The following is a 110,964-nucleotide window of genomic DNA, read 5'->3' as shown; positions in this document are numbered from 1 at the left end:
CGCTTTCGGCCAGTGTAACTTAGTCCGTTAGGACCGGGTTACGCTGCGATTGCGAATGCCTCGTTGTCGTTGGCATTTCTGGGTTGTGAACCATTTAACGGCTTATTCAGGCCGGGCGAAGGTCTTCGTCTTTGAACACACGTCGATCCTGTTTCGGCCCCATGCCGCCCCCGACAACGGGGTTGGTATGGTGGAGCCGCCGGGTACCGCCCCCGGGTCCGCTGTGTCTATTGCACGACACCCTCTATCGCCATAGCCGCCCGTTTCCGGGATGCAGGAGTAATATAGAGCCTGTCGCTTAATTTGAAAAGAGAGCCGCTCTTCCCTCTCCCCTCGAGGGGAGAGGGTAGAAGCTAGGCCGCCCGCAACGCCGTCACCACCCGGTCGACCAATGGGGCGAACACCGACTGCGGCACCGCCGTCGGAATCCGGACGATCCGCATATAATGGTCGAGCATCGTCTGATTGATCTCGTCCCAGTCGTAACGGCGGCTGAGCACGAGCCCCGCCTCCCCCGCCATCGCGGCAGCGCGGGTATCGGTCAAATACGTCGTCAGCGCGGCGGCATAGCCGTCGATGTCGCCCGGCGTTACCAGCTGCCCCGAAATGCCGTGGTGGACGATGCTCGACGTTCCCGTCGCGCGCGCGCCGACGACGGGCAGGCCGCACGCCATCGCTTCGAGGGTGACGTTGCCGAAGGTTTCGGTCGTCGACGGATTGAACAGCATGTCCGACGAGGCATAGGCACGGGCGAGATCGACCCCGGCAAGCTGGCCGGTGAAGATCGCTTGTGGCATCCGCGACTCGGCCCATTCGCGGGCAAGGCCGTCGCCAACGATCAGGACACGATGTGCGACGCCATCGGCGACGAGGCGGTCGATCGTGTCGGCGAAGACATCGAGCCCCTTCTCCATCACCAGCCGCCCGACGAAGGCGATGACGCGCTCGTCGTCGCCAATGCCGAGGCTGCGCCGCCAGTCGAGCGAACGGCGCGCCGGGGTGAAGACCGCCGCATCGACGCCGCGGCTCCAGATCTTGATGTTGTCCGCCATGCCGTCGGCGCGGAGCTGGTCGGCGAACGACTCCGACGGCGCATAGACCTCGGGGAGGCCCGTATAGAGGTTGCGCATGACGTCGCCGAGGATGCTGTTGACCCAGGCGAGGCCGTAATAGCCGAGATAGGTGTCGAACCGGGTATGCGCCGACGCGACGACCGGGACACCATGCGCCTGGCCCCACTTCTTGGCATGGAAGGCAAGCCGGTCAGGGACCGACAGATGGATCAGGTTCGGCGCGAATGCCTCGAGATCGCGGCGCGTCGCCCCGTCCATCGCGTAGGCGAAGCGGTAATCGCCGCGCCCGGGAATCTTGACCGAGGGGACCGAGATCAGCGTGCCGGTCGGCTCGAACGCCGGGGTGTCGCTCGTTGGCGAATAGATCCGGACGGCCACGCCCTGCCGCTCGAGAAAGCCAACGAGGCGATTGAGCGCGTTGTTCACGCCGTCACGCTGATAGTTGTAGTTTCCGGAAAAGAGAGCGACGCGGAGTTCGTTCTGGCGCACTGGGCGGCATCCTCTATCGGGCGTTGGTCAAACAGATACGCGGGCATTATGACCGTGGTTGGGCAACGCACAAAAACGCTACCGGCTGCATCGTTACGCACACGAGACACGAAAAACCCCGCCGGATCGCTCCGGCGGGGTTTCGTCAGGGTCGTCGTGTCGAAGGCGGAGGCTTATCCCGCGACTTCGCCCAGCGGCGACGACAGGATGTCGGCTTCGGCGGGCAGCGGCACCGCCACCACCTGCTTCGCCGCCTGCGAGGCCCGCAGCGCGGCGTCGCGCGACGTTGCCGTCACCCGCATCCGCGCCATCGCCGCGCCGGTACCCGCCGGGATCAGGCGGCCGACGATGACGTTTTCCTTGAGGCCCGTCAGCGTGTCGATCTTGCCCTGGACCGCCGCCTCGGTCAGCACGCGCGTCGTCTCCTGGAACGACGCGGCGCTGATGAAGCTCTTGGTCTGGAGCGACGCCTTGGTGATCCCGAGCAGGACCGGCTTGCCCTCGGCGCCGACTTCGTTCTTGCCGAGCTTCGCGTTCTGCTCCTCCATCTCGAGCCGGTCGACCTGCTCGCCGACGAGCATCGTCGTGTCGCCCGACTTCGTGATCTCGACCTTCTGGAGCATCTGGCGAACGATCGTCTCGATGTGCTTGTCGTTGATCCGCACGCCCTGGAGACGATAGACCTCCTGGATTTCGGCGCACAGATATTCGGCGAGCGGCTCGATCCCGAGGACATCGAGGATGTCGTGCGGGTTCGGGTTGCCGTCGATCAGATAATCGCCGCGGCGGACGTAGTCGCCTTCCTGGACCGAGACATGCTTGCCCTTCGGGATCATGTATTCGGCGAGTTCGGCATCGTCACCGCGGATGTTGATGCGGCGCTTGGTCTTGTAGTCCTTGCCGAATTCGACCCGCCCATTGATACGGGCGATGATCGCATTGTCCTTCGGGATACGCGCCTCGAACAGCTCGGCAACGCGCGGCAGACCGCCGGTGATGTCGCGCGTCTTGGCGGCGTCCTTCGGGATGCGCGCGACGACGTCGCCCGCCTCGACGTCCTGACCATCGGCGACCGACAGAATCGCGCCGACCGCGAGCATGTAGCGCGCGCTCTCGCCCGATGTGTCGTCGAGCAGGGTGATGCGCGGACGAAGCTCTTCCTTCTGCTTCACCGAGCGCCAGTCCTGGACCACCTTCTGCGCGATGCCGGTCGCGTCGTCGACGTTCTCCGACATCGACAGGCCCTCGATCAGGTCCTGATACTTCACCTTACCCGACTTCTCGGTGATGACCGGAAGCGTATACGGATCCCAGTCGGCCAGACGGTCGCCCTTGCTGACGATCGCCCCGTCGAGGTGGATCAGCGCGGTCCCGTAGGCGATGCGGTGGATCGAGCGCTCACGACCATCCGAGTCGAGCAGGACGAGTTCGCCGTTGCGCGCCATCGAGATGTTGCGACCGCGGCTGTCCTTGATGGTCGACATGTTGCGCAACAGCACGGTGCCGTCGACGAGCGCGTCGAGCGTCGACTGCTCGCTGACCTGCGCCGCGCCGCCGATGTGGAAGGTCCGCATCGTCAACTGGGTGCCCGGCTCACCGATCGACTGCGCGGCGATGACGCCGACAGCTTCACCGATGTTGACCGGCGTACCGCGGGCGAGATCGCGCCCGTAGCAGGTGCCGCAGACGCCGCCCTTGGTCTCGCACAGCAGCGGCGAGCGGATCTTGACCTCGGCAACTGCCGCCTTCTCGATCCGCGCGACGTCGACTTCGCTGAGCAGCATGCCGGCGGGCGCCAGCACCTCGCCCGTCTTCGCGTCGACGATATCGTCGAGCACGGTCCGGCCGAGGATGCGCTCGCTGAGCGAGACGATCGTGTTACCGCCTTCGACGATCGCCTTCATCGTCATGCCGCGCTCGGTCTTGCAGTCGTCCTCGATGACGACGCAATCCTGCGACACGTCGACCAGACGCCGCGTCAGGTACCCCGAGTTCGCCGTCTTCAACGCGGTGTCCGCGAGGCCCTTACGCGCGCCGTGGGTCGAGTTGAAGTATTCGAGGACGGTCAGACCTTCCTTGAAGTTCGAGATGATCGGCGTCTCGATGATCTCGCCCGACGGCTTCGCCATGAGCCCGCGCATACCCGCAAGCTGCTTCATCTGCGCCTGCGAACCACGCGCACCCGAATGGGCCATCATGTAGATCGAGTTGATCGGCTTCTCGCGTCCGGCGTCGTCGATCGGACGTGCCGAAATCTCGCGCATCATCGCGTCGGCGACCTTGTCACCGCAACGTGCCCACGCATCGACGACCTTGTTGTACTTCTCGCCCTGCGTGATCAGACCGTCCTGATACTGCTGCTCGAAGTCCTTCACCATCGCGCGGGTGTCGTTGACCATCTTCTCCTTCTCGGGAGGGATGACCATGTCGTCCTTGCCGAAGCTGATGCCCGCCTTGAACGCATTCTGGAAGCCGAGCGTCATGATCGCGTCGGCGAACAGCACGGTCTCCTTCTGGCCGCAGTGGCGATAGACGGTGTCGATGACATCGGCGATCTCCTTCTTGGTCAGGAGGCGGTTGATCGTCTCGAACGGCACCTTGTGCGACTTCGGCAGCGTCTCGCCGAGCAGCATCCGGCCCGGGGTCGTGGTGACGCGGCGCAGGACCATGTTGCCCGCCTCGTCGGTCGTCTCGACGCGCGCGACGATCTTCGAGTGGAGCGTCACCGCCTTGGCGTGGAGCGCCTGGTGGACTTCGGCCATGTTGCCGAACGCCATGCCGGCACCCGGCTCACCCTCGCGGTCCATCGACAGGTAATACAGTCCGAGGACCATGTCCTGCGACGGCACGATGATCGGCTTGCCGTTGGCGGGGCTGAGGATGTTGTTCGTCGACATCATCAGTACGCGCGCTTCCAGCTGGGCCTCGAGGCTCAGCGGGACGTGGACGGCCATCTGGTCGCCGTCGAAGTCGGCGTTGAAGGCCGAGCAGACCAGCGGGTGCAGCTGGATCGCCTTACCCTCGATCAGAACCGGCTCGAACGCCTGGATGCCCAGACGGTGGAGCGTCGGCGCGCGGTTGAGCAGGACGGGATGCTCGCGGATCACCTCGTCGAGGATGTCCCAGACTTCCTTGCGCTCCTTCTCGACCCACTTCTTCGCCTGCTTCAAGGTCATCGACAGGCCCTTGGCGTCGAGGCGCGAGTAGATGAACGGCTTGAACAGTTCGAGCGCCATCTTCTTCGGCAGGCCGCACTGGTGCAGCTTGAGCTCCGGACCGGTGACGATGACCGAACGACCCGAATAGTCGACGCGCTTGCCGAGCAGGTTCTGGCGGAAGCGCCCCTGCTTGCCCTTGAGCATGTCGGACAGCGACTTGAGCGGACGCTTGTTGGCACCGGTGATCGTCCGGCCACGACGGCCGTTGTCGAACAAGGCGTCGACCGCTTCCTGCAGCATCCGCTTTTCGTTGCGGACAATGATGTCCGGCGCGCGCAGCTCGATCAGACGCTTCAAGCGGTTGTTGCGGTTGATCACGCGGCGATACAGGTCGTTCAAGTCCGACGTCGCAAAACGGCCGCCGTCGAGCGGAACGAGCGGACGCAGTTCGGGCGGGATGACCGGAACGACCTGGAGCACCATCCACTCGGGCTTGTTCCCCGATTCGATGAAGCTCTCCACGACCTTCATTCGCTTGATGATCTTCTTCGGCTTCAGCTCCGACTTGGTCGTGCGGAGGTCCTCGCGGAGGATCTCCATCTCGCCCTCGAGGTCCATCTCGGCGAGAAGTTCGCGGATCGCCTCGGCGCCGATGCCGGCGCGGAAGCCGTCTTCGCCATATTCATCCTGCGCGGTGACGAGCTCGTCCTCGGTGAGGAGGTCGAACTTCTTCATCGGCGTCATGCCGGCTTCGAGGACGACATACTGTTCGAAGTACAGGACGCGCTCGAGGTTCTTGAGCGGCATGTCCAGCAGCATGCCGATGCGCGACGGCAGCGACTTCAGGAACCAGATGTGCGCGACAGGAGCAGCGAGCTCGATGTGGCCCATCCGCTCCCGGCGGACCTTCGAGACGGTGACCTCGACGCCGCACTTCTCGCAGACGATCCCCTTGTACTTCATGCGCTTGTACTTGCCGCACAGGCACTCGTAGTCCTTGATCGGACCGAAGATGCGCGCGCAGAACAGGCCGTCGCGCTCGGGCTTGAAGGTCCGGTAGTTGATGGTCTCGGGCTTCTTGATCTCGCCGAACGACCACGAGCGGATTCGCTCGGGCGACGCCAGGCTGATCTGGATCTGGTCGAACGTCTCCGGCTTCGCTGCCGGGTTGAAGAAGTTCATCAGTTCCTGGTTCATAACCATTTCCTTCTAATCTGCCTTCCCTCTCCCCTTGAGGGAGAGGGACAGCCGCCCTTCAGCGGCAGGGTGAGGGTGAGGACTTACCCTCACCCTGGTCGCCAAGCGGCGACCGGTCCCTCTCCCTCAAGGGGAGAGGGACACTAGTTCCCCTATTCGACCTTCTCGTGGTTCTGCAGCTCGACGTTCAAGCCCAGCGAGCGCATTTCCTTGACGAGCACGTTGAAGCTCTCGGGGATGCCAGCCTCGAAGGTGTCGTCGCCCTTGACGATCGCTTCGTAGACCTTGGTCCGGCCGATGACGTCGTCGGACTTGACCGTGAGCATCTCCTGCAAGGTGTAGGCGGCGCCGTAAGCCTGCAAGGCCCACACCTCCATCTCACCGAACCGCTGCCCGCCGAACTGCGCCTTACCACCGAGCGGCTGCTGGGTGACGAGCGAGTACGGCCCGATCGAACGCGCGTGGATCTTGTCGTCGACCAGATGGTGCAGCTTGAGCATGTAGATGTAGCCGACCGTCACCTTACGGTCGAACATGTCACCCGAACGCCCGTCGAACAGCTCGACCTGACCCGAGGCATCGAGCCCGGCCAATTCGAGCATCCCCGATACGTCGGCTTCACGCGCGCCGTCGAACACCGGAGTCGCCATCGGCACGCCGAGCGACAGGTTCTGCGCGAGTTCGCCGAGCTGCTCGCCGTTGAGGTCGGCGATATCGCTGTCGTACTGCGGTCCGTAGATCGACTTAAGCTTGCCGCGAAGCTCGCTCGTGTCGGCCGTCGCCAGACCCTGACCCTTGGCATAGATGTCCTCGAGCATCGCACCGATCTGCTTGCCGAGACCGCGCGCGGCCCAGCCGAGATGCGTCTCGAAGATCTGCCCGACGTTCATCCGCGACGGCACGCCGAGCGGATTGAGCACGATATCGACCGGCGTCCCGTCGGCGAGGAACGGCATGTCCTCCTGCGGCAGGATGCGGCTGATGACGCCCTTGTTCCCGTGGCGTCCGGCCATCTTGTCGCCCGGCTGGAGCTTGCGCTTCACCGCGACGAACACCTTGACCATCTTGAGCACGCCCGGCGGCAGTTCGTCACCCGCCTGGAGCTTGGTGCGCTTGTCGTCGAGGCGCGCCTCGATCGACTTCGTCGCCTCCTCCCACTGCGCCTTCAACGCTTCGAGATCGGACTGGACGGCATCGTCGGTGACACCAAACTTCCACCACTCGCGGCGCGGCTGGCTGGTGAGAAGCTCCTCGTCGATCACCGCGCCCTTCTTCAGGCCCTTCGGCGTCGCCGCGCTCGTCTGGTTGAGCAGGGCATCCTTGAGCCGAGCGTAGGTCGAGCGGTCGAGGATGCCGCGCTCGTCGGCGGCGTCCTTGTCGAGGCGCTCGATCTCCTCGCGCTCGATCTGCATCGCGCGCTCGTCCTTGTCGATGCCGTGGCGGTTGAACACCCGGACCTCGACGACCGTCCCGGCAACGCCCGGCGGCAGCTTGAGCGAGGTATCGCGAACGTCGCTCGCCTTCTCACCGAAGATCGCGCGGAGGAGCTTTTCCTCCGGCGTCATCGGCGATTCGCCCTTCGGCGTAATCTTGCCGCACAGGATGTCGCCCGGCTCGACCTCGGCACCGATGTAGACGATGCCCGCCTCATCGAGGTTGCGCAGGGCTTCCTCGCCGACGTTCGGAATGTCGCGGGTGATGTCCTCCGGCCCGAGCTTCGTGTCGCGCGCCATGACCTCGAATTCCTCGATGTGGATCGAGGTGAAAACGTCTTCCTTGACGATCTTCTCGTTGATCAGGATCGAGTCTTCATAGTTGTACCCGTTCCACGGCATGAACGCGACGAGCGCGTTCCGGCCGAGCGCGAGCTCACCCAACTCGGTCGACGGACCATCGGCGATGATATCGCCCTTGGTGACGATGTCGCCGACCTTCACCAGCGGACGCTGGTTGATGCAGGTGTTCTGGTTCGAGCGCTGGAACTTCATCAGCGTGTAGATGTCGACGCCCGACTTGCCCGCCTGGACGTCTTCGGTCGCGCGGATGACGATCCGCATCGCATCGACCTGGTCGACGATGCCGGTCCGGCGCGCGCCGATCGCGGCCCCTGAGTCACGGGCGACGGTGCCCTCCATGCCGGTGCCGACGAACGGTGCCTCGGCCTTGACGAGGGGAACCGCCTGCCGCTGCATGTTCGAGCCCATCAACGCGCGGTTGGCGTCGTCGTTCTCGAGGAACGGGATCAGCGACGCGGCGACCGAAACCAGCTGCTTCGGCGACACGTCCATGAGCGTGATCTGGTTGCGCGGCGCCATCAGGAACTCGCCCGCTTCACGCGACGAGATCAGTTCCTCGGTGAAGCTACCGTCCTTATCGGTCGCGGCGTTGGCCTGCGCGATCGTGTGCTTGGCCTCCTCCATCGCTGACAGATAGACGACGTCGTCGGTCAGCTTGTGGTCGACAACCTTGCGGTACGGCGTCTCGATGAAGCCGTACTTGTTGACCCGGCTGAACGTCGCGAGGCTGTTGATCAGTCCGATGTTCGGCCCTTCCGGGGTCTCAATCGGGCAGATCCGGCCATAATGCGTCGGGTGGACGTCGCGGACTTCGAAGCCCGCGCGCTCCCGCGTCAGACCACCCGGCCCGAGCGCCGACACGCGACGCTTGTGGGTCACTTCGGACAGCGGGTTGGTCTGGTCCATGAACTGCGACAGCTGCGACGAGCCGAAGAATTCGCGCACCGCAGCGACCGCCGGCTTGGCGTTGATCAGGTCGTTTGGCATGACGGTGTCGATATCGACCGACGACATGCGCTCCTTGACCGCGCGCTCCATGCGCAGCAGCCCGACGCGGTACTGGTTCTCGAGCAATTCGCCGACCGAACGCACGCGGCGGTTGCCGAGGTTGTCGATGTCGTCGATCTCGCCCTTGCCGTCCTTGAGGCCGACAAGCGTGCGGACGACCTCGAGGATATCCTCGCGGCGGAGAACGGTCATGTCGTCGGGAACGTCGAGCGCCATCCGCATGTTCATCTTGACGCGGCCGACCGCCGACAAGTCGTAGCGGTCGGGATCGAAGAACAGGCCGTAGAACATCGACTCGGCGGTTTCGCGCGTCGGCGGCTCGCCGGGGCGCATGACGCGATAGATCTCGCTGAGCGCATGATCGCGCTCCTCGACCTTGTCGGCCATCAGCGTGTTGCGGATCCACGGTCCGACATTGACGTGGTCGATGTCGAGCAGTTCGATCGACGCCTGCCCCGACTGATCGATCTTGGCGAGATTCTCGGCGGTGAGTTCGTCACCCGCCTCGATGTAGATCTCGCCAGTTTTGTCGTTGATCAGGTCGAACGCCGAATAGCGCCCGAAGATTTCCTCGGTCGGGATCAGCAGCGACTTCAGGCCGTCGGTCTGCGCCTTGCGCGCGAGTCGCGGCGTGATCTTGGTCCCGAGCGGGAAAGCGACTTCACCGGTCTCGGCATTAACGACGTCGAAGCTCGGCTTCGTCCCGCGCCATTGCTCGCTCTCGAACGGCACGATCCAGCCGCCGTCACCGCGAACCCAGGTCGCACGACCGTAGAATTCGTTGAGGATTTCCTCGCTGTTGTAATTGAGCGCGTACAGCAGCGTCGTGACCGGCAGCTTGCGCTTGCGGTCGATGCGGACGTTGACGATGTCCTTGGCGTCGAACTCGAAGTCGAGCCACGAGCCGCGATACGGGATGACGCGCGCGGCGAACAGGAACTTGCCCGACGCGTGCGTTTTGCCGCGGTCATGGTCGAAGAACACACCCGGCGAACGGTGCATCTGGCTGACGATGACGCGCTCGGTGCCGTTGATGATGAAGGTGCCGTTACCCGTCATCAGGGGCATGTCGCCCATGTAGACGTCCTGCTCCTTGATATCGAGGACCGACCGCGCTTCGGTGTCGGCGTCGACTTCGAACACGATCAGGCGGAGCGTGACGCGCATCGGCGCGGCATAGGTCATGCCACGCTGGCGGCACTCGTCGGTGTCGTACTTGGGATCCTCGAGTTCGTAGTGGACGAAGTCGAGTTCGGCGGTGCCGGCGAAGTCGCGGATCGGGAACACCGACCGCAGCGTCTTCTCGAGGCCCGAGACATAATTATCGGCAGGACGCGACCGGAGGAAATGCTCGTACGATTCGCGCTGGACCTCGATCAGGTTCGGCATCTGGACGACTTCGCGAATCGTGCCGAAGGTCTTGCGGACGCGCTTGCGCGTCGTGAAGCTCGTGCCGGTGGGGGTAACTGCCTGGGTAGCCATAAAGCCGTGCCGTCCCTTTTTGTCGCACGCCGGGTATGACCCCAACGCGAAAAAGTGCGTATTCCCGGATGGGAACCGCACCGTCAGCATCGTTCGTCCTGTCCGCTGCCCCCATTTCTCGATCAATCCGTGAGCAAAGCGGACGATCACCCGGGGACGGGGAAGGCGGCGCGCCCATGTAATGGATGTGCCTGAATGTCGTGAAGAGAGCGATATAGGGAAGCGGACGGCGTTTGGGAAGGGGGCATCTCGCCCGCAGCCCATCTCTACCGCCGACATGGCAAAGGCGGCCCCGTTGCCGGAGCCGCCTTTCCCAGTCGTCGATGGACCTAAGCTTACTTAAGCTCGACGGTGCCGCCGGCGGCTTCGATCTGCGCCTTGATCTTCTCGGCTTCAGCCTTGTTGACGCCTTCCTTGATCGCCTTCGGGGCGCTTTCGACCAGCGTCTTCGCTTCGGTCAGGCCGAGACCGGTGAGGGCACGGACTTCCTTGATGACGTTGATCTTCTTGCCGCCGTCGCCGGTCAGGATGACGTCGAACTCGGTCTTCTCCTCGACGGGAGCAGCAGCCGGGCCGGCGGCGGCGGGGCCGGCGGCGACAGCAGCGGCGGCCGAGACGCCCCACTTCTCTTCGAGCATCTTGGCGAGGTCGGCGGCTTCGAGCACGGTCAGGGTGCTGAGTTCGTCGACGATCTTCTGCAGGTCAGCCATTGTAGTTCTCCATGTACGGGGCCGCGGCCCCTAGTCTGATTGTTGAACGAAGGTCGGTCAGGCGGCTTCCGCGAGGTCGCCGTCCTTGGCCGCATAGGCACCGAACACCCGGGCGAGCTTGCCCGCCGGCGCGTTGACCAGCTGCGCGAGCTTGGTCGCAGGCGCCTGGACGAGGCCCACGATGCGTGCCCGCAGCTCGTCGAGCGACGGCAGCGACGCGAGCGCCTTGACGCCATCGACGCTGAGCACGGTGGTTCCCATCGCGCCGCCCACCAGTTCGAACTTGTCGTTCGTCTTGGCGAAGTCGACCGCGACCTTCGCCGCGGCGACCGGATCGGTCGACGTCGCGAAGCCCACCGGGCCGGTCAGCATCTCCCCGATCGGCTGGTAGGGCGTGCCCTCCAGCGCGATCCGGGCGAGCCGGTTCTTGGTTACCTTGAAGGTGGCACCCGCCGCCCGCATCTTCGTCCGCAAGTCGGTGACCTGGGCCACCGTCAAACCATGGTTGCGCGCGATGACGACAACCGAAGTCTCGGACAAAGTCTTGGCGAGGTTGGATACCTGCTCGGATTTCTGAGCGCGATCCATGCTCTCTCCTTAGCCAATAGTGCGCCGGACCATTCCGACGCACAGTTGAGCCTAAGGATGGCCTTTCGGGGGCCATCCGTTGGCCCGCCCGAGGGGTCGTCATCCGCCACTGCTGGCAGACCCGAGGCACACCACCGCACGGCGGACCTTCGGAAAACTATCCCCGTCTCATGCAGGCCTTTTGGGGCTTAAGTCGTTGCTTTTAAGGGCGCGGACACCTGCAATCTCGGACGGTAATCGGAGGCAACGCGCCTCCAAAACTCTTTGCTGTCATCCCCGCGAACGCGGGGACCCAAAGTCACGAACCTACGGACCTTGGGTCCCCGCTTTCGCAGGGATGACAGTCTAAACGTTAAGCGATGCCGTGCCCGGGAACGGTCGTCGTGTCGACCTTGACCCCGGGACCCATCGACGAGCTGAGCGCAACCTTCTGCAGGTACTTGCCCTTCGCGCCCGACGGCTTGGCGCGGGTGACCGCATCCATCAGCGCGTCGAAGTTGGCGCGCAGATCCTCCGCCGGGAAGCTCGCCTTGCCGAGCATGCCGTGGATGATCCCGGCCTTCTCGACGCGATATTCGACCTGGCCACCCTTGGCGGCTTCGACCGCGGCGGCGACGTTCATCGTCACCGTGCCGAGCTTCGGGTTGGGCATCAGCCCCTTCGGACCGAGCACCTTGCCGAGGCGTCCGACCAGACCCATCATGTCGGGCGTCGCGATGCAACGATCGAAGTCGATCTTGCCCGACGTCACGATCTCGAGCAGGTCCTCGGCACCGACGACGTCGGCCCCGGCCTTGGTGGCTTCCTCGGCCTTGGCGCCGCGGGCGAACACCGCGACGCGGACGGTCTTGCCGGTGCCCTTGGGCAACGTCACGACGCCGCGGACCATCTGGTCGGCGTGGCGCGGATCGACATTGAGCCCGATGGCGACCTCGATCGTCTCGTCGAACTTGGCGGTGGCGTTCGCCTTGACGATGCCGAGCGCGGTGTCGAGCGCGTACAGCTTCTCGCGGTCGATGGTCGAGGCCTGCGCCTTCTGCTTCTTCGATGCGGCCATGATCTTAACCCCCCACCACTTCGAGACCCATCGAGCGCGCGCTGCCCTCGATCGTCTTCATCGCCATCTCGATCGAGTTGGCATTGAGGTCGGCCATCTTCGTCTCGGCGATGGTACGGATCTGCGCCGACGTGATCGAACCGGCCGATGCACCCTTGCCGGGCGTCGTCGCGCCAGCCTTGAGGCCCGCTGCCTGCTTGATCAGGAACGATGCCGGCGGCGTTTTGGTCGCGAAGGTGAAGCTGCGATCGGCGAACACGGTGATGACGGTCGGGATCGGCGTGCCCTTCTCCATCTCGGAAGTGCGGGCGTTGAACGCCTTGCAGAACTCCATGATATTGACGCCGCGCTGGCCGAGCGCCGGCCCGATCGGCGGGCTCGGGGTCGCGCTGCCGGCCTTGACCTGCAGCTTGATGTAACCGGTAATCTTCTTTGCCACGGTGGCACTCTCCTAAATGTGGTGCATGCGGCGGGTCGCCCCGCCTCCCACAGTCTGCGTTGACCTTGAATTACTTGGGCTTTTCGACCTGCTCGAAGGCGAGTTCGACCGGGGTCGCGCGACCGAAGATCGACACCGACACCTTGACCCGGCCGTGGTCGAAATCGAGTTCCTCAACGAGGCCGTTAAACGACGCGAACGGACCGTCGAGTACCTTGACCTGGTCGCCGATCTCGTAATTGACCTTGAGCTTTGGCTTCGCGGTCGAGACGAGTTCCTCGGCCTTGGTATTGAGGATGCGGGCGGCCTCGGCCTCGGTGATCGGCTGCGGCTTGTTCTGCTGGCCGAGAAAGCCGGTGACCTTCGGGGTATTCTTGACGAGGTGATAGATGTCGTCGTTCATCGCCATCTTCGCCAGCACATAGCCGGGGAAGAATTTGCGATCCGACGTCACCTTCTTGCCGCGGCGGACCTCGGTGACCTTTTCGACGGGAACCTCGACCGATTCGATGAACGCATCGAGGCCCTTACGGGCTGCCTCGGTGACGATCGCGTCGCGGACCTTGTTCTCGAAACCCGAGTACGCGTGAATGATGTACCAGCGCGATGACATCAGACGGCGAAGCTCAGGAGGAGCTTGACGACGCGCCCGAGGACCTGATCGACGCCGAGAAAGAACAGCGACAGCACCGTCGTCATGATCAGGACCATGATCGTCGTCGTGATCGTCTCGCGCCGCGTCGGCCAGGCGATCTTCGCCGTCTCGACCTGCACCTGTCGCACGAACTCGGCTGGGGAAGTCTTGGCCATCGGAACCGTTCAGCGCCTTTTCGACAAACAAAAACGACCAGCCCAAACCCGCCGTTTGCGGACCTGCGACTGGTAGAAACTACCGCCCCGGCTGGCAGGAGTGGAGGGGCTCGAACCCCCGGCCCTCGGTTTTGGAGACCGATGCTCTACCAACTGAGCTACACTCCTGCGAGTGCCGAGAGGCGGGCATATACGGAAGCTGCGACGCGGCGGCAAGGGGATATTGGCGTGGCCGAGTCGGACATGCCCGTCCCGGCAAATTGTGTCAGGCCAGCTTGACGAAGTTGATGAACCTGACGCCACGTAAGAATGAAACGCACCTTCCCCGCTTCGAACCAGTCGAATGGCGCGGCGGAAAGGGGCAGTCGTCAAGCTCATCCGCCGAGCCTAGGCAGAGTGTCGGCGTGTAGGACAGGCTTATTTCATGGCGTGCGTCAGATCACTTGCCGTGAACCGCGCCGTTGACAGCATCGACCGCTTTCGCCACTACCCCGCGCTCCGCGGTTTCGACCGCGGGCACGTCGCTGCGGCGTGTGGAGAGGTGGCCGAGCGGTCAATGGCAGCAGACTGTAAATCTGCCGGGGCAACCCTACGTTGGTTCAAATCCAACCCTCTCCACCAGCCGTCGCGATCGTGTTAAGGTGGCGCTACGCGGGTATAGCTCAGTGGTAGAGCACTAGCCTTCCAAGCTTGTGATGCGGGTTCGATTCCCGCTACCCGCTCCATCGCTTTTGGCCGGCAGGCTGTGCCGCCGGCGCGTCAGGTGACCGCATGATGCAACAATCGGTTCATCGTAAGGTTATGGAGTCCCCGAAACGACCAACAGGGACCCCATGCTGCCGCCAACGACCAACGACGAACACCCGCTGGCCGAACGATTCCGTGAATTTGTCCGTGCGGCGGATTTTCCATGTGTCGGCGCCAAGTCGGCGCTCGCCCGCGGCCAGATGCGAATCGTCGTCGCGCGCGACATTCGCTCGGCGTGGGACGACCTCCGGATTTATCCCGGCATCCTCGACCTTGCCAAAAGCTATGCCGAAGATCCGGTCCTGTTTCAGACCTTCATCGTCATCTTCGAGCAGGACGACGGCCTGTCGGAGACCAGCTTCGAGGCGGCCTTGTGGGCGCGGCTGCAGTCGCTGACCGACAAGGACGCGATGTTCGCACAGGCTCCAGACCTCAGCGTCAGCGGCGACCCCGACGACCCGCATTTCTCGCTGAGCTTCGGCGGGCAGGCGTTCTTCGTCGTCGGCCTCCACCCTGGCGCGAGCCGCCCGGCGCGACGCTTCGAGCGCCCGGCGATGGTGTTCAACCTCCACGACCAGTTCGTCCGGCTGCGCGAGGAAGGACGTTACGAGAAGCTGCGGACCGCGATCCTCGACCGCGACGTCGCCGTCGCCGGCTCGCTCAACCCGATGCTCGCCCGCCACGGCGAGATGTCCGAGGCACGCCAGTATAGCGGACGTGAGGTCGGCAACGACTGGCAGTGCCCGTTCGATAGCCGCCCAATCGGCGAAAGGGACGCGGCATGAGCGATGTCCACGAGATTGCGCCGCGGTCGGGCGTCGCCTTCACCCTCGACCGCGGCCAGCGGCTGACGGTGATCGACCCGCGCGGCGAACAGGTCGCCGACCTCCTCGCGTACAACCGTGACGATGTCGCCGAGGTCATCTCGTCGGGGCGTACGCTCGATTATGCGAGCAAGATTTATCTGACGACCGGCGACCCGCTGTATTCGAACCGCTCGCGGATCATGCTGCGGATCGTGGAGGACATGGTCGGACGCCACGATTTTCTGCTGACGCCATGCTCGGCCGACACCTTCCGCATCATCTACGGCGACACCCACCCGCATCGCGGCTGCTTCGGCAACCTCGCCGCCGCGCTCGCGCCTTACGGCATCGGTCCCGACGAAATCCCGACCGCGTTCAACGTCTTCATGAACGTACCGATCGACGCCACCACCGGCGCGCTGACGGTCGAGCCGCCGTTGAGCAAGGCGGGTGATCGCACCGTCTTCGAAGCCGAGATGGACCTGATCATCGGGTTGACCGCGTGCTCGGCGCTCCAGTCGAACAACCATTCGTTCAAGCCGATCCACTATCGCATCGACTAGGACGCGGCTAAGTCCATCGCGATGGGACGAAGACCGCACCCCCGAAACGCTGCCGGGCAAAAAAGCAGCTATCCCCGTTTGTACGGACGCCACGCGGTGTTCGCCGCGCTCGACAACCCCGAGCGGGTGTTCCGCAAGCTCTACGTCACCCACGACGTGGCGAAGGAGATCGTCATCCCCAAGGGGCTCGCGGTCCAGTACGGCGATGCCTCCGATCTCGGGCGGCTGGTCCCCGCCGACGCGCCGCACCAGGGGTTCGTTCTCGAGGTCGAGCCGCTCGAGAACCCGTGGCTCGGCGACATCTTCGCCGCCGGCGAGGGCAACCGGCGGCCGCTGGTGATCCTCGACCAGGTCACCGACCCGCACAACGTCGGCGCTATCCTGCGGTCAGCGGCGGCGTTCGGCGCACTGGCGATCGTCACGCAGGACCGCCACGCCCCGCCCGAGTCGGGGGCGCTGGCCAAGGCGGCGTCGGGGGCGCTCGAGACCGTGCCGTGGACGCGCGTGGTCAATCTGGCGCGCGCGATGGACGAGATCGGCGAGGCCGGGTTCTGGCGGATCGGGCTCGACGGCAAGGCGGAGGTGACGATCGAAGCGGCGCTCGGCGAGACGCGTCCGGCGCTCGTCTTCGGGGCCGAGGGCGAAGGCATGCGCGCCAATACCGCTCTGCACTGCGATCAAATCGCGCGTCTGCCGATGACGGCGGCGATGGAAAGTCTGAACGTGTCGAATGCGGCGGCGATCGCGTTGTACGCGGCGGCGCGGCGGGGTTAGTCGCCGGGGAAGAAGTCGGGATCGAGCGCCTCAGCCAGCGTGAACGGCGGATTGGTCGGCACAAAGCTTTCCTCGGCTTCGCGCAGACCAAGCCGAGCTTGTCGTCGTGCGTCGGGCCATACGTCGGCGAACATCGCAGGGAGCTTACGGCGCAAGCTTGGATTTTTCCGCAACCGTCGCTCAATCTGCCCTCGGGCGTTGGCCACCGAGGTCTGCCACAGCCGCCGCGGATTTCGATCGGCGGAGACCGCGAGTTTGATCAGGTGTTCAAGCGCGACGACCAAATGGCTCTCGATCGCGTGCTCGATTTCGTTCCCCAAGCTCTCGATTTCCTCGATGATGTTCTCAACGTCGACAAGATCGAAGCGGCTGGCACGAAGGAGTTCGACCTGCGCCTGTGTCCAGGCATGGACGTCGACGGTGTAGGAATCCGCCATTGGCCTCAAGGCGACATGCTCGTTCATGCCGCCAGCATAGCCTAATAGCTCTCCTCGGCATACACCGCCGCCACGTCGCCGCCCCAGCGGCCGTGGTAGGCGGCGAGCATCAGGTCGGCATTGGTCAGCCCGCTCGCGGCGATTTCGTGCAAGGGATTGAGGAAGCCCTGCTCGCTATCCCCTGCCCCGTTCAAGCGGGCGCGCGCCGCTAGCCCGGCATCGGCGATCTTGAGGACCTGCTTCGCCAGATCCTGTAGCGTGCCGCCATTCGGGCTCACCGCCTTCAAGGCAAGCCGCGGCACCTCTTCGCGCAAACGGGCGTGATCGGCATGGCTCCAGCCCTTGCACAGGTCCCACGCGGCATCGAGCGCGGTCGTGTCGTACAGCAGCCCGACCCACAGCGCTGACAGCGCACAGATCCGGTCCCACCGCCCGCCGTCGGCGCCGCGCATCTCGAGATACCCCTTGAGCCGGACCTCGGGAAAGGCGGTCGAGAGATGGTCCTTCCAGTCGGCGACGGTCGGCTTCTCGCCGTACAACGGGGTCAGGCGGCCATCGAGAAAGTCGCGAAAGCTGAGTCCCGCCGCATCGATGTACCCGCCGTCGCGGTAGACGAAGTACATCGGCACATCGAGCGCATAGTCGGCATAGCGTTCGAAGCCGAAGCCGTCGTCGAACACGAACGGCAGCGTGCCGGTGCGGTGCGGATCGGTGTCGGTCCAGATGTGCGAGCGGAAGCTCAGGAAACCGTTCGGCTTGCCCTCGGTGAACGGCGAATTGGCGAACAGCGCGGTCGCCAGCGGCTGGAGCGCCATCGACACGCGAAACTTCTTCACCATGTCGGCCTCGGACGAATAGTCGAGGTTGGTCTGGATCGTGCAGGTCCGCTTCATCATGTCGAGGCCGAGGCCGCCGACCTTGGGCATCTGGCGGAGCATGATCGCGTAACGCCCCTTCGGCATCACCGGCAGCTCGTCACGCGTCTTGTCGGGCCAAAAGCCGAGGCCGAGGAAGCCGAGGCCGAGCTTGTCGCCGATCGCCCGGCACTGTTCGAGATGGCGGTTCGACTCGGCGCAGGTCGCGTGAATGTCGTCGACCGGCGCACCCGACAGTTCGAACTGCCCAGCGGGTTCGAGGCTGATCGCGCCGTCGGGGCCCTTGAGCGCGATGACGTTGGGACCGTCGATATGGTCCTCGACCACCGGCTCCCAGCCATACGCTTCCATGCCCTTGAGCAGGTCGCGGATGCCGTTCGGCTCGTCGTATGACGGCGCGGCGTGATCGCTGGTCCGGTAGACGAACTTCTCGTGCTCGGTGCCGATGCGCCAGTCGGCGGCGGGTTTGCTGCCGCTTTCGAAGACCCCGATCAATTGGTCGCGGGTTTCGATCGGCGCGTCGTCGGCGAGGGAGGCGGTGTGATTGCTCATGGATCGGCGCTTAGCGGGGTGCGAGGGCGCGCGCAATTGATCGTGACTCAACCCGCGTTCGGGCGGATACTGCCGGGAAAATAAGCCTTGGGAGAGCGACGATGCACGACATGGTCATTCGCGGCGGCACGATCGTCGACGGCACCGGTGATCCGGCCTTTATAGGCGACATCGCCATTGACCGCGGGCAAATCAGCGCAGTCGGAAAAGTCACCGGCCCGGGTCGCGAGGAGATCGACGCAACCGACCTGCTGGTGACCCCCGGCTTCGTCGACATCCACACGCATTACGACGGCCAGGCGACGTGGGACCCCGAACTCGGGCCGTCGTCGTGGCACGGCGTCACCTCGATCGTCATGGGCAATTGCGGGGTCGGCTTCGCCCCCGCCGCACCCGACAAGCACGACTGGCTGATCGGGCTGATGGAGGGCGTCGAGGACATTCCCGGGACCGCGCTCGCCGAGGGCATGACGTGGGGCTGGGAGAGCTTCCCCGAATATCTCGACGCGCTCGAGTCGATGCCGCGAACGATCGACATCGCCACGCAGGTGCCGCACGGCGCCGTCCGCGCCTATGTCATGGGCGACCGCGGCGCGGCGAACGAGGCGGCGACGCCTGCCGACATCGTCGCCATGGCAAAGATCGTCGAGGAGGGGCTGACGGCTGGCGCGCTCGGCTTCACCACCAGCCGCACCGTCCTCCACCGCGCGGTCGATGGCACCGTCGTCCCGGGCACCTACGCCGACCGCGCCGAACTGCTGGGGATCGGCGAAGGTATCGCGCGCGCCGGCCACGGCGTCTTCGAAATGGCGTCCGACCTTAATCCGTGCGGCGAGGAATTCGCGTGGATGAAGGACGTGTCGATCGCGACGGGCATGCCGGTCAGCTTCGCGCTGCTCCAGTCGCCGCTCGACGACGAGGGCTGGCGCGACCAGCTGGCACGCACCGACGCGGCGAACGCCGAGGGCGCGCGCGTCACGGCGCAGGTCGCGCTACGCGGCACCGGCGTCCTGCTCAACTGGCGCGGCACGGCGCACCCGTTCGTCACCCGCGCGAGCTGGCGGGCGATCGCCGACCTGCCGTGGGATGAACAACTCGCGAAGCTGCGCGACCCGAAGTTTCGGGCGCAGCTCCTCGCCGACCCGGCCGAGCGTCCGGAGATCGACAGCGCTCTCGTCGACCTGCTCCTCCACGGCTGGACGATCCAGTTCCCGCTCGGCGAGGAGCCCGACTACGAACCCGCCGCCGACGACAGCGTCGCCGCGATCGCCGCCCGCGAAGGCCGCACGCCCGAGGACGTCGCGTACGACACGATGATGGCCGACGACGGGCGCGGGTTCATCTATCTGCCGATCCTCAATTACGCCGACGGGCATCTCGACCACGTTCTCGAACTCCTCAATCACCCGTCGACGGTCGTCAGCCTGTCCGACGGCGGCGCGCATTGCGGGGTCATCTGCGACGCTGCGTCGCCGACCTTCATGCTGACCCACTGGGTCCGCGACCGGCATCGCGGTGCGCGGCTGGGGATCGAGGCGGCGGTCAAGCTCCAGACCGCCGATACCGCGGCGATGTACGGGCTGGGGGATCGCGGAATGCTCAAGCCGGGGATGATGGCCGACCTCAACCTCATCGATTTCAAGCGATTGAAGCTCGCCAAGCCGTATATCGCGTTCGACCTGCCCGCCGGCGGCAAGCGGCTGCTCCAGCGCGCCGCAGGGTATGTCGCGACGATTAAGTCGGGGGTGGTGACGTTCCGCGAGGGCGTCCCGACCGGCGCGCGGCCGGGGCGGCTGGTGCGTGGTCCGCGCGGTGCGGCGGCGGCCGAACGACTCGCGGCGGAATGAAGCCCAAGTTGACTCATCGCGATTATCCTAGCCTCGACTCTGCACGATGAGTTCTCGCAAGAATTCGGTTACGTCGCGGACGATCGCTGCGTCGGTAAGCGCGCTTACCGGGAAAGCGGGGAATCCATGCAGCGGACGCTGCGTCAACGGCCCCACGATGGCTGTTAAACGGTCGAGTAGCGTCTGGCGCGACTCCTCCGACTTGAATGGCTCGCGATTCTTGAGGTAGCCCAACGCCAGCTGGACCTGGCCGCCGCCAGTGCCGACAAGGAACATCGGGTAGATCGTTTTGCCGCGCGCCTCGAAGCTCGCGATAATCGAGGCTTGCGCCACCGACGGCTCGGCCCGCCCGCCAAGCACTCGAACTAGGTCAACGAACTGATTGGCGCCTGCGACGGCTGGTTGCCCGAACGGCGCAAGCCGCATGGCGATCCACTCATCGCACTCGATCGCGGGGGGAGCATTTCGCGCTGCCTTCGCCGCAATGCCCCGCTCGGTGTCACCGATAATACGAGGGCTGAGCGCAGTTACACCCGTCGCTGCGCTTTCGAACCAGCGAAGTTCGACTGCGCGTACGTCAGCCCTCATCTGATCATTTAGAAATTCCACGATGCGCGCGAGTTCGTTCGGAATGACGTCGGCGACAAATACGATTTTGATCCGTCCGCTGCGAAAATTGTCGTCGACTTGCGACCAGAATTTACCAGGATCGATTCCCTCGCCGAGAAAGTCAGCAAGCATTAGATCAGGCTCGCGACCATCCGCCGTGGCGGTTTTGGCGAATGCGTCGGCAATACGCCCGGCTTGCCAGTGGGCCGTCGCATTCGCAGCATAGTCGAGCATTTGCCCAACGACTTCGCGCCGAAGACGCGGATCGGCGGCACGCTTTAGTTCGACGAGAACTGGGACAGACGTTTGTGTTACGAAAAGGTGGTCGACCGACCACCGACCCGCGCCGTCGATGCTGTCAGCGATAGGTTGCTCACGGCGGACTAAGAGCAAGTCTCCGTCTTCGTCACTAATCAGTTCAGGATGCCGAGCTACCAGCGCTTGCATCGAGTCCTCGTTACGTGGTGCGGATGGCGCCATCGCGGTTAAAGCGCCGCCCGCGTCCACCATATAAATTAGACCTTTGGCCACAACCCACCCTCCGATTAATATGCCCGCTTAACGGCTTCAGGCGTCCCCTGCCACCGCCTGCCACACCCCGACCGCGACCGCGGCGGCGGTGTCGGCGCGCAGGATGCGCGGGCCGAGGCTGACCGGGACGGTTGCCGCAAGGGCGCGAATCGCGGCGCGCTCGTCGGGGGTGAAGCCGCCCTCGGGGCCGATCAGGATCGCGGCAGGCGCGCGGGTCTGCGCCAGTGTCGCGGCGAGCGGGGCACCGCCGGTCTCGTCGGCGAAGATCAGCGCGCGGTCGGACTCCCACCCGCTCAGCAGCGCGGATAGCGTCATCGGCTCGACGACAAGCGGGAGCGCGGTCCGGCCACATTGCTCCGCCGCCTCGACCATGTGGGCGCGGAGCCGGTCGAGGTTCAACTTGTCGACGATCGTCCGCGCGGTCAGCACCGGCACGAAGCGCGCGACGCCGAGCTCGCACGCCTTCTCCGCCACCCAGTCGATCCGCCCGCGCTTCAACGGCGCCGCGCACAGCCACAGGTCGGGCACCGTCTCGCGCGGCGACAGGCGTTCAACGAGGCGGACCGTCATCGCCTTGCGGTGCGGCTCGACGACGACGCCGTGCCACTCGCCCGAGCGATCGTCGAACAGCCGGATGCTGTCGCCCGCGGCGCGGCGCATCACCCCGCTCAGATAGTGACTGGCCGGCGGCGGCAGGACGATCGTGCAGCCCCCGGCGAGATCGAGGTCGACGAACAGGCGCGGGGTCGTCGACAGGCCAGTCGTCGAAAGGCCAGTCGTCGACGGGCCAGTCGTCGACGGGGACGCGGTTGACAGATCGGCGGGGTCGCTCATGGGTGGCGCGTAGCATGGGCACCCCCGACGTGAAACTCGCCGATACCGCCTCCCCCGACGCCGAACGCGCGCCATCGACGTGGGTCGACGCGCTGCCCGCCGCCGCGCGCCCGTATGCGCGACTCGCGCGCTTCGACCGGCCGATCGGGTCGTGGCTGTTGTTCTGGCCGTGCGGCTGGGGACTGGCGGCGGGCGGCGGGCTCGTCAGCCACTGGTGGCTGCTGGCGCTGGTCCTGTTCGGCGCGGTGGCGATGCGCGGGGCGGGGTGCGTCTATAATGACATCGTCGACCGCGATCTCGACCGCTCGGTCGCGCGGACGCGGTCGCGGCCGATTGCGAGCGGCGCGATCTCGGTCAAGCGCGGGTGGGTGTGGCTCGTCGTGCTTGCGCTGTGCGCATTGCCGGTGCTGCTGGCGTTGCGCCCGCTTGCGGCGGGAGTCGCGATCGGCTCGCTCGGCCTCGTCGCGGCCTATCCGTTCATGAAGCGAATCACGTGGTGGCCGCAGGCGTGGCTCGGCCTGACCTTCAACTGGGGCGTCCTCGTCGGCTGGACCGCGGTCGAGGACCCGTCATGGGCGATGGTCGCGCTTTATGCGGCGGGGCTGTGCTGGACGCTCGGCTACGACACGATCTACGCGCTGCAAGACATCGAGGACGACGCGCTGGCCGGAATCAAGTCGAGCGCGCGTGCGCTGGGCGAGCGCGCGCGTTCGGGAATCGCGGGCTTCTACGCCGCGACGATCGCGCTGGCTGGAGCGGCGCTGTGGCTCACCCGGCCCGAACCGCTGGGATTGCTTGCGCTGCTCCCGGCCGGTGCGCACTTCGGCTGGCAGGTCGCAACGCTGAGCGATCACGACTCGGCGCGCGCGCTTCGCCTGTTCCGGAGCAACCGCGAGGCAGGCTTCCTGATTTTCGCCGCCTGCGCGTTCGTCGCGACTCGATAGAGCAGTCTCGTCGGCCCCGCGATTCGGACGCAGCCCGATGTGATCCGCACACACAGAAACGGGGCCGCGTTTCCGCAGCCCCGCCTGACGAAATGGTTAGTGTTTAGATCGCGGTGAGGTTGATCGCCGCCTGCTTGCCGCGACGATCGAGTTCGAGTTCGAACGACACGCGCTGGCCCTCGTCGAGGCCCGACATGCCGGCACGCTCGACCGCCGAGATGTGGACGAACGCATCCGGGCCGCCATCTTCGCGCTGGATGAAGCCGAAGCCCTTGGTGCCGTTGAAGAACTTCACCGTGCCGTCGACCCGACCGCCGGGAGCGGGGGCTGCGCCGCCCGATCCGCCGCCGAACTCGCGGCTCGCGCCGCCATAGCCGCCGCCGCGCGGGCCGTCGTCGCGACCGCCGAAGCCGCCCGCAGCGCGGGGTTCGCGCGGGGGGGCACGGTCGGTCACCGGCATCGGCTCGCCGTCGATGACGAGATCGGTCGCCGAGACGCGGCCGTTACGCTCGGTCAGGGTGAATTCGAGCGGCTGGCCGTCGGCGAGGCCGGTCAGGCCGGCCTGCTCGACTGCCGAGATGTGAACGAACACGTCCTCGCCGCCGTCATCACGGACAACGAAGCCGAAGCCCTTCTGGCCATTGAAGAATTTTACGACACCCTTGGCCGTGCCGAGGTTGATCCCGGGGCCCATGTCGCGCGCCGGACGCGGGCCGCCGAAGCCGCCGCCTGCCGGGCGTCCACCGAAGCCGCCGCCGCCGGCACCACCGCCGAAGCGCGGGGCACCGCCGCCGCCGCCGCCGAAGCGATCACCGCCGCCGCCGCCACCGCCGAAACGGTCGCCACCACCGGCACCGCCACCGAAGCGGTCGCCGCCACCTTCAAACTGGTCGAAACCGCGTTCACGCTTGTCGAAGCCACCACGGCCGGGGCCACGCCCGCGTTTATCAAAGCTCATCGTCGAATAGTCTTTCGTAATTGTTCGCGTTGTCGTCTATCGTTTCGGGGCTTCCCACCGGTCACGCCCGGAGCCGCACGAACGCCCGGATGCAGGACAAGCCAAGCTGCTCCAAGCGAATCCTTATACGAAATTCGCGCGCGCCGCGAGCGGTTTATAGACAACCGCCTTTAACGACCGCAAGTGCGAAGTTTTGCGGCGGCAACCGCTGAAAGATAAGAAAATATATACCATTCGTCGCGTATGGATGTTATGCTGCGATGCACAATGAGGGTCGCGACATGCTCGGTCCGGTCGAAGATTTTGCCATAGAACACCTCATCGTCCTCGTGGCGGGAGGCGCTTCGTTGCTCGCGGGAATCGTCCTTCGCAGCTACGGCCGGCGGCTCGAGCGCCAGACGCGCGATCGTGGCCAGCGCATCATCAATTGACGCTGCGCTGCGGTAATGCTTGCCCGCGTAAGCAGCATCCCCGCGGGTGACTTGAGCGCCGCGCGCTGCTAGGCGGCTGCGGATGACCATCTATCTGCACGAGGGCGACCTGCCCGAAGACGTCTTCGCTCCCGGCCCAATCGCGGTCGACACCGAGACGATGGGGCTGCATCCGGCGCGCGACCGGCTGTGCCTGATCCAGCTTGCCGACGGCCACGGCGACGAACATCTCGTCCGATTCGCGGCGGGCCATTACGATGCGCCGGTGTTGAAGCGCATCCTTGCCGATCCGGCGCGGCTCAAGCTGTATCACTTCGCCCGATTCGATCTCGCGGTGATCCAGGCGTATCTCGGCGTCCGCGCCGGACCGGTGTTCTGCACCAAGATCGCGTCGAAGCTGGTCCGGACCTACACCGACCGTCACGGGCTCAAGGACCTGTTGCGCGATACGATCGGCGTCGACGTGTCGAAGGCGCAGCAATCGTCGGATTGGGGCGCACCCGTCCTGAACGACGCCCAGAAAGACTATGCCGCATCGGACGTCCGTTACCTTCACCGCGCGGTCGAGGTGCTTCGCGAACGGCTGGCGCGCGAGGGGCGCACCGGGCTCGCCGAGGCGTGCTTCGACTTCCTGCCCTGGCGCGCCGACCTCGATCTCGCCGGCTGGGCCGAATCGGACATTTTCGCGCATCTATGACGGGCACCCGCCGATGACCGCGACCGCAGCGACCGCGACCGCAGCGACCGCGACCGCAGTTCGCGCGCGGGCGGCGCTGCCGGGCGGCGGCTGGGACCGCTTCGTCGCGGTCGCCAAGGTCGCGCTGCCCGCGGCGGCGTTCGTCCTGATGGCGACGATCATCATCTGGCCGCTGACCTCGGCGCGCGAATTCTCGTTCCTGCTGGCCAAGGACAAGGTCGCGATGTCGAAGGAGCGGCTGCGGACCGACAATGCGATGTATCGCGGCCTGACGGCGAACAACCAGCCGTTCGAGATCCGCGCTGGCAACGCGGTGCAGCGGTCGTCGGCGGTGCCGGTGATCGAGCTCAGCCGACTGTCGGCCGACGTCACCCTCGACGACGGTCCGGCCCGCGTCACCGCGCCATCGGGACGTTACGAGATCGACCACGACCTGCTCGTTATCGCCGGACCGGTGCGGATGGACAGCACAGCAGGCTATACGCTCAACGGCGCCGACGTTCGTGTCAGCCTGCTCGACCAGACCGTCGCGAGCGACCTGCCGGTCACCGGCACCCTCCCGCTCGGCAATTTTCGCGGCAACAACCTGCGCGCCGACATAGGCGGCAAGCGTGTCACGCTCGGCGGCGGCACCCACTTGCACATCGTCCCCGCTTCCCACAGGAAAGCCGCATGAAGCGTTTCGCGTTGATTCTGGCACTCGTCGCGGCCCCGCTCGCGGCGCAAAGCGCGCTCAAGGGCCATAATGCCGACGCGCCGATCGATGTCGACGCCAAGGCGATCGATGTTCTCGACGCCAACGGCAAGGCGATCTTCAACGGCGATGTCCGCATCACCCAGGGCGACATGAAGCTCAATGCCGACACGGTGACAGTGTTCTACAGCCGCTCGAAAAAGGGTGGCAGCCCCGAGATCGAGCGCCTCGATGCGCAGAACAACGTCAAGCTCGTCACCCCGAGCGAGACCGCAACCGGGCGCTACGGCATCTACGACGTCTCGCAAAAGACCATCACCCTCGTCGGCGGCGTGACGCTGACCCACGGCGAGTCGGTCCTCCACGGCCAGCGCTTAGCGATCGACCTCGAGACCGGGCGTTCGAAGCTCGATGGGGCCGGCACCGCCGCCGCCCCCGGCCAGCCCGCGACGACCGGCGGCCGCGTCTCCGGCCGCTTCGTCGTTCCGCAGCGTAACTCGAAATAGCGCGGGGACCATCCGTGCCGCCGATGCGGCAGGGCGACTAGCCGCGTCGTCGCCCCTCGCCTACACGCTGTCGGCATGACCCTCCCCTCCACAGGCAGCTTCGAGCGCGGGGTCCACCGCTTGCCCACACGCGTCTATTTTGAGGACACCGACCTGACCGGTATCGTCTACCACGCCAATTACCTGCGCTTCATGGAGCGCGCCCGAACCGAGATGCTCCGCGCGCTCGGGATCGAGCAGCAGGCTATGATGATCGCGGGCGACGGCTATTATTCGGTCTACGACCTGTCGCTGACGTACATGGCCCCTGCCCGGCTCGACGACGTGCTGACCGTCAGAAGCTGGGTTCTCCAGGTCCGCGCGGCGGCGACGGTGATCGGGCAGGACGTCTGGCGCGGAGCGACCCAATTGACCCGCGGGCGCGTTACTGCCGCGTGGCTCGGCATGAACGGCCGGCCGCAACGGCAGCCCCGCGACTGGGCGCGGCGTTTCTCAGACCTGCAAAATGAGGCGACCCAAGACTGATGCCCACCGTCACCGTTCCCGGCGTCCTCGCCAAGACCGCCATCGACATGTCGCCGCTGGCGCTGTTCCTGCAGGCCGATATCGTCGTCAAGCTCGTCATGCTCGGGCTGATCGCCGCGAGCATCTGGTCGTGGGCGATCATCGTCGAGCGCAGCCGCCGGCTGTCGGCGATCAATGCACAGGCGAAGGCGTTCGAGGACTGGTTCTGGAAGTCGGACAGCCTCGATGCGCTGTACGACCCCGCCGCGAAGGCGAAGCACCCGTCCGCCCGACTGTTCGTCGCGGGTATGAACGAGTGGCGGCGGAGCATCGCGCGCGGCAAGATCGACCGCGAAGGCGTCCGCTCGCGGCTGACCTCGATCCTCGGCGTCGCGATCGCGCGCGAGATCGACGAACTCGGCGACCGGCTCAGCGTCCTCGCGACGATCGGCTCGGTCGCGCCGTTCGTCGGGCTGTTCGGCACCGTCTGGGGGATCATGCGGTCGTTCGGCGCGATCGCGGCGTCGCAGAACACCTCGCTCGGCGTCGTCGCGCCGGGGATCGCTGAAGCTCTGTTCGCCACCGCGCTCGGCCTGTTCGCGGCGATCCCGGCGGTGATCGGCTATAACCGGCTGCTCCACGGCCTCGGGCGGCTCGAGGCCCGGCTATCGGCGTTCGCCGAGGAATTCCACGGCCTGCTGTCGCGGCAGCTCGACGGGATGGAAGAACGCTGATGGCGATGGGGATGCAATCCCGTCGCGGCCGCCGCGCGCCGATGGCCGAGATCAACGTCACGCCGATGGTCGACGTCATGCTCGTCCTGCTGATCATCTTCATGGTCACCGCGCCGCTGCTCGTCACCGGCGTGCCGGTCGACCTGCCCGACAGCAAGGCGAGCGCGCTCAAGGCCGACGACAAGCCGATCCAGATCTCGCTCGACGGCACCGGCGCGGTGTTCATCGACGATGCCAGCATCCCGCCCGACACGCTGGCGGCGAAGCTTTCGGCGATCCACGACGCCCGCACTGACGACCCGCGCGTCTATGTCCGCGCTGCGCGGACGCTCGACTATGGCCGTGTGATGACGGTGGTCGGCGAGGTCTCGGCGGCGGGGTTCCGCAAGGTCGCGCTGGTCAGCGCGCCCGCCCCCGCACCGAAACGGAAATGACGGCACGCGAGTCGGCTCGATGACGGAACGCCAGTCGCTCGTCGTAGTCGGGCTCGCGCATCTTATCCTGCTCGCGGTCCTGTCGCTCGCGCTGACGTCGGTGACGCCGCCGCTGCCCGCCGAGGACCCGACCCCGGTCGACGTCGTCGCGCTCGCCGACGTGCCGAAGATTCCGACCCCGCCCAAGCCGTCGAAGGCCGCCGCGCCCGAAAAGACCGTCGAGGCGACCGCGCCGCCGGATCCGACTCCGCCGACACCCAAGCCCGAACCTGCGCCGACTCCCGAGCCAACGCCGGAGCCGGTCAAGGAAAAGCCGAAGCCCAAGGTCGAGCCGGTCGAAAAGCCCGAGCCCAAGCCCGAAAAACCGAAACCGGAGAAGCCGAAGCCCGAAAAGGCCAAGCCCGCGCCGAAATTGCTCGACGCCGAGGCGCTGTCGAACCTGCTCGACAAGAGCCTGCCCAAGGCGAAGGTCAAGCCGCTCGACACCTCGGCACTGGCGAAAACGATCGAGAAGGCGATGCCCAAGACCGCGCGGGTCGATCCGCGCGCAACGGCGACACTGATCGCGCTGATCCGCTCGCAGGTCGCGCCGTGCTGGAACCCGCCGATCGGCGGCGCCGACGTCAAGAAGATGACGGTGCTGCTCCACCTCGACATCAATCGCGACGGCACGATCGTCGGGCGCCCCGGCATCGTCAGCCAGACCGGAGTCACTTCCGGCAATGCCGACTACGCCCGCGCCTTCGCGGAGACCGCCCGCCGTGCGGTGCTCCGCTGCGCGCCGCTCAAGCTGCCGGCGGAATTGTACGACCAGTGGAAGGCGGTCGAGATTAATTTCGACCCGAGTGAGATGACGTGAGGCGCGCCCGAGCGCAGTGCACTGATCGCCTTCGATCCGTAAGCAGCGCGCGGAGACGCGCGAACGCGGGCGGCGGGTCGGCGGACTACCCGCCGAACCCGGCCGACGGCGCAGCTTTGCCGCGACCCCTTCTTCGCCTTCGCCCCGTCATCGAAAACGCGTAAGGAGTCCCGATGCGTACCCTCCCCCTCCTCCTCGCCCTGCTGGTCACCACCCCGGCGCTCGCGGTGATCCGCGTCGACATCAACTCCGGCACCGCCCAGCCGCTCCCCGTCGCGGTTCCCGCATTCGCCACCGCGTCGGCCGTCGCAACCGAGGCCGGGACGACCGCCGCGCTCGGGGCCCAGGTCGCGAGCGTCATCGCCGCCGACCTCGGCTCGTCGGGGCTGTTCCGCCCGCTCGACCCGGCCGCGTTCACCACCACCGTCGCCCCCGCCGACGTCACAGCGCCGCAGTTCGCGGCGTGGCGGACGATCGCGGCGCAGGCGCTGATTACCGGCAACGTCACCGCCAACCCCGACGGCGGCATCACCGTCGGCTGCTACGCCTATGACGTGTTTTCGTCGGAGGAGCTCGCGCGGCAGGGGTTCGTCACGACCGCGGCGAATTGGCGGCGCGCGGCGCATAAATGCGCCGACCTCGTCTATTCGCGGCTGACCGGCGAGAGCGGCTATTTCGACAGCCGCATCGTCTATGTCTCCGAAACCGGACCGAAGACCCACCGGATCAAGCGCCTCGCGGTGATGGACCAGGACGGCGCGGGGCACCGCTTCCTGACCAACGGCCAGTCGCTTGTGCTGACTCCGCGCTTCGCCCCGAACCAGCAGACGCTGACGTATATGTCATTCGCCAATAATCGCCCGCGCGTCTGGATCTACACGATCGGGTCGGGGCGTCAGGAGGCGATCAGCGACACCGGCAACATGAGCTCATCACCGCGTTTCTCGCCCGACGGATCGACGCTGGTTTATTCGATCAGCCAGAACGGCACGACCGACATCTACAAGATGAACCTCGCCAGCCGCGGCGTCACCCGCCTGACGAACGGACCCGGCATCAGCACGTCGCCGAGCTATTCGCCCGACGGGTCGAAGATCGTCTTCGAGAGCGACCGCAGCGGCGGCCAGCAGGTCTATACGATGAACGCCGACGGGTCGGGCCAGCAGCGGATCAGCTTCGGCGAGGGCCGCGCCGGGACCCCGGTGTGGTCGCCGCGCGGCGACCTGATCGCCTTCACCCGCCTGACCTCGGCCAAGCACCGCATCGCCGTCATGCGCCCCGACGGCGGCGGCGAGCGGTTGTTGACCGACGCCTATCAGGACGAGGGCCCGACGTGGTCGCCGAACGGGCGCGTCATCCTGTTCTTCCGCACCGCGGCAGGACGCAGCGGCAAGGTCGATCTTCATTCCGTCGACCTGTCGGGGGCGAACGAGCGGCAGATAAAAACGCCGCTCGATGGGTCCGACCCGGCGTGGTCGCCGTTGTTGCCGTAACAAGCTTCGGCTATCGGTTCATCTTCACCGTCGAAAGGCTGCTTCATGCTGCATCGCGCATCAACCTTGGCGATCGTCGCCGTCCTCGTCGGCACCGCCGCGTGCTCGACCAAGAAAAAGGTCCTCCCTCCGCCGCCCCCGCCCGCGACTGCACCGATGGCGCCGACCATGGCACCGCCGTCGACCTCGGGCAGCGGCGACACCGGCGTCGGGACGACGAACCTCCCCGGCAGCATCGCCGACTTCAAGGCAACCAGCGGATCGGACACCGTCCTGTTCGCGTATGACAGCTACGATGTCGACGACACAGCCAAGGCGATCCTCGGCAAGCAGGCCGAGTGGCTCGCGCGCTATCCGAGCGTCAAGGTCACTGTCGAGGGCCACACCGACGAGCGCGGCACCCGCGAATACAACCTCGCACTCGGCGACCGCCGGGCGAGCGCCGCCAAGAACTTCCTCGCGGCGCAGGGCGTCAATTCCAGCCGCATCGCGACGATCAGCTACGGCAAGGAGCGCCCGGTCGCCGATGGCACCGATGAGGCTGCCTATGCGCAGAACCGCAGGGCGGTGACGGTCGTCGTCAGCGGCGCGAAGTAAGGCTTGATCCTCCCCGTCTTCGGGGAGGGGGACCATGCCCTTGAATGGTGGAGGGGCGGTCGAGCGAACTCGCAATTTGAGCGTAGTTCATCGCCCCTCCACCACGCCTGAAGTGGCGTGGTCCCCCTCCCCCGAAGACGGGGGAGGATCTTCTTATTTCCGCTCGATCTTGTAGACACTCGCTGGGGGCGCATTGACCAGCACCGTCGCCGTCCGACTCGCCTTAAGCCCGAGCGCGTCGAGGACACTGTCGGCGACCGGGCAGCGGAAGCCGTAGGTGAACTGGTACATCGCGCCGCCGGGCCGGAGCTCGCTGAATGCGGTGTCGAGGATGGCGAGGACGACGGGCTTCGGCATCGACAGGATCGGCAGGCCGCTGACGACCGCGCCGACCTTGCCCGCGCCGAACAACGGGACGTCGTGGAGCGCGCCCGCACTGCCTTCGACGATCCGAACTGCAGGGAAGCGCGTCCGCAGCAACGCCGCGAAGTCGGCCCCCGCCTCGATCATGATGAGCTGGTCGGCGGTCACCCCCGCATCGAGGATCGCCTGGGTGAAAACCCCCGTGCCGGGACCGAACTCGATCACTGGCATCGATGCGGCGCTGATCTCGGCGGTGATCGCCCGCGCGAGCGCCGGACCCGATGGCGCGATCGCCGCAACCCGCAGCGGCGCGGCGATCCACGCGCGCAGGAACGGCAGCAGATCGGCGCGTGCCGCCTGCCGCGCCAGCTTGCTCTGTGCCTTGCGCTCGACGGCTTGGTTCGGCATCGATCGGGTCTCCGGGGATGATGCGCGGGTCGTAGCCGAAAGCGCGCGCGCGTGATAGCGGCAAGCCCGGTCAGCGGCGAGATTAGCCCGCGGACGTTGCCATGCGCGTCAACTACGCTACGACGCAGCGCAACATCGTGATTTCAGGAGAGACGCCCGTGACCGCCGTTGGACAGGATAGCCTGAAGACCCGCCGGACGTTGACGGTCGAGGGAAAGGACTACTCTTACTATAGCCTCCCCGCCGCCGCCGAGGCCTTGGGTGACATCAGCCGCCTGCCCTTTTCGATGAAAGTGCTGTTCGAAAATCTGCTGCGTTTCGAGGACGGCGTCACCGTTACCCACGACGACCTCGCCGCGATGGTACAATGGGCGCACGACCGCCGGTCCGACCGCGAGATCGCCTATCGTCCGGCGCGCGTGCTGATGCAGGACTTCACCGGCGTGCCGTGCGTCGTCGACCTCGCGGCGATGCGCGACGCCATGACCAAGCTCGGCGGCGACCCGGCGAAGATCAACCCGCAGGTCCCGGTCGACCTCGTTATCGACCACTCGGTGATGGTCGACGAATTCGGCACCCCGGCGGCGTTCGAGGACAATATGGACCTCGAGTACAAGCGCAACATCGAACGCTACGAGTTCCTCCGCTGGGGGTCGTCGGCGCTCAAGGGCTTCCGCGTCGTCCCGCCGGGCACCGGCATCTGCCACCAGGTCAATCTCGAATATCTCGCGAAGACCGTCTGGACGAGCGAAGCCGCCGACGGCTCGATGGTTGCCTATCCTGACACGCTCGTCGGCACCGACAGCCACACGACAATGGTCAACGGCCTCGGTGTGCTCGGCTGGGGCGTCGGCGGAATCGAAGCCGAGGCGGCGATGCTCGGCCAGCCGGTCAGCATGCTGATCCCCGAGGTCGTCGGCTTTAAGATGGAAGGCACGATGAGCGAGGGCATCACCGCGACCGACCTCGTCCTGACCGTCACCCAGATGCTCCGCGCCAAGGGCGTCGTCGGGCGCTTCGTCGAATTCTACGGCCCCGGCCTCGACGCGCTGACGCTTGCCGACCGCGCGACGATCGCCAACATGGCCCCCGAATACGGCGCCACATGCGGCTTCTTCCCGGTCGACCAGGCGACGCTCAACTATCTCAAGCTGTCGGGCCGCGACCCGCACCAGATCGAGCTCGTCGAGGCGTACTGCCGGGCGCAGGGGATGTGGCGCGACCTGACCGCCCCCGACCCCGTGTTCACCGATACGCTCCACCTCGACCTCGGCAGCGTCCAGCCGTCGCTCGCCGGTCCGCGCCGCCCGCAGGACCGCGTGCTTCTCGGCCAGGCCGACGAGGCGTTCGAGACCGAACTCGCCAGCGGCTACAAGAAGTCGGGTGACGAGAGCCACAAGCGCGTCGACGTTTCGGGGGCAGAATACCAGCTCGGCCACGGCGACGTCGTCATCGCCGCGATCACCAGCTGCACCAACACGTCGAACCCCAACGTCCTCGTCGCCGCCGGGCTCGTTGCGCGCAAGGCGCGCGCGCTCGGCCTGATGTCGAAGCCGTGGGTCAAGACCAGCCTCGCGCCGGGGTCGAAGGTCGTCACCGACTATTTCGCCGCGTCGAAGCTCCAGGACGACCTCGACTATCTCGGCTTCAACCTCGTCGGCTACGGCTGCACGACGTGCATCGGCAACTCGGGCCCGCTCCCTGAGCCGATCAGCGACGCGATCAGCAGCGGCGACCTCGTCGCGTGCAGCGTCCTGTCGGGTAACCGCAACTTCGAGGGACGCGTCTCGCCCGACGTCCGCGCCAATTATCTCGCCTCGCCGCCGCTCGTCGTCGCCTATGCGCTGATGGGGACGATGCGCAACGACATGGTCACCGACCCGATCGGCCAGACCCCCGACGGCACCAACGTCTTCCTCAAGGACATCTGGCCGACCAACCAGGAAGTCAGCGACATGGTGATGTCGAACGTCACCGCCGACATGTTCCGCGCGCGATATTCGGACGTCTTCGCTGGCGACGAGCGCTGGCAGGCGATCAAGATCGAGGGCGGCGCCACCTACAAGTGGAACCCGGCGTCGACCTATGTCGCCAACCCGCCGTACTTCGAAGGCATGACGATGACGCCGAACGCGGTCGATGACATCGTCGCGGCGCGCCCGCTCGCGATTTTCGCCGACTCGGTCACCACCGACCACATCTCGCCCGCCGGCAACATCAAGGAAGCCTCGCCCGCCGGTCGCTATCTGAACGACCGTCAGGTCAGCCGCGCCGAGTTCAACAGCTACGGCGCGCGCCGCGGCAACCACGAAGTCATGATGCGCGGTACCTTCGCCAACATCCGCATCAAGAACGAGATGGTCCCTGGCGTCGAGGGCGGCATCACCCGGATGCTCGGCGAAGGCGGCGATAATAACGGTCACGGCGCACAGCTCGACATCTTCGACGCGGCCGAGAAATACCGCGCAGCCGGTACGCCGCTCGTCATCATCGCCGGCAAGGAATATGGCACCGGGTCGTCGCGCGACTGGGCGGCGAAGGGCACGACGTTGCTCGGCGTCCGCGCGGTGATCGCCGAAAGCTTCGAGCGCATCCACCGCTCGAACCTCGTCGGCATGGGCGTCGTTCCGCTCCAGTTCGCCGATGGCGTCGACCGCAAGACGCTCGGGCTGACCGGCGACGAAACCTTCGACATCACCGGCATGGCGTCGCTGCGCCCGCGCCAGGTCGTGACGGTCGCGTTCACCCGCGGCGACGGTACCACCGGCACCTTCGACACCAAGTGCCGGATCGATACCGAGCAGGAGCTCGAGTATTTCTACGCAGGCGGCATCCTGCCGTACGTCCTGCGCAAGCTCGCCGCCTAACCCGCGTATCTGTCACGGCTTCTTCGCTTGCTATCCCGTTGTTGCCCAATGTAGCGGATCGTTAACGATCTTCTTGGCAGCACGGGGTGGCACGATGCGGACTTTGGCATATCTTGGCACGGCGGCACTTCTCGCGGCGGCTCAGCCTGCTTTCGCGTTGAGCGCGCAAACTGCGACCGACCTCGCGAACTCGGTCGTCGCCAAGGGCCAGTATAGCGGGGTCGTCGGCGTCCAGGTCCAGACCAACGCCGGCAATGCCGGGGCGTGCACCGGGACCGTGATCGGCCGCAGCACGATCCTGACCGCCGCACACTGCCTCAACATCGACGGCTCGGGCGTGGCTCACCTGCGTGTCGTCCTGCCCGACCTGACGACGCCGCTCGGCGTGACGATCAACGCGACCGCTTTTTATGTTCCCTCGATCTACAGCGGCAGCGCCTCGGGCGGCGCCGATATCGCGGTGATCAAGCTCGGGGCGAATGTTCCGGACGGCACGACGATCTATGCGCTCGACCACGGCTCGGTCGAAAGCAACCTCGGGGTCGAGATGATGGTCGGACTCGGCAACACCGGCATCGGCGCGACGGGGACGAACGTGACGACCAACGATGGTCTCAAGCGGATTGGCTACAATCAGTACGAGGCGACGTTCGACCAGATCCTCGCCGCCGCCGGCTTCGGCAGCACCGGGCCGACCGATGCGCTCGGCGCACTCAAGGGCAGCGAGCTCGCGTACGACTTCGATTCCGGGCTGGCAGCGAACGATGTCTTCGGCGCGCTCGGCCTGCCCGGCCTCGGCTATGTCTCGGCTGACGGCCTCTATCACGACACGATGGCGACCGAGGGCGATTCGGGCGCGCCGCACTTCGAGGACGGCAAGATCGTCGGCGTGACGTCGTTCGGCCTCAGCTCGGCATTTCTTTATGGCAGCGCGAGCGCATGCGGGGCGGGCTTCCTCGACCCGTCGCACAGCGCGACGTCGTGCACCAATTCGAGCTTTGGCGAAATCGGTGTCGATACCCGCGTGTCGAGCTATTACGACTTCATCACGAGCCACATCACGACGCAGGTTCCCGAACCCGCGACATGGGCGATGATGATCGGCGGCTTCGGCCTGATCGGAGCGATGCAGCGTCGCCGGCGGAACACCACCGCCGCTGCATAAGCAAAGGGCGGGGCCTCGGCTCCGCCCTTTCGCATCAGCGCCAGTCGACGACGCGCCACCCCCGGACCGTCGCCAGCCGCCGTAGCGCGGGCGACGGGCTGACCGCGACCGGTTCGTCCGCCAGCGCGAACAGCGCCGCGTCGGAGACATGGTCCGAATAAGCGCGGACGAAGCGCTCGCCGGAAAACGCCGTCGCGACCATAACCGCCTTCGCCGAACCGTAGCAATTGTCCCCCGCGAGTCGCGCCCGGAGAAGGTCACCGTCCCAAACCGACCCGGTCGCAACGACGCGCTCGATCCCGAGCGCCGCCGCGATCGCCCGCGCGTAAAACGCGTAGCTCGCCGTGGCGATGACGATCTCGTGGCCATCGGCACGGTCGGCGGCGAGCTGCGCCACCGCGCCCGGCATGAGCCCGCCCGCAACGACAATCGCGGCGAATCCGGCGGCCCGCACGTCGACGCGGTCACGCGGTGCCGCGTCGCCCATCAACAGGAATTGCGCGATCTCCTTGAGCCGCCCGCGCGACATCAGCCGCAGCCGAAACCCGATCCCGGCAACCCCCGCGAGCGGCAACAACCCGAGTCGCCACGGCGCTTCACGCGACGCCCAATACACCAGCCACCGCGTGTAGGTCGGTGCCCGGGTGATCGTCTTGTCCATGTCATAGATCACGCGGGTCATCGTTGGCCCATGCCCAACCCCGGGTCATGACGCAACCGAACCGCTCCATCAGCGTTTGCCTCTTGCCGGGACCGTATCGATCCCCCAACACTCGGATGCGATGACCGACGCCACCATGACGCTCGACGACGCCGGAGAGGGAGCACGCACGCTCCACCTCAGCGGTGCCTTGACGGTCGCGTCGATCGGTAGCGTTGCGCCCGAAATGGCGGCGATCGAGCCCGACCGTGATTTGAAGATCGACCTTGGCGGCGTCGACCGAATCGACACCACCGGCGCGTGGATCGTCCACAAATTGCTTCGTGACTGGGAGAAAGCCGGGAAATCGGCGACGCTCGATCACGCCTCCGACGATGCCAAGCGGTTGATCGACCAGGTCGCCGCGAACGATAAGCCCGCGACGCGCCGCCCGCCCCACGGCAACCGCGCAATCGAGCGGCTTGAGATGATTGGCGGGTCGGTCGTCCATGCCGCGCACACGCTGGGCGAATTCCTCGCCTTTCTCGGCCAGACTCTCGTCGCACTGTTCCAGACGATCTTCGAGCGCCGCCCGCTGCGGTGGAACGCGGTGATCCACCAGATGGAGGTTGTCGGCGCCAACGCGCTCGGCATCGTCGGGCTGCTGTCGTTCCTTGTCGGCATCGTCCTCGCGCAGCAGGGCGCGGTCCAGCTCCAGCAGTTCGGTGCCGAGATCTTCGTCGTCAATCTGATCGGGCGCTCGGTCATTCGCGAACTCGGCATCCTGCTCACCGCGATCATGGTCGCCGGACGCTCGGGCTCGGCCTTCGCCGCGCAGATCGGCTCGATGAAGCTGAACGAGGAGGTCGACGCGATGAGCTCGATCGGCATGTCGCCGACCGAGGTGCTCGTCTTGCCGCGCGTCATCGCAATGGTCATCATGCTGACGTTGCTCTCATTCTTCGGTGCAATCATGGCGATCATCGGCGGCGGCCTGTTCTGCTGGGTTTCGCTCAACATCTCGCCGGCGAGCTTCGTTCAGCGCATCCAGGAAGTGACGCCGCTATCCGACCTCGTCATCGGGATGATCAAGGCGCCGATCTTCGGCTTCATCATCGCCGTCACCGGGTGCTTCCAAGGCATGCAGGTCACCGGCAACGCCGAGTCGGTCGGCGCACGGACGACGCAATCGGTGGTCCAGTCGATTTTCCTCGTCATCGTCCTCGACGCGTTCTTCGCCGTTTTCTTCACCGCGCTGGGGTACGTTTGATGGCCGCCGCAGCGCCCGCACCCGCCAAGCCAGCCCCCGGCAAGGACAAGGACGACGACGTCGTCATCCGCGTGTCGCACCTGCAGAACAGCTTCGGCGATCAGGTCGTCCACAAGGACGTCAACCTCGAGGTCCGCCGCGGCGAGATCCTCGGCGTCGTCGGCGGCTCCGGAACCGGCAAGTCGGTGCTGATGCGCTCGATCATCGGCCTCCAGCAGTCCGACGCGGGCGAGATTACCGTCCTTGGCGAGGAGGTCGCCACCCTCGATCCCGAAGCCGCCAAGGACTTGCGCCGCCGATGGGGCGTGCTGTTCCAGGGCGGCGCATTATTCTCGTCGCTCACCGTCGCCGAGAATATCGAGGCGCCGATGCGCGAGTTCTTCAAGCTCGACCAAGGCCTGATGGACGAAATCGCCAGCTATAAGATCGCGATGGTCGGCCTGCCCGAACTCGCCGGGCCGAAATTTCCGTCGGAACTGTCAGGCGGCATGCGCAAGCGTGCCGGCCTCGCTCGCGCCCTCGCGCTCGATCCCGATCTCCTGTTTCTCGATGAACCGACCGCCGGGCTCGACCCGATCGGAGCGGCAGCGTTCGACGAGTTGATCAAGGGCATGCGCGATACGCTCGGGCTGACGGTGTTTCTCATCACCCACGACCTCGATACGCTGTATGCGATCTGCGACCGCGTCGCGGTGCTCGGCGACGGTGTCATGCTCAAGGTCGGAACGATTCCGGAACTATTGGAGTTTGACCATCCGTGGGTCCGTGAATATTTCTCGGGTCCGCGCGGACGAGCGGCAGCAGCAACCGACGCTGGTCCGCACAAGGCGACCGAGGCCGACCGCGACGCGGCGCGCGCGCTCGAGGCCGGTGAGGGAAAGCTGGGGGCGGAAGCCGCCGACACGAGACGCACCGGGGCGACAGAGGACGAGGACTGACGTGGAAACCCGGAGCAACTATGCCCTTGTCGGCGGAGTCGTCATCGCGCTGACGGTCGCGCTATTCGTTTTCGTCCTGTACCTCGCGAAATTCTCGGGGACCGACAAACGCCAGTTCGACATCTTTTTCCGCCAGTCGATCAGCGGCATCGCGATCGGCTCGCCGGTTCAGTTCAAGGGCGTTCCGGTCGGCCAGATCAAGGAAATCGCCCTGCTGCCGAAGACCCCCGACGCGGTCCGCGTGCGGATCGAGGTAGGCACCGACGTGCCGATCCTTCAGGGGACGACCGCCGCGATCGAAGGCGTCGGCTTCACCGGCGTCAGCCAGATCCAGTTGACCGGCGCGATGGCTGGCGCACCCCCGATCACCGAGATCGGGCCGTTCGGCCGACCGGTGATCCCGCCACGCGCCGGAGCGCTGGGCCAGTTGCTCGCAAGCGCGCCAGAGCTGCTCAACAATGTCTCGGCACTGACCGCGTCGCTCAACGAATTGCTCAACCCGGCGAACCGCAAGTCGCTCGGCAATATCCTCGCGAACACCGACCGGTTGACCGGCAGCCTCGCCGATCGCGGGCCCGAGATCGCCGCGACGATCGTCGAGACACGCGCGACGCTCAAGCAGGCGACCGATGCGGCGGCGGCACTGACCAAGTTGACCGGTCATGCCGACACCATCCTGACGACCGACGCCGGGCCGCTGGTGCACGACCTGCGCGAGACCGCGGGCCATGCCAATGCCACGCTGCAGAAGCTCGATGGCCTCGTTGCCAGTGCCCAGCCTGGGGTCGACACGTTGACGAACCAGACTTTGCCCGAGACCGCGCAGCTGATTCGCGAGGCCCGCGACGCCACCGCGCAGCTTGGCGCGATCGCGGCCAAGCTCGACGAGGACCCCGCGGGTGCCTTGCTTGGCGGGCGGAAGCTCCCCGAATATGCCGCGCCGGGCTATGTGCCGCCGAAGAAGGGCAAGAAGTGATGATGCGCCAGATTTCATTCGCCGCCGCCGTCATCGCGCTGGGCAGCCTCGCCGCCTGTGGTCCGCTCGTTCAGATCGGCGGCAACGCCAAGGCGCCGGTCGCGCTGATGTCGCTCCGCGCGACCGCCACGCCAGTCGCCGGCGCGACGACGAGCGACCGCGCGACGACGCTGCTGGTGCAGACGCCGACGGTGCCGGGCACGCTGCAGACGCTCCGCGTGCCGGTGGCGACGTCCGACACCGAGGTTGCGTATCTGACTGGCGCGACATGGGCAGAGCAGCCCAATCGCGAGTTCCAGCACGTGCTCGCCGACACAATCGCATCGCGTGGCGTCGCGGTGATCGACCCGCATCAGGCGACACTCGCGCCGGGGCGGACGCTATCGGGGACATTGTTCGAGTTCGGCCTCGACGTCCGCAACCCCAGCACCCCCGTCGTCCGCGTCCGCTATGACGCGACACTGAGTGCGTCGGCCAAGACGCCGTTTGCGCTCAGGCGCTTCGATGCGGTCCAGCCGGTCGCGACGCAGAATCCTGCCGACGTCGCGATCGCGCTTAACACCGCCGCGAATGCGGTCGCCGCGCAGGTCGCCGACTGGGTCGCGCGTTAGCCGCTAGGCACGTCCAACCGGTCTTACCCGCGCGGCAAGTGCTCGCGCGGGTGCATCGCAAATGCTCAGACGTTCATCCGTGTGCGGGCCGTGTGCGCACGAGAAACACCGACCTAGGTGGGGTATAAATTTAACCCGCGAGGCTCTTGCTGACCATCTCGAAGACGTCCTTCGAAAGATCGGGCGTCGCCATGATCCGCTCGAGTTCAGCCCGCATCAGCGCCGAACGAACCGGATCGAAGCGCTTCCATCGGCCCAGCGGGACACTCAACCGCGCCGCCGCACCCGGATTGGTCTTGCCGACCGCGAGGATCTCGTCACCGAGGAAACGATAGCCAGCGCCATCGACCGCATGGAAGCGGACCTGATTGACCCCGAAGGCACCGATCAACGACCGTAAGCGGTTGGGATTGTTCGCATTGAAGTCGGGATGGGCGCGCAGCTCGATCACCCGGTCGAGCGTATCGGGACGGCTCGACATTGCCTGCACCGAAAACCACTTGTCGATCACCAGCGGATCGCTCCGGTAGCGCTCGTAGAAAGCCGCAAGTGCCTTGTCACGCTCGGGCGCCGACGAATTAGCCAAAAAGGCCAATGCCGCCATCCGGTCGGTCATGTTGTCGGCATCGTTGAACTGTGCCCAGCACGCCGCTACCGCCTCCGCCGCATCCCCGACCATCAAGTAACCAAGCGCGGCATTCTTCAGCGCGCGCCGCCCCTTCGCCTCAGGGGTCAATTCATAGCGATTGGCCCCGTTCGAGCGATAGATCGACCATAGTTTATCGTTGAGCGTCAATGAGATCGCCGACCGGGCAGCCTTGCGCCGCCGATGGATCGCATCGACGTCGACGATCGCCGCATGGTCGCCGATCACACTTTCGGTCGGCAACAATATCGCCTCGGCGGTGAACTCCGGATCAAGCCCGGCGTCGAGTGTCGCCGCAACCGTCGCCACCAGGTCGTCCGCCGGGCCATCCCCCGAAAGAACATCGAGCGCGAGCCGCTGCGTCGCCTCCCACCGCGCAAATGGATCGTCGTCATGTGCCGCGAGAAAGGCGAGATCACTCCGCGACTGCATCGTATCGACGATCACCGGGGCCGAGAAGCCACGGTTGAGCGACATCACCGGCGCTTCGCTAACGCCTTCGAATCGCACGCTTGCTTCGCCGTCGACGGTGACAACGCGCTCGTCGCCAAGCCGCTCGCCACTGTCCCGGCCGAAGAGCGCAACGCGGAACGGCATCGCCATCGGTACCTTGACCGGCTGCCCCGGGGTCGTCGGCACCGCCTGCGTCAAGCGCAGCGTCGCCGCCTTGGCATCCGCGTCATAAGCCAATTCGGCGCTGATACGCGGCGTACCCGCTTGGTTATACCATTCCTTGAACGACCCAAGGTCACGCCCCGACGCCTCAGCCATCGCCGACAGCCAGTCGTCGGTCGTCACCGCCTGCCCGTCGAAGCGGTCGAAGTAGAGGTCGGTCCCGGCGCGAAAGGCCTTTTCCCCCAACATGGTAGCGAGCATCCGAATCACTTCGGCACCCTTGTTGTAAACTGTCGACGTGTAGAAATTTCCGATTTCGATATACGCATTCGGCCGGATCGGGTGTGCCATCGGACCCGCATCCTCGGGAAATTGCGCCCCGCGGAGCATCCGCACATCGTCAATGCGGTTAACTGCGCGCGAGCCCTGGTCACCGGAGAACTGCTGATCGCGGAACACCGTCAGCCCCTCCTTCAGCGACAGTTGGAACCAGTCGCGGCAGGTGATGCGGTTTCCGGTCCAATTGTGGAAATACTCGTGCGCGACGACCGCCGCGACGGCGTCGAAATCGTCGTCGGTCGCAGTCTCCTGATCGGCGAGAATATACTTCGAATTGAAGATGTTAAGGCCCTTATTCTCCATCGCCCCAGCGTTGAAATCGGACACCGCGACGATGTTGAATTCGTCGAGATCATATTCGCGCCCATAGTTGACCTCGTCCCAACGGAACGAGGCCTTGAGAGCAGCCATCGCATGCGTACAGCGCGGCAGGTCGGCGGCGTCGGTCCAAATTGCCAGCGCGACATCACGGCCCGATGCGGTGACAAAGCGATCGCGCAGCGCACCTAAATCGCCTGCGACGATCGCGAAGAGATACGCCGGCTTGGGCCACGGATCGTTCCACTCGGCGAAATGCCGCCCGTCCGGCAATGCACCTGTCGGGCCGCGATCACCGTTCGACAACAGAATCGGATAGAGCGCGGCATCCGCCTCGAGCCGGACACTATATTTCGACAGCACGTCGGGACGGTCGGGGAAAAAGGTAATCCGGCGAAAGCCTTCGGCCTCGCACTGAGTGCAGAGCTTGCCGCCGCTGGCGTAAAGCCCCATCAACACAGTGTTTTTTGCCGGCTCGATCTCGACGACGGTCTCGACAACCGCGCTGTCGCCATCGATCGTCAGAACAAGGTTGCCGTCTGCGACGACTGCGTCCCGCGCAACCCCGTCGACCATGACCGATATGAGCGTCAGGTCCTCGCCATCGAGCACCAGCGGTCGCGCATGCGCCCCGTTCCGGCCGACCGTCAGCCGCGCATGCACGCGTGTCCTGACTGCATCCAACTCAAAGCGCAGTGCGATGCTCGGAACAAGCCAATCCGGTACTTTATAGTCGGCAAGCCTGATCGTCGGCGGAGCAATCGGGGCATCAAGCATATGAATTCCTCAGGGCGTCCTATCGAGGTAAGCCTCGACAGCCGATTTGTTAAGCGTGGCATCGCGCCATAAGCTTCAGCGATGCACATGCTCATCCTCGGACTTGGCTACACGACGACGCTATTGGCCCGGCGCCTCGTCGACATTGGCTGGCGAGTCACCGCAACACGCCGGCAGGGCGACGGCGACGCGATTGCCTTCGACAGCGACGACGTCGCCGCCGCTATCGACACCGCAACGCATATCCTCTCGTCCGTCCCACCGGTCGATGATCACGACCCCGTCCTGACCCGCTACGGCGCACGTCTTGCGGCTGCCCCCGCAAACTGGGTCGGGTACCTGTCGTCAACCGGTGTCTATGGGGATGCTGGCGGGGCGTGGGTCGACGAAGCCAGCCCGGTCGGTTTCGGCCGGAGGAGTGCGCGCATGGCCGCCGATCTCGCGTGGCAACAGCTCCGCGACGACGTTCGAGTCTTTCGCCTGCCCGGAATCTATGGGCCCGGACGGTCGGTGATCGATCGGGTGCGCGCTGGCGCAGCGCAGCGGATCGATGCGCCGTCGCACCGCTTCAGCCGCATCCACGTGGATGACATCGTACGAAGCGTTGAGGCGTCATTCGATCGCGGCGCTCCTGGTGTATTCAACATCGCCGACGAGGAGCCGGCCACGAGCGCTGCCGTCATCGAATATGCCTGCAATCTGCTCGGAATGACTTATCCCCCGCTCGAATCGCTGGGAGAGGCACGGATGTCACCGATGGCCCGCGGATTTTACGCCGAATCACGTCAGGTCGCGGCGGGCAAGATGACCCGCGAGCTTGGGATCAGGCTGACATTCCCAGATTTTCGCAGCGGACTGCGCGCTTGCCTTTAGCGGGTCGCGGCCGGGACCGGTAATTTCTTCCGCCGACTGGCCAACGCCACGACCAAGCCAATCAACGCCAACGCGGCGCCGGCGGCGCTTATGACGCTCCAGCGATAGCCCTCGAAGATGGTCGAAAGCGTCATTGCCACGATCGGCACGATGACGCTGCTGTACGCGGCGGGGCCGGGACCGATGCGGCGGATCAGGCGATAATAGACCGTGAAGGCAACCGCTGACGCCGCAAAAGCGAGATAAATCAGGCCGATGGCATATTCGGCTCGAAAATCGAGAACCGGCGGTCCAGATGTTGCCGCGGCAAAGGCGATGTCGCCCAGCGCACCGTAGAACATCATCCACGTCAGCGTCGGGAACGGCGCGAGCGATCTGGCGAAGCCGCCCGCCTGCATGACGTTCGCAGTCGAGGCGCAGAGCACCGCGCCGCCCGCCAGAAGCAGCCCGTCGAGCGTCGTGCTCCACTCAGCCGGGTCGTGCCGATCATCGGCGACAACAAGCCCAAGGCCGATGATGCCGATGGCGGACCCAATCAGAAACCTCAACGATATCGGCGTCTTGAGGACGATGCGCGACAGCAGCGCATTGGGCACAACGAGCAGCGCGAAGACTAAGGCGATCAACCCCGAAGTCACATGGCGTTCGGAGGCGTAGACGAGGTTGAAGTTCAGCGCGAACTGCGCGGTGCCGGCGATCGCGGCGAAGGCGTGGCCGCGGCGGGTCATCCGCACCCAGCGCCCGGTAGCAATGGTGAACACCGCCATCAGCGTACAGGCGAGGGTGAAGCGGTAGGCGACCGACCATGGTGCCGGGACGACGCCGAGCTGCCCCTTGATGACCAGCCAGGTCGAGCCCCAGATCAGCGAGACGAGGGCGAACTCGAACGCCGAAATTCTCGCCGAGATTGCGGAAAGGTACCGAGCGATCAACGGGTTAGGCGAGCCGGGCCACCGCCGCCGCGAGGGCCTCGACGTTGCCGTCGGGCGTGTCCCAGGCGACGACGAAGCGGGAGATGTGGTCGGCGGGATCGCCCCAGTCGTAGAAGGTGAAGCCGGCATTGCGCAGTCTGTCCGCGCCGCCGGGGCCGAGATTGGCGAAAACTTCGTTCGCCTCGACCGGATAGGCGATCCGGTCGCCAAAGGCAGCGGCGAGGCGGGCGGCGCCGGCGTTGGCGCGCGCGGCGTTTCGCAGCCACGCATTTGTCTCAACATAAGCAAGGAGTTGCGCGGCGTTGAAGCGGCCCTTGCTCGGCATCTGGCCGGCGCGTTTGCGGCGAAAGCGTATCGCCTCGACCAGCGTCGGATCGAAGATGATCATCGCCTCGGCGGTCATGCCGCCGTTCTTGATCACGCCGAGGCTGAGGATGTCGACGCCGGCATTGCTGGTGATGTCGGCGGGACGGCAGCCCAATGAAACCAGTGAGTTGGCAAAGCGCGCGCCGTCCATGTGGACTTTCCAGCCGCGCGATTTGGCGTAGTCCGAGAGCGCAGCGACTTCGTCGGGGGTGTAGATTGTGCCGCATTCGGTGGCTTGGGTGATGGATAGCGCACCGATCTGGACTTGATGGACTCCTCCGCGGTGCGCGGCGAGGCTCGTGGCGACCGATTCCGGGCTGAGTTTTCCGTCAAGTCCCTGACAAGTCAGCAGTTTTGCCCCTCCCGTGAAAAACTCGGGGGCGCCGCATTCGTCGACGTGGATATGTGCCTCCGCATGGCAGGCGACCGCGCCGTACGGCGGAACCATCGCAGCGAGCGCAAGGGCGTTCGCGGCGGTTCCCGTCGACACCGGCAATACGGTGCAAGCCGTTGCAAAGACGTCGGAATATACCGCGTCGAGGCGTTCTGTCCACGGGTCGGCGTCATACGCCCCTGTGGTCGAGACATTGGCCTCGACGACGGCGGCGAGGACTTCGGGGCACACCGAGGCGGCGTTGTCGGACTGGAAATTCATCGTTTGGGGCTAGGCGGCGACGCGGCACGGGTCAACCGCACACAGCCCGCACATCGACCGCACGCCGTCGCGACACCGTGCTCCCGCCGACGCGCATCGCGAACTGCACCGGCGTGTGCTGCCAGCGTTTGCAGCGACTATTTCACCGCGTCGGGCTGACGTTCGGGACGTGCCGCCGCAACGGCGGGCAGCCCGTTGAGCCGGACATCGATCGCCGACAGCTTTGGGAAGCGCGCAATATCGGCCTGAAGCCGCCGCGCGTTCCACATCTGCGGGACGAGGCAGATGTCGGCGAGCGTCACGGTATCGCCGAACAGATATTCGCCGGTCGCAACCTCGGCGATCTCCTCGAGCGCCTCGAAGCCGACCTCGATCCAGTGCCGGTACCACGTGTCGACCGCCTCCTGCGGCTGGGCGAGCGGTCCGCGCAAATAGTTGAGCACGCGGAGATTGTTGACCGGATGAATGTCGCAAGCGATCTGCTGCGCGACACCACGGACGCGGGCGCGGCCGATCGGGTCGCCCGGCAACAGCGGCGGCTCGGGATAGACCTCGTCGAGATATTCGATGATCGCGAGGCTCTGGTTGAGCCCGGTGTCGCCGTCGATCAGATACGGCACAAAGCCCTGCGGATTGAGCAGCTTGAACCCGATCCCCGACTGCGCCCCCTTCGCCAGGTTGATCGCGACCTGATCGTACGCGAGCCCCTTGATCGCGAGCGCGATCCGGACGCGGTACGACGCCGACGAACGCCAATAGCCGTAAAGGGTGCGGGTGGTCATGTTGGAGGGCTCGCTTCGGGTAGCTGGTGCTCACCGGCGACGGTGACGCAGCGGCGTATCGCGTTTGCGCGCCGAGGACAACGCGATGTCCGGTTGTCCCCAAGCTCGCACATTCACCCGGTGCCGATAGGCTCGCGAGTTCAACCAACCGTTCAGGCCAGCCGTTACCGGTCTCGTTCCGCATCAGCGGCCCTCCGCAAACGCGCGGACGGTCGCTGGCACCCCGGTCTCGAACGGTGTCGGCACGAACCCGAAGCGGCGGGCGAATTTGCCGCCGTCGACGACGTACGGGCGATCCCAGGTAAAGCCGACGTCGACCACCTCGCGCGCGAAGCGATAAAAGAGTCCGATCGGCCGCAGCAACGCGAACGGTATCGCCCACAGCTTCAGCGGCTTGCCGAGCGCGACCGCCCCCATCGCCAGCAGCGCCCGCGGGCTGCGCGTTGGCGCGCACGGCATGTTCCACGCCTGGCCGAAATCCGCGTCGTCGGCATCGAGGAGCATGACCATCGCGCGGGCGATGTCAGGCACATAGGCGAAATCATGCGGCGTATCGGCGGGGACCAGCAGTTGCGCCGGCCGCCCATTCGCCAGCTCGCCGAACGCGCTGACACCCAGATGCGACACCGCGACACCGGGACCGTAAAAGTCGGAGCAGCGCAGCGCCGCGACCTTCACGCGGCCTCGCGCGGCCTGCCAGATGCGCGTCACCTCGGCGAGGATCACGGGCTTTTCGCCCGTCGTGCCCAGCGGCATGTCCTCGGTACGCGGAGCGGTCTGCGGCCCGAGCTGATAAAGATTGTCGATCAACACCAGCCGTGCACCCGTCTCGGCGCAGCCTTCGATCATGTTGGTCATCGTCGTCGGCCACACCGTCCGCCACAGCCGCGAGTCGTAAGCAAAGCCGACCGCCAGCACCGCCTGCGCCGATCCCGCGAGCGCCCGAAGCACGTCCGCACGATCGAGGACGTCGCAAACCATGTGCTCGACCCCGGCCGGAAGGTTTGCCGGCCGGTTTCGCGTCGCGACCCGCACTGCGTCCCCGCGCGCAGCGAGCAGTTCGGCAATCGGACGCCCGGTCGCGCCGTATCCGAAAATCGTGATCTGCTGGGTCATTGCCGTAACCTTCGTTGCTGATGCGAGGATAATGAGCGGACGCCATGACAATGAAAATTGCCGAGGATCGTTGTTCGGCTATACGGAAATAGATGAGCACCGATCCTGACTGGGCTTTGTACCGTACGCTATTGTCGGTACTCGACGAGGGGTCGTTGTCGGCTGCGGCGCGCGTGCTCGGGCTGACCCAGCCGACCGTTGGACGGCACATCGATGCGCTGGAGGCTGCGCTCGGCGTCGACCTTTTCATTCGCTCGCAGCGCGGGCTCGAACCGACCGACCTCGCTTTCTCGCTCCACGCTCAGGCGCAGGTCATGGCGACGGCTGCGGCCGCGCTGCTCCGGACGGCGAGCGGCACGGCGGGGGAGGTTAGCGGCATCGTCCGGATCAGCACGAGCGACGTCGTGGGGGTCGAGCATCTGCCGCCGGTCCTGACCCGCCTGCGCCGGGCGCATCCGGCGCTGGTGATCGAGCTGGCGCTGACCGACCGGGTCAGCGACCTGCTCGCGCGCGAGGCGGACATTGCGATCCGCATGACCGAGCCGACGCAAGGTGCCTTGCTCGCGCGCCGCCTGCCGTCGATCGATCTCGGCTTCCACGCGCACAGCGACTATCTCGCGGCGGCGGGCACGCCTGCCTCGGTCGGCGAGTTGCCGGCGTATACGCTGATCGGCTACGACACCGACACGCGAGCCCTGCGCGCGATGGCCGCGACGCTGCCGACGCTCGACCGCGCCGGCTTTGCCTTCAGGGCCGACAGCAATCTGGCGCAACTCGGCATGATCCGGGCGGGTTTCGGCATCGGCTTCTGCCAGACCGCCATCGCTTGTCGTGATCCTGCGCTGGTAAGGGTGCTGCCGGAGATTACGCTGCCTTTGCCGCTCTGGATCGTGATGCACGAGGATCTGAAGACGACGACGCGGTATCGCGTCGTGTTCGATGCCTTGGCGGATGGATTCAGCCGCTCGGGGTGACCGGTCGACGGCACGGAGTCCGGCTTATCGAGCTGCTCTCGTCAGGAAATCGGTGATGCGGGAACGCGGCAGTGATCGCCGCCCCGCTCCCAAAGGTGCCGGGGGGGGCGGCCCGCTACCTTCCGCGTAGCCTCACGCAGCCCCGCCAGCCCAATCCCTCAACGCGTCTTCGCCCCCGCCACCGGCCGCGAGGCATCGAACGGGTTCTTGCCACCGCGGAAGTTCAGCCGGATCGGCACGCCGTCGAAGCCAAGTTCCTCGCGGAGTGAATTGACCAGATAGCGGTGATAGCTCGCGGGCAGGTCTTCGGTCCGATTGCCGAAGATGACGAAGGTCGGCGGACGCGACGCGACCTGGGTGGCGTAGCGCAGCTTGATCCGCTTGCCCCCGGCGGCGGGCGGCGGGTTGCGTTCGAGTGCGGACTCGAACCAGCGGTTGAGCGCGCTCGTCGAGACGCGGCGACTCCACCCCTCGCGTGCGTCGAATGCCGCCTTCATCAGCAGGTCGAGGTTGCGCCCGGTCAGCCCGGCGATCGCGACGAGCGGCACGTTCCTGATCTGCGACAACCCGTCGTCGAGCGCCTTACGGACACCCTGGAACAGCGACGACAGGTCGTGCGCCGCGTCCCATTTGTTGAGTGCGATGACGAGCGCGCGGCCTTCGCTTAGCACCATGTCGGCAATCCGCAGGTCCTGCGCCTCGAGCCCGAGCGTCGCATCGAGGAGCAGGACGACGACCTCGGCGAAGTCGACCGCGAATTTGGTGTCGACCGCCGACATCCGTTCGAGCTTGTCGGTGACCTTCGACCGGCGGCGCAGGCCCGCGGTGTCGACCAGCCGGACCGGGCACAGGACGCCGTTGCGCTCCCATTCCCAGTCGATCGCGATCGAGTCGCGGGTGATCCCCGCCTCGGGGCCGACGACGAGGCGGTCCTCGCCGAGCAGCCGGTTGATCAGCGTCGACTTGCCGGCGTTCGGACGCCCGACGATCGCCAGCTTGAGCGGCTCGCTCGCCAGCCGCGCCTCGGTCTCCTCCTCGGTTTCCTCGGCGATGATTTCCTCGCCCTTGGCGATCAGCGGGTCGAGGTGTGGGATCAGCGCCTCGTAGAGGTCGGCCATGCCTTCGCCGTGTTCGGCCGAAATCTGGACCGGCTCGCCGAAGCCGAGCTCGTAGCTCTCGGCAACCCCGACCTCGCCGGCGCGGCCCTCGGCCTTATTGGCGACGAGGATCAGCGGCACGTCGTGGGCGCGGAGCCATTGCGCGAAATGGCGGTCGAGCGGGGTGATCCCGGCGCGCGCGTCGAACACCATCAGCGCGACGTCGCCGTCGACCAGCGCGGCGTCAGTCTGCGCGCGCATCCGCCCGGCGAGGCTCAGCGCGTCGGCTTCCTCGAGGCCCGCGGTGTCGACGATGCGGAATTTGAGGTCGTACAGCATCGCGTCGCCCTCGCGCCGGTCGCGGGTCACGCCGGGCGTGTCGTCGACCAACGCGAGCTTGCGGCCGACGAGGCGGTTGAACAGGGTCGACTTGCCGACGTTGGGGCGGCCGATGATGACGACGGTGGGGTGGCGGGCAATCATCGGGGGGCTGTAGCACCGCCCCCCGTTCCCGGCCACCGCATAGGAACCGCGGTGAAAGTATCGGCTATTGCTTGATCAGCGTCACCGCCGAGGTCGTGCCGTGAAGCAGGTCCTGCTGGTCGGCGCGGATCGTCCTGCCGTCGACGGCCATCGCGTAGGTGAAGACCCCGGTCGCCTTGCCGTCGCGATAATCGGTCTCGACGAGCGTGTCGGGCGCGGTCCACTTGAGCGCGACCGTCGTCCAGCCGGCGTCACCGACGACCGGCGATTGCGGACCATCGATCGTCGTCGTGTAAGACACCCCGGTCGGGGTCTTGAACGTCATCGCCTCGCCGTCGAGGTGCAACGTTACCAATACGGCGGCGTCGTTAACCTCTGCCGCAGTCGTGTCGAGCCACGATCCCGACGCAGCGTGCGATCCGACGGGACCGGCGGCGGCGCGCTTGTCGGTCGACTTGCCCGTCACCGCGACGCCGTTCACCGCGGTCATGTCGGTGAAGGTCGTGGTTTGGGTCGCGTCGTCGGCGGCGACGACCCGGGTGAATTCCACCATGGGCTTGCCGCCCTTGCGCGACTTCCAACCGATCGTCCGCGGATCGACGACCACGACCGCGACCTCGTCGTAATAAGGGTTGCCCGCGATCGGGTGGAAGGCACCATCGGCGGCGACGGTGTACACCGGGACGCAGGTCGAGCAGGTGTAGCTACCACCGGTCAGGAGATAGACGCTCGCCTTGGTCGAGACCTGCTGGCTGGCGATGTCGAATTTCCACGTCCCGTCGAACTTGCTCGCGGCCGTGGCGGGCGCGACGGCGGCGAGCAGAACGGACGCAACGGCGATGCAGGCAAGACGGTTCATGGTGGTTCCCCCGATTAGCTCCGGGGGGCAATCCGCCAGCCGGATAGGTCCACGCTGACGCCACAATTACCGTACATTTGCGATCATGCCAGCGACTGCAGTGGGGCGCAAATTGTTTCGGCACCGCATCGGCGGAGACCCGGTCACGGCGTCGTCGCGGCGACCTCGCGGCGGTTGTGCCAGCCGCGCATGGCGTTCTTGAGCGCGGTCTGGAGCAAGCGTTCGGGGTAGGCCATGATCAGGCTGCTGACGAGCAACACGATCGCCAGCGCGGCGAAGAACACCAGCGGACGCGACCAGCCGAGCGCGGCGAGTGCCGGGACGACGACGAGGCCGAGCGTATAATGGTTAAGGTAGACCGGGTAGCTGAGTCGCCCGAGGCGACGGATCATGGGCACCTGGCGCGGGTAGCGCTTGATCCAGCCGCTGCGCGCGACGCTGACCAGCAGCACCCCGAGCGACGCCCACCACAAAGCGAGACTGACGAGGTTCGCGACGAAGCCGGGGCGGTCGATGCAGATTTCGAGCGAGCAGAAGACGAGCAGCACCGCGATCCAGCCGTTGCCGGCGCGGGTGAAGCCGCGGTCGAAGCCGCTCCAGATCAGCATGCCGACCGCGAACAGGACGCCGTGGCGGAGGAGGAAGACCTTGAACGGGAAGCGGCCGAGGAGGCTGGCGAGGTGCGCGGCGGCGGGGCCGGGCGCCGTTTCGGCAGCGACAAGAACAATGAGGTACAGCGCGCTGAGGACGCCGAGGACCTTGGCGACGCGGCCGAAGGTGGCGGTCCCCCCGCTCCACAACACCGCATAGATCAGCGCATAGAACACCGCCTCGACAATCAGCGTCCAGACGACGCCGTCGATGTACGGCCCGACCGGCGATAGCACGGCATAGCGGGCATAGTCGGCGGCGACCGACGACAGCGGGGCACCGGTCGACAGCATCGCGACGCCCGCGACGAGGCCGCTGATCCACAACGCGGGGAATACCCGGATCGCGCGGCGCAGCGCGAAGTCGTTGGGCGTGCTGCCGACCGCGCTCGCCGCGATGACGAAGCCCGAGATCAGGAAGAAGATCTCGACCCCGATCGAGCCAATTGCCGACATCGGCTCGAGAAAGCCGAACGCGGCGTCGCGCGCCGGTCCGGTCGCCGAGGGATAGGCCCAGGCGTAGAGTCCGAAATGATCGGCGACGACGAGTCCGGCGGCGGCGAAGCGGAGCAGGTCGAGCCCGGCGAAATACTCGCTTTTCGCCGCTCCGGCCGACATCAGCGGTACGCGGTCAGCTTGCCGTCGTCGGTCATCAGGAAGACCATGCTACCCGCGACGATCGGGGGCAGATACGCCGGGCGCTTTAGCTTGACCGACGAGATCAGCTTGCCGGTATACGGCGACACCGACACCAGGGTCCGGTTCGACCCGGCGACGAGCAACCGGTCGGACGCGAGGACCGGACCGCTCCACGCATAGGCGCCGGTCTTCTTCGCCGGGTTGGCGTAATGCGGCAGCTGGCGGACCCATTTGACCTTGCCCTCGCCGCGCGTCAGGCAGACGAGCTCGCCGTCGAGCGTGACGAGGTAGATGAAGTCACCCGCGACCCACGGCGTGTTGACGCCGGCGAAGTTGCGCTCCCAGACGCGCTGGCCGGTGGCGAGTTCGAGCGCCGCGATGCGCCCGCCGTGGCCGATGGCGAAGACGCGGCCCTTGTCGATCACCGGCGAGGCGTCGATGTCGGTCAGCGCGTTGAGCGCGGTCGTCCGGCCCGTCCGGGCAAGCGCGTCGGCCCACACCGTCCGGCCGTTCTCGACGCGCAGCGCGTTGAGCTCGCCGCTCGAATAGCCGACGACGACGGTGTCGAGCGCGACCGCGGGGGCACCGCCGCTGAGCGTACCCGAAACCTCGATCGTGCCCGAGACGGTCCACAGCGTGTTGCCGGTATCGCCTGCCAGCGCGAACAGTTGGTTGTCCTGCGTCAGCGCATAGACGCGCCCCCCGGCGACGGTCGGCGCGCCGCGGAACGGCGTCGTCAGTTCCTTGCGCCAGACGACGGTGCCCGAATTGGCGTCGAACGCGGCGGCGACGCCGAAGCCGGTCGTGGCATAGACCTTGCCGTCGGCGACGCTGACGCCGCCGCCGAACGCGGCATTATCCTTCTTCTTGTAGCTGAGCGTTGCCGACCACTGCTTGCGGCCGGTCGCGACATCGAACGCGCTGACGTCGCCGCTCGTGTCCATCGTGAAGATGCGGCCGCCGGCGACGACCGGCGCGGCATTGAGGCGGCGGGTGGCGGTGCTGCCCTTGCCGATCTGCGCGACCCACGCCTGCGACAGCGTATCGGGAAGCGCGAGCTGGCCCATCGACTTTGCCGGTGATCCGCCCGGCTGCGGCCAGTCGGCGTTGACCGCCGGCGGCGGCAGGACGACGGCGAGGTCCTTGAGCTCGGGATCGACGGTGGCCTTGGTCTCCGAATCGAGCACGGCGATGCGCGGACCGGTTGTCGGCGTTTTCGGCTTGCTCGGCTTGAAGATGCTGCACGACGACAGCGCCGGGACGAGCGCGGCGGTGACCAGCAACGTGATAATCGGGTTACGCGACATTATTTGGCAAGTCCGCTGGTCGAAGTTCGGGAAACGATGAGGCTCGCGGGATCGGTCCCGAGCGCGATCGCAAGCTGCGCCGCCCGGTTGCGGATCGACGGCGGCGACTGCTGGTCGCGAACGATCGCGACGAACAACGGCGCCGCGCGATCGGGGTGATTGAGCTTCAATTCGGCGATGCCGGTCATCTCGGCGGCGACGGCAAACCACGGGTCGCCGGGGACGCTGTACGGCTTCAGCCGCTCGATTACCGTCGCGGGTGCGAGCGTGTCGTATTCGAGCCGCGTCGCCTTGATCGTCGCGAGGTCGCGGAACGGCTTGGCGATCGCGGTGTCGGCCGAAATGGCGCGGTAGATCGTCAGGCCCTTGGGGATGTTGCCCGACTGGACTGCGGTCGCCGCCTGCATCAGCTGCGCCAATGCGCGATAGCCCGGCGTGCCCGACTTAGCGAGATCGGCGAAGACCGCCGATGCGCCGGTGAAGTTGCCCGCCTCGACCTGCGTCAAGGCGAGGTTGAACCGTTCACCGGTCTCGCCGGCGCGACGCGCCCGGTCCTGCCGCCAGAAGAGGAACGCCGCCAGCGCGACGAGGAAGACGACGATACCGATCGCGAGCATCCGGCCATAGCGCTGCCAGAAGCCGACGAGCTGCGAACGGCGGTATTCGTCGTCGACCTCGCGGAGGAACGCTTCGTCGCGCACGTCGGGTTTCGCCAAGTCAGTCTCCAGTGAAAGCGCGGCGGACCATAGCGACGCACCCGTGATAGCGCAAAGCGTTAGGCGGGGGCCCCGTACAGCTGGTCGGTGCCCGGGAAACTCCGCTCGCGAACGGCAACGGCGTAAGCAGCGGCGGCGCTGTCGATCCGCACCGCGAGGTCGTCAAAGCGGCGGACGAAACGCGGCGTGCGCTCGAACATCCCGAGCATGTCGTCGACCACGAGCACCTGCCCGTCGCACGCGGGCGACGCGCCGATGCCGATCGTCGGGCAGGCGACGGCTGCAGTGATTGCGCGGGCGAGCGGCTCGACGACGCCCTCGACGACGAGCGCGAAGGCTCCAGCGTCGGCGATCGCCTTGGCGTCGGCGGTGATCTTGGCGAATTCGGCGTCGCTCTTGCCGCGCGCGCCGTACCCGCCGAGCACGTTGACCGCCTGCGGGGTCAGCCCGACATGGCCGATCACCGGTACCCCGCGCTGGGCGAGGAAGGCGACGGTCGGCGCCATCGCGACGCCGCCCTCGAGCTTGACCCCCGCCGCGCCGGTCTCGGCCATCACCCGCGCCGCCGAACGGAACGCGGCTTCGGGGCTTTCCTCATAGCTGCCGAACGGCAGGTCGACGATGACGACGGCGTGATACGACCCGCGCACCACCGCCGCGCCGTGCGCACACATCATGTCGAGCGTCACGCGGACCGTCGTGTCGAGGCCGTAGATGACCTGCCCCAGACTGTCGCCCACCAGCAGCAAATCGCAATGCGGGTCGAGCAGCTGCGCCATCCGTGCGGTATAAGCGGTGAGCATGACGATCGGCGCGCCACCCTTGCGCTTGGCGATCTGCGGCACCGTCAGCCGTTTCATCGGCGCGGGCGTCGGCGTTGCCCGGCTGGTCGACGTATCGAGGGTGTAGGTGGCACTCAACTCGGGGGATCACCTTCGCCGTTGGTCGCGCCCTATACCGCCACGACGCGCCCGCGGTCGAGCCGGATCGTGCGCGCCGCCAGCCGCTCAGCTTCGGCGGCGTCGTGGGTGACATAGAACACCGGGATCGCGGCGGCGGCGAAGACGCCTTCGAGAAGGTCGAGCATCGTCGCACGCGCTGCGGTATCGAGCGCCGACAGCGGCTCGTCCATCAGTAGCATTTGCGGCTGGCCAAGCAGCGCCCGCGCGACCGACGCGCGCTGTGCCTCGCCGCCCGACAGCGACTTCGGGTGCCGATCGAGCAGGCTGGCGATGCCGGTCCGCGCGACGATATCGGCGCGGTCGCCCACCGCCCCGGCGCGACGCGACGCGTAGTCGAGGTTGCCGCCGACGGTGAGGTGCGGGAGCAACCCCTGCGTCTGCGGCACATAGCCGATGCGCCGCCGGTGCGCGGGGACGAACGCCGTCGCGCTTTGCCAGACCTCACCGTCGACGCTTAATGTGCCCTGCCGCCGGTCGAGCCCGGCGAGCGCGCGCAGGACGCTGGTCTTGCCCGACCCCGATGCGCCGAGCAGCGCGGTGACCCCGCTCGACGGCACCGTGAAGGCGACGTCGAGGGTGAAGTCGGGGCCGAGCCGGTCGGTGAACGCCGCCTCGATCACGGCCGGACCCCGCCGAGACGCCGTTCGACGAGCAGCAGGGCGAGCAATGTGACGAAGGCGAACAGCGTCAACGCCCCGGCGATGACGTGCGCCGCGCCGAACTGGAGGCTTTCGACGAGGCTGTAGATCCGCGTCGACAGCACCTCGGTCCGCCCCGGGATCGCGCCGCCGATCATCAGCACGACGCCGAACTCGCCGATCGTGTGCGCGAAGACGAGGATCCCCGCCGAGACGAAGCCGCGGCGGGCGAGCGGCAGCGCGGTCGTGACGAAGCGGTCGAGCGGCCCCGCCCCCATCGTCGCGGCGAGGTCGAGCGGCGCATCGCCAATGCCCTCGAACGCGGTCCGCAGCGGCTGGACGGCGAAGGGGAGCGAGTAGAAGATCGAGCCGATGACGAGGCCGGTAAAGGTGAAGGCAAGCGAGCGGATGCCGAACGGGTGGAGCAGCGTGATCAGCGGGCTGGCGGGGCCGAGCGCGACGAGGACATAGAATCCGATCACCGTCGGCGGCAGGACGAGCGGCAACGCCGACAGCGCGCCGGCAATCTCCTTCCACGCCGTTCGCGACCGCGCCAGCCACCACGCCAGCGGCGTCGCCAGCAGGAGGAGCAGGACAGTTGTGACGAGCGCGAGCTCGACGGTCGTCACGACGACGAGGTTCATGACGGCCTGAGCATGTCCGCCTGCTGTTTGGACGGCGCGCAGCGGACCAAAGCGTGCATCGATCTATTCCGGGCAGACATAGGGGCGTTCATTCCGCGACGTATGTCGCCGGATACAACGAGGACTGCAATCGGCAAATCGTTCACGCAGTCCGGCATCAACCCTTCGGCGATCGCGGCACGTCGAGCAGGTCGGCGAGCAATGCCGCGGCCGGACCCGACGCCGCATCCGACAGCGCCGCATCGAGGTCGCGATATCGCTGCAAAACCGTCTCCCCGAACACGGTCAGCGTGGCACCCCCACCACGATTGCCGCCGTGCGCGGTTGCGACCAGCGGCTCGCGCCAGCAGCGGTTCATCGTGTCGACCATCAGCCACGTCCGCCGATAGCTCAGCCCGAGCGCCCGGCCAGCCGCCGAGATCGACCCCGTTGACGCAATCGCGGCGAGCAGGGCGGCCTTGCCTGGGCCGATGGCAAATTCGCTGCCGCTGACGAACTGCGCCTTGAGCTTGAGACCAGTCACCGTGCCCGCCCGCTCATCATCTGGCTTCGATCAATGACTTCATCGCCGCGAGCGCCCCGCCGAAGCGAGCCTCGAGCCGGGCATGTTCGGAGGCGCGGAGCGCGTCGGTCGCCAGCGCGGCCTGATCGTAGACCAAAGTGTAGACGAGCCGCGTTCGCGACCCCATCGCCTCGGCCGCGAGCGTGCCATGATAGCGCGTCGCCGCCATCGTCCCGTCGGTCTGGAGGTAGGTATACGAATAGGGCGTCTGCGCGACCATAACCTCGATGATCGCCGCGTTGAGGCGACGAACGGTGCCGACGTCACCGCTCCCACGCGTGTACTCGCAGGTGACCTTCAGCCAGTCGGCGATCGCGCAATAGCCGCCGACGCGCGGCCACGCGACATCGACTGGGCGATCGACGTCGAGAGTTTGGCGGATGACGACGAAGTCGTCCGCAGGCAGGGGTGCCGCTGCGACTGTAAGCAATGCGCCCGCGATGGCGTGCAACCCGCGCATGTCTGTCTCCCGCCCTTAACGATCCCGCCTTGTGATGTATCGCGGCAACGCCTGCAATCGAATGTACGCTACGGATTGACAAGGTGAAAAGCGGAACTGCATACAGTATTCACGTTCTGACAATCGAGGCCGGATAACGGCCCGTCGTCTGATATTTGGGGGAGGAAAATCATGGCCATCGATGCCCGGCGTGTCGCGTTGCTGCTGGCGAGTTGCGCCCCAGGGATGGCGAGCGCGCAGACCGTTGCGATTCCGGCGGGTCCGGGACCATCGGGAGCAGCGATCGGCCAGCCCGCCCCGACCGCGACCCCGGGCGACGCGACGACCCCCGCCGCGACCGCCGCCGGCCAGCTCGAATCGAGCGGACGCGCCCCGGCTGCGACAGCGGACAGCGGGTCGAAGGACACGGCCGAGGGCGACATCGTCGTCACCGGCTCGCGGATCGTCGCGAACGGCTATTCGGCGCCGACCCCGGTCACCGTCATCAGCGCGACCGAGTTGCTCAAGAAAGCCCCCGAGAGCCTCGCTGCCGGCCTCGCCAAGCTGCCGCAGTTCACCGCGACCGCCGGCGCCAACGTGACGAGTTCGCAGGCGGGGACGCCGAGCGCGGGCAACTACCTCAACCTGCGGCGGCTCGGGGCGATCGAGACCTTGCTCCTGCTCGACGGCCAGCGCCTGCCGCCGACGAGCTTCGACGGCACCGTCGACGCCAACATCATCCCGCAGTCGCTCGTCCAGCGGGTCGACGTCGTCACCGGCGGCGCATCGGCGGCATATGGCTCCGACGCGGTCGCGGGGGTGGTCAACTTCATCCTCGACAAGAAGTTCGAGGGGCTGAAGGGCTCGGCGCAATACGGCATTTCGGGCCGCGGCGACGACCATCAGGTCAAGTTCGGGCTCGCGGCGGGGACGAGCTTCCTCGACAACCGCCTCCACGTCGAGGCGAGCTTCGACCTGTTCTACCAGCCAGGCATCACGACCAACGACCAGCGCCCGTTCGGCGGCAACTTCACCGGGGGCTGGGTCGAGACCGGCAACGGCTCGGCGACCAATCCGTATACACCCAACTTCAACGTCCGGATCGCCAACGGCACCTACGGCACCCTTGTCCAGTCGGCGCGCAACGCCGCCGGAGCGACGGTGCCGTTCACCCTCAACGGCACGACGTTCGACCCCAACGGCGGCTACCACAAGGCCGACCTCGGCACGCCCACCGGCACGACCAACTACAATATCGGCGGCGCCGACACCGCGGTCACCTTCGGGACGACGCTGACCAGCCTTGTCAACACCAAGCAGGGGTTCGGCCGCGCCGATTACGACTTCGGCTCGGACATCCACGGCTTCGTCCAGGGCAGCTACACCGACGCCTTCACCCGCTACGTCACGGTCGCATCGGGGACCCAGCTCGGATCGTTCCAGATCTTCGCCGACAACGCCTTCCTGCCGACGAGCTTCCGCGACGCGATGCTCGCGCAGGGGGTCAACAGCTTCGTCGGCGGCCGGGTCGAGGCCGACCAGACGCCCAAGGTCGCCTATACCAACAACAGCGCGCTGACGATCCTGACCGGGCTCAACGGCAAATTGTTCGGCGATTTCAAGTGGAACGTCAATTATTCGCACGGCGAGTCCGACCTTAAGACGCGTCACTCGGGTAACTTCTATCAATCGAACTGGTTCGCCGCGCTCGATGCCGTCCGCGGTCCGCAGGGCAACATCGTCTGCCGCATCACGATCACCAACCCGGGGCTGCAGGACGGGTGCGTGCCGTGGAACCTGTTCGGCAACGGCTCGCCGTCGAAGGCGTCGTACGCTTATTTCGAGCGCGACTCGACCTTCCGGGTCAAGACCAAGCAGGACGACGCCGCGGTCTCGGTCAGCGGCGGGCTGTTCGACCTGCCGGCGGGGACGGTCAACATCGCGATCGGCGGCGAATTCCGCCACCAGAGCCTCAACGAGTCGAGCAACAACGACCCGTCGGTGCCGATCGACCTGACCGGCCTGCGCGCCCAGACCAGCCCATACAACCTGACCTTCAACAGCACCAACGTCGGCAAGGCCAACGGCAGCGAGTCGGTCGAGGAAGGCTTTGCCGAGGTCGCGGTCCCGATTCTCCGCGACAAGCCGCTGTTCCGCAGCCTCGATCTCAACGCGGCCGCGCGCTACACCAACTACAGCGTCACCGGCGGGATCTGGGCGTGGAAGGGCGGCGCATCGTGGACGCCGGTCGAGCAGCTTCGCTTCCGCGGGACTTATTCGCAGGATATCCGCGCGCCGACGCTGTACGAGCTGTTCGCCGGGGTGTCGTCGACACGCGGACTGTTCAACGACATCCACACCAACCTGAACACCAACACGATCACGCTGACGCAGGGCAATCCGCAGCTCAAGCCCGAGGTCGCGCGGACGCTGACGGTCGGCGGGGTGTGGCAGCCGACGTTCCTGCCGGGCTTCAGCGTCTCGGTCGATTACTTCTACATCAAGATCAAGGACCAGATTACCCGGCTGAGCACGACCGACCTCAACCAGCGCTGCGAGGACAGCGGCGGCACCGATGCGGTCTGCGCCTTCATCAACCGCCCGTTCCCGTTCGCCAACCGCACGATCGCCAATTTCCCGACGAATATCAGCCAAGTGCCGTTCAACCAGGCGTCGCTGGTGACCAAGGGGATCGATTACGAGGTCAACTACCGGATCCACCTCGGCCGTATGCTGTACGACGATCCGGCGCAGCTCGATCTCCGGCTGATCGGCAACTACACGCCGCGGCTTACGTCGACCGCCGGGCCCAAGAGCCTGCCGGTCGAGAACGCCGGTGTCGCCGGGACCGGCGTGCCGAACCACAAGTTCACCGTGTCGGCGCAGTTCACCGAAGGCCCGCTGAGCTTCGGGGCGGACGTCCAGTATATCGGCGTGCTGCATTACTCGCTGGTGCCGACCCAGTTTTACGTCAACAACCGACTGCCCGCGATTGCGTACCTCAATGCCAATATCTCGTACGACATGAAGGTCGCCAACCATGCGATCACGCTGTACCTGACCGCGCAGAACCTGACCGACAAGTTCGCCTTCGCGCCACAGGTCAACGCCCAGCCGACCGAGTTCTACCCATCGTTCCAGTCGCAGTACGACGTCGTCGGGCGGTATGTTGCGGGCGGGGTGCGGTTCAAGTTCTGAGCTGCGACGCTCAGATTATCACGCCGTCATCCCCGCGAAGGCGGGGACCCATCACCCCGACAGTGTCGGTGATGGCTTCCCGTGTTCGCGGGGGTGACGTATTTGTGCTCACGTTCCAAGGTCCGTGACGATCACGATCCGAATGCCACCCTCCCTCGCCCGGTGGCGATTCGAATCGTCGATATTATTCCGTTGGGCAGGGTGTAGGACAGCGAAACTGCGGTGTTCGTCACTCAGCGCGCGGCGACGCCCCACGGGCCGGCGCCGACCTTGTAGCGCGCCGCGACCTTCCCCGTCGCCCGGTCGATCATGCTGATCTCCCCCGACGGACCGTTGGCGGTGACGAGGGTACCGCCGCTCCGCGCTATCCCCCACAGCCGCGCGCCGACGCCGTCGATCCGCCGGACGATCGTCTCCTTTGCCGGGTCGACCTCGAGCACCGCTCCGCCCCGCCCGGTCGTGACGAACACCGTCTTGCCATCGGGGGCCTCGGCCATGCCCATCGGACGGAGCTTGTTGTCGCCGCGCGCGAGGTCGACGACGCGGATCAGATGCCCGTCGGCTGCGTCGAGCACGCCGAGCTTGCCGCCGAATTCGACCGTGACGTAGATGAATTTCCCGTCCGCCGACGCGAGCAGCCCGCGGGTGCGCCCGGCGATCGTGACGGCGCCGCGCTGCTTCAATGTCGCCGCGTCGAGCATCAGCACCTGGTCGGCCCCCTCGCACGCGACGAAGACGCGGCGGCCGTCGCGGGTGACGGCGACACCCTCGGGCTGGTCGCCGACCTTGCCGCTGCGACTGCGGAGCTTGCCCGCGACATCGACCGCCGACACCGTCGACGCGTCCTCGTTCGACACGAACAAGGTTTTGCCGTCGGGGCTGACGTCGAAGGTCTCGGGGTCGGTTCCGGCGCGGAGGACGCGCAGCACCTTGAGGCTCGCGGTGTCGATTACGGCGATGCCGTCGGCGGCGTGGTCGGCGGGGGGTAGCTTGCTTTCGTCGACCCCCGGGCCACCGATCGCCGAACCCGAGACCGCGACGTAGAGCGACCTGCCGTCGGGCGACAGCCGGATGCCGCGCGGGCGACGGCCGACGTCGATGCTGGCGACGACCTTGCCCGCGACAGGGTCGAAGACGACGACGCGGTTACCCGTTTCGTCAGAGACGAAGACGCGCTGCGGCAGCTGGTCGAAACCGGTGACGAGCGCGAACGCCGCTAGAACTAAAACCCGCCGCATCATCTGCCTCCTGCTTCGGTCCATAACCCGGCGACCTGCGCCGCCGGCCACGCGCCGTGCCAGGCCCAGCCGAGATCGTCGACCCGGATTGCGGACATCAGCGTGGCCTTGGTCGACCCGCCACGCACCGCCGCCTGCGCCCGCCCCCGGAACGTCGCCAGCCGATCGCGGAAGGCGCGGATATCCGCTTTGGTCATCGGCGGCCCGCGGCCGGGGATCGCGGTGTCGAAATCGAGATTGAGGACGTCGTCTAGCGTCGCGATCCAGCCGCCGATATCCGCTCCGCCCTCATAATCGAAGGTCGGCGTGCCCGTGACCGCGAGCCCGCCGATCGCGACCGCCTTGACCGCGGGGAAATAGACGATCGCGTCGTCGCCGGTATGCCCGGGGCGATAGTGATGCGCGTCGGCACGACCGGTATCGAGGATGATCGAGAAATCGTGATCGAAGACGAGGTCGGGGGGCGCGGCACCGGGGGTCTTCGCCAGCGCGGCGGCGAGCGCGTCGGTGCCGATCACTGGAACGCCGGCGGCGAGGAAGGCGGCGTTGTTTCCGACATGGTCGAAGTGATGGTGGGTGTTGAACACCGCGCGCACCGGCAGCGGCGTCACCGAGCGGATCGCGGCGACGAGATTGTCGAAATTGGCGGCCCCGGCGATCTTGTCATCGACGAGGATGAAGCCGTGGTCGCTGACCCAAACCGTCGAATTTCCGCCCGCACCCTCGACGACGTACAGGGTCGGCTTGATCTGGCGGATCGTCTGCGGCTGGACCGGAGCGATCGGCACCGCCGGAGTCTGGGCGGTCGCCGCGCTCGCGAGCAGCAGCACGAGCGCGGCGAGGGTCTGGTTCACGGTGCCGCCGCAGCGCGGCCCGCGGGAAGCGCCAGCGCGTACAGCGTGTCGCCCGCCGCCATAACGACATATTGCTTTCCATCGAGCAGATAGCTGATCGGACCATTCGACTGGTTCGCGGTCGCCTTATAGTGCCACAGGATCGCGCCGTCGGTCGCGCGGTACGCGATCAGATTCTTCTGGTCGTCGCCGGTGAAGACGAGGTTGCCCGCGGTCGCCATCAGCCCAGGCCCGACCGTCGTCCCGGCGCTACCGACGCTCGGGTAGACATGCTCCCACGCGTGCTTGCCGGTCAGCGGGTCGATCGCGAGCAGGACGCGCTGCGTCTCGCCGACCCCGGCGACGGTGCCGCTGTAGCCCGCGGGCTTCGGGCTGGTGTCGAGCAGGTAATAGATGCCGAAGCCGCGGACGGTGTTGATGTAGAACAGCTTGCTGATCTCGCTGTACGCCGGATTATACCAGTTCGTCGGGTTGCTGTTGCCGATCGAGCCCGTGACCTTGGGGTCGTTGTCGCGGTCGGAAATCGGCTCGCGGGTCTTCGGATTGATCCCCTTCACCCAGCGCAGGCCGTCCATGTACGGCATCGACACGAGCGCCTTGCCGGTCACCCGGTCGAGCGTGACGTACCAGCCGTTGCGCGCCCCGAAGGCGAGCAATTTGCGGGGTTTGCCGTCGACGACGCGGTCGAACAGCACCGGGATCTCGGTGCCGTCATAGTCGTGGGTGTCGTGCGGCATCGGCTGGAAATGCCAGCGCAGTTTGCCGGTCTCGACGTCGAGCGCGACGATCGACGCGGTGTACAGGTTGTCGCCCGGCCGACCCTGCCCGGCATAGACCGGGTTGGCGTTGCCGGTTCCCCAATAGATCAGCCCGAGCGCCGGATCGTACGATCCCGGCATCCATGTGCCCCCGCCGCCGTGGAGCGAAGTCGCCGCGTCGGGCCACGTCTCGACCCCGGGCTCGCCTGCGCCGGGGGTGGTGTAAAAGGTCCATTGCTCCTCGCCGGTATCGGGATCGAGGCTTTTCAAAAAGCCGCGAATGTCCATCGCGTCGCCGCCGACGCCGACGAGGACGTGATGCCCGGCGACAATCGGCGCCGAGGTGCTGAAATATTGCTTGCGCGCGTCGGCGATCTCCTTGCGCCAGCGCTCCTTGCCGGTCGTCGCGTCGAGGCAGATCACCCAATTGTCGGGGCCCATGAAATACAGCCAGTTGCGGTACATCCCGACCCCGCGATTGGCCACGAGATGCCCGCCCTTGTCGGTCCAGCGGTACGTCCACAGCCGCTTGCCGGTGTACGCGTCGACCGCGAAGACGAAGTCGGGGAGCGTCATGTAGAGGACACCGCCGACCATCAGCGGGGTGCCCTTGACCACCGGCGACGGCGCGCCGCGCTGCGCGCCGATGTCGTTGAAGCGCGCCGACCACGCCACCGCCAGCCCGCCGACGGTCTGCTCGTCGACCTGCTTGAGCGGCGAATAGCGGCGCGCGCTATAGTCGCCGTGGTGCGTCGGCCATTGGTCGGTCGGCGGGCTGCCGAGCGTCGCCGGGTCGAGCCCGGCGGCATTGGCTCCGGCGGCGAGCAGCAGCAGGGCGGCGAGGCGCGCGATCACTTGAACGACGCCAGATAGGTGGTGAGGTCGGTCATCTCGCGGTCCTTGACGCGGGTCGCGAACGCCTTGTGCCACGCGAGTGGGTCGGTCAGCGCGACCGCGACCCCGGGGCCGCGCTCGATCGTGTGCGTCGCCCCGGCGGCATCGGCGATCACGACCTCGAAATCGTCGATCCGGACCACGCGACCCGTCACCGTAGTCCCGGCGCTCGTCACCGTCGCGGTGACCGCCCGCTTGGGATGGTCCTCGCGGGTCGGCACGATCAAGGTGCGCTGGAGGTCGAGCGGGCGCAGCCGGGCGCCGATGCCCTTGAGGTCGCCGCTCGCCGAATGGCACGCGCTGCACTTCGCCGCGAAATACGCCGCGCCGCGCCGGACGTCGCCGGTCAGGATGTTGTTCTTGTTCTCGTAGGTGCCGCGGTTGGCGTACGCCTCGACCTGCAAATGGAGGAATTCGGCGATGTCGGTGAGTTCCTGCGGGGTCGACTCGGCGAACGACGGCATGCCCTTCTCGGGGCGCCCGACCTTCAAGAAGCCGACCAGCTTTTCGCCGTGATCGTCGTCGAGGACCTGGTTCGAATAGATCAGGCTCGGCCCGATCCCGCCGCGCGCCTCGGCCCCATGGCAGCCCGCGCAGTTCGCCGCATACACCGGCGCGCCGCGCTTCGCCGCCGCCGCATCGGGGGCGACGCCGAGGCCGAGGAACTCGCGCGTCGCCTGCGCCGACTGGCCCCGCCGCGGCTTGACTGCGCCGCCGGCGTCATCGAGCGACGCAGCCGCAGGAGGCGGGGCCGGCACCGGCTGGCTCACCGCGACTGCGGCGGTCAGCGCGACACCGGTGACGAAGATCAGGCGGCGGATCATCGGCTCAACCGGCAGGACGTGGCGCGGGTTTATAGTCGACGAGCGTGTCGACCGGCTTGCCCGCCGCCCAGGCGATCCCGCGCAGCAGCATCGCCTGGATCTGCGGGTTGGCATAGTTCGCGTAGATATGCCCCTGCATCCAGACGAAGGCGCGCGCGGGCTTGCCCCCCGGGAGCGTGTGCTCGTACGTCCAGATCTGCGGCGCGACCTCCCCCGCATGCCCCGCCGCGCTCGGCGTATCGGCGACGATCGCGGTGGCGAGGATGTGCGGCGCGGGGCTGGTCGCCCACGTCATCTTGAAGAACGCCTCGTCGGTCAGCGTCAGGTCGGTCATGCCCGCCATAATCGGGTTGGCGCGGTCGACGATCGTGTAAGGGACCGACGCCTCGAGCGTGTAGTTCTTCTCGCCGTGCTTCTTCCCCGCCCCGACGAGGCTCGCCATGTCGGCGGGGTCGGGGCCGCATTCGGCGTCGTGGAGGACGACGATACCGCCGCCACGCTTGACGTAGGCCTGGAGCGCGGCGCGCTCGACCGGGGTCATGAAGCCGGTGTCGCCGCGGTCGAGGATCAGCACGTCGGTCGTCGCCAGCTCCTCCGACGACGGCGCATGGAGCGAGCCGTCGACGACGGCGCCCTTCGCGGTCAGCAGCTTGCTCCAGTCGGCGAGGAACTGCGGATAGTCGTGCTGGCCCGCGAGGTGCGTCTTCAACCCGGCGCGGATGTAGATGTGCATCCCGTTCGGGTTCTGTCCGGGTACGCGCGGCACCGCCATCGTCGCCTCGACCGGCGCCTGCGCAAACAGCGGGGTCGAGAGCAGCAGCGTCGCCGCGAGTACCAGCTTACGGATCATCGTGTGTCTCCCCAAAATCAGCGGACGGTCCAGCCGCCATCGATCATGATGTCGCTTCCGGTCGCGAACCCCGCGAGGTCGGAGCAGAGGTAGGTCGCGAGCGCGCCGATCTCCTCGACCTTGCCCCAGCGCCCAACCGGAAGGCTGGCGAGGAACTGCGCATTGGCAACGGGATCGTTCATCACTGGCGCGTTCATCTCGGTGCCGAACGGCCCCGGGCTGATGCCGTTGACGGTGATCCCCTCGCCCGCCAGTTCGAGCGCGAGCGCGCGGGTCAGGCCGAGCAGCGACGATTTCGCCGACGAATACGCCGTCCGCCCCGGCAGCGAGACGTGCGCCATGATCGAGGTCAGGTTGATGATCCGGCCATAGCCCGTCCCCATCATGCCGGGCACGAAGGCGCGGCACGCGAGGAAGGTCGAGATCAGGCTCGAATCGACGACGCTGCGGAACTCGGCGAGGCTGAAGTCGACGAGGTTCTTGCGGATATTGATCCCCGCGCTGTTGATCAGGATCTGCGGATGGCCGAAGTGCTTCTGCACCTCGGCCGCCATCCGCGCGACATCACCCTCGTCGGTGACGTCGGCGGTGAACGCGGCGGTACTTGCGCCCTTGGCGGTCAGATCGGCGGCGAGCGCGTCGAGCTTGGCACGGTTGCGCGCGACAAGCGCGATCGCTGCCCCAGCGTCGGCGAGCGCATGCGCCATCGCGACGCCGAGACCGCCGCTCGCCCCGACGATCACCGCCGTCCGTCCGCTCAGGTCGATTTTCATGGCTGTCCAATCATAGTTGCGGCGCTGCCTCGATCGGCAGCACCGGGTCCCGCTTTTCGGCGCGCGCGGGGTCGATGAACAGCCAGCACAGCGCCGACACCGCGGCGAATCCCGACATCGTGTAGATCAGCAGCGCCCAGTTGCCGCCGGTCCGCTCGAGGATCATGCCGCCCGCGACCGGCGCGACGAACCCCGCGAGGTTGCCGAGCATGTTCATCGACGCGGCGACGGTCGCGGTGTAGCGGCGGCCGATCTCGACGCAGGTGTTCCACGAAATCGGCATCGTCAGATCGCTGGCGAAGCTCGCTGCGGCCATCAGCGCCATCGCCCCCTCGACGCTCGCGACATGCGGGACGAACAGCAGCAGGACGGCGGTCGCGGCGAAACCGGCGAAGGCGATCACCCGGCGCGACCAGCGGAGCGGCAGGCTGCCGCTGACGATCGAGCCGAACCCGCCCGCGAGCAGCGGCAGCACCGCGTAACCCGCCGACGCCGCCGCACTCAGCCCGCGCGCCTCGCGAAGGTACGACGGCAGCCACGTGATGTAGAAATACCAGACGTAGGAAAAGGCGAAATACTGGAGCATCAGCAGCGCGACCTGCGGCTGGAGGATGATCCGGTACCAGCGCTGCGGCAGCTCGTGCGAGACGAGCGCGTGCGAATCGCGGAGCAGGTCGCGCTCGGCGGCATTGACCTGCGGATGGTCGGCGGGGCTGTCGGTGAACCAGCTGAGGAAGGCGAGGCACCAGACGACACCGAGCGCGGCGAAGGCGACGAAGCTCCACCGCCAGCCGAACAGGTTGATCGCGAGCAGCGCGAGCGGCGGCGTCACCGCGCCGCCCCAGCGCGCACACGCCCACATCAATGCCTGTGCACGGACGCGCTCGCCCGCCGGGAGCCACTGGCTGAGCATCCGCGTCAGATTGGGGAAGCACCCTGCCTCGCCCGCGCCGAAGAGGAAGCGGATGACCCACAGCGAGCCCACGTTCCACGCCGCCCCGGTCAGCGCGGTGAAGACCGACCACGCCAAGACGATCTGCGCGAGCACCCGTCGCGCGCCGAGTCGATCACCGAGCAGCCCCATCGGGATTTCAAATAACGCGTACGACAGGCCGAACGCGCCGAAGACGAGGCCCATCTGCTGCTTCGACAGATGGAGTTCAGCCGAGATCGGCCCCGCCGCCTGCGAGATCGCGACGCGCTGGACATACGACAGGATCGCCAGCGACAGCGCGAAGCCGACGACCCCGTAGCGGACGCGGGTCGGCTTCAAAATCGTCGCGCCGATACCGTCTGGTTATTCCCGTCGCGCACATCGTCTCCCCAACCGCCGACGGTCATCTACGCAACTCGTAATCGGTGTCTGTATACTAAATGCAATATGTTGCTTGTCAATCAGCCATTGCGCTGCCTATTGAGAGACGCTGATACACCGATTGCGCTGCCTGCCGTCCTGTATGCAGAAGGGGAAAAGCATTGGGGGAATTGACCGGGCACGTCGCGCTCGTAACCGGATCGGGGCGCGGTCTCGGGCGGACGATCGTCGAGGCGCTGATCGCGCAGGGTGCCGACGTCGCGATCCACGACATCAGCGAGGATGCCCCGGCACAATACGGCGAGGGCGCGAACCTGACCGCCGTCGCCGCCGCGCTCGTCACCCCGGGGGTCCGGACGATCGCGGTCACCGGCGACATTTCCGACGAGGCGAGCGTCGCGCGGATCGCCGCCGACGTCGCCGACCGTCTCGGCCCGGTGTCGATCCTGATCAACTGCGCCGGCGGCGACATCGGCGCGGGTGGGACCAAACCGTCGCCCAACGGCGCGCTCGACATCAGCCTGATTGACGCGACCGCGGTGATGCAGCGCAACTTCATCGGCACCGTCCTGATGTGCCGCGCGATCGTGCCCGGGATGATCGCGCGCAACCGCGGCTCGGTGGTCAACTTCGGCTCGACCAACGCACACCACGGGGTCTCACCCGAGGTCATCTACGGCTGCGCCAAGGCGGCGATCGTCCATTACACCCGCTGCCTCGCGCTCGAGGTCCGCGCCGCCGGCGTGCGGATCAACGCGGTCAGTCCCGGGCCGACGATGAGCGCGCGCTTCCTCGCAACGCGCGCGACCGACCCGCGGATGATGGGCGAGGGACCTTCGCTCGACCGCTATGCCCAGCCGAGCGAGATCGCCAGTGTCGTCGCTTTCCTCGCGGGCGGGCGGAGCGGGTTCATTAGCGGCCAGGTCCTCCGCGTCGACGGCGGCGACGGCGTGTACGCGGCGTAAGGGGATGGCGATGGGACGGCTCGACGGGAAAACCTGCCTCGTGACCGGTGCGGCGCAGGGCATCGGCGCGGCGATCATCGCGGCGTTCGTCCGCGAAGGCGCGCGGGTGATCGCGACCGACCTGCGCCCCGACGCGATCGCTGCCGCGGAGGGCGTCACGGCGGTGGCGATGGACGTCACCGATGCGGGCGCCGTCGCCACGGTCGCCGCCGCGCACCGCGATGTCGACGTCCTCGTCAATTGTGCCGGGTGGGTCGCGAATGGCTCTATCCTCGACGCCGATCCCGCCGACCTGATGCGCAGCTTCGACATCAACGTCGTCTCGATGATGACGACGATCCGCGCCTTCCTCCCGCCGATGCGCGCGCGCGGCACCGGGTCGATCGTCAACATCGCCTCGGTGGTGTCGTCGGTGAAAGCCGCGCCGAACCGCTTCGCCTACGCGACGTCGAAGGCGGCGGTGATCGGGCTGACGATGTCGGTCGCGCGCGATTTCATCGCCGACGGCGTTCGCTGCAACGCGATCAGCCCCGGCACGGTCGACAGCCCGTCGCTCGCCGAGCGGATGAGCGTGGGCGGCGACCTCGCCGCCACCCGCGCGGCGTTCGTCGCCCGCCAGCCGATGGGCCGCCTCGGCACCCCGGCGGAAATCGCCGAGATCGCCGTGCTGCTCGCCAGCGACGAGGCACGCTTCATGTCGGGCGCGAACATCGTCATCGACGGGGGCATGAGTTTATAGGGCGCTCCGGCGCTGGGTTGGCGGTTACACGACGGGCGCTCTCCTTACTTACTGTCATCCCCGCGAAAGCGGGGACCCAAGGTCACCGCCGTCAGTGACCTTGGGTCCCCGCATTCGCGGGGATGACAACAATTGTTTCGGACCCATCCGCTGTTGACCCCCGCGTGCCCGCGCCGCACCGTCCGCAATGACCAAGCTCCCCCTGCTGCTCGCGCTGCTCGCCATTGCGTCGAGCGGACCGGCAGCCGCGCGCCCGGCCCTAGCCCTTGCAGGCTGGGTCACCGACGACGCGCATGTCCTCCCGGCCCGCGATCGGGCGCAACTAACCCGGCAACTCGCGGCGTGGGAGAAGGCGACGGGGCACCAGATGGTCGTCGTCACGATGCCATCACTCCATGGACAGGATATCAAGGCGTTCACGACGAAACTGGGCGACGACTGGGGCGTCGGGCGCGCAAAATATAGCGACGGAGTCGTCATCCTCGTCGTCGCCTCCGATCGCAAAGTGCGGATCGGCGTCGGCTACGGCCTCGAACCCAGCCTGCCCGACGCGTGGTGCCATCAACTGCTCACAGGCGCGATGATCCCGCGCTTCCGCAGGCTCGACTATGCGAGCGGGATCGCCGCAGGGGTCAGCGCGATCATCGGCAAGGTCGGGACGGTACGACTCCCCGTCTTCCCGCCCCGGCCGGTTGCAGTGCCTTCCCCCCGGCCGCGAGCCTACGCCCCGTAACGCCGTACCGCCTGCCGCTGCTCGCCGAGCCCGTCGATACCGAGGGTGATGACGTCGCCCTCGGTCAGCCAGCGCTGCGGTTTCTTGCCCATGCCGACGCCGGGAGGGGTGCCGGTGCTGATGACGTCGCCCGGCTGGAGGCTCATGAAGCGGCTGACGTAGCTGACGATGAACGGCACGTCGAAGATCAGTTCGGACGTGCTGCCGGTCTGCATCCGCTCGCCGTTGACGTCGAGCCACAGGCCGAGCGCATTGAGGTCGCCCGCCTCGTCGAGCGTGACCAGATACGGCCCGAACGGCCCGAAGGTGTCGCAGCCCTTGCCCTTGTCCCACGTCCCGCCGCGTTCGAGCTGGTACTCGCGCTCGGACAAGTCGTTGACGACGCACACCCCGGCGATGTGACCCAGCGCATCCTCGACCGAAACGTAGCGCGCCTCCTTGCCGATGACGACGCCGAGTTCGACCTCCCAGTCGGACTTGGCCGAGGTCGGCGGCAGGACGACGTCGTCGTTCGGGCCGATGATCGCCGAGATCGCCTTGGTGAAGATGATCGGCTCGGTGGGAACCGGCTGGCCCGATTCGGCGGCGTGGTCGCGGTAGTTGAGGCCGATGCAGATGAACTTGCCGACTCGCGCGACCGGCTCGGCGAGGCGCACTCCGGCATCGACCCGCGGCAGGCTCGCGACGTCGACCCCGGCGAGCGCCGCCAGCCTCGTGCCGAGGACGCCCGGATCGATATCGCCGATCACCCCGGCGAGGCAGCGGATGCCGCCGTCGGCGTCGAGCATACCCGGACGCTCCTGCCCCTTCGGGCCGTAACGCAGTAATTTCATGGGGATTCCTTGGAGTTAGGCGGGGACAGCGCCGGGTGCCTTGGCGCGCGCAGGGATCGCGGCGGCGGGCAGCGCCGGGCGAACCGCGAGGCTCGAGAATTTCTCGGGCTCGCTATACGCCATCCGCAGATGCGTCAGCAGCGCCATCATCGGATCGCCGCCATCGGGACTCGCGACGACATCGAGCAGCGCGCGATGATGATTGAGCCGCCACCGCCGGATCTCGCGGCTCGAGTGTTCGAGCGCCTTGTGGGCGAACAGCGCGGTCGTCAGCTGGTCGAGCGCGCGTTCGAGATACGGGTTGCCGCTCGCGCGCCAGATTACCGCGTGGAAACGCCGGTCGAGGTCGGCGGCGTCGAGCAGCGGCCCGTCCCACGCATCCATCTGCTCGACCAGCGCGGTCAGTTCGCTAAGGATCGCCGGCGTCATCCGCGCCCGCGCAAGCAGCATCGCTTCGGATTCGAGGACCATCCGCAGGCTGTTGATCTGCTGGACCTCGTCGTCGCCGAGCTTGATGACGAACATCCCGCGCCGCTCGTGGTTCATCACCAGCCCCTGCTCCTGGAGCTGCGACAGTGCCTCGCGCACCGGAATTCGGCTGATGTTGAACTCGCGCGCGATCTGGCTCTCGTTGAGCCGGTCGCCGGGGCGGTACTTGCCCGACAGGATTTCCGAACGCAGCCTGCGGACGACATGGCTGCGCAGCGTCGACGGCGTGGCATCGGGAATTGGGATCATCGCGGTCATGCGCCGAGTATAGTATACAGTGGTGCCGACGCCAACCGTACCGTGACGGCGTTAAGCCCGTTGCATTGACACAGTGTCTGCGCTTTCGGCAGCCCTTGTCCGCTCGACGCCAACTGCATACAGAAATGATTAATTAGCCGGAGCCTGCCGCCTGCGATGAAGATGCCGTGTCCCGACGACGCCGTGATCGCCGACCGCGTCGCGCTGGTCCGCGGCCTGCGCGGCGTTAGCGACAGCGTCATCGACGACCCCGCCGAGCTCGCGGCATACGCCAGCGACGGGCTCACCGCATATAGCCAGCTGCCGCTCGCGGTCGTCCTGCCGCGCACGACCGCCGACGTCGCCGCGATCCTTAACTATTGCCACGCCGCCGGGATCAAGGTCGTCCCGCGCGGATCGGGCACGTCGTTGTCGGGGGGCGCCCTGCCGCTCGCCGACGGCATCGTCCTCGGCCTCGGGCGGTTCAACCGCATCCTCGACATCGACCTCGCCAACCGCTGCGCCGTCGTCCAGCCCGGCGTCACCAACCTCGCGATCAGCCACGCGGTCGCGGGCGACGGCTTCTACTACGCCCCCGACCCGTCGAGCCAGATCGCCTGCTCGATCGGCGGCAACGTCGCCGAGAACGCCGGCGGGGTACATTGCCTGAAGTACGGGATGACGAGCAACAACCTGCTCGGCGTCGAGCTCGTCCTGATGACCGGCGAGATCGTCCGGCTCGGCGGCAAGGCGCTCGACGGCGCCGGCTACGACCTGCTCGGCATCGTCTGCGGGTCGGAGGGGCTGCTCGGCGTCGTCACCGAAGTCACGGTCCGCATCCTGCCGAAGCCCGAATGCCAGCGCGCCCTGCTCCTCGGCTTCCCGACGATGGTCGCGGCGGCCGAGTGTGTCGCGGCGATCATCGGCGACGGCATCATCCCGGCGGCGATCGAGATCATGGACCGCCCGGCGATCCATGCCGCCGAGGCATTCGTCCACGCCGGCTACCCGCTCGACGTCGAGGCGCTGATGATCGTCGAGGTCGACGGCACCCCGGCCGAGGCCGATCACCTGATCGCGACGATCGACGCGCTCGCGCTGGTCAACGGCGCAACGACGATCCAGGCATCGAACAGCGACATCGAACGCACCCTGTTCTGGGCGGGGCGCAAGGCCGCCTTCCCCGCGGTCGGCCGGATCGCGTCGGACTATTACTGTGTCGATGGCACGATCCCGCGCCGCACCCTGCCCGCCGTTCTGACCGCGATCACGAGAATCGCCGCCGCGCGCGGGCTGTCGGTGGCGAACGTCTTCCACGCCGGCGACGGCAACCTCCACCCGCTGATCCTCTACGACGGCGACGTTCCGGGACAGCTCGAGGCCGCCGAGGCGGTCGGCGCGGCGATCCTCGAGGAATGCGTCCGCGTCGGCGGCGTCCTCACAGGCGAGCACGGCGTCGGTGTCGAGAAGCGCGACCTGATGCTCCGCCAGTTCACCGCGGTCGATCTGGCGCAGCAGACCGCGATCAAATGCGCGTTCGACGACAGGAATTTGCTCAACCCCGGCAAGGTCTTCCCCGAACTGTGTCGCTGCGCCGAGATGGGCCGCGTCCACGTCCATCGCGGCGCGACGCGCTTCCCCGAGCTGCCGCGCTTTTGACGACGATTTATGCCGATACCGCCGACGCCGTCGCCGATGTGGTGCGCGAGGCGTATGCCGCGGGACGGACGCTTGAAGTCATCGGCACCGGCAGCCGCCGCGGCTATGGCCGTCCGGTCGATGCCGACTCGGTCCTCGATGTGTCGGGCCTCAGCGGCATCGTCGACTACGACCCGGCCGAACTCGTCCTGACTGCGCGCCCGGGAACGCCGGTCGCCGAAATCACCGCGCTGGTTTCCGGACACGGCCAGCACCTCGCGTTCGATCCCCCCGACCTCGCCCCGTTATGGGGCGGAGAACCGGGAGCCGGAACCCTCGGCGGACTGCTCGGCCTCGGCCTCGGCGGCTCGCGACGCGTCTCGGCGGGAGCGCCGCGCGACCATTTCCTCGGCTTCGCGGCGGTGAACGGGCGCGGCGAAAACTTCTCCGCAGGCGGCAAGGTGATCAAGAACGTCACCGGCTACGACCTGCCGAAATTGCTCGCCGGAGCGCTCGGGACACTCGCGGTCCTGACCGAAGTAACGATCAAGGTCCTCCCCGCGCCGCGCGCTGCGATGACGCTGACGTGGTTCGGGCTCGGCGATCGTGCGGCGATCGTGGCGATGACCCGCGCACTAAATAGCCCGATGGTGCTTCAGGCAGCTGCTCATGTTCCCGCTGGGTGCGGGGCATGTGCGGACCGTGTGCGCGCGGCGACGCGGCTTCATCTGGCGGGCGTTCCGGTCGCGGTGGCCGCAAATGCGCGAAATCTGGCGGACCTATTGGGTGATTTCGGCGTCCCCGAGGCGATTCAAGACGCCGAGGCCATCTGGCGCGATATCGGCGGCGTCGAACGCTTCACCAAGCCCGGCGAAATCGTCTGGCGGGTCGTCCTGCCCCCCTCCACCGCCGCCGCCTTCACCGCCGCGCTCGCTCCCGGCAACGCGCGCTGGTTCTACGATTGGGGCGGCGGCCTCGTCTGGGTGATTCTCCCCGATGCCGCCGACGGCCATGCCGCGATGGTACGCGGCGCTCTCGCAGCGACCGCCGGAGCCGACGGCCATGCAACGCTGGTCCGCGCCCCCGACGCCGTCCGCTGCGCCGTCGCGCCGTTCCAGCCGCTTGCCCCAACACTCGCCGCATTGTCCGATCGCGTCCGCCAGCGGTTCGATCCCGGCGGCGTCCTCAACCCCGGCCGGATATGGGCAACCTCCTGAGATGACGACGCAAACCGAAGCCCGCGAAGCGACCGGCATCATCCGCAAGTGCGTCCATTGCGGCTTCTGCACGGCGACGTGCCCGACCTACCTCCTCCTTGGCGACGAGCTCGACAGCCCGCGCGGTCGGATCGTCCTGATCAAGGACATGCTCGCGTCGGACGCGCCCCCGGCCCCGTCGACGGTCAAGCACATCGACCGCTGCCTGAGCTGCCTGAGCTGCGCGACGACATGCCCGTCGGGGGTCGATTACATGCACCTGATCGACCATGCCCGGGAGCATATCGAGGTGACCTACCGCCGTCCGCCGGGCGAGCGCCTCCTCCGCTCCCTCCTCGCCAACGTCTTGAGCCGACGCGGAATTTTTCGCTTCGCGACGAGCCTCGCGCGCCTGACCCACCCCTTCGCCGGCGTCCTGCCGCGCCAGCTCGGGGCGATGGCAGCCGCCGCTCCCGCCCGCGCCGTACCCCGTGGCGTCGCCGACCGGCCCGGCGTTTTCCCAGCGATCGGTCCGCGCGTCGCCCGCGTCGCAATGCTGTCGGGGTGCGTCCAGCCGGTCCTCGCGCCGTCGATCGACGACGCCGCGGTGCGCCTGATGACGCGTCACGGCGTCGAGGTGGTCATCGCCCGCACCGGCTGCTGCGGCGCGCTGGCGCATCACATGGGCAAGTCCGACGACGCGCGCCGCCTCGCCAAGGCCAATATCCTCGCGTGGGAGTTGGAGATCGCCAAGGGCCTCGATGCGATCGTCGTGACGACCTCGGGTTGCGGCACGACGATCAAGGATTACGGGCACTTGTTCGCTGGCGACGCCGAATGGCAATCGCGCGCCGCCCGTGTCGCCGCACTCGCGAAGGACATCACCGAGGTCATGGCGACGGTCGGGCTCCAGCCCCCGGTGCTCGCCCTCGGCACCGCAGTCGCCTATCATTCAGCGTGTTCGATGCAGCATGGTCAACGGGTTACGGCGCAGCCCCGCGAATTGCTCGCAGCGGCGGGGTTCGCGGTCCGCGAGATCGGCGAGGGGCATATCTGCTGCGGCTCGGCGGGAACTTACAGCATCCTCCAGCCCGAACTGTCGACCCGGCTGCGCGACCGCAAGCTCGCCGCGATCGACCGGACCGGCGCCGCGATCGTCGCCACCGGCAACATCGGCTGCATCAGCCACCTCGCGTCAGGTGGCGCAACGATGGTTCACACCGTCGAACTGCTCGACTGGGCGACCGGCGGCCCGCGCCCGGTCGGAGTTTAGCTGGGGGGCCTGACTATTTCGCCGGTTCGGGAAACGACTTCGCCAGATACGCCGTGATCTCAGCGAGTTCGGCGTCGGTCCCGGGCGCGCCGAAGCCCGCCATCTGCTCGACGATCGACTTCCACCCGTCGGGGCTGAGGCGTTGCTGCGCCGCAATTCCGGGCGAGTGACACGTCGAACAGATGCGCAGCGTCGTGTCGTGCCCCGGCCCCGCGGGGAACAGTTTCGCGGCATCGCCCGCAACCGGCGCGGCGGGAGGCGCGTTCTGCGCGAGCGCCGCGGGGGCGAGCATCATCAGCGCAAGTGCGGCGGCGGCGAAACGGATCAATGCGATGCTCCCGGCAAGGCGAAGACGACTAGCACATCGCTCTCGAGCTTGGCACCGATCAAGCCGCCGCCGGTCGCGACGATCGCCACCATCTGCCGCCCGCCCTGCCCGGCATAGGTGATCGGCGTCGCCTCGGCGGATGCCGGGAGCGTGTACGTCCACACTTCCTTGCCGGTTCGCGTCTCGAACGCGCGGAAGCGCCGGTCGTCGGTCGCACCGACGAAGGTAACGCCGCCCGCGGTGACGATCGCCCCGCCGAGCCCGGGCCGCCCGGTCGCCTGCTGCCCGGCAGGCATCGAGTCGGTGACGCCGAGCGTCGATCGCCACGCCATCTTGCCGGTGTTGACGTCGACCGCGACGAGCTGCCCCCACGGTGTCGGCCCGCACGGCAGGTGCGTCGCCGGGTTCCAGAAGCGAACCAGACCGGCGAGCGGCCCCGAGTTGCTGAAGCTGCCGTCGGCGTTGCGGACGATCCGCATCGGCTGCGCCAAATTGTTGATATTGGTCACGAACAGCCCGAGCTTCGGGTCGTAGGCGCCGCCGTAATAATTGACCCCACCCTGCGTCCCCGGCAGCGACACGGTGTAGCGATTGTACCGCGTCGGGATGAACGGCTCACCTGCAAGCAGCATGTTGTTGTCGTCGACCAACTTCTCGCAGAACGCCTGATGCTCGGGGAGCCCCTTATACAGGTTGTCGCGGCGTAGCGTGTTCTGCGCGAGCGGCTCGGGCAGGACCGGAAACGGCTGGGTCGGCGACGCCTGCTCGCCGGGGACGTCGCTCGGCGGAACCTTGCGCTCGACGACCCCGAAGACCGGCTTTCCGGTCGTGCGGTCGAGAATGTACATTAGCGCATTCTTGTTGACCGTGGCGACCGCGGGGATCGTCCTGCCGCCGCGATGGACATCGAACAGGATCGGCGGCGACTGGGTGTCCATGTCCCAGATGTCGTGGTGGACCGCCTGGAAGTGCCAGATGTATTTGCCGGTGTCGGCGCTGACCGCGACGATCGAGCTCGAGAAGAGGTTGTTGCCCGGACGGTCGACGCCGACGCGGTCGTTGTTCGGGGCGCCGAACGGCATGTAGAGGATGCCCCGCTCGGCATCGATCGTCATATAGCCCCAGACGTTGACACCAGAGCGGTCCTTTCCGCTGCCATTCTTCCACGTGTCGTACCCGACCTCCCCGGCGCGCGGCACCGAATGAAACGCCCACACCAGCTTCCCCGTCCGCAAATCCCAAGCCCGCGTGTCCCCCGCCGGGCCGACGCCGCCGTTGAGCCCGCCCGGCCCCTCGCCCGGCCCCGCGCCGGTAATGACGAGGTTCTTCCACACGATCGGTGGCGACGGCAGGATGTAGCTCTTGTCCATCCCGGTGGTCATGACCTCGGGCGTCTTGAGGTCGACGATGCCGCCGGTGCCGAAGCCGGGGCTCGGTGTGCCGTCGGCCGCGCTGATCGAGATGAGCTTGCCGCCGCGCGTCCCGAACACGATCGTCGCCGGAGCGCCGTCCGCCCCCGGCCAGTAGGCGACGCCGCGCAACGAGGCCCGGTCGTCGCCGGGGATGACGTAGGTCCATTTCTCGGCTCCAGTCGTCGAGTCGAGCGCGACGATCCGGCCATACGGCGTGGCGAGGTAGAGCGATGTGCCGATCACCAGCGGAGTTGCTTCGGAGAGCTGCAGCCGCGCCTGAGCATCGGCGGCGGGGCGCATGTGATACGTCCACGCGGGCTGGAGGCGAGCGACGTTCGCGGGAGTTATCTCGTCGAGCGTCGAATAGCGCTGACCGGCGAGGTTCTGTTGCGCCATCGGCCAGTCGGTTCGTGGGGCATCGGCCGCCGTACCCGCGACGCTCGACAACAAGGCGATGCAACTGCACGCCACGCGCAACATCAAACCCATCGCGATATCCCCAAGCCTTACTGTATACAGTATGCTGTGAGAATATCGCTGGTCAACGCCAAAGCGCGCGGCGGCGGATTACATCGCGGCGAGCGCCTGGGTGAAGTCGGCGATCAGGTCGTCGGGATGCTCGACGCCGATCGATACGCGGACGAGGTTGTCGGTAATCCCGAGCTCGGCCTTGCGCGCCGGGGCGACCGACAGATGCGTCATCGCCGCCGGATGCGACGCGAGGCTTTCGGTGCCGCCGAGGCTGACCGCGAGCTTAACCAGCTTGAGGTTGTCGAGGAGCCGGAACGCCTCCGCCTCGCCGCCCTTGACGATGACCGAGAAGGTCGATCCCGCGCCGAGGCAGTGGCGGGTGTAGATGTCGTGCTGGCGGCTGCCCGGCTCGAGGAAGCCGAGATAGCCGACGCGCTCGACCTTCGGGTGGTCGCGGAGGAGTTCGCAGACGACGCGGGCGTTCTCCCCGGCGCGCGTCATGCGGAGTTCGAGCGTTTCGAGGCTCCGCAACAGCATCCACGCGGTGTGCGGGTCGGTGATCGTGCCGATCGTGTTGCGCGTCATCCGCACCGGCAGGATCGCCGCCTTGGTGCCAAGGACCCCGCCCGCGACGAGGTCGCTGTGCCCGCCGACGTACTTGGTCAGCGAGTAGATGACGAGGTCGGCGCCCTGCTTGAGCGGCTGCGCCCAGAGTGGCCCGAGGAAGGTGTTGTCGATGATGATCGGCGGCAATTCGCCCGCTTCGACGTCGCCGAGCACCGCCGCGCGGGCATCGCGGACCGCCTCGACGTCGACCAACGCGTTGGTCGGGTTCGCCGGGCTTTCGAGGTAGATCGCCGCGATCCGGCCGCGGGCCTTGGCCTCGGCGAGCTTGGCCTCGATCTCGGGCTGCGTCGCGCCCGCCGGGAAGTCGAGGAAGGTCACGCCGAGCCGCCCGAGGATGCGCGCGATCAGCGTCTCGGTCGCGGCATATAACGGGGCCGAATGGACGATGACGTCGCCCGGTTTGACCATCGCGAGGAAGGTCGTCGCGATCGCCGACATGCCGCTCGAGAACACCAAAGCGTCCTCGGCCTCCTCCCACAGCGCCAGCCGGTCCTCGAGGATCTCCTGATTGGGGCCGTTGAACCGCGAATAGACGAGGCCCTCGGACCCGCCCGGACGGACCCCGGTGATGCCTTCGAAGAAGCGCTTGCCCTCAGCGGCGGTCTCGAAGACGTAGGTCGAGGTTAGGAAGATCGGCGGCTTGAGCGAGCCCTCCGACAGCGCCGGATCGAAGCCGTAACCCATCATCATCGTTGACGGATGGAGCTTGTGGTTGCCAAGCGAGGTCGACTGCGCCGCGACCTTGCGCTTGCGCGGCACGCCGCTGAGGCCGGCTTCGGTCGGATCGGTCATGGCAACACCTCGTTGGAAAAGCCGTTTGCGCCGGGTGGCTTGCGCCCTCCGCCAGACGCCGCCGTTACCTCATTCCCACTCGATCGTGCCGGGTGGTTTCGAGGTGTAATCGTAGACGACGCGGTTGATTCCCGCGACCTCGTTGACGATGCGGGTGGCGACGTTGCTCAGGAACGCAGCGTCGAACGGGTAGACGTCGGCGGTCATGCCGTCGACCGAGGTCACCGCGCGCAATGCGCAGACGAAGTCGTACGTCCGGCCGTCGCCCATCACGCCGACGGTCCGCACCGGCAGCAGAACCGCGAACGCCTGCCAGATCGCGTCGTACAGCCCGGCGGCGCGGATTTCGTCGAGGTAGATCGTGTCGGCGGCGCGGAGGATGTCGCACTTCGCGGCGGTGACCTCGCCCGGAATGCGGATCGCGAGGCCGGGGCCGGGAAACGGATGGCGCGCGACGAACGCCTCGGTCAACCCGAGTTCGCGGCCGAGGACGCGGACCTCGTCCTTGAACAATTCACGCAGCGGCTCGACGAGCGCCATGTTCATGCGTTCGGGCAGGCCGCCGACATTATGGTGGCTCTTGATCGTCACCGATGGGCCGCCCGCGTAGCTGACGCTCTCGATCACGTCGGGGTAGAGCGTGCCCTGCGCAAGGAACTTCGCCCCGCCGATCTTCTTCGCCTCCGCGTCGAACACCTCGATGAAGGTCTTGCCGATAAACTTGCGCTTGGCCTCGGGGTCGGTGACCCCGGCGAGCCCCGACAGGAACAGGTCGGCGGCGTCGACGTGGACCAGCGGGATTTTGTAATGCTCGCGAAACAGTCCGACGACCTGCTCGGCTTCGCCTGCGCGGAGCAGGCCGTGGTCGACGAAGACGCAGGTGAGCTGATCACCGATCGCTTCGTGGATCAGGACCGCGGCGACCGACGAATCGACGCCGCCCGACAGGCCGCAGATGACCTTGCCGTCGCCAACCTGTTCACGGATCGCGGCAACCTTGGCGGCGCGGAACCCGGCCATGCTCCACGTCGCCTCGACGCCCGCGACCTTGCGCGCGAAATTCGCGAGCAGCTTGCCCCCATCGGGGGTGTGGACGACCTCGGGGTGAAACAGGACGCCGTAATAGCGGCGGTCGTCGTCGGCGATCGCCGCGAAAGGCGCGGCGTCCGAGCGGGCGACAACGCGGAAGCCGTCAGGGATCGCGTCGATCCGGTCGCCGTGGCTCATCCACACTTGATGGCGTTCGCCGCTCGCCCAGAGGCCGTCGAACAGGGCACAGTCGCCGGTGATGTCGATGAAGGCACGGCCGAATTCACGGTCATTGGCGGGCGAAATCGCGCCGCCCAATTGCGCGCACATCGTCTGGTCGCCGTAGCAGATGCCGAGCACAGGCACCTTGGCATCGAACGCCGCCTGCGGTGCGCGCGGACCGCCGAGGTCGGCGACCGAAGCTGGGCCGCCCGACAGGATGATGCCGCGTGGCTGCATCCGCGTGATCGCCTCGGCGCCGAGCTGGAAGGGGACTATCTCGCAATAGACGCCGGCCTCGCGGACGCGGCGGGCGATGAGCTGGGTGACCTGGCTGCCGAAGTCGAGGATCAGGATCGATTCGGGGGGCGTGATGGCGGGCGCTGGATCGGTCATGGGGGCGGGTACACCGCCCCCGGCGGCGTGTCTAGTTTTGGGAACTGCGCGCTGGCGTCCGGCACTAAGCTCAAAATAAGTTCACACAAACGACGGTGTTTTTTCGGTCCCCACGTCCGGCTCGAAGTCGGCTGACAACACATAGGCAGATTAACAAAGAGAAAGAGCCGCCGGGCCGCCAGGATGGCGACTCGACGGCTCGATCTTACGCGAGAACTGCGGGTGTAGGACAGCTAGCCGAACTTGAAGCTCGTCACATGACCGTAATCGGCAGTGCAGGTGAAACGCGCGCGCTCGCTCGTCTGGTTGCGCTTGGTAACTTCGAGCGTACCCATAACCCGCGCGCCGTTCTCGTGCGGCACGACCTGGTCGACCGACAAGACCCGGCCGTTATCGCCGTTCGAGGCCACCTGCGCGACAGCTGCACCCGAACATTGGGCGACCGGATCGCTAGACGCATACTGCTGTTGCTGCTGCTCAGGGGGGGGCGGCGGCGGCGCGTAAGCGGCCTGCGGGGCGTAACCCGGTGGGGCATACGCGCCCGGGGGGGCAAAGCCCGGATCATACGCCGGCGGCGGCGCATCATAGAATGGATAGGTGTCGTAGACCGGCCGGTCGTTCGACGCGATGATTGCCGCCGTGCCGCCGACCAACGCCGCGCCGAGCAGGAAATCGTCGAAGCCGTAGCCGCCGTAGTAGCCGCCGTAGCCGAAGCCGCCGTATCCGCGATAGCCATAGCCTCCGTAGCCGCCGCGATACCCGCCATAGCCGCCGCGGTAGCCGCCAAAGCCGCCACCGTGGAAGCCACCGCCGCCGCCATGAAAGCCGCCGCCACCGCCGCCGTGACGTTGTGCCGATGCAGCCGACGGCATCAGCGATAGCGCCGAAATGTCACCAGAAAAAAGCGCAAGCCCCAACACGGCTCCGGTCAAGGCGCGCAAACCAACTCGCATCGTCATTCTCCCAGTCGATACGAGTTTTTAGCACGGCTCAATTGTACGTGCGATGAACCGTTAGACGCTAATTGCAATAAGAGCGGAACGCCACTCGGGCGTGAACGCGAGCGGTCGCCGGCTTTCGCGATCGACGTGGACATGGACGAAATAGCCTTCGGCGGCCGCTGTCCTGGTGCCGGCGATGAACAGACCGACCTCGTAGCGGACGCTCGACAGACCGGTATGGACGACGCGGATGCCCGCTTCGACGCCCTGCGGGAACGTGACCGACTGCGCGTAGCGGCAGCCGGTCTCGACGACGACGCATATGGTCGGACTCGTGGCGATATCGAGCACGCCCGCATCGACGAGGTAGCCGTTCACCACCGTGTCGAACCAGCTGTAATAGACGGTGTTGTTGACGTGCCCGTAGGCATCGTTGTCCATCCACCGCGTCGAGATGGTCCGCCACGTGCGATACGCCTCGCGCGGCCGGTACGGCGCGCGCTCGGCCATCGCTCTATTCTTCCATTGCTTCCATGTTGTTTTCGGCCGGACCGCTGTCGAGGCCCTTGGCATCGACGTCGCGGTCGACAAACTCGACAATCGCCATCGGCGTCGCGTCGGAGCGGCGGATGCCCGCCTTGACGATGCGGATGTAACCGCCGGGCCGGTCGGCGTAGCGCGTCGCGATCGTGTCGAACAGCTTGATCAGCTGGTCGTCGTCCTGAAGCCGGGCGTGCGCGAGGCGGCGGTTCGACAGGCCGCCGGACTTCGCCAGCGTGACCAGCTTTTCGACGTACGGGCGGATTTCGCGTGCCTTGGGCAGCGTGGTCTTGATCTGCTCGTGCTTGATCAGCGACGCGGCCATGTTGCGGAACATGGCGAGGCGGTGGCTGGTCGTCCGACCGAGTTTGCGATGGGCATTACCGTGACGCATGTCTGTCTTCCTGTTCGTTCGGGAGCCGTATCAGGTACTCCGGACCAGGCCCGGGCGGATGCTCGGGCCCAAATGTAAGACCATCATCCCCGCGAAGGCGGGGATGATGGTCTTTAGCTCAATATTCCTGCTCGAGCTTCTTCGCCATCTCTTCGATGTTCTCAGGCGGCCAGCCGGGGATTTCCATGCCGAGCCGCAGGCCCATCGCCGACAGGACTTCCTTGATTTCGTTCAACGACTTGCGACCGAAGTTCGGGGTCCGCAGCATCTCGCTCTCGGACTTCTGGACGAGGTCGCCAATGTAGATGATGTTGTCGTTCTTGAGGCAGTTCGCCGAACGCACCGACAGTTCGAGCTCGTCGACCTTCTTGAGCAGGTAGCGGTTGAGCGCGGCCGTGTCGTCGATCTCGACCGGGCCAAGCGGCATTGCCGTCCCGCCGCTCGTCGCGACCGGGTGACCGTGCGCGGGCTCCTCGAAGTTGACGAACAGAGCGAGCTGGTCCTGGAGGATCTTCGCGGCATAAGCGAGGGCATCGTCGGGAGTCAGCGTGCCGTCGGTCTCGACCGACATCGTCAGCTTATCATAGTCGAGCTCCTGCCCGACGCGGGTGTTCTCGACCTTATACGACACCTGGCGGACCGGCGAATACAGCGCGTCGACGGGGACGAGGCCGATCGGCGCGTCGGCCGGACGGTTCATCGACGCCGGGACATAGCCCTTACCGGCTTCGACGGTGAGCTCCATATTGAGCGTCGCGCCCTCGTCGAGGGTGCAGATCATCAGCTCAGGGTTCATCACCTCCATGTCCCCGGACACGGTGATCTGGCCGGCGGTGACTGCGCCGGGTCCGGTCGCCGTCAGATTGATCCGCTTGGGCTGATCGCCCTGCATGCGGATCGCGATCTGCTTGATATTGAGGACGATGTCGGTCACGTCTTCGCGAACGCCGGCAAGCGACGAGAACTCGTGGAGCACGCCGTCCATCTTGATCGCGGTCACCGCCGCGCCCTGGAGCGACGACAGCAGAACGCGACGCAGCGCGTTACCGAGCGTCAGGCCAAAGCCACGCTCGAGCGGCTCGGCAACGAACGTGCCCTTGCGGCGATGGTCCGAGCTCGGGCGGGTCTCGAGCGTGTTCGGCTTCTTGAGTTCGGTCCAGTTCTTTGCGATCACGGCCACGGCTTCACCTCGGGGGCTGGGAGGCGCGTCGTCACGCCGCCTCCATCAATGGTATACCCGCCGGATACGTCTCCGGCGGCGGCCGCGTCAGACGCGGCGGCGCTTCGGCGGACGGACGCCGTTGTGCGGGATCGGAGTCACGTCGCGGATCGCGGTGATGTTGAAGCCGACCGCCTGGAGCGCACGCAGCGCCGACTCGCGACCCGAACCCGGGCCACGGACTTCGACTTCAAGAGTGCGGACGCCGTGCTCGGCGGCCTTCTTGCCGGCGTCTTCGGCAGCCATCTGGGCAGCGTAGGGAGTCGACTTGCGGCTTCCCTTGAAGCCCATCGTGCCGGCCGACGACCATGCAATGGCATTGCCCTGCGCGTCGGTGATGGTGATCATCGTGTTGTTGAAGCTGGCGTTCACATGCGCGACGCCGGAGGTGATGTTCTTGCGCTCACGGCGCTTGATGCGGGCTGGTTCGCGGGCCATCGGATTATCCTGATATTACGAAGCGAAAGGACGGACGAAAGAAGCGGGGACGACCCTACTTCTTCTTGCCGGCGATCGGCTTCGGCTTGCCCTTGCGAGTGCGCGCATTGGTGTGGGTGCGCTGGCCGCGCACGGGGAGGCCACGGCGATGCCGCAGGCCGCGATAGCAGGCGAGGTCCATCAACCGCTTGATGTTCATCGCGGTCTGGCGGCGCAGGTCGCCCTCGACGGTGATTTCCTTGTCGATCATCTCGCGGATCTGGAGGACTTCGGCGTCGGTCAGGTCCTGGACACGGCGATCACGCGGCATCTCCAGCTTCTCGACGATGCCGAGCGCCTTGGTCCGGCCAATGCCGTGAATATAGGTGAGCGCGATCTCGACGCGCTTGTTGGTCGGGATGTTGACGCCCGCAATACGTGCCACAGATATTTCTCCCAAGCTCCACAGGACCGCTGGGCGCAGACCCATCTCAAAGCACCGGCCGCCGAAACGACCTTCAAAACAACGACCGCCAAAGCGACCATCAAAGCAAACGACCGGAGCGCCAACGGGCGTTCCGGCCTGACTTCCGGTGAAACGGAAGTGGGGTAGCTAGGCAGCGAATCCCCAAGAGTCAAGCGCAACGGCGCGCCCGAGACCCGCAACCCGCTATTTTGTTCCGAGAACCGCTTCGATTGCTGCCTCGACATGCGCCATGTCGGCCATGCCGTCGACCCGCGCGACGAGTCCGCGCGCTTCGTAATACGGCAGGATCGGTGCGGTCTTGGCGCGATATTCGGCCATGCGCGTCCGCACCGTCTCGGCATTGTCGTCGGGGCGGCGCTTGAAGTCGTGGCTGCCGCAGACGTCGCAGGTGCCTTCGACCTTCGGCAGCTTGTAGCGGTCGTGGTAACCCTCGCCGCAGACTGCACAGGTGAAGCGCCCGGTAATGCGGTCGACCAGCGCGTCTTCCTGAACTTCGAGCTCGATTACATGATCGAGCTTAAGCCCCTTGGCGGTCAGCATCGCGTCGAGCGCCTCGGCCTGAACCTGAGTGCGCGGATAGCCGTCGAGCGTGAAGCCGGCGCGCGCATCGGCGGCGTCGAGCCGATCGGACAGGATGCCGTTGACGATGTCGTCTGACACGAGCTCGCCCGCCGCCATCACCGCCTTCGCCTTGAGCCCCACCGGGGTTCCGGCGGCGACGGCCGCGCGCAGCATGTCACCGGTCGACAGCTGGACCATATGGTGTTCGCGTTCGAGGCGGCTCGCTTGCGTGCCCTTACCGGCACCCGGCGGCCCGAGCAGGATGATGTTCACGCGGCGCGCGCCACGGCTTGTCGGATGATCAACGGCGATTTCCCCTCAGCTTGGACTTCTTGATCAGTCCATCGTACTGATGGGCTAGCAGATGACTTTGAATCTGCGCAACCGTATCCATCGTCACATTGACGATAATCAGCAGCGACGTCCCGCCGAAGCTCGCCGCGATCCCGACCTTCGACGTCAGGAACTCGGGCAACAGGCAGATGACTGTCAAATACGCCGCGCCTATCACGGTGATCCGGGTCAGGACGTAATCGAGATATTCGCTCGTTCGCACACCGGGGCGGATTCCTGGAATAAAGCCGCCGTACTTCTTGAGGTTTTCGGCGGTTTCCTCGGGGTTGAACACGACCGCTGTGTAAAAGAAGCTGAAGAAGATGATCCCCGCCGCGTACAGCGCCATGTAGACCGGCGCACCGCGCTGGAGCTGCGTCGTCACCGTCAGCAGCCAATCGGGACCGTTGCCGCCCTTCCCGAGGAACTGCGCAACGGTCAACGGCATCAGCAGCAGCGACGACGCGAAGATCGGCGGGATGACGCCGCTCGTGTTGATCTTAAGCGGCAAGAACGAGCTATCGCCCTGATACTGGCGCGACCCGACCTGTCGCTTCGGATATTGGATCAGGATCTTGCGCTGGGCGCGCTCCATTACGCAGATGAACGCGATCGTTGCGAGGCCGAGGACCGCGACCATCAGGACGAAGCCGAGCGAGATCGCCCCGGTCCGCGTCTGCTCGAACAACTGGCCGACCGACACCGGCAAATGGCTGACGATGCCCGCCATGATGATCAACGAAATACCGTTGCCAATGCCGCGGCTGGTGATCTGTTCGCCGAGCCACATCAAAAACATCGTCCCGCCGATCAGCGTGATGACGGTTGAGATGCGGAAGAACCAGCCGGGGTCGATAACTGCGGCGATGCCCTGCCCGGCGCCCCAGCCCTCAAGCCCGACGGCGATGCCGTAGCCCTGGACTGCGGTCAGCAGTACAGTGCCGTAGCGCGTATATTGGTTGAGCTTCTTACGTCCCGACTCACCCTCTTTCTTGAGGGTCATCAGCGACGGCACGAGGCTGGTCATCAGCTGGATGATGATCGAGGCGGTGATGTACGGGGTCACGCCGAGCGCGATCAACGACATGCGCTGGAGCGCGCCGCCCGAAAACATATTGAAAAAGTCGAGAACGCCGCCCTGCGTCTTGGCGAACAGCGAATTGAGTGCTTCGGGGTCGATCCCCGGCAGCGGCACGAACGACACTAGACGGAAGACAATCAGCGCGCCCAGCGTGAACCACAGCCGCTTCTTGAGCTCGGTCGCCTTCGAGAAATTCGCCAAGCTGAGACTGGCGGCGAGTTGCTGCTGTTGCGCGGATGACGCCATCGGTAATCCCAACTGTCGGCGACCCCCCGGGGCCAACCCTATGCGCTGCCTAGATAGGGATTGGCAGGCGCGTCACCAACTATAAAACTGTCATCCCGGCGAAGGCCGGGACCCATGAACTCAAACGGTGGAGTTCAAGGGTCCCGGCCTTCGCCGGGATGACACGTCAGTTCAGGCCTTCGCCTTCGCAGCGCGGGCGGCGGCACGGGCCGCCTTCGCCGCATCGGCGTCGATCGTTTCCTTGACCAGGGGCAGCGTGACGCTTCCGCCCGCCGCTTCGACCGCAGCCTTGGCGGCGGCGCTGCCGCCGGCGACGTGGAGATGAAGAGCTGCAGTCAGCACGCCCTTGCCGAGCAGGCGGATGCCTTCGCGGGAATGGCTGATAACGCCGGCTTCGACGAGCGCTGCGCCGTCGAGAGTTGCACCGGCAACGATCTTGCCGTCGTCGATCGCCTTCTGCAGCGTGCCGAGGTTGATCTCGGCCATGTACTTGCGGAAGATGTTGTTGAAGCCGCGCTTCGGGATACGCATGTGGAGCGGCATCTGGCCGCCCTCGAAGCCCTTGATCGCGACACCCGAGCGCGACTTCTGGCCCTTCTGTCCGCGACCAGCGGTCTTGCCGACGCCCGAGCCGATACCGCGTCCGACACGAACGCGCTTCTTGCGCGCGCCATCATTATCTCGAAGATCGTTCAGTTTCATGGTGCACTCGCTTTCGCTTTAGTCGCGCATTGATGGATTATTCTTGTCATCCCCTCGAAAGCGGGGATGACAAGATCGATGGCTATTCGCCTTCGACCTTGATGAGATGCGCCACCTTCTTGATCATCCCGCGGACCGAGGGCGTATCCTCGAGTTCACGGCTGCGGTGCATCTTGTTGAGGCCGAGGCCGATCAGCGTCGCCTGCTGATCGGGCTGGCGGCGGATATGCGATCCGACTTGGGTAATCTTGACAGTCGCCATCGTCATTCTTCCTTAAGCGACCGTGGCTTCGGCATCGGCCTCAGCCACCCGGCCCGAAACATCTCCGCGACGCGCCATCAGGTCGGCGATCTTCTTGCCGCGACGCTGGGCAACCGCCTTGGGGCTGGTCTGGTCGGTCAGCGACGCGAACGTCGCGCGGATCATATTGTACGGGTTGTTGGTGCCGACCGACTTGGTCACGACGTCCGCGACGCCGAGTGCCTCGAACACCGCACGCATCGGACCGCCGGCGATGATGCCGGTTCCCTGCGCCGCCGAGCGGACATAGACCTTGCCCGCACCGAAGTGGCCATAGGCATCATGGTGCAGCGTCCGGCCGTCGCGCAGCGGAACGCGGATCATCGCCTTCTTCGCGGCGGCAGTGCCCTTGGCGATCGCCTCGGGAACTTCGCGCGCCTTGCCGTGGCCAAAGCCGACGCGGCCCTTACCGTCGCCGACGACGACGAGCGCAGCGAAGCCGAAGCGCTTACCGCCCTTGACCGTCTTCGAGACGCGGTTGATGTGAACGAGCTTCTCGATCAGCTCTTCGCCGCCGTCACCCGTCGGGCCGCCACGGCCGCCCCGGTTGTTGCGGTCGTTGTTGCCGCGATTGCCGCCAGGGCCGCCACGGTTGTTGCCGCCGGGACCGCTGCGATTGCCGCCGGGTCCGCCGCGTCCACCACCGGGGCCACCGCCGCCGGGACCGCTACGAGGTTCCATGCCCATGTCTTAAAACTCCAGTCCGGCTTCGCGGGCGCCTTCGGCAAGCGCACGGACGCGGCCGTGGAAAAGGAAACCGCCGCGATCGAACACGACGGTGGTGACGCCCGCCGCCTTGCTGCGCTCGGCGAGACGCTTGCCGACGTCGGCAGCGGCAGTCGTCGTCGCACCAGTGACGTCGCGAACGTCCTTCTCGAGCGTCGAAGCCGAGGCGATCGTGATCCCCTGCGCGTCGTCGATGACCTGCGCATAGATGTGCTGCGACGAGCGGTGGATCGACAAGCGCGGGCGCTCGCCGCCCTTGGCGCGAAGCGCGGTACGGACGCGGCGACGCCGCTTCTCGAACAGGGAGAGACCCTTGGTCATTACTTCTTCTTCCCTTCCTTGCGGAAGATATACTCGCCGCGGTACTTGATGCCCTTGCCCTTATAGGGTTCCGGCTTGCGCCAGCGGCGGATCTCGGCGGCAACCTGACCGACCTTCTGCTTGTCGGCGCCGGTGATCTCGACCGTCGTTTGGTCGGGCGTCTTGATCGCGATGCCCTCGGGGATCGGATAGTCGACGTCGTGGCTATAGCCGAGCTGAAGCTTCAGGTTCGACCCCTGGACGCTGGCACGGTAGCCGACGCCGGTGATCTCAAGCACCTTGGTAAAGCCCGCCGAGACGCCGACGACAAGGTTCGACACCAACGTCCGCTGCATGCCCCAATAGGCACGCGCCTGCTTGCTGTCGTTCGCCGGCTGGACGCTGATCGCATCCGCCTCGACAGCGTAAGCGATATCGGGAACCATCGACAGCGTCAGCAGGCCCTTGGGACCCTTGACGCTGAGAATGGCGCCGTCGATCGTCGCGGTGACGCCGGCCGGAACCGGGACCGCCTTCTTGCCAATCCGTGACATCGTTAGAATACCTGACAGAGGACTTCGCCGCCGACATTCTGCTCGCGCGCTTCCGCGTCGGACAGAACACCCTTCGGCGTCGAGACGATGACGATGCCGAGGCCATTGCGGACGCGCGGCAGATCCTGCGCTCCCGAATAGACCCGGCGACCCGGCTTCGAGACGCGCGCGACGTGCTGAATCGCCGGCTGGCCCTCGAAGTACTTAAGGTCGATGCGGAGCGCAGCGGCGGGGCCGGTATCGGCCGCATCGCTGTAGCCACGGATATAGCCCTCGCGCTGGAGCACGTCGAGAACGCGGGCACGCAGCTTCGACGCCGGCGTCAGGACGGAATCCTTGCGCGCCTGCTGCCCGTTGCGGATGCGGGTGAGCATGTCACCCAGCGGATCGGTCATCGACATAGCGTTACCAGCTCGACTTGGTCAGGCCGGGGATCAGGCCCTTGTTGCCCAGTTCCCGCAGCATGATCCGCGACAGTTTGAACTTGCGATAGACCGCGCGGCTACGCCCGGTCAGTGCACAGCGATTGCGGACACGACCCGGGGTCGCGTTGCGCGGCAGCTCGGACATCTTGAGGCGGGCCATCAGGCGCTCGCCTTCGTCCTTGGTCTCGTCGGCGGCGATCGCCTTCAGGGCCGCGAACTTGGGGGCGTACTTCTTGACCAGCGCCTTGCGGTGCTCGTTCTTGTTCACCGAACTCTTCTTGGCCATGCTTAAGCTGCCTTCTTCGCGTCGACCATGCCGGTGAACGGCAGGCCGAAAGCAAACAACAACGCCCGTGCCTCGTCGTCCGACCTGGCGGTCGTGGTGATGATGACGTCCATGCCGCGGACCTTGCCGATCCGGTCATAGTTGATCTCGGGGAACACGATCTGCTCCTTAAGACCCATCGCATAGTTACCGCGACCGTCGAACGACTTCGGGTTCAGCCCGCGAAAGTCGCGGACGCGCGGCAGTGCGATGGTCACCAGACGGTCGAGAAACTCGTACATCTTCTCGCGACGCAAGGTCACCTTGCAGCCGATCGGCATACCCTCGCGCAGCTTGAACACCGCGACCGACTTCTTCGCCTTGCAGATCACCGGCTTCTGGCCCGCGATCAGCGCCATTTCGGCGGCAGCGGCGTCGACCAGCTTCTTGTCCTGAGTGGCGTCGCCGACACCCATGTTGATAACGATCTTGTCGATCTTCGGAACCTGCATGAGGTTCTTGTAGCCGAACTGCTCACTCATCTGGCCGCGGATCTTGTCCACGTACAGCTGCTGCATCCGGGTCAGGTTTGCCGCGTCAGCCATCGATCGTCTCTCCCGACCGCTTGGCGATACGCACCTTGCGACCATCTTCCAGTATCTTGAAGCCGACGCGCGTCGGCTTGCCCGTCTTCGGGTCCTCAATCGCGACCTTCGACACGAACATCGGCGCTTCGATGCGCTCAAGACCGCCCTGCGGGTTAGCCTGGCTCGCCTTCTTATGGCGCGTCATCATGTTGATGCCGCCGACGATGACCTTGCCTTCCTTCGGCATGGCCTTCGTGACTTCACCGTGCTTGCCCTTGTCCTTGCCGGACAAGACGACGACCTTATCGCCCTTCTTGATCTTCGCGGCGCTCATTACAGCACCTCCGGAGCAAGGCTGATGATCTTCATGTGGCCCGACGCGCGCAACTCGCGCACCACCGGCCCAAAAATACGGGTGCCGATCGGCTCCTCATTCTTGTTGATCAGGACCGCGGCATTGCCGTCGAAGCGGATCACCGAGCCGTCCGAACGCCGGATATCCTTCGCCGTGCGAACGACGACGGCGCGATGGACGTCGCCCTTCTTGACCTTGCCCTTCGGCGCGGCTTCCTTGATCGAGACGACGATAACGTCACCCACGCCGGCGAACCGACGCTTCGAGCCACCGAGCACCTTGATGCACATCACCCGCTTGGCACCGCTATTGTCGGCGACGTCGAGGTTCGTCTGCATCTGGATCATTCGTTCGATCCTTCTTTCTTGTTACGGAAGTTCGACATCAGCCGACCTTCTCCATGACTTTGAACGTCTTCAGCTTGGACATCGGGGCGCACTCCTGGATGCGGACCTCGTCGCCTTCCTTAATGACGTTGCCCTCGTCGTGGGCATGATACTTCTTCGAACGGCGCATGATCTTCCCGTAGACCGGGTGGGTGATCTTGCGCTCGATGAGCACGATGACGGTCTTGTCGCCCTTGTCGGACACGACCTTGCCCTGGAGAATACGCTTCGGCATCAGGCTTCCTTCGTCGCTACCGTGGCGCGCTGGCCCTGGAGCGTCTTGATCTTGGCGATCGTGCGGCGGACTTCGCGAACGCGTGCCGGCTTTTCCATCTGGCCGGTGGCCGCCTGGAACCGCAGGTTGAACTGCTCGCGCTTCATCTCGCCCAGCGTCGTCGCGATCTGGTCGTCAGTCTGCGGGCGAAGGTCTTTGGTCTTCATAGCTGTGCTCACTTCGTCACTTCGCCGATCGGCTCGCCGAGGCGGACGACGGTCTTGACCTTGATTGGCAGCTTGGCCGCCGCGCGCTCAAAGGCACCCTTGGCGACGTCGTGCGGCACGCCGTCGAGCTCGAACAGGATGCGGCCTGGCTTGACCTTGGCGGCCCAGAATTCCGGAGCGCCCTTACCCTTACCCATGCGGACTTCGGCGGGCTTCGACGTGACCGGCACGTCGGGGAAGATGCGGATCCACAACCGGCCGGCACGCTTGATGTGACGGCTGATCGCGCGACGCGCAGCTTCGATCTGGCGGGCGGTGAGCCGGTCGGGCTCCATCGCCTTCAGGCCGAACGCGCCGAAGTTCAGTGCGGTGCCGCCCTTGGCGTCGCCATGAATGCGACCCTTAAACTGCTTGCGAAACTTGGTTTTCTTAGGCTGCAACATGACTAGCGACCTTCACGCGCGGGACGGACGCCCGAGGTCTGCGCTTCCATCATCAGACGGTCCTGCGACATCGGATCATGGCCGAGAATCTCGCCCTTGAAGATCCACACCTTGACGCCGCAGACACCGTAAGCGGTGTGCGCCTGCGCTTCGGCATAATCGACGTTGGCGCGGAGCGTGTGCAACGGCACCCGGCCCTCACGATACCATTCGACTCGCGCGATTTCGGCACCGCCAAGACGGCCCGAGCACGTGATACGAATGCCCTCGGCACCGAGACGCAGCGCCGACTGGACCGCACGCTTCATCGCGCGACGGAAGGCGATACGACGCTCAAGCTGGTCGGCGACGCCCTGCGCAACCAGACGGCTGTCGACTTCGGGCTTGCGGATTTCGACGATGTTGAGCGACACGTCCGACTTCGTCATCGTCGCGATCTGCTGGCGCAGCTTCTCGATGTCCGCACCCTTCTTGCCGATGATGACACCGGGGCGGGCTGCGTAGATCGACACGCGGCACAGCTTGGCCGGGCGCTCGATCACGACCTTCGATATCGCGGCCTGCGGCTGCGACTTCATGATGAAGTTACGGATTTTGATGTCTTCGATCAGCAGGCGGCCGTAGTCCTCGCCTTCAGCGAACCAGCGGCTGTCCCACGTCCGGTTGATCTGGAGCCGGAGCCCGATCGGGTTTGTCTTATGACCCATTATGCCTGCTCCGTCGCATTGGTCTTGCCGGCCTTGGCAGCCCGCGCGGCAGCGTAATCATCCTCGCCGAGCTCGCGGACGACGATGCGAATGCGGCTGAACGGCTTGACGATCGCCGAGGCGCGACCGCGCGCACGCGGCGTGAAGCGCTTCATCACGATGGCCTTGCCGACGCTGGCTTCCTTGACGATCAGCGCATCGACATCCAGATTGTGATTGTTCTCGGCATTGGCGATCGCCGAGGCGAGCACCTTGCGGACGTCGGGCGCCATGCCCTTGGTCGAAAACTGCAGGATATTGAGCGCTTCCGATGCCTTGCGGCCGCGGATGAGACCGGCAACGAGGTTGAGCTTGTACGGCGAGCCGCGAACGGTCGTCGCAATCGCTAGCGCTTCCTTGTCGCCGACCTTGCGGGGTGCGGAGGGCTTGCCCATCAGCGCTTGGCCTTCTTGTCGGCGGCATGGCCGGTGAACGTGCGCGTCGGCGCGAACTCGCCAAGCTTCATACCCACCATGTCCTCGTTGACCGAGACCGGGATGAACTTGCGGCCGTTATAGACACTGAAGACCAGGCCGACGAACTGCGGCAGGATCGTCGAGCGGCGCGACCAGGTCTTGATCGGACCCCGGCCGCCGCCACCGGCTTGCGCGGTTTCGGCCTTCTTCAGGACGTGGAGGTCGACGAACGGACCTTTCCAGACGGAGCGGCTCATGCCTACCTCTTCTTCTTCGCGTGACGCGAACGAATGATCATCTTGTCGGTCGACTTGTTCGACCGGGTCTTCGCACCCTTGGTCGGCTTGCCCCACGGCGTAACCGGGTGACGGCCGCCCGAGGTCCGGCCTTCACCACCACCGTGGGGATGGTCGACCGGGTTCTTGGCGACGCCACGCGTCAGCGGGCGATGGCCGAGCCAGCGGGTCCGACCGGCCTTGGCGTGGTTGGTGTTGCTGTTGTCGGGGTTCGACACCGCGCCGACCGTCGCCATGCAATTGGCGTGGGTGTAGCGCTGCTCGCCCGAATTCAAGCGGATGATGACCATGCCGCGGTCGCGACCGACGACCTGGACGAACGTCCCCGCCGCGCGCGCCATCTGCCCGCCCTTGCCGGGCTTCAGCTCGACGTTGTGGACGATCGTGCCGACGGGCATCTGGCCGATTTCCATGGCGTTGCCCGGCTTGACGTCGACCTTCTTGCCCGCAGTCACGCTGTCGCCGACGGCGAGGCGCTGCGGCGCGAGAATGTAGTTCTGCTTGCCGTCGGGATACTTGATCAGCGCGATGAACGCCGAACGATTGGGGTCGTACTCGATCCGCTCGACGGTCGCAGCAACGTCCCACTCGCGACGCTTGAAGTCGACGATGCGGTAAAGCTGCTTGTGACCGCCGGCGATGCCGCGCGCGGTGGCGTGGCCCATGTTGTTACGGCCGCCCGACTTGCGCAGACCCTCGGTCAACGCCTTGACCGGACGCCCCTTGTGGAGCGCCGAACGGTCGACGAGGATCAGGCCGCGGCGGCCCGGCGACGTCGGATTATAATGCTTGAGAGCCATCTCAGATTCCCGTGGTCACGTCGATGCGGTCGCCTTCGGCGAGCGTCACGATCGCTTTCTTCTCATCCGAGCGCGTATAGGGCTTGCCCTTGAAGCGCTTGTTCTTGCCCTTCTGGATCAGCGTGTTGACCGACAGGACGCGGACGCCGAACAGCGCCTCGACCGCAGCCTTGATCTCGGGCTTCGACGAATCCTTAGCCACCTTGAACACGACCTGGTTGAACTCGCTGACCAGAGTCGACTTCTCGGTGATGACCGGCTTCACGACGATGTCGTAATGCTTGAGGTCGATCGTTGCGGGTTGCGGCTTAGCCATTGACGCGTGCCTCCAGGGCAGCGACAGCGGCGCGGGTCAGCACCAGCATGTCGTGGTTGAGGATGTCGTACACGTTCGCGCCGACTGCGGGCATGATGTCGATCTTCTCGAGGTTGGCGCAGGCCATCCCGAAATGCTGATCGACCGCGCCACCATCAACGAACAGGCCGTTGGTCACGCCGAGACCGGCGAGCCGCGCGAGCAGCGTCTTGGTCTTGGCCTCGCCGAGCGCGAAGTCCTCGACGATCATCAGCTTGCCTTCGGCCTGCTTGACCGAAAGCGCGATGCCGAGGCCGAGGCGACGGATCTTCTTGTTAAGGCCGGGATCGAAGTCGCGGACGCGCGGGCCGTGCGCCTTACCACCGCCGGTGAACTGCGGCGCGCCGCGATTACCGTGGCGGGCGACACCGCCGCCCTTTTGGTTGCCGAGCTTCTTACCGGTGCGCGAGACATCCGAACGCTCGCGAGCGCCACGGGCCGTCGCACGGCGCTTTTCGAGCTGCCACGTCACGACGCGGTGGAGGATGTCGACGCGGGCTTCCTTGCCGAAGACCGTCTCGTCGAGTTCGATATCACCGCTGGCCGCGGCATCGAGGGTGCGTACATCGAGCTTCATGGCTCAGCCCTCCTGCGTTTCGGTTTCGGGGGCGTCGACGTGGTCGACCTGCGGAGCAGCATTGTTGGCAGCGCTCTTCAGCGAAGCCGGATACGGCGCGGCGTCGGGGCGAGGGCCCTTGACGGCGTCCTTGACCAGCAGCCAGCCGCCCTTGTGCCCGGGAACCGAGCCCTTGACGAAGATCAGGCCGCGCTCGACGTCGGTGGAAACGATCTCGAGGTTCTGCTGGGTGCGCTGGCGGTCGCCCATGTGGCCCGCCATCTTCTTGTTCTTGAACACCTTGCCGGGGTCCTGGCGCTGGCCGGTCGACCCGAGCGAACGGTGCGAGACCGAAACGCCGTGGGTTGCGCGGAGACCGCCGAAGTTCCAGCGCTTCATACCGCCCTGGAAACCCTTACCGACGGTGTCGCCGGTGATGTCGACGAGCTGGCCAGCGACGAAATGGTCGGCCGAGAGAGACGCGCCGGCTTCGAGCAGCGCGTCTTCCGACACGCGAAACTCGGCAACACGCGCCTTGGGCTCGACCTCGGCAACGGCGAAGTGGCCGCGCTCGGGCTTGGTGGTGTTCTTGACCTTCTTGGAGCCGGCACCGAGCTGGACCGCGACGTAACCATCGCGGTCGGTCGTGCGCTGCGATACGACCTGGCAGTCTTCGAGGCTCAGCACCGTCACCGGGACGTGGCGACCATCGTCCTTGAACAGGCGGGTCATCCCCATTTTCTTCGCGATCACGCCACTGCGCATGATCAATTCCTTTCCCTCAGAGGCCCCCGTGGGGGCATGACTAATTAAAGTTCGCTCCGCGTATGTTCAGTCAGATCTAGCTCTGGAGCTTGATCTCCACATCGACACCCGCGGCGAGGTCGAGTTTCATCAGCGCATCGACCGTCTGCGGCGTCGGATCGACGATGTCGAGCAGGCGCTTGTAGGTACGGACTTCGAACTGCTCACGCGACTTCTTGTCGACGTGCGGCGAACGGTTGACCGTGAAACGCTCGAACCGGGTCGGCAACGGGATCGGGCCGCGAATGGCCGCACCCGTCCGCTTCGCCGTGTCGGCGATCTCGCTGGTGGCCATATCGAGCACGCGGTGATCGAAGGCCTTCAGGCGAATGCGGATGTTCTGCGTTTCCATCGGTTCTTTTCGTTTCTGGCAATCAGCGTTCGTGCAAAAATAAGGCCCGGGCGAACCGGGCCGCTCTCACCGAATCATCGGGAGAACGGCCCTATACGCTCACTTCGTGATCGTTGCAACCACGCCCGAACCAACGGTGCGTCCGCCTTCGCGAATTGCGAAGCGAAGACCCGGATCCATGGCGATCGGCGCGATCAGCTTGACGGCCAGCTCGACGTTGTCGCCGGGCATGACCATCTCGGTGCCCTCGGGCAGCTCAACGGTGCCGGTGACGTCGGTCGTGCGGAAGTAGAACTGCGGACGATAGTTGGCGAAGAACGGCGTGTGACGGCCACCCTCGTCCTTCGACAGCACATACACGGTCGCCTTAAACTCGCTGTGCGGCTTGATCGAGCCGGGCTTGCAGAGAACCTGGCCGCGCTCGACGTCGTCACGGCCGACGCCGCGAAGCAGCGCGCCGATGTTGTCGCCGGCTTGGCCCTGGTCGAGCAGCTTGCGGAACATTTCGACGCCGGTGCACACCGACTTGCGGGTGTCCTTGATGCCGACGATCTCGACTTCCTCGCCGACCTTGACGATGCCGCTCTCGACGCGACCCGTGACGACCGTGCCGCGACCCGAGATCGAAAAGACATCTTCGATCGGCATCAGGAACGGGCGGTCAAGCGGACGCTCGGGCTGCGGGATGTACTCGTCGACGGTCTTCATCAGCGCGACGACGGCGTCGTGGCCGATCTCGGGACGCTTGCCGTCGAGCGCGCAGACAGCCGAACCCTGCGTGATCGGAATGTCGTCACCCGGGAAGTCGTACTTCGACAGAAGTTCACGAATTTCCATCTCGACGAGCTCGAGAATTTCCGCGTCGTCGACGAGGTCGACCTTGTTCATGAAGACGACCATCGCCGGAACGCCGACCTGCTTTGCGAGCAGGATGTGCTCGCGGGTCTGCGGCATCGGACCGTCGGTCGCCGAGACGACGAGGATCGCGCCGTCCATCTGCGCCGCGCCGGTGATCATGTTCTTCACATAGTCGGCATGGCCGGGGCAATCGACGTGCGCGTAGTGGCGGTTGGCAGTCTCATACTCGACGTGCGCGGTCGAGATGGTAATGCCGCGCTCGCGTTCCTCGGGAGCCTTGTCGATGTCGGCGTACGAGGTGAAGGTCGCCCCGCCTGTCTCGGCGAGGATCTTCGTGATCGCGGCGGTCAGCGACGTCTTGCCATGGTCAACGTGACCGATGGTGCCGATGTTGCAGTGCGGCTTGTTCCGCTCGAATTTCGCCTTACCCATGATCCCTCATCCTTGTCGAATTGCTGCCGCGCCCGGCAAGGCGCGGCGTCTAGTTTCTGCGTCCGAAAATGTAAAGCAGCCAGAATCCTGCGGGCAGCTTTAGGCCATCTTCGCCTTGATTTCCTCGGCGACGTTCGACGGCACTTCTTCGTAGTGGCTGAACTGCATCGAATACTGCGCCCGGCCCTGGCTCATCGAGCGGAGCTGGTTGACGTAGCCAAACATGTTCGCCAGCGGCACCTGCGCCTCGATGACCTGCGCATTACCGCGGCTGTCGGTGCCTTGGATCTGGCCACGACGGCTGTTCAGGTCGCCGATAACGTCACCCATAAAGTCTTCCGGGGTAACGACCTCGACCTTCATCACCGGCTCGAGCAGTTTGATGCCGGCCTTGACGGCGGCTTCGCGCATACCGCCGCGACCAGTGATCTCGAAAGCGAGCGCCGACGAGTCGACGTCATGGTAGGCACCATCATAAAGCCGCGCGGTGAAGTCGATGATCGGGAAGCCGATCAGCGAGCCCGTTGACGCGATTTCACGAATGCCCTTCTCGACCGAAGGAATATACTCCTTCGGAATGTTGCCGCCCTTGACCTCGTCGAGGAAGATAACGCCCGACCCGCGCTCGCCGGGCTCGACCGAAAACTTGATCCGGCCGAACTGACCCGAGCCGCCGGACTGCTTCTTGTGAGTGTAGTCGACATCGACCTTGCGGGCGAGCGATTCGCGGTACGCCACCTGCGGCGCGCCGACGTTGGCCTCGACCTTGAACTCGCGGCGCATGCGGTCGACGAGAATTTCGAGGTGGAGCTCGCCCATCCCCTTGATGATCGTCTGGCCGCTTTCGTTGTCCGAAGACACGCGGAAAGAAGGATCTTCCTGCGCGAGACGGTTGAGCGCGATGCCCATCTTCTCCTGGTCGGCCTTGGTCTTCGGCTCGACCGCGACTTCGATGACCGGCTCGGGGAATTCCATCCGCTCGAGGATGATCGGCTTCAGCGGCGCGCACAGCGTGTCGCCCGTGGTGACATCCTTGAGGCCGACCAGAGCGACGATGTCGCCGGCATAGGCTTCCTTGATGTCCTCGCGGTTGTTGGCATGCATCAGCAGCATGCGGCCGATCTTCTCCTTCTTGTCCTTGACCGAGTTGAGCACCATCGACGCCGCCTCGAGCTTGCCCGAATAGATACGGGCGAAGGTCAGCGTGCCGACGAAGGTGTCGGTCATGATCTTGAAGGCTAGCGCGCTGAACGGGGCGTCATCCGACGCTTCGCGGATCTCGTCCTCGTCCTTCATGTTGATGCCGTGCATCGGCGGAATGTCTAGCGGCGACGGCATGTAGTCGACGACAGCGTCTAGCAGGGGCTGGACGCCCTTGTTCTTGAACGCCGAGCCGCACAGCACAGGAACGAAGGCGAACGCCAGCGTGCCCTTGCGGATCAATGCCTTGAGTTCCGCCGTCGTCGGCTCGGTGCCTTCGAGATACGACTCCATCAGGGCATCGTCCTGCTCGACCGCCATCTCGATCAGTTCCGAGCGAGCGATCGCAGCGGCTTCCTTGAGATTCTCCGGAATCTCCTTGTATTCGAACTTCGCGCCGAGGCTCTCTTCCAGCCAGACGATCGCGCGGTTCTCAACGAGGTCAACGAGGCCGACGAAGTCACCTTCGAGGCCGATCGGGAGATACAGCACCGCCGGACGCGCACCGAGACGGTCCTTGATCATCGCGACGCAGCGGTCGAAGTTCGCGCCGGTGCGGTCGAGCTTGTTGACGAAGCACATCCGCGGAACTTTGTACTTGTCGGCCTGACGCCAGACGGTCTCCGACTGCGGCTCGACCCCGGCAACGCCATCGAAGCACGCAACCGCACCGTCGAGAACGCGCAGCGAACGCTCGACTTCGATGGTGAAGTCGACGTGGCCGGGCGTGTCGATGATGTTGATGCGGTGGTCGTTCCAGAAGCACGTCGTTGCGGCGGACGTGATCGTGATCCCGCGCTCCTGCTCCTGCTCCATCCAGTCCATCGTCGCCGTGCCTTCGTGCACTTCGCCGATCTTGTAGGACTTGCCGGTGTAATACAGGATACGCTCGGTCGTCGTCGTCTTACCGGCGTCGATGTGCGCCATGATACCGATGTTACGGTACATGTTCAGGGGCGTGGTACGGGCCATCTCAAATACTCCAGACGGGTCCGACTACCAGCGGTAGTGCGAGAAGGCGCGGTTGGCTTCGGCCATCCGGTGCGAATCTTCGCGCTTCTTGACCGCTGTGCCGCGATTGTTGGCGGCGTCGACCAATTCACCCGAAAGGCGGGCAGCCATCGTGTGCTCGGAGCGGTTCCGCGCCGCCGAGATCAGCCAGCGGATTGCCAGCGCCTGCGAGCGCTCGGGACGGACCTCGACCGGCACCTGGTAAGTCGCACCGCCGACCCGGCGGCTGCGGACCTCGATGCCCGGCTTCACGTTCGCCAGCGCGTCGTGGAAAACGCCAATCGGCTCGCGCCGGGTCTTCGCCTCGACGGTGTCGAGGGCGTTGTAGACGATCGACTCGGCGGTCGACTTCTTCCCCTCGTACATCACGAGGTTCATGAACTTGGAAAGGATGAGATCACCGAAACGGGGATCGGGGAGAATTTCGCGCTTCTCTGGGCGACGACGACGGGCCATCTATCTATCCTTACTTCGGGCGCTTCGCGCCGTACTTCGACCGGCTCTGCTTGCGATCCTTGACGCCCTGGGTGTCGAGGACACCGCGCAGGACGTGGTAGCGCACGCCGGGAAGATCCTTGACGCGGCCGCCGCGAATCAGGACCACCGAATGCTCCTGCAGGTTGTGCCGCTCGCCGGGGATGTAGCCGATGACTTCGAAGCCATTGGTCAGGCGGATCTTGGCGACCTTACGGAGCGCCGAGTTCGGCTTCTTCGGAGTCGTCGTGTAAACACGGGTGCAAACACCGCGCTTCTGCGGGCATTCTTCCATCGCAGGCGCGGTCTCGCGGACGCGCTGAGGAGTACGCCCCTTGCGGATCAACTGGTTAATCGTCGGCATCGTCTTCGTGGTCTTCCTGCTGTTCGGTAACGGCATCGCTGCCATTCCTACTCCAGGCCTGAACCGCCCTCACGGCATAAGCGCGGTCGGCCCTGTTGCCAGGACCCTCCGCGCACAGCTCAGCCTGTCGTTCCTATGCCCGGACAAGTCAGAATCGAGGAATTGCACCTGACACCGGCCCGCGAGCGAAGGCGGCCTATAGGCGCTACGACCGCTGCAGGTCAACGGCTTTTAGAGTCCGCGCACGATCGACCGCTCGACTGTAAACCCTCCCCGGCGCAGGCCGCGCGCCTAATGTCCGAGCGGGATCAGTGTCTCGGGAATCTTGTCGCTGCCCGGCGTAACCGACCAGGTCAGGCGGGTGCGACTACCGTTGCGGCTAGGTCCGTCTTCGGTGTTGTTGGTCAAAGGCACGATGTCGCTCGTGATTATAAAGCTACCCTGCGGACCGTTGGCTGGCGGCGCGAGCGGCTTGGTCGCGGTTCCGGTTTCGGCACTTATGCCGTTCATAAATGCTTCGGCCGGAGCGCTGCGGTAGCCCGGTGCGCTGACCAGCACGCCGCCGTCGCTGCGCTTGCGGATAACGACAAAGGGCACGATCACGCTCGACTTCGGGAGCAGCGGGAAGACGAAATCGCGGTCGAGTCGCCCCGACTGTTCAAAGTTAACGTCGAACACGCCATTCCCGCGATACGTCGCCGATCGCCACCCGGCCTGTTTGCTGAGCTGCACGGCATAATCGCGCATCGCCGTATCGTTGCTAGGGTCCAGACCGATGATCTTCGCCATCTGCTCGCCTTCGCGCTGGCGAGTCGCCACAGCATCAGCGGTGCGCTTGGCAGTCTCTTCGGGGGTGCACGGTCGCTGCCCCGAGCGGAAGGTGCGCATCGCGACATTGGGCCCCTGCCCCGGCTGCAGCGGCGGCGCGGCCGGCACCGGTCCGAAGCACGTCGGCAGCACAGTATCGGGCGGCGTCGGCTGCCCGAGCGACGCGGGCGTGACGAGAACGATCTCGCCCTTATAGGCGAAGGTGAACGCGCCATCGCGCTTGACGTCGAGCGTCGAAGCGAACTTGCCGGGGATGAGGAAGCACGCCGCCAGCAGCAATGACGCTGCTATGGCCGATACGATCGTCGTCGCGCGCGTCATATGCCCCCCGATATTTGGCCTAGATCGTGCCGTGGCAGTGCTTGAACTTCTTGCCCGACCCGCACGGGCACGGCGCGTTGCGCGAGGTCGTTGCCATCCAATCGGCGCGCGTTGTCTCGTCGATATCGCTGAATGCCGCCGCGGCGCTGCGAGCGATGTCGAGCTGCGCCGACGGCAGGTTGCCCATTGGCCCGAAGGCGTCGCTGAACCCGGTCAGCGGGTCGACGTGGGTGGTGACGAAGCTCGGCTGCGGCGGCGCATACGTCTCGGGCTCCATCTCGAAGCGCGCGTTGGCGAGCATGCGGGTAACGTCCTCGCGGACCGTCGTCAGCATCCGCTCGAACAGCGCGAACGCCTCCGACTTATACTCGTTGAGCGGGGTCTTTTGCGCATAGGCGCGGAGGTGGATGACCTGCCGCAGCGCGTCGAGCGTCGCCAGATGCTCCTTCCAGTGATGATCGAGCGCCTGGAGGAGGAAGTTCTTCTCGATCTGGATCCACGAGTCGTGCGGGACGGCAGCGGACTTGTCGCCCATCGCCTTGTCCGACGCCGTGATCAGCCGGTCGACGAACATCTCCTGGTCGACGGCGTCTTCCTTGACCCACTCGGTGACATCGACATCGAGTCCGAGCGTCGAACGAACCGCCTCATCGAGCGCGGTGACGTCCCATTGTTCTGGATAGGTGTTCGGCGGGCAATGGAGGCCGACGAGCGCGTTGACCGTTTCGTGGCGCATGTCGAGGACGACGTCGCCGACCGCCTCGGAATCCATGATGTCCGCGCGCTGGTCGTAGACCACCTTGCGCTGGTCGTTCATCACGTCGTCGTACTGGACGACATTCTTGCGCTGATCGTAGTTCCGCGCCTCGACCTTCTTCTGCGCGGTCTCGATCGCCTTCGAGATCCACGGGTGGATGATCGCCTCACCCTCCTCAAGACCGTTGTTCATCATCCGGGCGAGCATGTTCTGCTGGCCGAAGATGCGGAGCAAATCGTCATCGAGGCTGAGATAGAAGCGGCTGAGGCCAGGGTCGCCCTGACGCCCCGAACGTCCGCGTAGCTGGTTGTCGATGCGGCGGCTCTCGTGGCGTTCGGTCCCGAGAACGAATAGCCCGCCGACCTGGCGCACCGCCTCGCGCTCGGCGAGCACCTCGGCCTTGATCCGCGCCATCGCGGCGACGCGCTCGTCACCTTCGACGCCGTCGAGTTCGCGAATGTATCGCGCCTCGTAATTGCCGCCGAGCTGGATGTCGGTGCCGCGCCCAGCCATGTTGGTCGCGATCGTCACCGCGCCGATGCGCCCGGCCTGCTCGACGATGTGCGCTTCCTGCTCGTGGTAGCGCGCGTTGAGGACGACGTGCTCGACCTGTTCCTTCTTGAGGAATTCGCTGAGCAATTCGCTCTTCTCGATCGAGACGGTACCGACGAGAATCGGCTGGCCGCGTTCCTTGGCCTCGCGGATCGTCTTGACGATCGCCTTAAACTTCTCCTCGGCGTTCTTGTAGAATTCGTCGTCGACGTCCTTGCGTTGGACCGGCAGGTTGGTCGGGATCTCGACGACGTTCAGCTTATAGATGTCGAAGAACTCGGCCGCTTCGGTTGCCGCCGTGCCCGTCATGCCGCCAAGCTTGGGGTAGAGCCGGAAGTAATTCTGGAAGGTGATCGACGCGAGCGTCTGGTTCTCGGGCATGATGTCGACGCCTTCCTTAGCCTCGACCGCCTGATGCAGCCCCTCCGCCCAGCGCCGCCCGTCCATCATCCGCCCGGTGAATTCGTCGATGATGATGACCTTGCCGTCGCGGACTATGTAGTCGGTGTCGCGCCGGTAGATCATGTTGGCGCGGAGCGCCTGGTTGAGGTGGTGGACGACCTGGGTGTTCTCGTAATCGTACAGGTTCTCGCCCTCGAGCAGCCCGGCGGCTTCAAGCGCGCGCTCGGCGATCTCGGTGCCATTCTCGGTGAGGATGACCTGCTTCTGCTTCTCGTCGATCTCGACGTCTTCGGTCTTGAACAGCTTCACCACGGCATCGACCTGCATGTACAGCTCGGACTTGTCGTCGGTCGGGCCGGAGATGATCAGCGGGGTCCGTGCCTCGTCGATCAGCACCGAATCGACCTCGTCGGTGACAGCGAAGTTGAACGGCCGCTGGACCATCGCCTCGCGCGCATACTTCATGTTGTCGCGCAGATAGTCGAAGCCGAATTCGTTGTTGGTGCCGTAGGTGATGTCGGCGGCGTACGCCTCGCGGCGGGTCGCATCGTCGAGGTTGGGGACGATGACGCCGATGCTCATGCCGAGAAAGCCGTAGACGCGGCCCATCCACTCGGCGTCGCGCGACGCGAGATAGTCGTTAACGGTGACGACGTGGACGCCCTTGCCTTCCAAGGCATTGAGATAGACCGCGAGCGTAGCGACGAGCGTCTTGCCCTCGCCGGTCCGCATCTCGGCGATCTCGCCGCGGTGGAGGACGATGCCGCCGATCATCTGGACATCGTAATGACGCTGGCCGAGCGCGCGCTTGGCGGCTTCGCGGACGGTGGCGAAGGCTTCGGGAAGAACGTCGTCGAGCGTCTCGCCCGCCGTCAGCCGCGCGCGGAACGCCGCGGTCTGCGCCTGGAGCGCGGCGTCGGACATCGCCGAGATGCTCGGCTCGTGGCTGTTGATCTTGGCAACCAGCGGCGCGAGCGAGCGAACGTAGCGCTCGTTCGACGAGCCGAAGATGCGCTTCGCGATGCCTGCAAACATGGGAACCCTAACCGTAATCCGGGGCGCTGGCGCGCTCTACCGGGACCGGCGGGACATAGGGAGCGGCACCCGCTTAGTCAATTCAGGCGGCCGGCGCACACCTTGGCTATTTTACGGTGACCGGGCCCGTGGCGAAGCCGACGCTGAGGAGCGATACCGCCCGGACCGGGCTGCCCGACGCGTCGCGCACGACGGGCCGCACGAGGTCGCTCACCGCCCCGCATGCAAGCCGGTCGAGTTGCAACACCCCGCTCGACGCGGCGACCGCGCAGGTTTGAACCTTGCCCGTCGGGTCGGCGACGATACGCAGGTCGGTGACGGCTCCTGGCGGCGCGCGATCGACTGTCATCGCGAAGTCGACATCGGACACCGGCAGGGCGCGATTGACAGCGAAACTCTGTCGAACCCGCGCGGCGATCAGCTGGCCGGCCTCGTCGCGGGCGGGCGTAAATCGGGCAACCCGGCCGGCCCGCTCGCACGCAACCTTGTCGACCAACGACGACCCGCTCGACACCGCAACCGTGCAGCGGCTGACCCGTCCCGACGTATCGATGAACATGTCGACCCACGTCACCATCGGTGCGGTGGTGGCCGCGAGCACCGACGCCTGCGAGACGTCGAGCATCTTCGGCGTGAATTGCGGGACCGGCATGGCCCCGAGCAAAGCACCCACGATCATCGTTAACGGCATGACATTCTCCCCAGGGCGACAGACAGCAAAGTGGCCGCAGCGTGTCAATAACGCTGCGGCCACCCGGCTAATTCGAATTCTCTGTGGCTTAGCGGTACCGCCAGCCACCGCGCCAGCGATCGCGATTATGCCAATATCGCTGTCCATCCCAATAGCCGCGGCCATGGTAGTAATTGCCGATAACCAAGCCGGGTGCGACGACGACCGGCCCGCGCATCGGGCGGCAGTGGCCGTACGGGCCGCGGAATGCGCCGGGACCGCAGCCGTCGCGGGCCTGCGCAGCCGTCCCAGCCGCGAGCGTCACGCCAGCGGCAAGCGCGATTGCCAGAAACTTGTTCATGATGATCTCTCCTCACAAATCGAACCTGTTAAACCCCGGCCCGACCGGGCAGTTCCGACGTGCCGGTCTATGCGCGCGTGACTGAAGCGGCGATTTACAGGGTCCAAGAGCACCGTCACCCGGAGCCGGTGCTTTCTGGTCAGTCCGACGGTCTGGACGCCAGAAAGCCGACGCTGACTTCGCGCACGGCGCGAAGCGGTTGCCCATGCCCGTCGCGCCCGGGGCTGAACGCGGTCGCCCTCATCTGCATGCACGCGAGCCGATCGAGCTGAATGGCTCCGCTCGACGTTGCCACATCACAGGTCGAAACACGGCCGGTGTCATCGATCAGGAGACAAGGTCGGCGGTAACACCCTCCCCGGTTTGGGTAGGCGGCTGACGGGAATTGCGAAATCGACGGTTCGTTGGCCAGCGTCACGACCGCGCTTCGCCTCGGTGTCATGCGCCGCCTTAATCTTCGAGGGACGCACGCGCGGATTACGGAGGGAAGTGCTGTTGAAGTCATAGCGCAACACGGCGGCGATTGGATTCCCGTCGGCATCGCGACCTGGGGTGAGACGCGGACCGCGCATAAGCACGTGGCATGCAGCCCGATTGAAGCCTGCCGCCTTGTCCGGCAGCGTAACCTCGCAGTGGACGGGCTGCCCGGTGCTATCGATCGTCACCTCGACTCGCGCCGCGGACCCCTCCCGCGACGCAGCCCTAGCAACCTGATCGATATCGACGACCCATTTCTTGACGGGAACTGGCATCATCGCCGTCGCCACAGCTGCCGCGCCCGCCAAAAGCAACATCGCACTTGTCTCCCCGCTCGCAGGTCAGCAAAGCGGGCAGGCCATGTCAACGATCTCCCCCCTCGCCCGCCCCTTCCCCGCGATGCCGCCGGTCGCAGGTGTCCGCATCGGCACCGCGACGGCGGGGTACAAGGCGTGGACGCGCGCCGACGTCACACTGGTCGAGTTCGCTCCCGGCACCACGGTCGCGGGGGTGACGACGAAGTCGAAGTGCCCGTCACCCGAGGTCGACTGGTGCCGCGCGGCGTTGACCGGGGGGAGCGCCCGCGCGCTGGTGGTAAACGCCGGCAATTCCAACGCCTTCACCGGCCGGTCGGGGCGCGAAGCCAGCCAAGCGCAGGTCGACCGCGCGGCCGCGCTGGTCGGCTGCACCTCGGGCGAGGTCTTCGCCGCGTCGACCGGAGTCATCGGCGTGCCCCTCCCCGCCGACAAGGCGACCGCCGGGGTTGCGGCGGCGTACGCGGCACTGGGGTCCGCGAGCTTCGAGGACGCGACCCACGCGATCGGCACGACCGACACCTTCGCCAAGGGCGCAACCGCGACCGCGTTCATCGGCGCGACGCGAGTCACCGTCTGCGGCATCGTCAAGGGATCGGGGATGATCGCCCCCGACATGGCGACGATGCTCGGCTTCATCTTCACCGACGCGAGCGTCGCCGCACCGCTGCTCCAGACGATGTTGAGCGCGGCTACCGAGCAGACTTTTAACGCGATCACCGTCGACAGCGACACCTCGACGTCGGACACCGTCCTCGCCTTCGCCACCGGCGCGGCGGGCAATTCGCCGATCTCCGCCGTCGACGATCCGGGAGCCGATGGCTTCGCCGCCGCGCTGACCGACGTCTGCCGCAAGCTCGCGCAACTCGTCGTCCGCGACGGTGAAGGCGCGACCAAGTTCGTCACCGTCACCGTCGAAGGCGCCGAGGACGACCGCGCGGCAAAGGTCGTCGCGATGAGCATCGCCAACTCGCCGCTGGTCAAGACCGCGATCGCCGGCGGCGACGCCAACTGGGGGCGCGTCGTCATGGCGGTCGGCAAGGCAGGCGAGGCCGCCGACCGCGACCGGCTCGACATCAGCTTCGGCCCGACGCTGGTGGCGACACGCGGCGCGGTCGTCGACGGTTATGACGAGGCCCCGGTCGCGCGCCATCTGAGCGGGACCGAGATCGAGATCGGCGTCGACCTCCACCTTGGGCACGGCCGCGCCCGGGTGTGGACGTGCGACCTGACCCACGGCTACATCAGCATCAACGGCGACTACCGCAGCTAAGACGGAGCCGGCCACAGGGGAGAGAGCGCGTGACGATCGTCCTGCATCATTACGAGACGTCGCCGTTCAGCGAGGTGCTGCGGCTCGCGCTCGGGCTCAAGAATGCCGATTACTGGTCGGTGATCATCCCCAACATCGCGCCGAAGCCGCTTTTGACCCCGCTGACCGGCGGGTATCGCAAGACCCCGGTGCTCCAGATCGACGCCGACATCTATTGCGACACGTGGATCGCGGCACAGGCGATCGAGGCGCTGCCGGGGCCGACGCTGTATCCCGAGCCGCTCGGCCGTGCTGGCGACTTTATCGCTGCGATGGCGGGCGGCCCGATGTTCTTCGCCGCGGTCGGCGCAGCGATGGCCCCGATCGCCGACAAGATTCCCGACGCCTTCTGGGCCGACCGCGCGGCGCTGTTCGGCCTGTCGCGCGACCTCGTCAAGGCGCGCGCACCGCATAGCCGGGCACAGTTCACGGCGGGCATCGCGCGGCTCGACGACAGCCTCGCAGGTCGCGATTTCATCGGTGGCAATACGCCGGGCTACGCCGACTTCGCGCTGTACATGCTGGCGTGGTTCCAGCGCCGCTTCAACCCCGCCGCGCCGATCCTCGACCCCTATGCAAACGTCAACGCGTGGGAAGCGCGGGTCAAGGCAATCGGTCACGGCAACCCGCATATGTCCGACGCGCAGGATGCACTCGCGCTGGCGCACGGCGCGACCCCCGATCTGAGCGAGGCGATCGACGCTGCGTCGGGGTTCCGCGCGGGTCAGCCGGTGACCGTAGCAACCGAGGACCCGGGGGCCGACAAGGTCGAGGGTAAGCTGCTCAGGCTATCCGACCGCGAAATCGTGATCCGCCGCGACGATCCCGATGCCGGGACCGTCGCGGTGCATTTCCCGCGGCTGGGACAGGTCTTGCGCCCGGCTTAGGCGACCTTCGTCGCGTCGTCGCCGAGTTCCCCCTCAAGCCAGCTCTTGAGATGCGACTTCGGAGCGGCACCGACTTTAGTCGCGACCGCGTTGCCGTCCTTGAACAGGATCATCGTCGGTATGCCGCGGACGCCGTATCGGGTGGGGGCATCGGGGTTCTCGTCGATATTGAGCTTGACGATGTCCACGCCGGCGAGCTCGTCGTTGATCTCCTCGAGCGCGGGACCGATCTGGCGGCACGGACCACACCATTCGGCCCAGAAGTCGACGAGCACCGGGCGGCCCGAGGTGATGACGTCGCTGTGAAACGAGGCGTCGGTAACGTGCTTGGTGGCCATGATCTGCTCCTGATAACGGGATAGAAAGTAAGCGCCGATCGCTCCGTGTTCAACTCGCATGCCGCCCAAGCGTTTCTTGGGGGTGATCAACCAGGCGCGTGAGCCGCGAGCAGCGCCGCGGGCAGCTCGATCAACGTTGCGTCGTGGGTATACAGCAGCGCCGCCTCGACCGCCTTGTCAGGAAATATCCGCGCCAATGCCGCCGCATAGGCCGCCATCTGGCGAAGGTGGTAGGGCACGACCGACGCGGCATCGGCGGGAACCCGCGCGCCGGTCTTGAAGTCGATCACCTGAACGCGGTCGGCTCCGATCAGCAACCGGTCGACGGTTCCGGCGATAACGATGTCGCCAACAGTCGCCGCGATCGGTGCCTCGGCTAGCGCATCGGGGCCAAACAGCGC

General features: G+C 66.1%; 116 protein-coding genes, 3 tRNA genes and 1 other RNA gene (2 of these 120 cut by a window edge). 33 read left to right on the top strand and 87 right to left on the bottom strand.

What is annotated here, in order from left to right; translation table 11 throughout:
• The 11 genes from ssrA to KTC28_RS09145 all read right to left on the bottom strand — a co-directional run.
• Window positions 1–314: a transfer-messenger RNA gene (gene ssrA, locus KTC28_RS09195) on the bottom strand (it extends 36 nt beyond the left edge of the window).
• A 39-nt stretch (window positions 315–353) separates the two neighbouring features.
• Window positions 354–1,562 (bottom strand): glycosyltransferase family 4 protein, encoded by a 1,209-nt coding sequence (locus KTC28_RS09190; protein WP_216708623.1) that lies wholly within the window; start codon window positions 1,560–1,562, stop codon window positions 354–356.
• Between the two features lie 173 nt (window positions 1,563–1,735).
• Entirely contained in the window at window positions 1,736–5,917 is a 4,182-nt protein-coding gene (gene rpoC, locus KTC28_RS09185; protein WP_216708622.1) for a DNA-directed RNA polymerase subunit beta', read from the bottom strand.
• Window positions 5,918–6,069: 152 nt separating this feature from the next.
• Entirely contained in the window at window positions 6,070–10,203 is a 4,134-nt protein-coding gene (gene rpoB, locus KTC28_RS09180) for a DNA-directed RNA polymerase subunit beta (RefSeq protein ID WP_216708621.1), read from the bottom strand.
• Window positions 10,204–10,538: 335 nt separating this feature from the next.
• The gene (gene rplL, locus KTC28_RS09175; protein ID WP_216708620.1) at window positions 10,539–10,913 is read right to left on the bottom strand and encodes a 50S ribosomal protein L7/L12; all 375 of its coding nucleotides are present in this window, start codon (window positions 10,911–10,913) and stop codon (window positions 10,539–10,541) included.
• Window positions 10,914–10,970: 57 nt separating this feature from the next.
• Window positions 10,971–11,501 (bottom strand): 50S ribosomal protein L10, encoded by a 531-nt coding sequence (rplJ, locus tag KTC28_RS09170; protein ID WP_216708619.1) that lies wholly within the window; start codon window positions 11,499–11,501, stop codon window positions 10,971–10,973.
• Between the two features lie 352 nt (window positions 11,502–11,853).
• A complete protein-coding gene (gene rplA / locus KTC28_RS09165) occupies window positions 11,854–12,558 on the bottom strand; it encodes a 50S ribosomal protein L1 (RefSeq protein WP_439650117.1) in 705 nt (234 codons plus the stop codon).
• A gap of 4 nt (window positions 12,559–12,562) precedes the next feature.
• The gene (gene rplK / locus KTC28_RS09160; RefSeq protein ID WP_216708618.1) at window positions 12,563–12,997 is read right to left on the bottom strand and encodes a 50S ribosomal protein L11; all 435 of its coding nucleotides are present in this window, start codon (window positions 12,995–12,997) and stop codon (window positions 12,563–12,565) included.
• 70 nt (window positions 12,998–13,067) lie between these two features.
• Window positions 13,068–13,610, bottom strand: coding sequence for a transcription termination/antitermination protein NusG (nusG, locus tag KTC28_RS09155; RefSeq protein WP_216708617.1), 543 nt, complete (start codon window positions 13,608–13,610; stop codon window positions 13,068–13,070).
• Complete coding sequence (gene secE, locus KTC28_RS09150; RefSeq protein WP_216708616.1) at window positions 13,610–13,807, bottom strand: preprotein translocase subunit SecE; 198 nt, start codon at window positions 13,805–13,807, stop codon at window positions 13,610–13,612. The genes nusG and secE overlap by 1 nt, the downstream gene beginning before the upstream one ends.
• A 92-nt stretch (window positions 13,808–13,899) precedes the next feature.
• Window positions 13,900–13,975: transfer RNA gene (locus tag KTC28_RS09145), tRNA-Trp, on the bottom strand.
• 367 nt (window positions 13,976–14,342) lie between these two features.
• Here KTC28_RS09145 and KTC28_RS09140 point away from each other — a divergent pair.
• The 5 genes from KTC28_RS09140 to rlmB all read left to right on the top strand — a co-directional run bounded on the left by KTC28_RS09140 (window position 14,343) and on the right by rlmB (window position 16,697).
• Window positions 14,343–14,428, top strand: a tRNA-Tyr gene (locus tag KTC28_RS09140).
• Between the two features lie 30 nt (window positions 14,429–14,458).
• Window positions 14,459–14,532: transfer RNA gene (locus tag KTC28_RS09135), tRNA-Gly, on the top strand.
• Between the two features lie 108 nt (window positions 14,533–14,640).
• Window positions 14,641–15,339 (top strand): guanitoxin biosynthesis heme-dependent pre-guanitoxin N-hydroxylase GntA, encoded by a 699-nt coding sequence (gene gntA / locus KTC28_RS09130; protein ID WP_216708615.1) that lies wholly within the window; start codon window positions 14,641–14,643, stop codon window positions 15,337–15,339.
• Window positions 15,336–15,923, top strand: a complete 588-nt coding sequence (locus tag KTC28_RS09125) for a DUF1989 domain-containing protein (protein ID WP_216708614.1) — start codon at window positions 15,336–15,338, stop codon at window positions 15,921–15,923. Before gntA ends, KTC28_RS09125 begins: the two co-directional genes overlap by 4 nt.
• 21 nt (window positions 15,924–15,944) lie before the next feature.
• A complete protein-coding gene (gene rlmB / locus KTC28_RS09120; protein WP_216708613.1) occupies window positions 15,945–16,697 on the top strand; it encodes a 23S rRNA (guanosine(2251)-2'-O)-methyltransferase RlmB in 753 nt (250 codons plus the stop codon).
• Here rlmB and KTC28_RS09115 read toward each other — a convergent pair.
• Together KTC28_RS09115 and KTC28_RS09110 are read right to left on the bottom strand one after the other, a co-directional pair.
• Window positions 16,694–17,161, bottom strand: coding sequence for a DUF29 domain-containing protein (locus tag KTC28_RS09115; RefSeq protein WP_216708612.1), 468 nt, complete (start codon window positions 17,159–17,161; stop codon window positions 16,694–16,696). The two genes, rlmB and KTC28_RS09115, sit on opposite strands and share 4 nt — an antisense overlap.
• 14 nt (window positions 17,162–17,175) lie before the next feature.
• Window positions 17,176–18,561 carry a glutamate--cysteine ligase gene (locus KTC28_RS09110; RefSeq protein ID WP_216708611.1) on the bottom strand — a complete coding sequence of 462 codons (1,386 nt, stop codon included), beginning with the start codon at window positions 18,559–18,561 and terminating at the stop codon, window positions 17,176–17,178.
• 101 nt (window positions 18,562–18,662) lie between these two features.
• Between KTC28_RS09110 and KTC28_RS09105 the strand changes: the two genes are divergently transcribed.
• Window positions 18,663–20,408, top strand: a complete 1,746-nt coding sequence (locus tag KTC28_RS09105) for an N-acyl-D-amino-acid deacylase family protein (protein WP_216708610.1) — start codon at window positions 18,663–18,665, stop codon at window positions 20,406–20,408.
• A 27-nt stretch (window positions 20,409–20,435) separates the two neighbouring features.
• Here KTC28_RS09105 and KTC28_RS09100 read toward each other — a convergent pair whose 3' ends face one another.
• On the bottom strand, window positions 20,436–21,548 hold the full coding sequence (locus KTC28_RS09100) for a PDDEXK family nuclease (protein WP_216708609.1): 1,113 nt from the start codon (window positions 21,546–21,548) through the stop codon (window positions 20,436–20,438).
• A 36-nt stretch (window positions 21,549–21,584) separates the two neighbouring features.
• Entirely contained in the window at window positions 21,585–22,382 is a 798-nt protein-coding gene (locus KTC28_RS09095) for a 16S rRNA (uracil(1498)-N(3))-methyltransferase (RefSeq protein ID WP_216708608.1), read from the bottom strand.
• 14 nt (window positions 22,383–22,396) lie between these two features.
• On the opposite strand from KTC28_RS09095, the gene ubiA reads away from it, so the two are divergent.
• A complete protein-coding gene (ubiA, locus tag KTC28_RS09090; protein ID WP_216708607.1) occupies window positions 22,397–23,326 on the top strand; it encodes a 4-hydroxybenzoate octaprenyltransferase in 930 nt (309 codons plus the stop codon).
• A 103-nt stretch (window positions 23,327–23,429) separates the two neighbouring features.
• On the opposite strand, the gene KTC28_RS23155 is transcribed toward ubiA, so the two are convergent.
• Window positions 23,430–24,284, bottom strand: a complete 855-nt coding sequence (locus tag KTC28_RS23155) for a cold-shock protein (RefSeq protein ID WP_216708606.1) — start codon at window positions 24,282–24,284, stop codon at window positions 23,430–23,432.
• 170 nt (window positions 24,285–24,454) lie between these two features.
• On the bottom strand, window positions 24,455–24,805 hold the full coding sequence (locus KTC28_RS09080; RefSeq protein ID WP_216708605.1) for a hypothetical protein: 351 nt from the start codon (window positions 24,803–24,805) through the stop codon (window positions 24,455–24,457).
• On the opposite strand from KTC28_RS09080, the gene KTC28_RS09075 reads away from it, so the two are divergent.
• From KTC28_RS09075 to pal, 9 genes are all read left to right on the top strand, one after another.
• A complete protein-coding gene (locus KTC28_RS09075; RefSeq protein ID WP_216708604.1) occupies window positions 24,798–25,412 on the top strand; it encodes a ribonuclease D in 615 nt (204 codons plus the stop codon). The genes KTC28_RS09080 and KTC28_RS09075 overlap by 8 nt on opposite strands.
• Window positions 25,413–25,425: 13 nt before the next feature.
• Complete coding sequence (locus tag KTC28_RS09070; protein WP_216708603.1) at window positions 25,426–26,088, top strand: LPS export ABC transporter periplasmic protein LptC; 663 nt, start codon at window positions 25,426–25,428, stop codon at window positions 26,086–26,088.
• The gene (locus KTC28_RS09065; RefSeq protein ID WP_216708602.1) at window positions 26,085–26,612 is read left to right on the top strand and encodes an LptA/OstA family protein; all 528 of its coding nucleotides are present in this window, start codon (window positions 26,085–26,087) and stop codon (window positions 26,610–26,612) included. Before KTC28_RS09070 ends, KTC28_RS09065 begins: the two co-directional genes overlap by 4 nt.
• A gap of 75 nt (window positions 26,613–26,687) precedes the next feature.
• The gene (locus tag KTC28_RS09060; RefSeq protein ID WP_216708601.1) at window positions 26,688–27,137 is read left to right on the top strand and encodes a YbgC/FadM family acyl-CoA thioesterase; all 450 of its coding nucleotides are present in this window, start codon (window positions 26,688–26,690) and stop codon (window positions 27,135–27,137) included.
• Entirely contained in the window at window positions 27,137–27,850 is a 714-nt protein-coding gene (tolQ, locus tag KTC28_RS09055) for a protein TolQ (RefSeq protein ID WP_216708600.1), read from the top strand. The genes KTC28_RS09060 and tolQ overlap by 1 nt, the downstream gene beginning before the upstream one ends.
• Complete coding sequence (locus tag KTC28_RS09050; RefSeq protein ID WP_216708599.1) at window positions 27,850–28,284, top strand: ExbD/TolR family protein; 435 nt, start codon at window positions 27,850–27,852, stop codon at window positions 28,282–28,284. The genes tolQ and KTC28_RS09050 overlap by 1 nt, the downstream gene beginning before the upstream one ends.
• A gap of 19 nt (window positions 28,285–28,303) precedes the next feature.
• The gene (tolA, locus tag KTC28_RS09045) at window positions 28,304–29,143 is read left to right on the top strand and encodes a cell envelope integrity protein TolA (RefSeq protein ID WP_216708598.1); all 840 of its coding nucleotides are present in this window, start codon (window positions 28,304–28,306) and stop codon (window positions 29,141–29,143) included.
• Between the two features lie 173 nt (window positions 29,144–29,316).
• Window positions 29,317–30,636 (top strand): Tol-Pal system beta propeller repeat protein TolB, encoded by a 1,320-nt coding sequence (gene tolB, locus KTC28_RS09040; protein WP_216708597.1) that lies wholly within the window; start codon window positions 29,317–29,319, stop codon window positions 30,634–30,636.
• A 45-nt stretch (window positions 30,637–30,681) separates the two neighbouring features.
• Window positions 30,682–31,233 carry a peptidoglycan-associated lipoprotein Pal gene (gene pal, locus KTC28_RS09035; protein WP_216708596.1) on the top strand — a complete coding sequence of 184 codons (552 nt, stop codon included), beginning with the start codon at window positions 30,682–30,684 and terminating at the stop codon, window positions 31,231–31,233.
• A gap of 153 nt (window positions 31,234–31,386) precedes the next feature.
• On the opposite strand, the gene KTC28_RS09030 is transcribed toward pal, so the two are convergent.
• A complete protein-coding gene (locus tag KTC28_RS09030) occupies window positions 31,387–32,004 on the bottom strand; it encodes a class I SAM-dependent methyltransferase (RefSeq protein WP_216708595.1) in 618 nt (205 codons plus the stop codon).
• A gap of 158 nt (window positions 32,005–32,162) precedes the next feature.
• Here KTC28_RS09030 and acnA point away from each other — a divergent pair, with 158 nt between their 5' ends.
• Window positions 32,163–34,871 (top strand): aconitate hydratase AcnA, encoded by a 2,709-nt coding sequence (acnA, locus tag KTC28_RS09025; protein WP_255602389.1) that lies wholly within the window; start codon window positions 32,163–32,165, stop codon window positions 34,869–34,871.
• Window positions 34,872–34,965: 94 nt separating this feature from the next.
• Window positions 34,966–36,036, top strand: a complete 1,071-nt coding sequence (locus tag KTC28_RS09020; protein WP_216708593.1) for a PEPxxWA-CTERM sorting domain-containing protein — start codon at window positions 34,966–34,968, stop codon at window positions 36,034–36,036.
• Between the two features lie 34 nt (window positions 36,037–36,070).
• Here the strand turns inward: KTC28_RS09020 and KTC28_RS09015 are convergent, their stop codons facing one another.
• Window positions 36,071–36,718 (bottom strand): HAD family hydrolase, encoded by a 648-nt coding sequence (locus KTC28_RS09015; protein ID WP_255602388.1) that lies wholly within the window; start codon window positions 36,716–36,718, stop codon window positions 36,071–36,073.
• 100 nt (window positions 36,719–36,818) lie between these two features.
• Here KTC28_RS09015 and KTC28_RS09010 point away from each other — a divergent pair, with 100 nt between their 5' ends.
• Genes KTC28_RS09010 through KTC28_RS08995 form a run of 4 tightly spaced genes read left to right on the top strand, consistent with a single transcriptional unit; the run spans window position 36,819 to window position 40,471 of the window.
• Window positions 36,819–37,946, top strand: a complete 1,128-nt coding sequence (locus tag KTC28_RS09010) for an ABC transporter permease (RefSeq protein ID WP_216708592.1) — start codon at window positions 36,819–36,821, stop codon at window positions 37,944–37,946.
• Entirely contained in the window at window positions 37,946–38,884 is a 939-nt protein-coding gene (locus tag KTC28_RS09005) for an ABC transporter ATP-binding protein (RefSeq protein WP_216708591.1), read from the top strand. Before KTC28_RS09010 ends, KTC28_RS09005 begins: the two co-directional genes overlap by 1 nt.
• A gap of 1 nt (window position 38,885) precedes the next feature.
• Entirely contained in the window at window positions 38,886–39,860 is a 975-nt protein-coding gene (locus KTC28_RS09000; RefSeq protein WP_216708590.1) for an MlaD family protein, read from the top strand.
• Complete coding sequence (locus KTC28_RS08995) at window positions 39,860–40,471, top strand: ABC-type transport auxiliary lipoprotein family protein (RefSeq protein WP_216708589.1); 612 nt, start codon at window positions 39,860–39,862, stop codon at window positions 40,469–40,471. Before KTC28_RS09000 ends, KTC28_RS08995 begins: the two co-directional genes overlap by 1 nt.
• 130 nt (window positions 40,472–40,601) lie before the next feature.
• Here KTC28_RS08995 and pepN read toward each other — a convergent pair whose 3' ends face one another.
• Entirely contained in the window at window positions 40,602–43,166 is a 2,565-nt protein-coding gene (pepN, locus tag KTC28_RS08990) for an aminopeptidase N (RefSeq protein ID WP_216708588.1), read from the bottom strand.
• 87 nt (window positions 43,167–43,253) lie between these two features.
• Here pepN and KTC28_RS08985 point away from each other — a divergent pair, with 87 nt between their 5' ends.
• Window positions 43,254–44,039, top strand: a complete 786-nt coding sequence (locus tag KTC28_RS08985) for a Rossmann-fold NAD(P)-binding domain-containing protein (protein ID WP_216708587.1) — start codon at window positions 43,254–43,256, stop codon at window positions 44,037–44,039.
• Here KTC28_RS08985 and KTC28_RS08980 read toward each other — a convergent pair.
• The 4 genes from KTC28_RS08980 to KTC28_RS08965 all read right to left on the bottom strand — a co-directional run bounded on the left by KTC28_RS08980 (window position 44,036) and on the right by KTC28_RS08965 (window position 47,890).
• A complete protein-coding gene (locus KTC28_RS08980; RefSeq protein WP_216708901.1) occupies window positions 44,036–44,971 on the bottom strand; it encodes a DMT family transporter in 936 nt (311 codons plus the stop codon). The genes KTC28_RS08985 and KTC28_RS08980 overlap by 4 nt on opposite strands.
• 4 nt (window positions 44,972–44,975) lie before the next feature.
• The gene (locus KTC28_RS08975; protein WP_216708586.1) at window positions 44,976–45,992 is read right to left on the bottom strand and encodes a threonine aldolase family protein; all 1,017 of its coding nucleotides are present in this window, start codon (window positions 45,990–45,992) and stop codon (window positions 44,976–44,978) included.
• A 137-nt stretch (window positions 45,993–46,129) separates the two neighbouring features.
• On the bottom strand, window positions 46,130–46,774 hold the full coding sequence (maiA, locus tag KTC28_RS08970; RefSeq protein ID WP_216708585.1) for a maleylacetoacetate isomerase: 645 nt from the start codon (window positions 46,772–46,774) through the stop codon (window positions 46,130–46,132).
• A gap of 183 nt (window positions 46,775–46,957) precedes the next feature.
• Window positions 46,958–47,890, bottom strand: coding sequence for an NAD-dependent epimerase/dehydratase family protein (locus KTC28_RS08965; RefSeq protein WP_216708584.1), 933 nt, complete (start codon window positions 47,888–47,890; stop codon window positions 46,958–46,960).
• A 92-nt stretch (window positions 47,891–47,982) separates the two neighbouring features.
• Here KTC28_RS08965 and KTC28_RS08960 point away from each other — a divergent pair, with 92 nt between their 5' ends.
• Window positions 47,983–48,864, top strand: a complete 882-nt coding sequence (locus KTC28_RS08960) for a LysR family transcriptional regulator (RefSeq protein ID WP_216708583.1) — start codon at window positions 47,983–47,985, stop codon at window positions 48,862–48,864.
• Between the two features lie 158 nt (window positions 48,865–49,022).
• Here the strand turns inward: KTC28_RS08960 and der are convergent, their stop codons facing one another.
• The 10 genes from der to KTC28_RS08910 all read right to left on the bottom strand — a co-directional run bounded on the left by der (window position 49,023) and on the right by KTC28_RS08910 (window position 57,881).
• Window positions 49,023–50,441: a ribosome biogenesis GTPase Der gene (gene der / locus KTC28_RS08955; RefSeq protein ID WP_216708880.1), complete on the bottom strand. Its 1,419-nt coding sequence runs from the start codon at window positions 50,439–50,441 to the stop codon at window positions 49,023–49,025.
• A 67-nt stretch (window positions 50,442–50,508) separates the two neighbouring features.
• On the bottom strand, window positions 50,509–51,303 hold the full coding sequence (locus KTC28_RS08950; RefSeq protein ID WP_216708582.1) for a hypothetical protein: 795 nt from the start codon (window positions 51,301–51,303) through the stop codon (window positions 50,509–50,511).
• Between the two features lie 143 nt (window positions 51,304–51,446).
• Entirely contained in the window at window positions 51,447–52,571 is a 1,125-nt protein-coding gene (locus KTC28_RS08945; protein ID WP_216708581.1) for an acyltransferase family protein, read from the bottom strand.
• Window positions 52,571–53,899, bottom strand: coding sequence for an outer membrane protein assembly factor BamB family protein (locus KTC28_RS08940; RefSeq protein ID WP_216708580.1), 1,329 nt, complete (start codon window positions 53,897–53,899; stop codon window positions 52,571–52,573). The genes KTC28_RS08945 and KTC28_RS08940 overlap by 1 nt, the downstream gene beginning before the upstream one ends.
• Window positions 53,899–54,615, bottom strand: coding sequence for a tetratricopeptide repeat protein (locus KTC28_RS08935; protein WP_216708579.1), 717 nt, complete (start codon window positions 54,613–54,615; stop codon window positions 53,899–53,901). Before KTC28_RS08935 ends, KTC28_RS08940 begins: the two co-directional genes overlap by 1 nt.
• Before the next feature lie 59 nt (window positions 54,616–54,674).
• Window positions 54,675–55,535 carry a 3-methyl-2-oxobutanoate hydroxymethyltransferase gene (panB, locus tag KTC28_RS08930; RefSeq protein ID WP_216708578.1) on the bottom strand — a complete coding sequence of 287 codons (861 nt, stop codon included), beginning with the start codon at window positions 55,533–55,535 and terminating at the stop codon, window positions 54,675–54,677.
• Window positions 55,536–55,567: 32 nt separating this feature from the next.
• Entirely contained in the window at window positions 55,568–56,197 is a 630-nt protein-coding gene (locus KTC28_RS08925; RefSeq protein ID WP_216708577.1) for an ATP-binding cassette domain-containing protein, read from the bottom strand.
• On the bottom strand, window positions 56,194–56,859 hold the full coding sequence (gene modB, locus KTC28_RS08920; protein WP_216708576.1) for a molybdate ABC transporter permease subunit: 666 nt from the start codon (window positions 56,857–56,859) through the stop codon (window positions 56,194–56,196). The genes KTC28_RS08925 and modB overlap by 4 nt, the downstream gene beginning before the upstream one ends.
• 157 nt (window positions 56,860–57,016) lie before the next feature.
• Window positions 57,017–57,382, bottom strand: coding sequence for a winged helix-turn-helix domain-containing protein (locus tag KTC28_RS08915; protein ID WP_216708575.1), 366 nt, complete (start codon window positions 57,380–57,382; stop codon window positions 57,017–57,019).
• Between the two features lie 16 nt (window positions 57,383–57,398).
• Window positions 57,399–57,881 carry an SRPBCC family protein gene (locus KTC28_RS08910; protein WP_216708574.1) on the bottom strand — a complete coding sequence of 161 codons (483 nt, stop codon included), beginning with the start codon at window positions 57,879–57,881 and terminating at the stop codon, window positions 57,399–57,401.
• A gap of 171 nt (window positions 57,882–58,052) precedes the next feature.
• Here KTC28_RS08910 and KTC28_RS08905 point away from each other — a divergent pair, with 171 nt between their 5' ends.
• Window positions 58,053–61,058, top strand: a complete 3,006-nt coding sequence (locus KTC28_RS08905) for a TonB-dependent receptor domain-containing protein (RefSeq protein WP_216708573.1) — start codon at window positions 58,053–58,055, stop codon at window positions 61,056–61,058.
• Between the two features lie 233 nt (window positions 61,059–61,291).
• Here the strand turns inward: KTC28_RS08905 and KTC28_RS08900 are convergent, their stop codons facing one another.
• From KTC28_RS08900 to KTC28_RS08870, 7 genes are read right to left on the bottom strand one after another with little or no spacing between them, the layout of a single operon-like run.
• Complete coding sequence (locus KTC28_RS08900; RefSeq protein ID WP_216708572.1) at window positions 61,292–62,296, bottom strand: choice-of-anchor I domain-containing protein; 1,005 nt, start codon at window positions 62,294–62,296, stop codon at window positions 61,292–61,294.
• Complete coding sequence (locus KTC28_RS08895) at window positions 62,296–63,150, bottom strand: MBL fold metallo-hydrolase (RefSeq protein ID WP_216708571.1); 855 nt, start codon at window positions 63,148–63,150, stop codon at window positions 62,296–62,298. Before KTC28_RS08895 ends, KTC28_RS08900 begins: the two co-directional genes overlap by 1 nt.
• The gene (locus KTC28_RS08890) at window positions 63,147–64,763 is read right to left on the bottom strand and encodes an outer membrane protein assembly factor BamB family protein (RefSeq protein ID WP_216708570.1); all 1,617 of its coding nucleotides are present in this window, start codon (window positions 64,761–64,763) and stop codon (window positions 63,147–63,149) included. The genes KTC28_RS08895 and KTC28_RS08890 overlap by 4 nt, the downstream gene beginning before the upstream one ends.
• Window positions 64,760–65,626, bottom strand: coding sequence for a c-type cytochrome (locus tag KTC28_RS08885; protein WP_216708569.1), 867 nt, complete (start codon window positions 65,624–65,626; stop codon window positions 64,760–64,762). The genes KTC28_RS08890 and KTC28_RS08885 overlap by 4 nt, the downstream gene beginning before the upstream one ends.
• A 4-nt stretch (window positions 65,627–65,630) precedes the next feature.
• Window positions 65,631–66,476, bottom strand: a complete 846-nt coding sequence (locus tag KTC28_RS08880) for a ThuA domain-containing protein (RefSeq protein WP_216708568.1) — start codon at window positions 66,474–66,476, stop codon at window positions 65,631–65,633.
• Window positions 66,477–66,493: 17 nt separating this feature from the next.
• Window positions 66,494–67,249 (bottom strand): SDR family NAD(P)-dependent oxidoreductase, encoded by a 756-nt coding sequence (locus tag KTC28_RS08875; RefSeq protein WP_216708567.1) that lies wholly within the window; start codon window positions 67,247–67,249, stop codon window positions 66,494–66,496.
• Window positions 67,250–67,259: 10 nt separating this feature from the next.
• Window positions 67,260–68,522: an MFS transporter gene (locus KTC28_RS08870; protein ID WP_216708566.1), complete on the bottom strand. Its 1,263-nt coding sequence runs from the start codon at window positions 68,520–68,522 to the stop codon at window positions 67,260–67,262.
• A 203-nt stretch (window positions 68,523–68,725) separates the two neighbouring features.
• On the opposite strand from KTC28_RS08870, the gene KTC28_RS08865 reads away from it, so the two are divergent.
• The 3 genes from KTC28_RS08865 to KTC28_RS08855 all read left to right on the top strand — a co-directional run bounded on the left by KTC28_RS08865 (window position 68,726) and on the right by KTC28_RS08855 (window position 71,001).
• Complete coding sequence (locus tag KTC28_RS08865) at window positions 68,726–69,529, top strand: SDR family NAD(P)-dependent oxidoreductase (protein ID WP_216708565.1); 804 nt, start codon at window positions 68,726–68,728, stop codon at window positions 69,527–69,529.
• A 10-nt stretch (window positions 69,530–69,539) separates the two neighbouring features.
• Window positions 69,540–70,268 carry an SDR family oxidoreductase gene (locus KTC28_RS08860; protein WP_216708564.1) on the top strand — a complete coding sequence of 243 codons (729 nt, stop codon included), beginning with the start codon at window positions 69,540–69,542 and terminating at the stop codon, window positions 70,266–70,268.
• A gap of 187 nt (window positions 70,269–70,455) precedes the next feature.
• Complete coding sequence (locus KTC28_RS08855) at window positions 70,456–71,001, top strand: TPM domain-containing protein (RefSeq protein WP_216708563.1); 546 nt, start codon at window positions 70,456–70,458, stop codon at window positions 70,999–71,001.
• On the opposite strand, the gene KTC28_RS08850 is transcribed toward KTC28_RS08855, so the two are convergent.
• Both KTC28_RS08850 and KTC28_RS08845 read right to left on the bottom strand, forming a co-directional pair.
• Window positions 70,989–71,834, bottom strand: coding sequence for a fumarylacetoacetate hydrolase family protein (locus KTC28_RS08850; protein WP_216708562.1), 846 nt, complete (start codon window positions 71,832–71,834; stop codon window positions 70,989–70,991). The genes KTC28_RS08855 and KTC28_RS08850 overlap by 13 nt on opposite strands.
• 15 nt (window positions 71,835–71,849) lie before the next feature.
• Window positions 71,850–72,581 carry a GntR family transcriptional regulator gene (locus KTC28_RS08845; RefSeq protein WP_216708561.1) on the bottom strand — a complete coding sequence of 244 codons (732 nt, stop codon included), beginning with the start codon at window positions 72,579–72,581 and terminating at the stop codon, window positions 71,850–71,852.
• A gap of 156 nt (window positions 72,582–72,737) precedes the next feature.
• Between KTC28_RS08845 and KTC28_RS08840 the strand changes: the two genes are divergently transcribed.
• Genes KTC28_RS08840 through glcF form a run of 3 tightly spaced genes read left to right on the top strand, consistent with a single transcriptional unit; the run spans window position 72,738 to window position 76,667 of the window.
• Window positions 72,738–74,219 (top strand): FAD-linked oxidase C-terminal domain-containing protein, encoded by a 1,482-nt coding sequence (locus KTC28_RS08840; protein WP_216708560.1) that lies wholly within the window; start codon window positions 72,738–72,740, stop codon window positions 74,217–74,219.
• Window positions 74,216–75,415 (top strand): FAD-binding protein, encoded by a 1,200-nt coding sequence (locus tag KTC28_RS08835; protein ID WP_216708559.1) that lies wholly within the window; start codon window positions 74,216–74,218, stop codon window positions 75,413–75,415. Before KTC28_RS08840 ends, KTC28_RS08835 begins: the two co-directional genes overlap by 4 nt.
• A 1-nt stretch (window position 75,416) precedes the next feature.
• Window positions 75,417–76,667 (top strand): glycolate oxidase subunit GlcF, encoded by a 1,251-nt coding sequence (gene glcF / locus KTC28_RS08830; RefSeq protein ID WP_216708558.1) that lies wholly within the window; start codon window positions 75,417–75,419, stop codon window positions 76,665–76,667.
• Between the two features lie 13 nt (window positions 76,668–76,680).
• On the opposite strand, the gene KTC28_RS08825 is transcribed toward glcF, so the two are convergent.
• From KTC28_RS08825 to KTC28_RS08620, 42 genes are all read right to left on the bottom strand, one after another.
• Window positions 76,681–76,995 (bottom strand): c-type cytochrome, encoded by a 315-nt coding sequence (locus tag KTC28_RS08825; protein WP_216708557.1) that lies wholly within the window; start codon window positions 76,993–76,995, stop codon window positions 76,681–76,683.
• Complete coding sequence (locus KTC28_RS08820; RefSeq protein WP_216708556.1) at window positions 76,992–78,896, bottom strand: outer membrane protein assembly factor BamB family protein; 1,905 nt, start codon at window positions 78,894–78,896, stop codon at window positions 76,992–76,994. The genes KTC28_RS08825 and KTC28_RS08820 overlap by 4 nt, the downstream gene beginning before the upstream one ends.
• Window positions 78,897–78,974: 78 nt before the next feature.
• Window positions 78,975–80,297: a cystathionine gamma-synthase family protein gene (locus tag KTC28_RS08815; RefSeq protein WP_216708555.1), complete on the bottom strand. Its 1,323-nt coding sequence runs from the start codon at window positions 80,295–80,297 to the stop codon at window positions 78,975–78,977.
• A 69-nt stretch (window positions 80,298–80,366) separates the two neighbouring features.
• Window positions 80,367–81,941: a glutamine-hydrolyzing GMP synthase gene (gene guaA, locus KTC28_RS08810; RefSeq protein ID WP_216708554.1), complete on the bottom strand. Its 1,575-nt coding sequence runs from the start codon at window positions 81,939–81,941 to the stop codon at window positions 80,367–80,369.
• Between the two features lie 233 nt (window positions 81,942–82,174).
• The gene (locus KTC28_RS08805) at window positions 82,175–82,894 is read right to left on the bottom strand and encodes a hypothetical protein (RefSeq protein ID WP_216708553.1); all 720 of its coding nucleotides are present in this window, start codon (window positions 82,892–82,894) and stop codon (window positions 82,175–82,177) included.
• A 60-nt stretch (window positions 82,895–82,954) separates the two neighbouring features.
• The gene (locus KTC28_RS08800; RefSeq protein ID WP_216708552.1) at window positions 82,955–83,392 is read right to left on the bottom strand and encodes an acyl-CoA thioesterase; all 438 of its coding nucleotides are present in this window, start codon (window positions 83,390–83,392) and stop codon (window positions 82,955–82,957) included.
• Window positions 83,393–83,396: 4 nt separating this feature from the next.
• The gene (gene rplQ, locus KTC28_RS08795; RefSeq protein ID WP_216708551.1) at window positions 83,397–83,816 is read right to left on the bottom strand and encodes a 50S ribosomal protein L17; all 420 of its coding nucleotides are present in this window, start codon (window positions 83,814–83,816) and stop codon (window positions 83,397–83,399) included.
• A 118-nt stretch (window positions 83,817–83,934) separates the two neighbouring features.
• Window positions 83,935–84,996 (bottom strand): DNA-directed RNA polymerase subunit alpha, encoded by a 1,062-nt coding sequence (locus tag KTC28_RS08790; protein ID WP_216708550.1) that lies wholly within the window; start codon window positions 84,994–84,996, stop codon window positions 83,935–83,937.
• An 87-nt stretch (window positions 84,997–85,083) separates the two neighbouring features.
• Window positions 85,084–85,473 carry a 30S ribosomal protein S11 gene (rpsK, locus tag KTC28_RS08785; protein ID WP_144237783.1) on the bottom strand — a complete coding sequence of 130 codons (390 nt, stop codon included), beginning with the start codon at window positions 85,471–85,473 and terminating at the stop codon, window positions 85,084–85,086.
• Between the two features lie 55 nt (window positions 85,474–85,528).
• Window positions 85,529–85,897 (bottom strand): 30S ribosomal protein S13, encoded by a 369-nt coding sequence (gene rpsM, locus KTC28_RS08780; RefSeq protein WP_174276970.1) that lies wholly within the window; start codon window positions 85,895–85,897, stop codon window positions 85,529–85,531.
• A 225-nt stretch (window positions 85,898–86,122) separates the two neighbouring features.
• The gene (locus KTC28_RS08775) at window positions 86,123–86,773 is read right to left on the bottom strand and encodes an adenylate kinase (protein ID WP_216708549.1); all 651 of its coding nucleotides are present in this window, start codon (window positions 86,771–86,773) and stop codon (window positions 86,123–86,125) included.
• Window positions 86,774–86,801: 28 nt separating this feature from the next.
• A complete protein-coding gene (gene secY, locus KTC28_RS08770; RefSeq protein WP_216708548.1) occupies window positions 86,802–88,160 on the bottom strand; it encodes a preprotein translocase subunit SecY in 1,359 nt (452 codons plus the stop codon).
• 171 nt (window positions 88,161–88,331) lie between these two features.
• Window positions 88,332–88,862 (bottom strand): 50S ribosomal protein L15, encoded by a 531-nt coding sequence (rplO, locus tag KTC28_RS08765; RefSeq protein ID WP_216708547.1) that lies wholly within the window; start codon window positions 88,860–88,862, stop codon window positions 88,332–88,334.
• Between the two features lie 82 nt (window positions 88,863–88,944).
• A complete protein-coding gene (gene rpmD / locus KTC28_RS08760) occupies window positions 88,945–89,124 on the bottom strand; it encodes a 50S ribosomal protein L30 (protein ID WP_216708546.1) in 180 nt (59 codons plus the stop codon).
• Window positions 89,125–89,136: 12 nt separating this feature from the next.
• Window positions 89,137–89,844, bottom strand: coding sequence for a 30S ribosomal protein S5 (rpsE, locus tag KTC28_RS08755; protein ID WP_216708545.1), 708 nt, complete (start codon window positions 89,842–89,844; stop codon window positions 89,137–89,139).
• A 9-nt stretch (window positions 89,845–89,853) separates the two neighbouring features.
• Window positions 89,854–90,210, bottom strand: coding sequence for a 50S ribosomal protein L18 (rplR, locus tag KTC28_RS08750; protein ID WP_216708544.1), 357 nt, complete (start codon window positions 90,208–90,210; stop codon window positions 89,854–89,856).
• A complete protein-coding gene (rplF, locus tag KTC28_RS08745; protein ID WP_216708543.1) occupies window positions 90,210–90,743 on the bottom strand; it encodes a 50S ribosomal protein L6 in 534 nt (177 codons plus the stop codon). Before rplF ends, rplR begins: the two co-directional genes overlap by 1 nt.
• 2 nt (window positions 90,744–90,745) lie before the next feature.
• Window positions 90,746–91,144 carry a 30S ribosomal protein S8 gene (rpsH, locus tag KTC28_RS08740; RefSeq protein WP_216708542.1) on the bottom strand — a complete coding sequence of 133 codons (399 nt, stop codon included), beginning with the start codon at window positions 91,142–91,144 and terminating at the stop codon, window positions 90,746–90,748.
• Between the two features lie 4 nt (window positions 91,145–91,148).
• Window positions 91,149–91,454 (bottom strand): 30S ribosomal protein S14, encoded by a 306-nt coding sequence (gene rpsN / locus KTC28_RS08735; RefSeq protein ID WP_216708541.1) that lies wholly within the window; start codon window positions 91,452–91,454, stop codon window positions 91,149–91,151.
• Window positions 91,455–91,456: 2 nt separating this feature from the next.
• Window positions 91,457–92,038 (bottom strand): 50S ribosomal protein L5, encoded by a 582-nt coding sequence (gene rplE / locus KTC28_RS08730; protein WP_216708540.1) that lies wholly within the window; start codon window positions 92,036–92,038, stop codon window positions 91,457–91,459.
• Window positions 92,031–92,354: a 50S ribosomal protein L24 gene (gene rplX / locus KTC28_RS08725; protein WP_216708539.1), complete on the bottom strand. Its 324-nt coding sequence runs from the start codon at window positions 92,352–92,354 to the stop codon at window positions 92,031–92,033. The genes rplE and rplX overlap by 8 nt, the downstream gene beginning before the upstream one ends.
• Window positions 92,354–92,722, bottom strand: coding sequence for a 50S ribosomal protein L14 (gene rplN, locus KTC28_RS08720; RefSeq protein ID WP_216708538.1), 369 nt, complete (start codon window positions 92,720–92,722; stop codon window positions 92,354–92,356). Before rplN ends, rplX begins: the two co-directional genes overlap by 1 nt.
• Before the next feature lie 37 nt (window positions 92,723–92,759).
• Entirely contained in the window at window positions 92,760–92,996 is a 237-nt protein-coding gene (gene rpsQ / locus KTC28_RS08715; protein WP_216708537.1) for a 30S ribosomal protein S17, read from the bottom strand.
• Window positions 92,996–93,202, bottom strand: coding sequence for a 50S ribosomal protein L29 (rpmC, locus tag KTC28_RS08710; protein WP_216708536.1), 207 nt, complete (start codon window positions 93,200–93,202; stop codon window positions 92,996–92,998). Before rpmC ends, rpsQ begins: the two co-directional genes overlap by 1 nt.
• An 8-nt stretch (window positions 93,203–93,210) precedes the next feature.
• Window positions 93,211–93,645: a 50S ribosomal protein L16 gene (gene rplP, locus KTC28_RS08705; protein ID WP_216708535.1), complete on the bottom strand. Its 435-nt coding sequence runs from the start codon at window positions 93,643–93,645 to the stop codon at window positions 93,211–93,213.
• 2 nt (window positions 93,646–93,647) lie between these two features.
• Entirely contained in the window at window positions 93,648–94,352 is a 705-nt protein-coding gene (gene rpsC, locus KTC28_RS08700) for a 30S ribosomal protein S3 (protein WP_216708534.1), read from the bottom strand.
• The gene (gene rplV / locus KTC28_RS08695) at window positions 94,352–94,786 is read right to left on the bottom strand and encodes a 50S ribosomal protein L22 (RefSeq protein ID WP_216708533.1); all 435 of its coding nucleotides are present in this window, start codon (window positions 94,784–94,786) and stop codon (window positions 94,352–94,354) included. Before rplV ends, rpsC begins: the two co-directional genes overlap by 1 nt.
• Window positions 94,786–95,064: a 30S ribosomal protein S19 gene (gene rpsS / locus KTC28_RS08690; RefSeq protein ID WP_144237801.1), complete on the bottom strand. Its 279-nt coding sequence runs from the start codon at window positions 95,062–95,064 to the stop codon at window positions 94,786–94,788. The genes rplV and rpsS overlap by 1 nt, the downstream gene beginning before the upstream one ends.
• Before the next feature lie 2 nt (window positions 95,065–95,066).
• A complete protein-coding gene (gene rplB / locus KTC28_RS08685; RefSeq protein ID WP_216708532.1) occupies window positions 95,067–95,903 on the bottom strand; it encodes a 50S ribosomal protein L2 in 837 nt (278 codons plus the stop codon).
• Between the two features lies 1 nt (window position 95,904).
• On the bottom strand, window positions 95,905–96,219 hold the full coding sequence (locus KTC28_RS08680; RefSeq protein ID WP_216708531.1) for a 50S ribosomal protein L23: 315 nt from the start codon (window positions 96,217–96,219) through the stop codon (window positions 95,905–95,907).
• Window positions 96,212–96,835 carry a 50S ribosomal protein L4 gene (gene rplD, locus KTC28_RS08675; RefSeq protein ID WP_216708530.1) on the bottom strand — a complete coding sequence of 208 codons (624 nt, stop codon included), beginning with the start codon at window positions 96,833–96,835 and terminating at the stop codon, window positions 96,212–96,214. Before rplD ends, KTC28_RS08680 begins: the two co-directional genes overlap by 8 nt.
• 3 nt (window positions 96,836–96,838) lie before the next feature.
• A complete protein-coding gene (gene rplC / locus KTC28_RS08670) occupies window positions 96,839–97,579 on the bottom strand; it encodes a 50S ribosomal protein L3 (protein ID WP_216708529.1) in 741 nt (246 codons plus the stop codon).
• 76 nt (window positions 97,580–97,655) lie between these two features.
• Window positions 97,656–97,970: a 30S ribosomal protein S10 gene (gene rpsJ, locus KTC28_RS08665; RefSeq protein WP_216708528.1), complete on the bottom strand. Its 315-nt coding sequence runs from the start codon at window positions 97,968–97,970 to the stop codon at window positions 97,656–97,658.
• A gap of 99 nt (window positions 97,971–98,069) precedes the next feature.
• Window positions 98,070–99,260: an elongation factor Tu gene (gene tuf, locus KTC28_RS08660; RefSeq protein WP_216708527.1), complete on the bottom strand. Its 1,191-nt coding sequence runs from the start codon at window positions 99,258–99,260 to the stop codon at window positions 98,070–98,072.
• Window positions 99,261–99,359: 99 nt separating this feature from the next.
• Window positions 99,360–101,432 (bottom strand): elongation factor G, encoded by a 2,073-nt coding sequence (gene fusA / locus KTC28_RS08655; RefSeq protein WP_216708526.1) that lies wholly within the window; start codon window positions 101,430–101,432, stop codon window positions 99,360–99,362.
• Window positions 101,433–101,456: 24 nt separating this feature from the next.
• Window positions 101,457–101,927, bottom strand: coding sequence for a 30S ribosomal protein S7 (gene rpsG, locus KTC28_RS08650; RefSeq protein ID WP_216708525.1), 471 nt, complete (start codon window positions 101,925–101,927; stop codon window positions 101,457–101,459).
• A gap of 10 nt (window positions 101,928–101,937) precedes the next feature.
• On the bottom strand, window positions 101,938–102,309 hold the full coding sequence (gene rpsL, locus KTC28_RS08645; RefSeq protein ID WP_174277159.1) for a 30S ribosomal protein S12: 372 nt from the start codon (window positions 102,307–102,309) through the stop codon (window positions 101,938–101,940).
• A gap of 291 nt (window positions 102,310–102,600) precedes the next feature.
• Complete coding sequence (locus KTC28_RS08640) at window positions 102,601–103,458, bottom strand: hypothetical protein (RefSeq protein ID WP_216708524.1); 858 nt, start codon at window positions 103,456–103,458, stop codon at window positions 102,601–102,603.
• A gap of 19 nt (window positions 103,459–103,477) precedes the next feature.
• Window positions 103,478–106,204, bottom strand: coding sequence for a preprotein translocase subunit SecA (secA, locus tag KTC28_RS08635; protein ID WP_216708523.1), 2,727 nt, complete (start codon window positions 106,202–106,204; stop codon window positions 103,478–103,480).
• 106 nt (window positions 106,205–106,310) lie between these two features.
• Complete coding sequence (locus KTC28_RS08630; protein WP_216708522.1) at window positions 106,311–106,895, bottom strand: energy transducer TonB; 585 nt, start codon at window positions 106,893–106,895, stop codon at window positions 106,311–106,313.
• Between the two features lie 88 nt (window positions 106,896–106,983).
• Complete coding sequence (locus KTC28_RS08625) at window positions 106,984–107,235, bottom strand: GCG_CRPN prefix-to-repeats domain-containing protein (RefSeq protein WP_216708521.1); 252 nt, start codon at window positions 107,233–107,235, stop codon at window positions 106,984–106,986.
• A 320-nt stretch (window positions 107,236–107,555) separates the two neighbouring features.
• Entirely contained in the window at window positions 107,556–108,029 is a 474-nt protein-coding gene (locus tag KTC28_RS08620; protein ID WP_216708520.1) for an energy transducer TonB, read from the bottom strand.
• A gap of 43 nt (window positions 108,030–108,072) precedes the next feature.
• Between KTC28_RS08620 and argJ the strand changes: the two genes are divergently transcribed.
• Both argJ and KTC28_RS08610 read left to right on the top strand, forming a co-directional pair.
• Window positions 108,073–109,299: a bifunctional glutamate N-acetyltransferase/amino-acid acetyltransferase ArgJ gene (gene argJ, locus KTC28_RS08615; RefSeq protein ID WP_216708519.1), complete on the top strand. Its 1,227-nt coding sequence runs from the start codon at window positions 108,073–108,075 to the stop codon at window positions 109,297–109,299.
• 29 nt (window positions 109,300–109,328) lie between these two features.
• Window positions 109,329–110,225, top strand: coding sequence for a glutathione S-transferase family protein (locus KTC28_RS08610; protein ID WP_216708518.1), 897 nt, complete (start codon window positions 109,329–109,331; stop codon window positions 110,223–110,225).
• Here KTC28_RS08610 and trxA read toward each other — a convergent pair.
• Window positions 110,222–110,563: a thioredoxin gene (gene trxA, locus KTC28_RS08605; protein ID WP_216708517.1), complete on the bottom strand. Its 342-nt coding sequence runs from the start codon at window positions 110,561–110,563 to the stop codon at window positions 110,222–110,224. The two genes, KTC28_RS08610 and trxA, sit on opposite strands and share 4 nt — an antisense overlap.
• Before the next feature lie 86 nt (window positions 110,564–110,649).
• A protein-coding gene (gene addA, locus KTC28_RS08600) for a double-strand break repair helicase AddA (RefSeq protein WP_216708516.1) crosses the window boundary here: on the bottom strand, window positions 110,650–110,964 show its final stretch. The gene runs 3,063 nt beyond the window's last position; only the last 315 of its 3,378 coding nucleotides appear in the window; the start codon falls outside the window, past its right edge; its stop codon occupies window positions 110,650–110,652.

The organism is Polymorphobacter megasporae (assembly GCF_018982885.2).
Classification (GTDB): Bacteria; Pseudomonadota; Alphaproteobacteria; order Sphingomonadales; family Sphingomonadaceae; genus Polymorphobacter_B; species Polymorphobacter_B megasporae.
The sequence above is the reverse complement of the archived record's forward strand: the minus strand, read 5'-3'. Positions and strand labels throughout refer to the sequence as shown.

Excerpts from the sequence above, each read along its gene's own strand:
- rlmB (WP_216708613.1), top strand. The coding sequence starts at position 15,945 with ATGGGACGAAGACCGCACCCCCGAAACGCTGCCGGGCAAAAAAGCAGC.
- KTC28_RS09060 (WP_216708601.1), top strand. The coding sequence starts at position 26,688 with ATGACCCTCCCCTCCACAGGCAGCTTCGAGCGCGGGGTCCACCGCTTG.
- fusA (WP_216708526.1), bottom strand. The coding sequence starts at position 101,432 with ATGGCCCGTACCACGCCCCTGAACATGTACCGTAACATCGGTATCATG.
- rplL (WP_216708620.1), bottom strand. The coding sequence starts at position 10,913 with ATGGCTGACCTGCAGAAGATCGTCGACGAACTCAGCACCCTGACCGTG.
- KTC28_RS09075 (WP_216708604.1), top strand. The coding sequence starts at position 24,798 with ATGACCATCTATCTGCACGAGGGCGACCTGCCCGAAGACGTCTTCGCT.
- KTC28_RS08820 (WP_216708556.1), bottom strand. The coding sequence starts at position 78,896 with ATGGGTTTGATGTTGCGCGTGGCGTGCAGTTGCATCGCCTTGTTGTCG.
- rpmC (WP_216708536.1), bottom strand. The coding sequence starts at position 93,202 with ATGAAGACCAAAGACCTTCGCCCGCAGACTGACGACCAGATCGCGACG.
- KTC28_RS08885 (WP_216708569.1), bottom strand. The coding sequence starts at position 65,626 with ATGATCCGCCGCCTGATCTTCGTCACCGGTGTCGCGCTGACCGCCGCA.
- rplD (WP_216708530.1), bottom strand. The coding sequence starts at position 96,835 with ATGAAGCTCGATGTACGCACCCTCGATGCCGCGGCCAGCGGTGATATC.
- KTC28_RS09070 (WP_216708603.1), top strand. The coding sequence starts at position 25,426 with ATGACCGCGACCGCAGCGACCGCGACCGCAGCGACCGCGACCGCAGTT.
- KTC28_RS08630 (WP_216708522.1), bottom strand. The coding sequence starts at position 106,895 with ATGCCGTTAACGATGATCGTGGGTGCTTTGCTCGGGGCCATGCCGGTC.
- guaA (WP_216708554.1), bottom strand. The coding sequence starts at position 81,941 with ATGACCGATCCAGCGCCCGCCATCACGCCCCCCGAATCGATCCTGATC.
- gntA (WP_216708615.1), top strand. The coding sequence starts at position 14,641 with ATGCTGCCGCCAACGACCAACGACGAACACCCGCTGGCCGAACGATTC.
- KTC28_RS08985 (WP_216708587.1), top strand. The coding sequence starts at position 43,254 with ATGCTCATCCTCGGACTTGGCTACACGACGACGCTATTGGCCCGGCGC.
- KTC28_RS08965 (WP_216708584.1), bottom strand. The coding sequence starts at position 47,890 with ATGACCCAGCAGATCACGATTTTCGGATACGGCGCGACCGGGCGTCCG.
- tolA (WP_216708598.1), top strand. The coding sequence starts at position 28,304 with ATGACGGAACGCCAGTCGCTCGTCGTAGTCGGGCTCGCGCATCTTATC.
- KTC28_RS09065 (WP_216708602.1), top strand. The coding sequence starts at position 26,085 with ATGAAGCGTTTCGCGTTGATTCTGGCACTCGTCGCGGCCCCGCTCGCG.
- rpsL (WP_174277159.1), bottom strand. The coding sequence starts at position 102,309 with ATGCCGACGATTAACCAGTTGATCCGCAAGGGGCGTACTCCTCAGCGC.
- rpsG (WP_216708525.1), bottom strand. The coding sequence starts at position 101,927 with ATGGCCCGTCGTCGTCGCCCAGAGAAGCGCGAAATTCTCCCCGATCCC.
- maiA (WP_216708585.1), bottom strand. The coding sequence starts at position 46,774 with ATGACCACCCGCACCCTTTACGGCTATTGGCGTTCGTCGGCGTCGTAC.
- pal (WP_216708596.1), top strand. The coding sequence starts at position 30,682 with ATGCTGCATCGCGCATCAACCTTGGCGATCGTCGCCGTCCTCGTCGGC.
- KTC28_RS09010 (WP_216708592.1), top strand. The coding sequence starts at position 36,819 with ATGACCGACGCCACCATGACGCTCGACGACGCCGGAGAGGGAGCACGC.
- rpsJ (WP_216708528.1), bottom strand. The coding sequence starts at position 97,970 with ATGGAAACGCAGAACATCCGCATTCGCCTGAAGGCCTTCGATCACCGC.
- KTC28_RS08995 (WP_216708589.1), top strand. The coding sequence starts at position 39,860 with ATGATGCGCCAGATTTCATTCGCCGCCGCCGTCATCGCGCTGGGCAGC.
- KTC28_RS08855 (WP_216708563.1), top strand. The coding sequence starts at position 70,456 with ATGACCAAGCTCCCCCTGCTGCTCGCGCTGCTCGCCATTGCGTCGAGC.
- rpmD (WP_216708546.1), bottom strand. The coding sequence starts at position 89,124 with ATGGCGACTGTCAAGATTACCCAAGTCGGATCGCATATCCGCCGCCAG.
- trxA (WP_216708517.1), bottom strand. The coding sequence starts at position 110,563 with ATGGCCACCAAGCACGTTACCGACGCCTCGTTTCACAGCGACGTCATC.
- KTC28_RS08910 (WP_216708574.1), bottom strand. The coding sequence starts at position 57,881 with ATGCGCGGGTTGCACGCCATCGCGGGCGCATTGCTTACAGTCGCAGCG.
- rpsH (WP_216708542.1), bottom strand. The coding sequence starts at position 91,144 with ATGTCGATGACCGATCCGCTGGGTGACATGCTCACCCGCATCCGCAAC.
- KTC28_RS09005 (WP_216708591.1), top strand. The coding sequence starts at position 37,946 with ATGGCCGCCGCAGCGCCCGCACCCGCCAAGCCAGCCCCCGGCAAGGAC.
- KTC28_RS09095 (WP_216708608.1), bottom strand. The coding sequence starts at position 22,382 with ATGAGCGACCCCGCCGATCTGTCAACCGCGTCCCCGTCGACGACTGGC.
- KTC28_RS08815 (WP_216708555.1), bottom strand. The coding sequence starts at position 80,297 with ATGACCGATCCGACCGAAGCCGGCCTCAGCGGCGTGCCGCGCAAGCGC.
- KTC28_RS08875 (WP_216708567.1), bottom strand. The coding sequence starts at position 67,249 with ATGAAAATCGACCTGAGCGGACGGACGGCGGTGATCGTCGGGGCGAGC.
- argJ (WP_216708519.1), top strand. The coding sequence starts at position 108,073 with ATGTCAACGATCTCCCCCCTCGCCCGCCCCTTCCCCGCGATGCCGCCG.
- rpsC (WP_216708534.1), bottom strand. The coding sequence starts at position 94,352 with ATGGGTCATAAGACAAACCCGATCGGGCTCCGGCTCCAGATCAACCGG.
- rplJ (WP_216708619.1), bottom strand. The coding sequence starts at position 11,501 with ATGGATCGCGCTCAGAAATCCGAGCAGGTATCCAACCTCGCCAAGACT.
- rpsK (WP_144237783.1), bottom strand. The coding sequence starts at position 85,473 with ATGGCCCGCGAACCAGCCCGCATCAAGCGCCGTGAGCGCAAGAACATC.
- rplQ (WP_216708551.1), bottom strand. The coding sequence starts at position 83,816 with ATGCGTCACGGTAATGCCCATCGCAAACTCGGTCGGACGACCAGCCAC.
- rplB (WP_216708532.1), bottom strand. The coding sequence starts at position 95,903 with ATGGCTCTCAAGCATTATAATCCGACGTCGCCGGGCCGCCGCGGCCTG.
- rplO (WP_216708547.1), bottom strand. The coding sequence starts at position 88,862 with ATGAAACTGAACGATCTTCGAGATAATGATGGCGCGCGCAAGAAGCGC.
- rplF (WP_216708543.1), bottom strand. The coding sequence starts at position 90,743 with ATGTCACGGATTGGCAAGAAGGCGGTCCCGGTTCCGGCCGGCGTCACC.
- tolQ (WP_216708600.1), top strand. The coding sequence starts at position 27,137 with ATGCCCACCGTCACCGTTCCCGGCGTCCTCGCCAAGACCGCCATCGAC.
- KTC28_RS08800 (WP_216708552.1), bottom strand. The coding sequence starts at position 83,392 with ATGGCCGAGCGCGCGCCGTACCGGCCGCGCGAGGCGTATCGCACGTGG.
- KTC28_RS08625 (WP_216708521.1), bottom strand. The coding sequence starts at position 107,235 with ATGAACAAGTTTCTGGCAATCGCGCTTGCCGCTGGCGTGACGCTCGCG.
- KTC28_RS08975 (WP_216708586.1), bottom strand. The coding sequence starts at position 45,992 with ATGAATTTCCAGTCCGACAACGCCGCCTCGGTGTGCCCCGAAGTCCTC.
- modB (WP_216708576.1), bottom strand. The coding sequence starts at position 56,859 with ATGAACCTCGTCGTCGTGACGACCGTCGAGCTCGCGCTCGTCACAACT.
- secA (WP_216708523.1), bottom strand. The coding sequence starts at position 106,204 with ATGTTTGCAGGCATCGCGAAGCGCATCTTCGGCTCGTCGAACGAGCGC.
- secE (WP_216708616.1), bottom strand. The coding sequence starts at position 13,807 with ATGGCCAAGACTTCCCCAGCCGAGTTCGTGCGACAGGTGCAGGTCGAG.
- rpsS (WP_144237801.1), bottom strand. The coding sequence starts at position 95,064 with ATGAGCCGCTCCGTCTGGAAAGGTCCGTTCGTCGACCTCCACGTCCTG.
- KTC28_RS09020 (WP_216708593.1), top strand. The coding sequence starts at position 34,966 with ATGCGGACTTTGGCATATCTTGGCACGGCGGCACTTCTCGCGGCGGCT.
- KTC28_RS09110 (WP_216708611.1), bottom strand. The coding sequence starts at position 18,561 with ATGAGCAATCACACCGCCTCCCTCGCCGACGACGCGCCGATCGAAACC.
- tuf (WP_216708527.1), bottom strand. The coding sequence starts at position 99,260 with ATGGGTAAGGCGAAATTCGAGCGGAACAAGCCGCACTGCAACATCGGC.
- rplN (WP_216708538.1), bottom strand. The coding sequence starts at position 92,722 with ATGATCCAGATGCAGACGAACCTCGACGTCGCCGACAATAGCGGTGCC.
- tolB (WP_216708597.1), top strand. The coding sequence starts at position 29,317 with ATGCGTACCCTCCCCCTCCTCCTCGCCCTGCTGGTCACCACCCCGGCG.
- rpoC (WP_216708622.1), bottom strand. The coding sequence starts at position 5,917 with ATGAACCAGGAACTGATGAACTTCTTCAACCCGGCAGCGAAGCCGGAG.
- KTC28_RS08860 (WP_216708564.1), top strand. The coding sequence starts at position 69,540 with ATGGGACGGCTCGACGGGAAAACCTGCCTCGTGACCGGTGCGGCGCAG.
- KTC28_RS09105 (WP_216708610.1), top strand. The coding sequence starts at position 18,663 with ATGCACGACATGGTCATTCGCGGCGGCACGATCGTCGACGGCACCGGT.
- KTC28_RS08805 (WP_216708553.1), bottom strand. The coding sequence starts at position 82,894 with ATGCGAGTTGGTTTGCGCGCCTTGACCGGAGCCGTGTTGGGGCTTGCG.
- pepN (WP_216708588.1), bottom strand. The coding sequence starts at position 43,166 with ATGCTTGATGCCCCGATTGCTCCGCCGACGATCAGGCTTGCCGACTAT.
- rplP (WP_216708535.1), bottom strand. The coding sequence starts at position 93,645 with ATGTTGCAGCCTAAGAAAACCAAGTTTCGCAAGCAGTTTAAGGGTCGC.
- KTC28_RS09125 (WP_216708614.1), top strand. The coding sequence starts at position 15,336 with ATGAGCGATGTCCACGAGATTGCGCCGCGGTCGGGCGTCGCCTTCACC.
- KTC28_RS09030 (WP_216708595.1), bottom strand. The coding sequence starts at position 32,004 with ATGCCGAACCAAGCCGTCGAGCGCAAGGCACAGAGCAAGCTGGCGCGG.
- rplR (WP_216708544.1), bottom strand. The coding sequence starts at position 90,210 with ATGACCAAGGGTCTCTCCCTGTTCGAGAAGCGGCGTCGCCGCGTCCGT.
- KTC28_RS08620 (WP_216708520.1), bottom strand. The coding sequence starts at position 108,029 with ATGTTGCTTTTGGCGGGCGCGGCAGCTGTGGCGACGGCGATGATGCCA.
- KTC28_RS09050 (WP_216708599.1), top strand. The coding sequence starts at position 27,850 with ATGGCGATGGGGATGCAATCCCGTCGCGGCCGCCGCGCGCCGATGGCC.
- KTC28_RS08940 (WP_216708580.1), bottom strand. The coding sequence starts at position 53,899 with ATGTCGCGTAACCCGATTATCACGTTGCTGGTCACCGCCGCGCTCGTC.
- rplX (WP_216708539.1), bottom strand. The coding sequence starts at position 92,354 with ATGAGCGCCGCGAAGATCAAGAAGGGCGATAAGGTCGTCGTCTTGTCC.
- rpsQ (WP_216708537.1), bottom strand. The coding sequence starts at position 92,996 with ATGCCGAAGCGTATTCTCCAGGGCAAGGTCGTGTCCGACAAGGGCGAC.
- KTC28_RS09080 (WP_216708605.1), bottom strand. The coding sequence starts at position 24,805 with ATGGTCATCCGCAGCCGCCTAGCAGCGCGCGGCGCTCAAGTCACCCGC.
- KTC28_RS08905 (WP_216708573.1), top strand. The coding sequence starts at position 58,053 with ATGGCCATCGATGCCCGGCGTGTCGCGTTGCTGCTGGCGAGTTGCGCC.
- KTC28_RS08880 (WP_216708568.1), bottom strand. The coding sequence starts at position 66,476 with ATGATCCGTAAGCTGGTACTCGCGGCGACGCTGCTGCTCTCGACCCCG.
- rplA (WP_439650117.1), bottom strand. The coding sequence starts at position 12,558 with ATGGCCGCATCGAAGAAGCAGAAGGCGCAGGCCTCGACCATCGACCGC.
- rpsN (WP_216708541.1), bottom strand. The coding sequence starts at position 91,454 with ATGGCCAAGAAGAGTTCGGTGAACAAGAACGAGCACCGCAAGGCGCTG.
- KTC28_RS08950 (WP_216708582.1), bottom strand. The coding sequence starts at position 51,303 with ATGAACCGTCTTGCCTGCATCGCCGTTGCGTCCGTTCTGCTCGCCGCC.
- KTC28_RS08640 (WP_216708524.1), bottom strand. The coding sequence starts at position 103,458 with ATGACGCGCGCGACGACGATCGTATCGGCCATAGCAGCGTCATTGCTG.
- rplC (WP_216708529.1), bottom strand. The coding sequence starts at position 97,579 with ATGCGCAGTGGCGTGATCGCGAAGAAAATGGGGATGACCCGCCTGTTC.
- KTC28_RS08845 (WP_216708561.1), bottom strand. The coding sequence starts at position 72,581 with ATGACCGCGATGATCCCAATTCCCGATGCCACGCCGTCGACGCTGCGC.
- secY (WP_216708548.1), bottom strand. The coding sequence starts at position 88,160 with ATGGCGTCATCCGCGCAACAGCAGCAACTCGCCGCCAGTCTCAGCTTG.
- KTC28_RS08840 (WP_216708560.1), top strand. The coding sequence starts at position 72,738 with ATGAAGATGCCGTGTCCCGACGACGCCGTGATCGCCGACCGCGTCGCG.
- rplV (WP_216708533.1), bottom strand. The coding sequence starts at position 94,786 with ATGGGCAAGCCCTCCGCACCCCGCAAGGTCGGCGACAAGGAAGCGCTA.
- KTC28_RS08900 (WP_216708572.1), bottom strand. The coding sequence starts at position 62,296 with ATGCGGCGGGTTTTAGTTCTAGCGGCGTTCGCGCTCGTCACCGGTTTC.
- rplE (WP_216708540.1), bottom strand. The coding sequence starts at position 92,038 with ATGGCTGACGCGGCAAACCTGACCCGGATGCAGCAGCTGTACGTGGAC.
- KTC28_RS08960 (WP_216708583.1), top strand. The coding sequence starts at position 47,983 with ATGAGCACCGATCCTGACTGGGCTTTGTACCGTACGCTATTGTCGGTA.
- nusG (WP_216708617.1), bottom strand. The coding sequence starts at position 13,610 with ATGTCATCGCGCTGGTACATCATTCACGCGTACTCGGGTTTCGAGAAC.
- KTC28_RS08850 (WP_216708562.1), bottom strand. The coding sequence starts at position 71,834 with ATGAAATTACTGCGTTACGGCCCGAAGGGGCAGGAGCGTCCGGGTATG.
- KTC28_RS08945 (WP_216708581.1), bottom strand. The coding sequence starts at position 52,571 with ATGTCGGCCGGAGCGGCGAAAAGCGAGTATTTCGCCGGGCTCGACCTG.
- rpsE (WP_216708545.1), bottom strand. The coding sequence starts at position 89,844 with ATGGAACCTCGTAGCGGTCCCGGCGGCGGTGGCCCCGGTGGTGGACGC.
- KTC28_RS23155 (WP_216708606.1), bottom strand. The coding sequence starts at position 24,284 with ATGAGCTTTGATAAACGCGGGCGTGGCCCCGGCCGTGGTGGCTTCGAC.
- ubiA (WP_216708607.1), top strand. The coding sequence starts at position 22,397 with ATGGGCACCCCCGACGTGAAACTCGCCGATACCGCCTCCCCCGACGCC.
- KTC28_RS08680 (WP_216708531.1), bottom strand. The coding sequence starts at position 96,219 with ATGGCTAAGCCGCAACCCGCAACGATCGACCTCAAGCATTACGACATC.
- KTC28_RS09015 (WP_255602388.1), bottom strand. The coding sequence starts at position 36,718 with ATGACCCGCGTGATCTATGACATGGACAAGACGATCACCCGGGCACCG.
- rpoB (WP_216708621.1), bottom strand. The coding sequence starts at position 10,203 with ATGGCTACCCAGGCAGTTACCCCCACCGGCACGAGCTTCACGACGCGC.
- KTC28_RS09115 (WP_216708612.1), bottom strand. The coding sequence starts at position 17,161 with ATGAACGAGCATGTCGCCTTGAGGCCAATGGCGGATTCCTACACCGTC.
- glcF (WP_216708558.1), top strand. The coding sequence starts at position 75,417 with ATGACGACGCAAACCGAAGCCCGCGAAGCGACCGGCATCATCCGCAAG.